Consider the following 111,990-nt stretch of genomic DNA (forward strand, 5'->3'; position numbering starts at 1 on the left):
ATGCCCTTGGTGCTGTCGGGCGCGCCCGGCGTCTTGGCCAGCACGAGGTGGATGATGTTGTCCGCCATGTCGTGTTCGCCGGCGGAGATGAATATCTTGGTTCCGGTAATCGCGAAGCTGCCGTCGGCCTGCGGTTCGGCCTTGGTCCGGATCATGCCCAGATCGGTGCCGCAATGCGGCTCGGTCAGGTTCATGGTCCCGGTCCATTCGTTGGAGATCATCTTGGGAAGATATTTCTCCTTCTGCTCCTGGCTGCCCTTGGCGAGTAGCGCGGAGACCGCGCCGTTGGTCAGGCCCGGATACATGCCGAAGGCCTGGTTGGCGCTCGACACGAATTCCTCGAAGGCGAAGCCGAGGACATGCGGCATGCCCTGCCCGCCAAACTCTTCCGGCTGCGACAGCGTGCCCCAGCCCGCTTCGCGGAACTGGTCGAAGGCATCCTTGAAGCCCTTGGGCGTGGAGACCGAACCGTCTTCGTGGCGGGTGCAGCCTTCCTGGTCGCCCGACTGGTTGAGCGGGGCTAGCACTTCGGCGCAGAACTTGCCGCCCTCGTTGATCACCGCATCAGTGACATCGGGGCTCGCCATTTCGAAGCCGGGCAGGTCCCCGTAGCTCGCGAGATCGAGCATCTCGTTGATGATGAAGCGAGTGTCGCGGGTAGGCGCGGAATAGCGGGGCATCAGTAAGTCCTTGGGTCTGGGGTCTGTCGGTTATCTCGCCGGGGAGGCAAATCAGTCGAGATCGACATCGAGCGTTTCGATATGCTCGATGAATTCGGTGAGGTCGGTGATCGAGCTGTCGATATCGTCACGCTGTTCTTTCAGCTTGGCGACATGGGCCTTGCATTTCTCGACCGTGACGCGGCGCTGTTCGACGCGGCCGTCGCCAAGGTCGTAGAGATCGATCATTTCGCGAATTTCGGTGAGCGAGAAGCCCACGTTCTTGGCGCGCATGATCCATGCGAGGCGGGCGCGATCGCGTTTGGAGTAGATCCGCGTGAGGCCGATCCGCGAAGGCGCGATCAGCCCTTCGTCTTCGTAGAAACGCAGCGCGCGGGCGGTGCAGCCGAATTCGCTGGTGAGGTCGGAGATCGAATATTGTTCGCGGCCCAGTTCGTCCGGCCGTTCGATATGGGCGCCGGCATGGCGGCGATCGCCATTCTCGGCACGGAAGTCCTTGGGCAGCGGCTGTGTCATGCGCCGACTCATACGCCCACGTTTACGTAAGCGTCAAGTCTTGACGGGTTGGAGAACATCGCCGTCGAGTCGACGGTAAAAGCAGCTCGGCGCACCCGTGTGACAGGTCGGACCAGCCGGGCGGCAGGACAGTACGAGCGCGTCCTGATCGCAATCGACGAGGATCTCCTCGACCTTGAGGACGTGGCCCGAACTTTCGCCCTTCTGCCAGAGCTTGCCGCGCGAGCGCGAGTGGAAATGGGCGAGCCCGGTGGCGCGCGTCGCGGCCAGCGCCTCGGCATCCATGAAGGCCACCATCAGCACCGCTCGACTGGCGTGATCGACGACGACTGCGCTCAACAATCCCTTGTCGTCGAACTTGGGCATGAACCGCATACCTGCCTCGCGCTCGGCCTGATCATTCACTGCGACACCTTTCAAATCCCATTCTCGGGCGGCTTTTGTTGCACGATAACCACAAAGTCGACCCAAAATCCGACATTCTTGCAAATGCCTGTTTGATGATGGCGCAGTTTCGGGAACAAACAGCCGCGCAGGCGAAAGTGAGGCCTGCCCACCGGAGCAGCGGTGCCAACAGAGCGCCAGGTTCAGGGGGTCAAACGGATTCGCAGCCGCGATAGAGGGTTTACGCGGCGCATCCGGTAACGATGAGGGATGGGCCAAGGTGCATGCTGGGGGGCTGCACCTGTGTCGCAAGGCAGGTCCGGTTATATTCGTCACGTGGCGCCCGGGATCGCAAGGTCCCGGGCGTTTCGTTTGTCGCCTAATGGGGAAGCGCTTCGTCGAGCACGCGGGAGAAACAGGCGATCTGGACGCTCCTCGCCCCGCCCCGCTTCAGTGCCTTGACGCACGCAGTACTGGTCGCGCCGCTGGTGAGCACGTCGTCAACCAGTATGATGTCCGCACCTTTGACCTTGGCTGTCCGGCTGCTCCGCAACGTTATCGCACCTTGTAGCGTGCGGGCCCGTGCGCGCTTGCCGAGACCGCCCAGCGCCGGGGTCGGCCTGGTGCGCATCAGCGCATCGACACACATCGTCCCGTGCCCCATCTTCTGCAACTGCCGCCCGAGCAGCGCCGCCTGGTTATAGCCCCGCTGCCACAGGCGGCTGCGATGCAGCGGCACCGGGACGATCACCCGCTCGCTGTCCGTGGCAGGCAGCCGCGCGGCGATCAGCTTTGCCAGCAGCGGCGCCAGCGCGATGCGGCGACCGTGCTTGAAGGCCAGCACCAGCCTGCGCGAGGTATCGGTATAGAGCGTCCCCGCCGCGATTCCGTCATGCCCCGGCGGATCGGCAAGGCAGGGCGCGCAGATCGCCCCCATCTGCGGTTCGTGATCGCCAAAGGGACGCTGGCAGGCAGCACAGCAGGGGTCGGAGGGTATGACGAGATCGCTCCAGCAGGTGCTGCACAGGCCGCCCTGTACGCCCACCCCGCCCCCGCAGGCCGGGCAGCGCGGGGGATAGATGAAATCCAGCACCGGGGCGAAGCTTTCGGCGAGCAGGCGGCTTGTCGACATCTTCGCATGCTGCGCCGCTTGCGCGTGGCTGGCAAGCGCGGCAGGGCGATGCGCGATGGCTAGCCAGGCACCGCCCCGCATCTTCTCCCGCCAGCGCCGCATTGCCGGCCTGCGCCGCGCCCGGGTGCGGCAGGCCCACCGCGATGCGGCGCGCTATATACTCGACGACATGGTCGAGGATGTGCTCGACCGGCTCGAATTCATCCGCCTGTCGCCCAAGCGCGTGCTGGTGATCGGTGACTGGACCGGCACACTGGCCTTGTCGCTGCGCGGCGCGGGCTCCGAGGTCGAGGAGCGCGATGTCGCCACGCTCGACGAGGAACAGCCCGTCCCGGGCGCGCCCTACGACCTCATCGTCAGCCTCGCGTCGCTCGACCGGGTCAACGACCTGCCCGGCGCACTGCTCCACCTGCGCAATGCGCTGGGCGATGACGGCATGCTCATTGCCAGCATCGTGGGTGCAGGCAGCCTGCCACATCTGCGCCGCGCGATGCTCGCCGCCGAACCCGACAGGCCGGCTGCACGGATGCATCCGCTGGTCGATAACCAGGCCGCCTCCGCGCTGCTGCAGCGCGCGCTGTTCAAGCGGCAGGTGGTCGACAGCCGTTCGCTGACCGTTTCTTTCGGGACGCTCGAACGGCTGGTGTCGGACTTGCGCGATCAGGGCCTTGGCGGCACGCTGGCGAGCGCCCCGCCCCCGCTGGGCAAGGCCGCGCTGGAACGTGCCGAACAGGCTTTCCGCAAGGCCGCCAACGATAAGGGCCGCGTGCTCGAAAGCTTCGAGATTCTAACCCTTACCGGCTGGAAGGACTAACCCGCGCGCAGGCTGGCCTGCGCCGCCGCGAGCCGCGCGATCGGCACGCGGTAGGGCGAGGCGCTGACGTAATCGAGCCCGGTCTTCTCGCAGAAGGCGATGCTCGCCGGGTCGCCGCCATGTTCTCCGCAGATGCCCAGCTTGAGCCCGTCGCGCGTCGCGCGGCCGCGTTCGGCGGCGAGTTCGACCAGCTGGCCGACTCCGTCGATGTCGAGGCTGACGAAGGGATCGCGTGCGAAGATGCCCTTGTCGACATAGGTCGTCAGGAAGCGGCCCGCATCGTCGCGGCTCACGCCCAGCGTCGTCTGCGTCAGGTCGTTGGTCCCGAAGCTGAAGAATTCGCCCACTTCGGCGATTTCGCCCGCCATCAGCGCGGCGCGCGGCAGTTCGATCATCGTGCCGACGAGGTATTCGAGCGTCGTCCCGGTGGCGGTGAACACTTCCTTAGCCACGCGGTCGACCACATCCTTGAGCAGTTCGAGCTCGCGCCGCGTGGCGACCAGCGGGATCATGATCTCGGGCACCGGCGCATCGCCGCTGTCCACGGCGACCTGGCAGGCGGCCTCGAAGATGGCGCGCGCCTGCATTTCGTAGATTTCGGGATAGGTGATCCCGAGCCGGCAGCCGCGATGGCCGAGCATCGGGTTGAATTCATGCAGCTCGCCGGCGCGGCGGCGCAGCTTTTCGATATCGACGCCGGTCGCGCGCGCGAGGTCTTCGAACTCGGCATCGCCATGCGGCAGGAATTCGTGCAGCGGCGGATCGAGCAGGCGGATCGTGCACGGCAGGCCCGCCATGACCTCGAAGATGGTGACGAAGTCGCTGCGCTGTTCGGGCAGCAGCTTGTCGAGCGCGGCGCGGCGGCCGGCTTCGCTATCGGCGAGGATCATCTCGCGCACCGCGCTGATGCGGCCGGCATCGAAGAACATGTGCTCGGTGCGGCACAGGCCGATACCTTCGGCGCCGAACTGGCGCGCCATGCGGCACTCGGTCTCGGTTTCGGCATTGGTGCGCACGCGCATGCGGCGGTGCTTGTCGGCCCATTCCATCAGCGTGCCGAAGTCGCCCGCCAGTTCGGGTTCGATGGTGGCGACCTCACCAGCCATCACCTGCCCGTTGGCACCGTCGATGGTGATGACATCGCCTTCCTTCAGCTCGCGGTCGCCGATCCTCAGCGTGCGACCTTCGCGCGCGATCGACACTTGCGACGCGCCCGACACGCAGGGGCGGCCCATGCCCCGCGCCACCACCGCGGCGTGGCTGGTCATCCCGCCGCGCGCGGTGAGGATGCCGGTGGCGGCATGCATGCCGTGGATATCCTCGGGACTGGTCTCGACGCGCACGAGCACGACCTTCTCGCCGCGTCCGGCCCACAGTTCGGCGGTGTCCGCATCGAGCACGATCTTGCCGCTGGCAGCGCCGGGCGAGGCCGGCAGGCCGGTGGTCAGCACGTCGCGCGGCGCTTCGGGATCGAGCGTCGGGTGGAGCAGCTGGTCGAGCGCCATCGGGTCGACGCGCAGGATCGCAGTCTTCTCGTCGATCAGCCCTTCGCCGACCATGTCGACCGCCATCTTGAGCGCCGCCTTGGCGGTGCGTTTGCCGTTGCGCGTCTGCAGCAGCCACAGCTTGCCCTGCTGCACGGTGAACTCGATATCCTGCATGTCGGTGTAATGCCGCTCGAGCAGGTCGAACACGCGCGCGAGTTCGGCGAAGGCTTCGGGCATGGCTTCTTCCATGCTCGGCTTGTCCGCCCCGGCCAGTTCGCGCCGCGCCTTGGTGAGGTATTGCGGCGTGCGGATGCCCGCGACCACGTCTTCGCCCTGCGCATTGACCAGCCATTCGCCGTAATAGGCCTTCTCGCCGGTCGAGGGATCGCGGGTGAAGGCGACGCCGGTGGCGCTGGTATCGCCCATATTGCCGAACACCATCGCCTGCACGTTGACCGCGGTGCCCATGTCATGCGGGATGTCGTTGAGGCGGCGGTAGATCTTGGCGCGCTCGGTATCCCAGCTGTCGAACACCGCGCTGATCGCACCCCACAGCTGCTCGACCGGGTCCTGCGGGAACGGCGAGCCGAGCTCGCGCTCGACGATCGCCTTGTATTCGGCGACCAGCACCTTCCATTCTTCGGCGCTCAGCTCGGTATCGGCGTAATAGCCCTGGTCTTCCTTGGCGATTTCGAGCGCTTCCTCGAACAGGCCGTGATCGACGCCGAGCACGACATCGCCGTACATCTGGATGAAGCGGCGGTAGCTGTCCCAGGCGAAGCGTTCGTCGCCGCTGGTGTTTGCAAGCCCGGCCACGGTGTCGTCGTTGAGGCCGAGGTTGAGCACGGTATCCATCATGCCGGGCATCGACACCGCGGCGCCCGAACGGACCGAGACGAGCAGCGGATCGGCGGCATCGCCAAAGCCCTTGCCCACGGTCTTCTCGACATGGTTCAGCGCGGCGGCGACATCGCTGCGCAGCTTGGCGGTGAAGTCGCTGCCGCCGGCGAGGTAGGTAAGGCATTCCTCGGTCGCGATGGTGAAGCCCGGCGGGACGGGCAGGCCGATGCTCGCCATTTCGGCGAGGTTGGCGCCCTTGCCGCCGGTCACGGTCTTGTCCTTCTGCCTTGCATTCGTATGCGGCGCGTTCCCGCCGAAGGTGAAGACCGTGTCGTTACTCATCAAGGCAATTCCTACAACTTGGACCACATGGACCACGGTCCATGGAGCAATAATCCATCAGCCCTCGATGCGGCTGAAATCGGCGACTTTGTGCACCGCAGCACGGAAGCGCGCAAGCAGGTCGAGACGGTGCGCCCGCTTGTTTTCTTCATCCGCATTTACCGTCACTTCTTCGAAGAACCGGTCGATCGGCGCCCGCAATGCAGCCAGCGCGGCCATGGCGGCGGAAAAGTCTTCATCTTCAATGGCTCGGCTTGCCGCCGGTTCCGATTTCGCAAGCGCATCCATGAGCGCCTTCTCGGCAGGTTCGGGTGCGTAGGAAAGCTCTTTCGCATGACGCTCGGCCATCTTGGCCTGGATCACCGCAGTCATATCGGGATCGTCCACCAGCGCGAGCGGGTCTTCCTCGCCGGTGCGGGCGATCTCGCCCTCGGCGCCGTGCCAGTCTTCCTTCTTGAGGATATTGGCGGCGCGCTTGTACCCGGCGAGGAGGTTGGCGCCGTCTTCGGTGTCCATGAAGGACTGGAGCGCACGAACGCGAGCGAGCAGGCGGACGAGATCGTCCTCGCCGCCGAGCGCGAACACTGCATCGATGAGATCGTGGCGGACACCTGCTTCGCGCTGCTGGACCTTGAGGCGGTCGGCGAAGAAGTCGAGAAGGTCGCCTTGGGCAACGCCGAAACGAAGGTCGTTGTCCTGTACGATGCGGATAACACCCAGCGCCGCACGACGAAGTGCGAAGGGGTCTTTCGATCCGGTAGGCTTCTCATCGAACGAGAAGAAGCTGCGCAGCGTATCCAGCTTGTCCGCCAAGCTCACCGCCACTGTTACCGGTGCGGTCGGAACATCGTCGCCCTGCCCGACCGGCTTGTAGTGATCGCGGATCGCGTCGGCGACGGCATCGGGCAGGCCCTCGGCGCGGGCGTAATAGCCGCCCATCAGGCCCTGCAGTTCGGGAAACTCGCCGACCATTTCGGTGACGAGATCGGCCTTGGCGAGGCGCGCGGCCTGTTCGGCCATGTCGGCGAGGTCTTCCCGGCTCAAGCCGTCACCCCCGCGCAGGCGGGGGTCCAGCTGGCCTGAATTGCCCGTACCACCGCCGTTATCTGGATTCCCGCCTTCGCGGGAATGACGGGTGTTGGGTTTGACGATTTCTTCCTCGACCAGCCAACGCGCCAGCTTGGCCACGCGCTCGACCTTGTCGGCCACGGTGCCGAGCTTCTCGTGGAAGGTGATCCGCTCCAGCCCTTTGGCGTGCTCGGCGAGCGTTTTCTTGCGGTCGACGTCCCAGAAGAAGCGCGCATCGGACAGGCGCGCGGCAAGGACCTTGCGGTTGCCGTCGACCACGCGCGCGCCGCCATCCTCCGCCTCGATGTTGGCGGTGCAGATGAAGGCGTTGGCGAGCTCGCCCTTTTCGTCCTCGCAAACGAAATACTTCTGGTTCACGCGCGCGGTCAGCTGGATCGTCTCGGGCGGGACCTCGAGGAAATCCTCCTCGAACCGGCCGAGCAGCGGGACGGGCCATTCGGTCAGGCCGGCGTTCTCGATCACCAGCCCCTCGTCCTCGACGAGGCGGAGGCCGGCTTCACTGGCGACCTTGGCGGCGCCCGAGCGGATCAGGTCCTGCCGTTCCTCATGGTCGACGATGACGTGCCCCGCGCGCAGCTTCATCGCGTAGTCGTCGGCATTGCCGATGGTGATGTCGCCCGAGTGGTGGAAGCGGTGGCCCAGCGTGACCGCACCGCTGGTGACGCCGTGCACTTCGCAGTCGACCACTTCGTCGCCCAGCAGCGCGACGATGCCCGACAGCGGGCGCACCCAGCGCAAGGATTCGGTGCTGATCGAGGCACCACCCCAGCGCATCGACTTGGGCCAAGAAAAGTCGCGGATAATCGCGGGGATCGCTTCGGCGAGCAGGTCCGCCGTGGCGCGGCCGGGTACGTTCTTCACCGCGAAATAGGTTTCGCGGCCCTTCACCTCGCGCACCTCAAGATCGGCCTTGTCGACCCCTGCCTTGCGGCAGAACCCGTCGATCGCCTGATCGGGCGCACCGACGGGCGGACCTTTCAGTTCTTCGCTGACAGCCTCGGTCGCCAGGGGAAGCCCGCGCGCGATCAGCGCGAGGCGGCGCGGCGTCGACCAGACGGTGACCTCGCCGGCCTCGACACCGGCGGCATCCATTTCGCGGCGGAACAGTTTTTGGAGTTCGGCGCGCGCGCCAGCCTGCATGCGGGCGGGGATTTCTTCGCTGCGCAGTTCGAGGAGGAAATCAGACATTCGCCACCTCCGTCGCCCCTGAGCAGGCAGGGGCCCAGATAAGGGCTGTGGCGCGCGCAAGGGAGGTTATCTGGACCCCCGCCTGCGCGGGGGTGACGAAGTACGGTTTAGGACTGGCAGAGATCATTTCGACCACTCCGGATATTTCTCGGCCCACACGGGCGCTTCCTTGGCCATATGTGCTTCGCAGCTGCCGCGCGCGAGATCGCGGACGCGGCCCATGTAGCTGGCGCGTTCCTGCACGCTGATCACGCCGCGCGCCTGCAGCAGGTTGAAGATATGGCTGGCCTCGACAGCCTGTTCGTAGGCGGCGATCGGCACGTCATTGGCGAGCGCGTTCTTGCACTCGGCCTCGGCCTTGTTGAACAGGTCGAACAGCGCGTCGGTCTCGGCGACCTCGAAGTTCCACTTCGACATCTGCTTCTCGTTCTCGAGGAAGACGTCGCCGTAGGATACGCCGCGATCGTTGAAGGCGAGATCGTAGACGCTGTCGACGCCCTGGATATACATCGCCAAGCGCTCGAGTCCGTAGGTCAGTTCGCCCGCCACCGGCTTGCAGTCGAACCCGCCCATCTGCTGGAAATAGGTGAACTGGGTGACTTCCATCCCGTCGCACCAGACTTCCCAGCCCAGCCCCCAGGCGCCCAGCGTCGGGCTTTCCCAGTCGTCCTCGACGAAGCGGATATCGTGCTTGAGCGGATCGATGCCGATCACCTCGAGGCTCTTGAGATAGAGGTCCTGGATATCGGGCGGGCTCGGCTTCAGGATGACCTGGTACTGGTAATAATGCTGCAGCCGGTTGGGGTTCTCGCCATAGCGCCCGTCGGTCGGGCGGCGGCACGGCTGGACAAAGGCAGCGTTCCACGGCTCGGGGCCGAGCGCGCGCAGCGTCGTCGCGGTGTGGAAGGTGCCTGCGCCCATGCGCATGTCGTAGGGTTGCAGGATGAGGCAGCCCTGCGCGCTCCAGAAATCGTGCAGCGCGAGGATCATGTCCTGGAAGGAATTTTGCGGATTGCGGTCCATGGCGCGGGGCAATGGCGCAAGCGTCAAACAGGGTCAATGCCGCAGCGCAGCGCGGCTTGCACCGCAATATCCACCGGCGACTTGGCAATTCGTCGCAATGCTCGGTATCGCGGCCTTCAACGACAGGGAATCACACCGCATGAACCGCATCTCGATCCGCCCGGCGCTCGCCTGCCTCGCCCCGCTCGGGCTGGCGCTACAGGGCTGCGCCGCGCTGCCCGAAGCCGACGTTGCGGTCGCTCCGGCTACGGCCGAGGCACCTGTCCCTGCGGGTCCCGGCCTGTGGCAGGTCGCGGATGCGGATACCACGATCTACCTGTTCGGCACCGTCCATGCACTTCCCGAAAACATCGAATGGTACAAGGGGCCGATCGAGACCGCGCTCGCCGTCTCGCAGGAACTGGTCACCGAGATCCCCAGCAATGCGGCGCATGACCCCGCCGCGCAGCAGATGGTGATGACCAGTGCGCTGCTGCCCGCCGACGAAACGCTGCGCGACATGCTCTCCGAACCCGATCGGACGAGCTATGAACTCGCGCTCACCAAACTCTCCATGCCGCCTGCGGCGTTCGACCGCTTCGAACCATGGTTTGCCGGAATGACGCTGGCGGTCGTCCCGCTGCTGCAGGCGGGCTATACCGCCGAAAGCGGCGTCGAGGCGAAGCTCGAGGAACTGGCCCCCGCCGACGTCGCGCGCGGGGCGCTCGAGACGCTCGAATGGCAGATCGAACTGTTCGACACGCTGCCGGTCGAATCGCAGATCGCCTTCCTGATGGTGTCAGCCGACAATATCGACCAGGTCGTACCGATGATGGACGACATGGTCGCCGAATGGCTCGAAGGCGATGCCGATGGCCTCGCCGCGCTGATGAACGACGGGCTGACCGACCCGGTGCTGGCGCATGCACTCCTCTACGACCGCAACGAGCGCTGGGCCGAGTGGATCCACGGCCGCCTTGCCGAACCGGGCACCGTCTTCGTCGCGGTCGGCGCGGGCCATCTGGCCGGGCGTGGCAGCGTGCAGGATTACCTCGCCGGACGCGGGCTGTCCGTGACGCGCATCCAGTAATCGTCCCGCAGCCGGGCACGGGCAATTCCCGACTTGCCACGGTGGGTAAACCATGCAGGGAGGAGGCGTGACCCGCCGCTTCCTTCCTTCGCTGTGCATCGCGCTCGTGCTGTTGCTTTCCGCCTGCGGGAAGCAAGCCGATCCGGCCAAGCCCGAAGGCCCCTACCCCGCGCTGTGGGAGATCGCCGACAGCAGGGGCGCGGTCGAAGGCTGGTTGTTCGGGACCATCCACGCACTGCCCGACGGCGCCAAATGGCGTTCGCCCCAGCTCGACGCCGTGCTGGCCGAAGCCGACATGCTGGTGGTCGAGGTCGCCAATCTGGAAAATGGCGAAGAGCTGTCGACGCTGTTCGAGGAAATGGCCTTCGATCGCCCCGCCGGGCCGCTGGCGCAGCGGATCGATCCCGCGTTGCGCGACGAATTCGAGACTTTGCTGGTCAAGGCCAAGGTCCGCCGCGGCTATTTCGATCCGATGGAAAGCTGGGCCGCCGCGCTGGCGCTGGCGCAGGTGGCGCAATCCTCCAAGTCGGAAAATGGCGCCGACCGCGCGCTGTTGGCGGTGTTCGACAAGCGCGAGGTGGTCGAGCTCGAAGGCGCGCGCAAGCAGCTGGCGATCTTCGATACGCTGCCCGAGAGCGAGCAGCGCGACCTGCTGAATGCCGTGCTCGAGGAATCGCGCGCCAATGAGGGCGAAATCTCCACGCTCGCCGCCGCCTGGCTCGAAGGCGATACCGAACAGCTCACGCAGCTCACGAGGCGCGGCATCCTGGCCGATCCCGAACTGGCGCAGGCGCTGCTGCGCGACCGCAATGCCGATTGGGCGGCGCAGATCGAGAACCTGTTGTCGGCGCGCGACAAGCCGCTGATTGCAGTGGGTGCGGGCCATCTGCTGGGCGCGGACGGCCTGCCGACCATGCTCGAAGCCCGCGGTTTCACCATTCGCCGGGTCGAATAAGCCCGCCTCCCCCGGGCGTTCTTGCTTGCCTTTCGGCCCCGCCCTGCTATGCGCGCGGCCTTCGGCATCATGGTCATCCCTGGAGGCGTGGTGGACCGAGCAACCAAATAGCATTCGAAAGGTAAGTGCCATGAGCGACGCTCTGACCCTGCCGGCCGAGGCGCGCGAACGGGCTGGCAAGGGAGCCTCCCGTCAACTGCGCCGTCAAGGCCGTGTCCCCGCCGTGATCTACGGCGGCAAGGAAGAACCCACGATGATTCACGTGGAAGAAAAGGAGCTGATCAAGCAGCTCGACACCGGCCACTTCATGAACTCGATCGTCGAGCTCGAAGTGGACGGCAAGAAGCTGCGCACGCTCCCCAAGGACGTCGCTCTGCACCCCGTCACCGACCGCCCCGAGCATGTCGATTTCCTGCGCCTCGCCAAGGGCGGCAAGATCGAAGTCTCGGTTCCGGTCGTGTTCCTCAACGAGGAAGCCAGCCCCGGCCTCAAGAAGGGCGGCGTTCTGAACGTTGTCCGTCACGAGCTCGAACTGGTCTGCGAAAACGACAAGATCCCGGGCGAGATCGAAGTGGACGTCACCGGCAAGGAAGTCGGCGATTCGATCCACATCAGCGAAGTGAAGCTGCCTGCGGGTAGCGAAAGCGCGATCACCGATCGCGACTTCACCATCGCCACGCTGGTTGCTCCCTCGGCGCTCAAGAAGGCCGAAGGCGATACCTCGCAGGATGACGGCGAAGCCGATCCGCAGGATGTCCCCGCCACCGAGCAGGGTGTCGACGAGGACGCTGCACAGGAACAGGCAGACAAGAGCGCATAGCCGCCTCTTGCCTCACCGCAACGAAGCGCCGGTCCCGCAAGGGGCCGGCGTTTTGCGTTTGGCCCCACCATCGCTAGAGGACCCCGCATGCAGATCTGGACAGGCCTTGGAAATCCCGGACCGAAATATGCGATGAACCGGCACAATGTCGGCTTCATGGCGGTCGACGTCATCGCGGCGATGTACGATTTCGGCCCGGTCCAGAAGAAGTTTTCGGGCTGGTCGCAGGAAGGCCGGATCGGCACGCACAAGGTGCTGCTGCTCAAGCCCGCGACCTTCATGAACGAAAGCGGCCGCGCGGTGGGCGAAGCGCTGCGCTTCTACAAGCTCGACCCCGATGCACTGACGGTGTTCCACGACGAGCTCGACCTCGCCGCCTTCAAGGTCAAGGTCCGCATGGGCGGCGGGCTGGCGGGCCATAACGGGCTGCGGTCGATCAACCAGCACCTCGGCCCCGATTTCCGCCGCGTGCGGATCGGCATCGGCCATCCCGGATCGAAAGAGCGCGTCCACGGCCATGTGCTGGGCAATTACGCCAAGAGCGAAATGGACCCGCTGGCCGACATGCTGGCGGCGATGGCGGCCGAAGCCGAATGGCTGGCCAAGGGCGACGACGCCCGCTTCATGAACGATATCGCGCTGCGCCTGCAGGACTGAGCCCGTGAACCGGATCATGATCCTGGGGCCGTGCGGGAGCGGGAAATCGACCCTCGCGCGCAGGCTTGGCCAAATGCTCGATCTGCCATCCTACCATCTCGACCAGCTGATGTGGTCGGCAGGATGGGTCGAGCGTGAAGAGCGTGACTGGCGCCCCGAATTGGAAGCGATCGTCCAGTCACCGCGCTGGGTGATCGACGGCAATGACGCCAGTACGATGGAACTGCGGCTGGCGCGCGCCGACCAGGTGGTGTTTCTCGACTTCTCGGCCGCGCGCTGCCTGTGGCGGGTGATCCGGCGCATCTGGTCGGCGCGCGGCACCACGAGGCCCGATATGGCCCCCGATTGCCCCGAGCGCTTCGATGCGGGCTTCCTCTGGTATGTGGCAACGTGGCATAATCGACCGCGCAAGCGGATCGAGCGGGCTCTCGCGGGACATGAAGACAAGCTGCTGTATATCCGCTCTCCGCGCGAACTCGAACGCTGGCTCGCTTCGCATTCGCCGCGGTAATTGCTAGGCTGCAGGCAAAGGGAGACTGCCATGCCTGATTTGACTCGCCGTACCCTGCTTGCCGGAGCCGCCGCCACCGGAGCGCTCGCGGCCACTGCCGTCCGGGCGCAGGACGACAAGCTGATCCCCGCGCCCGACCTGACGGGCAAGGCGATCCTGATCACTGGATGTTCCTCCGGTTTCGGACGCCTCGCCGCCGAACATTTCGCCCGCGCCGGAGCAACCGTCTTCGCCACCATGCGCAACACGCCGCGGCCCGAGGCCGAGGAGCTGATGCAGCTGGCGCGCGACGAGGCGCTCGATATCCGCGTGATGCGGCTCGACGTACTGCTCGACCACGAAGTGGCCGATGCAGTCGCCAGCTCCGAGCGCGAAATCGGCCGCGGGCTCGACGTGCTGGTCAACAATGCCGGGATCGGCATCACCGGGCCGGTCGAGGTCCAGGACATGGAAGCGACCAGGCTCGCCTTCGATACCAACGTGCTTGGCTACCACCGGCTTGCCCGCGCGGTACTGCCCGGCATGCGGACGCGCAAACAGGGACATATCTTTGCCGTGTCGAGCCAGCTCGGCCGCGTCATCGTCCCCTATGCGGGGCACTATTCGGCGACCAAGTTCGCGGTCGAGGCGATGTTCGAACAGCTCGCTTACGAGCTGGTCCCGCACAATGTCGGCGTCACGATTATCGAACCGGGCGGATATCCCACGAAGGTGTGGGTCAATCGCAACCGCTATTCGCGAGAGCTGAGGGAGCGCGCGGATCAGGCCCATCTTGGCGGATATCCGCAGATCGTCGCGCGCATGGGCGAGGAGGACAGTTCGGGCCGAAGCGCCGATCCGATGGACATTCCGCACGCGATGGCAAGGGTTCTCGGCATGGCCCCGGGCACCCGCCCCGTCCGCCTGCCCGTCAGCGGCGGAAGCATCCCGCAAGTGGCGATCAACGAGGTCACCGCCAAGACGCAGGTCGGCTGGCTGGGCGAAAGCGGCTACGGCCCGTTGATCAAGGCGGTGCACAACGTCTGACGCTCTGGCTATTCGCGTGCGGGGCGGCTAAGGCGCGCGCCACACACATATACCGGAGTTTCTGATGGGTTTCCGCTGCGGGATCGTCGGCCTGCCGAATGTCGGCAAGTCCACCCTGTTCAACGCATTGACCGAGACGCAGGCCGCGCAGGCCGCGAACTATCCGTTCTGCACGATCGAGCCGAATGTCGGCCAGGTCGCGGTGCCGGACGAGCGGCTCGACAAGATTGCCGCGATCGCCAAGTCGGCCAAGATCCTGCCGACGCAGCTGGCCTTCGTCGATATCGCCGGACTGGTCAAAGGCGCGAGCCAGGGCGAAGGGCTGGGCAACCAGTTCCTCGGCAATATCCGCGAAGTCGATGCGATCGTGCATGTGCTGCGCTGCTTCGAGGATGACGACATCCAGCACGTCGCCAACAAGGTCGACCCGCTGGCCGATGCCGAAGTGGTCGAAACCGAACTGCTGCTGGCCGATCTCGAAAGCCTCGAGAAGCGTGTCCCCGCCGCTGCCAAGCGCGCCACCAGCGGTGACAAGGAAGCCAAGCTGATGGCCAGCGTGCTCGGCCAGGCGCTCGAACTGCTCAAGGAAGGAAAGCCCGCGCGGTTGACCGAACCCAAGGACGAGGAAGAGGCCCGCGTCTTCCAGCAGGCACAGCTGCTGACCGCCAAGCCGGTGCTCTATGTCTGCAACGTCGCCGAAGAAGATGCCGCGAGCGGCAATGCGCTGTCCGAGCTGGTTTTCGCCAAGGCCAAGGCCGAGGGCGCCGAGGCCGTTGTGGTTTCCGCGGCCATCGAAGCCGAATTGGTCACGATGCCTCCCGAAGACCGGACCGAATTCCTCGCCGAATTGGGGCTGGAAGAATCGGGACTGAGCCGCGTGATCCGCGCCGGCTACAGATTGCTCGGCCTGCAGACCTTCTTCACTGCGGGTCCGAAGGAAACGCGCGCCTGGACTTTCCCCACCGGGGCAAAGGCACCGCAGGCCGCAGGCGAGATCCACACCGATTTCGAGCGCGGGTTTATTCGCGCTGAAACAATTGCCTACGATGATTACCTTGCGCTTGGCGGCGAAAGCGGTGCGCGCGAAGCGGGCAAGCTGCGCCAGGAAGGCAAGGAATATCTCGTGCAGGACGGGGACGTCCTGTTGTTCAAGTTCAACGTCTGAGGTCACTTCCATGAACCGGATTGCCGCCGCCCTCGCCCTTGGCTTTGCCAGCGTCCTCGGCGGGTGCGCCGGCTATACCGATGCTCCGCTCGCCAGTGTGGCAGTGGAACAGCGCGAGCCGGTGACGATCCTCGTCTCGATCGACGGATTCCACCCGGACTATCTCGAACGCGGGCTGACCCCGACGCTGTCGCGGCTGGCCAGCGAAGGTGCGCGCGCGGCGATGCGGCCGTCCTTCCCGACCAAGACCTTCCCCAATCACTGGACACTGGTGACGGGTCTGGTGCCCGATCATCACGGCATCACGGCCAACCGCATGGAAGACAAGACGCGGCCCGGCGAAGCCTTCACGATGGCCACGGTCGATCCCTATTGGTGGAACGAGGCCAAGCCGGTGTGGGTCGAGGCCGAGGAAGCGGGCATCCGCAGCGCGGCGATGTTCTGGCCCGGTTCGGCGGTCGCCTGGGGCGGTACGGCGGAAGGGTATGGCCCGGTACCGGATGGCACGATGGCGAGCGACTGGCAGGCGTTCAGCATGCAGGTCACCAATACGCAGCGCGTCAATTCGGTGCTCGACTGGCTGCGCCGCCCGGCGGAGATCCGCCCCGAATTCGTGACGCTCTATTTCGATACGGTCGACAGTGCAGGACATGGCGGCGGACCGGTGGGCGAGGAGATCGACGAGGCGCTGCGCGACGTCGACAGCCATATCGCCGATCTGCTCGCGGGGCTCGAAAGCCTGGGCCAGCCCGCCAATCTGGTGCTGGTGTCGGACCACGGGATGGCCCCGACCGGATCGAACAAGATGATCGTGCTCGACGAGATCGTCGATGCGTCGCTCTACCGCGCGGTCGAAAGCGGGGCCTATGCGACATTCGAAGCCACCGAGGGTAACACCGCGGCGCTCGAAGCGGCGCTGCTGCGCGACCATGCGCACATGGAATGCTGGCGCAAAGGCGAGATTCCCGCGCGCTACCAATATGGCACGCACCCGCGCATTCCGCCCTATTTCTGCCTGCCCGATACCGGCTGGACCATCACCGCCCGCGCGTCCGACGCGGCGTGGAGCGGCGGCAGTCATGGCTACGATCCGTTTGCCCCCGAAATGGCATCTCTGTTCATCGCCCACGGCCCCGCCTTTCGTAGCGGTGTGACGATCGAAACTTTCCAGAACACCGCGATAACACCCTTGCTGCGACACTTGATCGGCCTGCCACAGGCGGCGCGCTCGGATGGCGATTTGGCCGATGTCGCGGATGCGCTCGCCGCGCAAAATTAGGCGGCGTGCGGAACGAGCACGCGCCCTCCCCGTTGCCAAGCAAAGCTCAACGGGGAGACATACGTGGTCGATAAATCGGAAAAGTTCAGAACGCTGGTGCGCGTGGGCTATTTCAGCCGGGCAATTCTCTATTCGGTGCTCGGACTGATTGCGCTGACCAGCGCGGGCCGGATCGGCCAGGGTACCAATGGCATCTTTCAGGCCATCCAGGATTTCCCGCTCGGCACTGCCATCCTGTGGCTGATGGTGGTCGGCCTGCTCGCCTATGCGCTGTTCCGTTTCGCCTCGACACTCCTCGATGTCGAACACCACGGCACCGACAAGACCGGCTGGGCCACGCGGATCGGCCATGCGGGGAGCGCGATCGGCCACCTTGCGCTGGCCTATTCGGCGTACAAATTCGCCACCACGGGCAGCGACAATGGCGGCGGCGCGCAGGAAGCGGCGTCGGGCGTGCTGGCAATCGAGTTCGGCGGCGTCGTGCTCGGCCTGCTGGGCATCGCCTTCTTCGCCACCGCGGCTTTCCAGGCCAAGAAGGGCCTGACCGGCAGCTTCATGAACCGCATCAGCCCGCGCGCGCCCTCGCAGACCCGCTGGATCGGCGGCGCAGGCTATCTGGCACGCGCGGTCGTTTTCCTGATCATCGGCTGGTCACTGTTCCAGGCGGGTTTCATGAGCGGCGGATCGGACCAGGTGAAGACGCTGGGTGATGCGGTCGCCAGCCTCGCGGGTGAAGGCATCGTCTTCAAGCTCGTCGCGATCGGCCTGCTCGCCTTCGGCCTCTTCAGCCTCGTCCTCGCACGCTATCGCATCATCCCCGATCTGGGCACCGAAGGACGCGTGCCCCGCTTTCGTGCATGAGCGCGGCGGACGCAGTTCCCCGCGGGGCCAAGACCGCACGGCTGTACCGCATGGTGATGGACAAGCATGTCTGTCCCTATGGCACGAAGTCCAAATGGCTGCTCGAGCGCGAGGGCTTCGCGGTCGAGGACCATTGGCTGACCACCCGCGAACAGACCGACGCGTTCAAGGCGCAGCACGGCGTAGAAACGACACCGCAGGCCTTTATCGGGGACCAGCGGATCGGCGGTTACAGCGAATTGCGGACCCATTTCGGCTACGATGAGCCTAGCGCTGGCGACACCAGCTACACGCCGGTTATCGCAGTGTTCGCCGTCGGCGCGGCGCTGGCAGTCGCGCTCAGCCTGTTCGTCTATGAAGCCGCCTTCACCGTGCGCACCGCCGAATGGTTCGTCGCCTTTTCGATGGCGATGCTCGCCATGCTCAAGCTGCAGGATGTCGAACAGTTCTCGACCATGTTCGTGGGCTACGACCTGCTCGGCCAGCGCTGGGTACCCTACGCCCATGCCTATCCCTTCCTCGAGGCCGGCGCGGCGGTGCTCATGGCCGGGCGGCAATTGCCCTGGCTCTCGATCCCGGTAGCACTGACCATCGGCACGATCGGCGCGGTCAGCGTTTTCTACGCGGTCTACATCCAGAAACGCAGCATCAAATGCGCCTGCGTCGGCGGGAGCGGGAACGTCCCGCTCGGCTTCGTATCGCTCACCGAGAACCTCGCGATGATCGGCATGGGGATTTGGATGTTGCTTCGCCCCGCGCTTTGATACATTGCATTTTGCAATGCAGTTCTACGAAGACATCGCCATCGGGCACAAGCAGGCCTTCGGCCGTTACGAGGTCACGCGTGAAGAGGTGATCGACTTCGCCTCGAAATACGATCCGCAGCCGTTCCACCTCGATGACGAAGCCGCGGCGCAGACCCATTTCGGCCGCATCTCCGCCAGCGGCTGGCACACCTGCGCGATGACCATGTCGATGCTGGTCGAGAATTTGACCAAGCACAAGCAGGCGGGCCTGGGTTCGCCGGGCGTCGACCAGCTACGCTGGAAAAAGCCGGTCTATCCGGGCGATACGCTCCGGTGCGAAAGCGAAGTGATCGAGAAGCGCCGCAGCGCCTCGCGCCCCGAAATGGGCATCTTCAAGAGCCATCTCACCGTCTTCAACCAGAATGACGAGCCGGTCATGGAAATGGTTTCGAACGGGCTGATCCGCACACGCGACCCGGAAGGGACCGACTAGCTCAGACGCCGCATCGCGCAATGCCGGTCTTGCGATAGACCACGGCCTCATGCGCATCGCGAATGGTCAGCGTGGCGGAATAATTGCTGACTTCCTCGCCGACCTGCTCGCCCGTTTCCTCGTCGAGCTCGAGCGTCATCGAAAACGCGGTCCCGTCATACTTGCGGCGCGCCAGATAGGGCAGTTCGGCGCTACCCTTGTCCGCGGCCAGCGTGACCAGTTCGCCATTGTGGAGGAAATGCCCGGTCTCCGCCATTGCGAGCGCGGTCGCCGCAAGGCCGCCGCCCTCGGGCGCGAAGCTGCAGCCTGCGCCATACAGATCGTGCTGTTCGATCTCGCGATAACGGATGGGAGCGAGCACCAGCGGTTGCGGCGGCGGGGTCTGATGCGCCTCGACCTCGGCGACCGCGGCGGCGCGTTCCTCCTCTGTCGGTTCGCTGGAACAGGCGGCCAGCACCAACGTCACCAGCAGAGCAATCTTGCGCATCAATGTCTCCCGAACAGTTTCTCGACGTCTTCCATCGACAGTTTGACCCATGTCGAGACATAGAACGCACGGTCTGGTCCAGCGTTTCCCGTGTTCGTTCAACGTCTGATTTGAGGCAATGCGACGCGGATTCGCTACGTCCGACTTTGGATGGAAAGCGGACGTAGCTTTCTTTCAGTTTGCCTTCTCGGCATCATCACTAACAACGTGCCAGATTGCCCATTTGAGCAACTCCTCGTGCTGGTCATCAAACCTCGGAATATCCCTCAGGCGAGGAATGCCAAGTAGCATCCGCGCCTCGGCCTCCTTGTTTGGCCAACGTGATCGGACTTCGTCTTGAATTGCAGCGACGCGCCTGGCCGCCTCCATGAAAGTGAATTTGCCGCTTTTGACCTCGCGATATGCCGCTTCGTTCAGACGAATGTGAAAAACAACTGTTGCAGCTTTTTCGCTCAAGTCCTCCGCTTCACAATTCGGCGGGCGAGTTTTTGGGTCAGCATTGTCCCATGCGTCACGGAATGCAGCGTGAAAAAGGGGGTGCGCAGCGCCTCGCGGGTAATAAGACACCGAGTAAATGCCATGGCCGAAGCGGTTCAGCACGTCGAAAATCTTTGGCAGATCGTTGGTTAGCCAATCAGATGTCGGCCACCTCTTCTCCCAGATTTCCCAAGGATAATCATCCAACGCAGTGCGCTCAATGTTCACGCCCACTTCGCACAGCGCCGCATAAACCTCGTCGGCATTTCGGTGTTCATTGTCATCGAGCGGGTCATCGTGCAGATGATAGCAAATCCAGTCTACACCATCTCCAAGTGGAAAGAGGTATCCAAGCGCCTCAATCTCAAACTCAATAAGCTGTGTAATTTCTGACAGGGTCTCTTGTGGTTCAGTCGTCATGGGAACCCACACGCATCGGCATAAAAGCTTGCAAATTAAAGCAGTATTCCAATGCCCGCAATGGGGTCGCAGCCTGACAGTCCGCTTTTGGCCTCTACAGCCTAAAAGTTGTCGAGCAGAGGCGGAGGTTAGCCCAGCCTAGTGTCTGCCAAACAGTTTCTCGACGTCGTCCATCGACAGCTTGACCCATGTCGGGCGGCCGTGGTTGCACTGGCCTGAACGCGGGGTGCGTTCCATTTCGCGGAGCAGCGCGTTCATTTCGTCGACCCGCAGCACGCGTCCCGCGCGGACCGAGCCGTGGCAGGCCATCGTGGCCAGAACGAGATCGAGCTTTTCGCCCAGCAGCAGCGCTTCACCGTTGAGCGCGAGGTCGTCATCTATATCGCGCAGCAGTTTTTCGGGATCGGTGCGTGCGATGGCGTGTGGCAGGCTCCGGACAAGCATAGCGGAGGGGCCGAAACGTTCGAGTGCGAGCCCGTGTTCGGCGAGCTTGGGCGCCGCCTCTTCGAGCCGGTCGCAGCTGGTTTCGTCGAGTTCGACCACTTCGGGAATCAGCAGCGCCTGGCTGCGTGCGACCGCTTCTTCCGCCCCCGCCGCGCGTAAGCGTTCCAGAACGAGGCGTTCGTGCGCCGCGTGCTGGTCGACCAGCACCAGCCCGTCCTGCGCCTCGGCGACGATATAGGTATTGGCGACCTGCCCGCGGGCGATGCCCAGCGGATAGTCCTGCGCGGATTCCGCCACCGGGGCCGCTTCCTCGGCCCTTCCGCGCGGTTCGGCCATGATGTCGCCTTCAGCCGCGCGCCATGCGCCGCCGGGTTCGGCCACGCGTTGCTGCGGCGCGGACCAGTCGCGCCCCTCGAAGATCGAGCGCAGCGCGGGCGACGGCTCCTCGCGCGCCGGTTCCTGTTGCCAGCGCGACATCGCACCCGCATCGGGGCTTTGCGCGCTGCGCTTGTCACCCGTCGCCAGTGCCTGACGCAGGCCCGAAACGATAAAGCCGCGGACACCTTGCGCATCGCGGAAGCGCACCTCGGTCTTGGCCGGGTGGACGTTCACATCGACATCCTCGGAGGGAATTTCGAGGAACAGCGCCAGCACCGCATGCCGGTCGCGCGCGAGCATATCGGCATAGGCGCCGCGCACCGCGCCAGTCAGCAGCCGGTCTTTCACCGGGCGCCCGTTGACGAACAGATACTGGTGATCGGCGACGCCGCGATTGTAGGTCGGCAGGCCGGCGATCCCGATCAGCCGCATCGCGCCGCGTTCCATGTCGAGCACCACACCATTGTCCTTGAGCTCGCGCGCGATCAGCTGCGCCACGCGATTGGCCAGTCCTTCCCCGCCCTGCAGGCCGAAGATCCGCCGGTCGCCATGGTCGAGCGTGATCGCCACATCGGGCCGCGCCATCGCAAGCCGCAGGACGACATCCTTGCACGCGGCATATTCGCTGCGCGCGGTGCGCAGGAACTTGCGCCGCGCGGGGATCTTGCCGAAGAGTTTTTCGACCCGCACCCGCGTCCCCGGCGGGAGCGCGGCGGGACCTTCGGCAGCAATTTCTCCGTGATCGACCACCCGCTTCCAGCCCTGCTGGGCCCCGGCCGGACGACTCTCGATCGTGAAGCGGGCGACGCTGGCGATGCTCGGCAGCGCTTCCCCGCGAAAGCCCAATGTCGCGACCTGTTCGATCGCTTCGTCGGGCAGTTTGGAGGTTGCGTGCCGTTCGAGCGCCAGCGCCATTTCATCCGGCGTCATCCCGCAACCATCATCGGTCACCTCGACGCTTGTCAGCCCGCCTTCGACCAGCTTGACGGCGATCCGCGTAGCGCCCGCGTCGATCGCATTTTCGACCAGTTCCTTGAGCGCCGAAGAGGGCCGTTCGACCACCTCGCCGGCGGCGATACGGTTGACCAGATTCTCGGGCAGGCGACGGATTTGCGGCATGGTCGCGCGGTTGTAGCGGTGAAGCGTCACGAATCCGAGACGGCGCGTTCAGCTATCCCCCGCAGCCATAGCGGAAATTTTTGGCATTCCATTCGTATTATCGCTAAGGCTCCGCCACCATTTCCGCCCGGAGAGGTGCGAGCGGGTCGCATCCCTCTCGTCGGACCACGCGACAACATGGAAAATCGAATAAACATGGGCTTCTGGAACAATCTCTTCAAATTCGGCGTGCAAAATATGGCGATCGATCTCGGAACCGCCAACACGCTGGTTTATGTGCAGGATCAGGGCATTGTCCTGAACGAGCCGAGCGTGGTCGCACTCGAGACGATCAATGGCATGAAACGGGTCAAGGCCGTGGGCGACGATGCCAAGATGATGATGGGCAAGACGCCCGACAGCATCGAAGCCATCCGCCCGCTGCGCGACGGTGTGATCGCGGACCTCGACGTGGCCGAGGAGATGATCAAGCACTTCATCCGCAAGGTGAACGGGCGCAAGAGCCTGATGCGCTATCCCGAAATCACCATCTGCGTGCCCTCCGGATCGACCTCGGTCGAGCGCCGCGCGATCCGCGATGCCGCGTCGAACGCGGGCGCCAGCCAGGTCTATCTGATCCTCGAACCCATGGCCGCGGCGATCGGCGCCGACATGCCGGTGACCGAACCGGTCGGCAGCATGGTCGTCGATATCGGCGGCGGCACCACCGAAGTCGCCGTGCTATCGCTGCGCGGCCTCGCCTATACCACCTCGGTCCGCACTGGCGGCGACAAGATGGACGAAGCGATCGTGTCCTATGTTCGCCGACACCATAACCTGCTGATCGGCGACAGCACTGCCGAACGGATCAAGAAGGATTTCGGTGTCGCGCGTCCGCCCGAAGACGGTGTGGGTGAAAGCATCACGCTGAAGGGCCGCGACCTCGTCAACGGCGTGCCCAAGGAAATCACCATCAACCAGGGGCACCTCGCCGAAGCCTTGTCCGAACCGATCGGGGCTATCGTCGAAGGCGTGCGCATCGCGCTGGAAAACACCGCGCCCGAACTGGCCGCCGACATCGTCGACCAGGGCATTGTGCTCACCGGCGGCGGCGCGCTGATCGGCGGGCTGGACGAATATCTGCGCGAAGAAACCGGCCTGCCGGTGACCATCGCGGAAGATCCGCTGTCTTGCGTCGCTCTCGGCACGGGCCGCGCAATGGAGGACCCGATCTATCGCGGCGTCCTGATGACGGCTTAAGAAAGGCAGGGGAATGGCGCCGACAGGCTCACGGCGCTCGGGGTTTTCTCGCAGGGCGCAATACAACCTCTTCACCGGCTATCTGATCGCGGGCGCTGGCGCGCTTATCGGCGCCATCCTCCTCACCCTGTCCTTCTTCCAGCCCCAATTGTTCGGCGGGCTGCGCGGGGCGGCGCAGACCGGAGTCTCGCCCGCGACCGAGACCGCCGCCACGGTGAGGACCGGCAGCAAGGGCTTCTGGGAAACCGTCAGCGGCTATTACCGCGCGGGGTCGAAGAATGCCGATCTCAAGCGCGAGATGGAAATTGCGCGTATCCGGCTGGCCGAAGCCGAGGCGGTGAAGCAGGAAAACCGGCGGCTGAAGGGCTTGCTCGATCTGCACGACAAGGAGATCGAGCCCGTCGCCGTCGCGCGGCTGGTCGGCTCCTCCGCCTCGAGCACTCGCCGCTTCGCCTATCTCGGCGCCGGGTCGAACGACGGGGTGGCGATCGGCATGCCGGTCCGCTCGCCCCGCGGCGTGGTCGGACGCATTCTCGAAGTCGGCAGCGACAGCGCACGCGTGCTGCTGCTCACCGATACCGAAAGCATCCTCCCGGTGCGCCGCGCCAAGGACGAGGTCGTGGCCTTTGCCGAAGGGCGCGGCGATGGCCTGCTGCGCATCAGGCTGATCAATCTCGGGATCAATCCGCTCAGCCCCGGCGATGTCTTCGTGACCAGCGGCGCGGGAGGATACTACCCCCCGGGTATTGCGGTCGCCATCCTCACCGAAACCACCGATGACGGCGGTCTGGCGCGCATCGTCAGCGATCCCGCTGCAACCGATTACGTCAGCGTCGAGCCGATCTACGAACCCGACGCGGCGCTCGGCGCGGCCACCCCGATCGAGCGCGAGCTGACCGACTGATGGAGCGCAACGACCCGCGGGCGCGCAGCGATGCCTATGGCAGCCGGATCAACCGCTCGCACTCGCCACTGCTCGCCAATAGCGTGCCGTGGATCTCGATCGTCATCGGGTCGGTTTTGCCGATCTTCCCGATTGCCGCCGGCCTCCCGATGATGCCGCCCTTCGGCCTGCTCATGCTGCTCGCCTGGCGGCTGGTGCGGCCCGGATTGATGCCCGTATGGGCGGGCATTCCGCTGGGCTTGATCGACGATCTCTACAGCGGGCAACCCTTCGGCTTCGCGATCATGTCATGGTCGCTGATCATGCTCGGCATCGAGCTGATCGAGGCGCGGCTGCCGTGGCGTGCGTTCTGGCAGGATTGGTTCACTGCGGGTATACTGATACTCGGGTACCTCACCGCCGGATGGCTGTTCTCCGGCGGCCAACCGACCTTCCATTCGCTCATGGCCCTGGTTCCGCAGCTCGTGCTCACCATTCTCTTCTTCCCCATCGCAGCGCGGCTGGTCGCGGTCCTCGACCGTACCCGTCTCAAGCGCTGGAGGGCACGCTGATGCGGTTGCGCAAGCGCGCGCGCCCGCGCGAAGTCGTCACCCAGTCGACGCTCGAGAACGCCTTCGACCGGCGGACCTTCGTCATCGGCACCGCGATGGGCGGGCTCGGCGTGCTGCTGGCTGCGCGAATGGGCTACATCGCCATCGCCGAGAACGAGAAATACGAGCTCGAGAGCGAGAGCAACCGGGTCAATCTATCGCTGATCCCGCCGCGGCGTGGCTGGATCCTCGACCGCAACGGGGCGCCGCTCGCATCGAACCGCGCGGACTTCCGCGTCGATATCATTCCCGAACGCACACCCGATCCCGATGCCACGCTCCTTGCGCTTACGGACATCCTCAAGCTCGATGAGAACCAGGCGGCGGACATCCGCAAGCGGATCGACGACGGCCCCGGCTACCAGCCCGTCGAGATCGCCTCGGGTATCAGCTATGACGAGTTCGCCGCGGTCAGCGTGCGCCTGCCCGACCTGCCCGGGGTGGTTCCGCAGCGCGGCTTCTCGCGCTTCTATCCCACCGGGCTCACTGTCGGCCATCTGCTCGGCTATGTTGGCCCTGCCAATGCGGAGGAGTATGAGGAGCAGGATCGCAATCCGCTGCTGATCACGCCGGGGTACAAGATCGGCAAGGATGCGCTGGAGCGCCAGTTCGAACTCGATCTGCGCGGTATCCCGGGCGCGCGCCGGGTCGAGGTCACCGCATCGGGACGGATCGTCCGCGATCTCGAAACGCGCGAGGACGTCCAGGGCGATCCCGTCCGGCTGACGATCGACGGTCCGCTGCAGGATTACGCCGCACGCCGGATCGGGCTCGAGAGCGGGTCGGCGGTGGTGATGGATTGCGAGACGGGCGACATATTGTGCATGGCCTCGATGCCCAGTTTCGACCCCAACAGCTTTTCGCAAGGGATCGGGCGTGTCGAATACGGCATGCTGCGCGACGACGAGCGCGTACCGCTGCGCAACAAGGTTCTGAAGGGCCTCTATCCCCCCGGATCGACGATCAAGCCGATGCACTGCATGGCGTTCCTCGATGCGGGCATCAAGCCGGACGAAGCGATCATGTGCGGCGGCGGGCGCCGCATCGGCAATCGCTTCTTCAATTGCTGGAGCAATCATGGCCGGGTCGACATGGCCAAGGCGATCTACCAGAGCTGCGACAGCTATTTCTACCATTTCGCCCAGCAGGTGGGTTTCGCCAAGGTGGCCGAATGGGCGCACAAGATGGGTCTGGGCGAAGAATTCCCGCTCCCCGTCACCAGCCAGTTCTACGGAACGGTGCCGTCACCCGAATGGAAGCAGCGGCGTCACGACAGCGCATGGCAGCCCTATGACACGGTCAATTCCTCGATCGGCCAGGGCTATTACCTGACCAACCCGCTCCAGCTGGCGGTGATGAGCGCGCGCATGGCGACCGGGTACAAGGTCATGCCGCGGCTGCAACTCGAGGGCAACAAGCCCCAATTTGAGCATTTCGATTTCAGCCCGGAGGAAATCGGCTACGTCCGGCAGGCGATGAGCGATGTCGTAAACGGACCCGGCACGGCGGGACGCGCGCGGCTGCCGTTCGACGATATCAAGATGGCGGGCAAGACGGGCACCGCGCAGGTCGTTTCGCTCAGCGTCTCCAACGGCAAGACCGGCCCGTGGAAATATCGCGATCACGGCCTGTTCGTGTTTTTTGCCCCGTTCGACAAACCGAAATACGCCGGCGCGGTGGTCATCGAACATGGCGGCGGGTCGGGCGCAGCCTATCCGATCGCGCGCGATGTGATGACCTTCCTGTTCGATCCGGCCAAGGGCATGGACGCGCTGCGCCCGCTCGAAGAACAATGGGGCGGCACTGCGCAGCAGCGGCTGAATGCGAAATATCGCGCCTATGCCGCAGCGCAGGGCGAGACCGTGCCCCCCGCCCCGTCACGCGACGAGGATATCTTCGACCAGGTCGAAGCCGAAGCGCGCGTGGCCGCCCGCCAGCCCGAAAGCATCGCTGAACAGGCCAGCCCTTCGCGCATCGACACGCGCTCGCCCGAGGAAGTGTCGCAAGCCTCCGCCTCGGCCAGACCGACCTCCGCCCGGAGCACTCCGGCGCCGGATGCCACAGACGCGCCTGAATGACCGGTCTCGTCCCCGCCCCCATCGCACGTCAGCCATGGCAGATGCTGTTTCCGCTGTTCGTGCTGATCGGCTTCGGCGCGCTGGTGCTGTATTCCGCCGCGGGTGGGAACTGGGATCCCTATGCGTCCTCGCATGTCATCCGCTTCGGCGTGTTCCTGGTCATGGCCTTCGTGCTCAGCCGGTTCTCGCGCGATCTGGTGATGCTGTTCGCCATCCCGATTTATGGGGTAGTGCTGCTGATGCTGGTCGCGGTGGAGGCGATCGGTTTCGTCGGGGGCGGCAGCCAGCGCTGGCTCGACCTGGGCTTTATGCAATTGCAGCCCTCGGAGCTGATGAAGCCGGCAATCGTGCTGGTCCTCGCGCGCTATTACGCAACCTTGCCGGTCGGCATGGTGCCCACCGTGCGTGCCCTGATTGCACCGGGGGCACTGATCCTCGCCCCGGTGGCGCTGGTGCTGCTGCAGCCCGATCTGGGCACCTCACTGGCGATCGTGTTCGGCGGTGCGGTCATCATGTTTTCCGCGGGCCTGCCGCTGCGCTGGTTCGTCGGAGCGGGCCTGGCTGCCGCCGTGCTCGCCCCGGTGGCCTTCTTCTTTGGCTTGCAAGACTACCAGCAGAAGCGGGTGTTCACCTTCCTCGATCCCGCCAGCGATCCGCTGGGCGATGGTTACCACATCACCCAGTCCAAAATCGCGATCGGATCGGGGGGCTTTTCCGGCAAGGGCTTCAACGAAGGGTCGCAGAGCCATCTGCACTATCTGCCCGAACCGCACACCGACTTCATCTTCGCCACCATGGCCGAGGAATGGGGCTTTATCGGCGGGCTGATCGTGCTCGGCGCTTTCGCCATGATTTTCGGCTGGGGCCTGGCAGTGTCGCGCGCGAGCACCGACCGGTTCGGCAAGCTCGTGGCGCTCGGCATGACCGCGACGATCTTCTTCTATGTCGCGATCAATCTGATGATGGTCATGGGCCTGGCGCCGGTGGTCGGCATTCCGCTCCCCTTCATGAGCCATGGCGGCAGTTCGATGCTCACCAACATGATCTGCATCGGCTCGTTGATGATGGTTCACCGCTGGAACCGCAAGGCCCCGCGCACCGGCCTGATCCGCTAGAGTTCGATCAGTCCCAGCTTGAGCGCGCGCACGGTCGCGGTCACGCGGTCGTTGGTCTGCAGCTTGTCATAGACCCGGCGCGTATAGGTACGCACGGTTTCGGGCGAGATCTCGAGGATCGCGGCGATATCGCCCGCCGACTTGCCCCGCCCCATCCATTCGACGACCTCGCGTTCGCGGTCCGACAAGGCGACCGATGCCCGGCCCTCGTCCATGACTTTGCAGAGCTGCAGATGCGCGGCGAGGATCAGCGAGTGGATTTTCTGCAGGCGCTTCTTGGAGAAGCCGTCGGGATCCTCGGCAAACCGCATCGTAGCATAACCGTCGCGATTGCGCGGACCGAACAACGCGAAGACCACCCAATTGTCGACGTCAAGCTCCTCCAGATCGTCGAGAAAGCTTGTGACATCCGGTATCGACTTTCCACGTGCGCGCACCTCGGTCCAGGTCAGTACGGGACCGTGCTCAAAAGCGAGTTGGGGGATCGGGTCGCGTCCACGGAAATCGTCGCTAATGTAACGTTTCTGGTATTCGACGGGAAAATCGCGCGTCCAGATAAATGTGTTTCGCGAGGTGGGCGATTCGAACACCGGCGTGAAGTGATAGCTTAACCAGGTAGCGCCTTGTTCTAGGCACGCCGCGTAAAGGTATTCGAGAATTGCCTCGCAATCCTCCATCTTGACGATATGTTTCGTGGTGTCGTGCATCGCTACTCTAGCTAGTTTTACTGTCCCCCCGTTGAGGGACTGCTTTTACCACCGATAGACACTACTGAACAGTATGACGATTGTTGGCGGACCGGGGGGTTAGTCGCTGGCGCAGTTGGGACGCTGTTGACGATGACCTCTATGGACCGCCGACTTCCGATCGGTAACCGAACCAAGTATGATCCGGGCCAGCGGGTGCAGCGGAGCGATCTCGAGACTTGCGACAAAGTACTGCTCGAAGTTGCTCGCGCCAACCGGCGCGGCAGCAGGATTACGATCTGGGATCTTCCGCAAGTTACCGGCATGCCACTGCATCAGGCTTTTGCCGCTGTTCGGTCGTTGGAATTCGGCCGCCTGATCACGGTAGGTGACGATCTGGCGGACCCATTTGGCGCTACACTAGAGCTTCGCGAGGCAGGATCGCATCGCCTGCGCCAGCGCCGCGACGCCTAATTTGCCAATGGGGGCTTTTCATCGCGAGAAAGCCCGCTATATGGGCGCCTCCCGAGTCGGGAACGCCTCTTCCACGAGGCCGCGGTACGCCGCAGTGTGGACGCATAGCTCAGTTGGTAGAGCAGCTGACTCTTAATCAGCGGGTCCTTGGTTCGAGCCCAAGTGCGTCCACCATTTTCCTTCCATCCTTAACTCCTAGCCTGGCGCAGGCGCGCTTGTTTATGCGTGCATCACATCGAATGTGATTGGCGGGATTGGCAATCACATTAGGCTGTGATACCCGTCCGCTATGAACACGATCGAAAAAGTTCGCACACTCGTTTCGCAGGGTCTCATGACCCGCGCCGGGCTCGCCCGCGCGGCGGGGCTTCATGCCAATACGCTGCGCGAGTGCGGCGAGGATAGCTGGAACCCGACCGCCGATACGCTGGCCAAGCTCGAAGCCTTCCTCGAGGCCAATGACGAGACCCCGGTCATCGTCGGCGCCGAGGAGATCATCGACGAAGCGCGCAATGGCCGGATGTATATCCTTGTCGATGACGAGGACCGCGAGAACGAAGGCGACCTGATCATTCCCGCGCAGATGGCGACACCCAGCGCGATCAATTTCATGGCGACGCATGGCCGCGGCCTCATCTGCCTGTCGCTCGACCGCAAGCGCGTCGAAGCGCTCGGCCTCGAACCGATGAGCCGCGACAATCGCGAAAGCATGCAGACCGCTTTCACCACCTCGATCGAGGCCAAGGACGGCGTTACGACCGGGATCAGCGCCGCCGACCGCGCGCGCACCGTTTCGGTCGCCATCGATTCGACCCGCGGACCCGACGATATTGTCACCCCCGGCCATGTCTTCCCGCTGGCGGCGCGCGATGGCGGCGTGCTGGTCCGCGCCGGCCATACCGAAGCGGCGGTCGATATCTCGCGCCTTGCAGGCCTCAACCCCTCGGGCGTGATTTGCGAGATCATGAACGAGGACGGCACCATGGCGCGGCTCGACGATCTGATCGGCTTTGCCCGCCGCCACGACATGAAGATCGGCACGATCCGCGACCTGATCGAATACCGGATGCGTCACGACCACCTGGTCGAGCGCGTCGCCGAGGACAGTTTCGATTCCGACTATGGCGGCGACTGGCGCCTGCTGACCTACCGCAACACTGTCGACGGCAGCGAAAGCTACGTCCTGCAGAAAGGCCATGTGGTCGAGGACCAGCCTACCCTTGCCCGCGTCCACCCGATCTCGATCTTCGACGATGTGCTGGGCAAGCCCGGTCCGCGCAAGCGCACGCTGCAGCGCGCGATGCAGGCGGTGGGCGAACATGGCGCGGGCGTGATCGTGCTGATCACCGGGCGTCCGGCATCGAACCGCGGCTACAGCGAAAGCGACGCGCAGCGCAATGTCGGTATCGGATCGCAGATCCTCGCCGATCTCGGCATCGAGGACATGATCCTGCTCAGCAATTCGCAGCCCAATGTCGTGGCGATCGAAGGCTACGGCCTCAATATCGTCGACCACAAACCCATTCCGGAGTGACCCGCATGGCCCGTTTCCTGATCGTCGAAGCCCGTTTCTACGACCACCTCAATGACATGCTGGTAGCGGGCGCGCGCGCCGCGCTCGAAGCTGCCGGGCATGACGTGGAAGTCCTCACCGTCCCCGGCGCGCTCGAAGTCCCCGGCGCGATCGCGCTCGCTTCCGAAAGCGGCCGCTATGACGGCTATGTCGGCATCGGCGTGGTGATCCGCGGCGAGACCTACCACTTCGAAATCGTCGCCGGTGAAAGCGCGCGCGGGATCATGGCGCTGACGATGGACGGCATGGCCATCGGCAACGGCATACTGACGGTCGAGAACGAGGCGCAGGCGCTGGTCCGCGCCGACCCGGCCCAGAACGACAAGGGCGGCGAAGCGGCCAAGGCGGCGATGACGCTGCTCGATCTGCAGGGCCGGTTCGCCGGCTAATCGGCCGCGTCGAGGAACTCCTTGAGCCCGAGCGGCGCGAACGGCCCGATTATCAGCTGTTCGAACACGCCGATGCCTTCGGACCCGTCATTGCCCGACACACGTACGGGTACCTGAACGTGGAGGTTCTCGGGCGCCAGCGGGTCGATATCGTCGAGCTCGATATCCTCGCGCACGACCTCGAGCGGGCCGTGGTGGAGACCGTGGCCCCAATTCGGATCGGTATAGCCCAGCCCGCGCATCTGAAAGCGTCCGAGCGGCTCGAAGGTCACCTGTTCGGGGGCGCCGCGTAGCGCGAGCGAGAGCGTGCCGCCCGACGGCCAGCGAGTGCCCTGTTCGAGCCGGGTGCGCATGCTGCCATGCCCCTCGGTGATCTCATCGGCAGAGGCCCCCTCGCCCGCCCATGCGGCGCGCGTGTTCCAGGCATTGCCCTGCGCATCGTTATTGACGTGGAAGAACAGGCTGCCGCCGGGGAAGTTGATCGGGGTCCATTGCCAGAAGAAGCCCGGTAGCGGCGCCCCCGGCATCGGCTGCGTATCGCGCGCGCCAATCGGGCGCACGCCCCAGCTGCGATCGCGCGTTCCCATGGTCCCGGCGGCCAGGTCCTGCTTGTCGCCATCGACTTCGATCCAGCCCTCGTACCCTCCGTTCTGCGTCAGCCTGGTATAGTCCATGAAGGCGCGCGGTCCGATCCGGTGCGTGAAACGCGGCTCCTCGATCGGGAAGGCACGGCCGGTGAAAGTGATGTCGGCGGCCATGTTCTCGAACGGTTCGAGGCGGATACGCAGGATGTTGAGCGCCTCGATGATCTCGACCGAGATCGGCCCGGCGGCCATCGCCATGCGCTCCATCCCCAGTTCGGCGCTGGCGTGGACGCAGTGCTGCACGCCGTCCCGTACGACGTTGAAATGCGCGTCGATAATGTCGAGATGCGGATAGATGCCCAGCGCGACGGCGAAAAAGCCGCTCCCATCGGGCGCGTAGCCGTTGAAGAAATAGCGGTCGTAGAAATTGCGGTCGGTGCCGGCGAAGGCCACCGGTTCCGGCGTCTGGTGGATCGGATAGTCGTCTCCGCGGCTCAGAACCACTAGGTCGCCTCCTTCAATATCTGGATACTATCGCGCTCGAGCGCCAGAGAACAGGCCCCGCGCGCCATCGACAGGAAATTCGCGTCGCCGCGCTCGGTGCGTTCGACAAAGGCCGCGCTGAACACGGCGGTGGACACGCCATGGAGGATGCCGAGCCGGTAATCGCGCTCGATTTCCTCATGGGTCAGATCGATCCCGCGGACGCGCATTTCCGCGCGCCAAAGATCGAGCAATTCGCGTTCGTGATCCCGCCACAATGCCGCGCCGATGCCGCAGCCGATGAAATAGCCGACATCGGTCATCGGCCTGCCCACGGCCACTGTCTGCCAGTCGAGAACGGCGATCGGCTCGCGTCCGTCGCGGACATCGAACAGCATGTTGTCGAGACGAAAATCGCCGTGGACGAGGCATTGCGGGGGATCGTCGCGCTCGAACCACACCGCACTCGCTTCGCGCAATTGCTCGCAGATCGCCATGAATTCGGGCTCGAGCATTTCGCCGTAGCGCTCACGGAAGACTGCCTGCGCCTGCGGATACATCACTCCGAGTTGCTGGCGCAGGTCGGCGAGCGGCGCGATCCATTCGGCATCGAGCAATTCGCGGCGGCCCCAGCTGGGCGCATGGATCGCGGCCGCCTGCCGGATGGCGGCGCGCGCATCCTCGATCCCGCACCCCGCAATCTGGTCGCCCTGGCGCGCGGGGCCCATGTCCTCGCACAGGAGGATAAAGGCGCCGCCTGTCTTGTCGACCTCGGTGAAATAGACCTGCGGCACCCGCACATCGAGCAGCGGCGCGGCGTGGCGGTAAAACTCGACTTCCTTGCGATAGAGCCCGAACAGCGCGGCGGTGCCACGGCTGCTGGCGTCCTCCGCCGGGAACTTCCCCGCGAGCGTTGGGGGTACGTCCTCACCCGTCAGGAAGAAACGCACGCTGTCGCCCACCTGCCCGGTGCCGATCGGCTCCCAGCGGACAGTATCGACACGCGCATTCAGCTGCGCGCCAAGCCACGCAGCGCTGACCTCGTCCGGATGCGCCGGAAATTTTCCCATAGCCCCCCTCCCACAAAGAGCAATTTTGCGGAACGCTAGCTGCCCTTATGCGTCCTGACAATCATGCAGGACAGACAATCATGAACGGTGCCCTCGAATGGATCACTTCGATCGGCACCGTGCTCGCCGCATCGATGATCGCCTTCGACATGGGACGCCGCGCCACCGCCTGGGGGTTCGTACTGTTCTGCGTGGTTTCCGCGCTCTGGATTTACATCGGACTGACCGAAGATGCGATCCCGCTCGCCGCGATGAACGGCATCCTCCTGCTGATCAACGCCTGGGGCGTATGGCAGTACTGGTTCCACCCGAAGAACCGGACCTAGGCCGCCCGCCCGCACCGGCAGCGATCCCGGTCGACCGAGATCGCCTGGGCCCGGATTACTACGCGCCGATACGGCCGAAGCATTCGCGCCCGGCATAGATCGCGCTGTCACCCAGCTCTTCCTCGATCCGGATCAGCTGGTTGTATTTCGCCAAACGGTCCGAACGCGCGAGGCTGCCGGTCTTGATCTGCCCGCAATTGGTGGCGACCGCGAGATCGGCAATCGTCGCATCCTCGGTTTCGCCCGACCGATGCGACATGACCGCGGTGTAGCCCGCACGGTTGGCAATGCTCACCGCATCGAGCGTTTCGGACAAAGTGCCGATCTGGTTGACCTTCACCAGCAGCGAATTGGCCAGACCTTGCTCGATCCCGTCGCGCAGCCGTTCGGGATTGGTGACGAAAAGGTCGTCGCCCACCAGCTGGACACTGTTGCCGATACGGTCGGTGAGCGCTTTCCAACCGGCGAAATCGTCTTCGGCCATGCCGTCTTCGATCGAACGGATCGGATAGTCGCGGCACAGCTTGTCGAGATATTCGGCCATGCCCGGCCCATCGAGCGACAGGTCCTCGCCCGAAATCCGGTACTTGCCGTCCTTGAAGAACTCGGTCGAGGCGCAGTCGAGCGCCAGCGCGATATCCTCGCCCGGCTTGAAGCCGGCCTGCTCGATCGAGGCCATGATGAAATCGAGCGCATCGCGCGTACTGGCGAGATCGGGGGCGAAGCCGCCCTCGTCGCCGACCGCGGTGGCCAGACCCTTCTCATGCAGCTTTTTCTTGAGCGTGTGAAACACCTCCGCGCCCCACCGGACCGCTTCGGCCAGGCTGTCGGCACCGATCGGCATGACCATGAATTCCTGGATGTCGATCGGGTTGTCGGCATGTTCGCCGCCATTGATGATGTTCATCATCGGCACCGGCAGGACATGCGCCGAAACGCCGCCGATATAACTATAGAGCGGCAGGCCGCGCGCATTCGCCGCTGCCTTGGCCACCGCCATGCTGGTGCCGAGGATCGCATTCGCGCCGATCCGGCCCTTGTTGGGCGTGCCGTCGAGCGCGATCATCGACAGGTCGATATCGCGCTGGTCCTCGGCATCGAACGCGCCGACCAGCATGTCGCGGATTTCGGTGTTTACCGCGTTCACTGCGTTGATCACGCCCTTGCCCAGATAGCGGCGGGCATCGCCATCGCGGAGTTCGACGGCTTCATGCGCGCCCGTCGAGGCGCCGCTGGGCACCGCGGCGCGGCCAAAGCTGCCATCGTCGAGCAGAACATCGACTTCGACCGTGGGATTACCCCGCGAATCGAGAATTTCGCGGGCGTGGATATCGATGATCGCGGTCATGGTGCTGGCACTCCGGGAAAAGGTGTTGTAATCGGCTAAAACACCCCCAGATGGGGAGTCAGCAGCGCTCTATTCGCCGGAACATTGGTGTGCAAGTTGCGTTGCAACATTGAAGGCTGAAACGCCGGACGACAACCAAGTGAGGGCAAGGACCAGCATCATGGCAGAAACCACCGCAGGCGGCGCACCCAAGAAGCGCAAAAGTCCTGCCACCCAGAAACCCGCAGCCAAGAAATCCGCCACCGCCGCCAAGCCGCGCAAACCCGCGGCGAAGCAAGGCGCCGCGAAGGAGACAACCATGACCAATACCGCAACGCCGGGAAATGCCACCGATAACCGCACCGAAGCCAAGTCGCGCTTCAATGCCGCGCTCGAAGAAGCCAAGGCCGGCGCCGCCGCGCTCAAGGCCGAAGGCAAGGACCGCGCCACCGCCTATCGCGAGCAGGCCAAGGGCAAGGGTGACGACTGGGTCGCTGAAGCGCGCACCTATGGCGAAAACGCCAAGGTCAAGGGCCGCGAACTGGCGACCGAAGGCAAGGTAAAGGCGGGCGAAGGCCTGCGTTCGCTCAGCAAGCTGGTCGATGAAAACGCCTATCAGGTCGACGAGAAGCTCGGCGCGAAATATGGCGATTATGCCCGCACCGCCTCGAAGTCGCTCGATGGCTATGCCAGCAAGCTCGACGAGAAGAGTGTCGACGACCTCGTCGAAGACGGTCGCGAATTCGTCCGCAAGAGCCCGGGCAAGGCAATCGGCATAGCCGCCATTGTCGGCTTCATGCTTTCGCGCCTTTTCCGCGGTTCGCGCTAAGCGACCGATTACGGGGGACTGCATGCGCGACGATGACACCGAACGGGCCGACGAATATCCCGGCCCGTTCGATTTGCCCGACGAACACGACGCTCCCGAACCGGAGGGCGAGGAGGCTCAGCCATTTTCGCTGACCGATGATGTCCTCGCGCTGATCGAGGATGGCAAGAGCTATGCCGAGGCCGAGCTGCGGTTTCAGAAAAGCCGCGCTGGTTATATCGGCAATCGGACCAAGGGTGCCATTGCGTTCGCACTGGGCGCATTCGGCGTGTTCCACCTTGCCCTGATTGCGGCAACGGTCGGAATAGTGATCGCACTGGCACCCGTCATCGGCCCATGGGCCGCAACCGCTGTGGTCACGCTGGCGCTGATCGTCGCCGGGGTTGTCATGCTGCGCCTTCTCAAGGGACGGCTCGACGATATCCGCGACGCCTTCGATGATGGGGATGGCGAATGAGTGATCGTCGTACACGCATGCTCGAGGATAAATATCTGCGCGAATCCGCCCGCGCGCTCGTCGAGGCTGATATCGAGCATCTCAAATCCGATTTTTCGCACAAGAGCCTGGGCGAGCGTGCGTTCGACCGGGTCCGCGAAGGCGCCGCCGATCTCTACGAAGAGGCTATCGATGTCGCCGATGACAACCGCGGCGCGCTCGCCGCGCTGGTCGCGGCGATCGTCGTCTGGTTCGCACGCAATCCGATCCTCGGTGTGCTCGGCTTCGATCGCGAAGCCAATGACGAGCGCGATGAATATGACGGAGATTCGGAACGTTAGGCCCGCTCGATCCGTTGGCTTTACGAACGCACATTCCGGAGATTTACCATGGCCGATGCAGCCGAGAACAACGTCACCCCGATCAGCGCCGATAGCAAGTTGAGCGACGAGCAGAAGCGCGAGCAATTGCGCGACCGAATCGAAGCGGGCGAGAAGCGCAACGAAGCGCGTAGCCTGGCCGACCAGGCCAAGGACGCTGCCGACAGCGCAGTCGAATTCACCAAGAAGCACCCCTTCGCCGTTATCGGCGGTGTACTCGTCGCCGGTCTGGCGATCGGCGCAATGACGCGCCCGGGCCGCCGGCTTGGTCGTCGCGGCGGCACCATCGCGGCAATCGCCGCCGATGCCGCGCTCGCCTATGGCGCGCGGATGATCGACAGCATGGCCGACGGCGCGCAGTTCGCCGGCGACCGGCTCGAGGATCTGGGCGACAGCGCCGCCACTACCGCACGCGGGCTTCGCCGCGATGCCGCCTACAAGCTCGACGTGGCCGGTGATGCGCTGCGTAGCTCAAGCCGCAAGGCCGGACGCAAGAGCAGCCGCGCCTATCGCGCGCTGCGGACCGGCATCAAGCACTAGGCACAAGCATCGCAAGGATGCCGTAGCGGCGCGACGGGCTTGCCTGTCGCGCCGCTTTCGCTATGTGCCGCAGCCATTCCTCTCCCCTCCCCTTCGAGAAAGACGATTCCATGGAAGAAACCGAGAGCAAGCAGACGCTCTACCTCGTGATGGGCGGCCGGGTGACCGATCCGCGCAGCGTGACCTTTGCCGATCCCGAAAGCATCCACGTCGCCGGCGTGTTCAGCAGCAACGAAGCTGCGGTAGATGCCTGGCGCTCCAACGCGCAGCGTACTGTCGACGATGCCGAGATGAAGTATGTGATCGTCCACCTTCACAAGTTGCTCGATCCGAGCGCCTAATTTCGCGATGGCCTATGTAATCAGGCCGTATCGCGACGATGATGCCGAGGTGCTTGCCGAAATCCTCGCCTCGGCGATCACCGATATCGGGCCGCACGCCTATTCACCCGCGCAGGTTGCTGCGTGGGCCGCACGCCACCCCGGTGCCCGGCGGTACCGGGAGCGGGTTGCCGCTGGCGATGTGATCTTTGTCGCGGCCGATGTCGATGACCGGCCGGTCGCCTACGTCCTGCTCGAGCAGGACGGACATATCGATCATCTCTACAACCATCCCGAGCATATACGGCGCGGCCTGGCCACGCAGCTGCTGGCAACTGCGGCGACCTATGCGCGCAAACACGGGATGGAGCGCCTCTACGCCGAGGCCAGCGATCTTGCCCGCCCCGCTTTCCAGCGGGCCGGCTTCACCGCGACGCACAAGCGCGAATTCACCATTCCGCACGGCGACCGGGACGTCCCGATCCACAATTGGGGAGTGGAGAAACCCCTGTCGTGAGGCCCCGCATACCCGGGGCCCCGCCGATCAGATGAATTCGATCTTGTTGATCAGGTAGAACTTGTCGCCCGAGGGAACGGTCACTTCGACCTCTTCATCGAGCTGCTTGCCGATCAGCGCGCGCCCGATCGGCGAATTGTAGCTGATCCGGCCCTTCGCGGCATCGGCTTCGGTCTGGCCCACGATCTGGTAACGCACAGGCTTGTCGTTCTCGTCGAGCAGCGTGACCGTTGCCCCGAAGATCACCTTGTCGCCCGACAGCGTGGTGGGATCGATGATCTGCGCGCGGGTAATCTTGTCCTCAAGGTCGGCGATCTGCGTTTCAACGTGGCCCTGGCGTTCCTTGGCCGCGTGATATTCGGCATTCTCCGACAGGTCGCCATGCGCACGTGCTTCCTCGATCGCATCGACGATCAGGGGACGCTCGGCACGCAGGACCTTGAGTTCCGCCGTGAGCTGTTCGTAGCCCTCGGCCAGCATCGGCACTTTTTCCATAGGGCTCTTGTCCTTCCTGTTCCGGCTGACCCCCCGGGGACAATTCGAACCCGGTCCGCCGGATTGCGGAACACAAGCGGTTCGAATGTCGGGAGGGGGAGCGTGTTTTTCGTCAGCTATAATAGTCTTGCAACGAACGTACTTCAAGCTGGTCCGGCGAAACCTCTGCGATTGCTTGCGCAACGGCCAGCGAAGCGGCGGCCGTGGTGTAGTAGGGCAGCTTCTTTTCCAGCGCCGCTTCGCGGATCGATTTGCTGTCGAGCAGCGACTGCCAGCCCTCGGTGGTGTTGAAGATCAGCTGCACCGCGCCGTCGATGATCGCATCGACGATATGCGGGCGCCCTTCGGCCACCTTGTTGACCGGTTCGACCGCGAGACCCTGCTGCGCCAGATACTGCTGCGTGCCGCCGGTGGCGATTACGCGGAAGCCCTTGTCGAGCAGTGTTTTCACGGCCGGCAGGATCAGCGGCTTGTCGGTATCCTTGACCGACACGAACAGCGTGCCCGACTGCGGCGGGGTCATGCCCGCGCCGAGCTGCGACTTGAGGAAGGCGGCGGCAAACCCGCGATCGATCCCCATCACCTCGCCGGTCGATTTCATCTCGGGCGATAGCGCCGGGTCGGCACCCGGGAAGCGCGCGAAGGGGAACACCGCTTCCTTCACCGCCATGTGGTTGGGGTTGAGGTCGAAGGGTTCGAACGCGCTCAGCGGCTCTCCCGCCATGACGCGTGCAGCGACCTTGGCGATGGGCCGGCCGATCGCCTTGGCGACGAAAGGCACCGTGCGGCTGGCGCGCGGATTGACCTCGATCAGATAGACCTCGCCTTCCTTGACCGCGAACTGGACATTCATCAGCCCGCGCACTTCCAGTGCCACGGCCAGTTCGGTCGCCTGGCGCTCCATCTCGGCGATGATGTCCTGCGGCAGGCTGTAGGGCGGCAGCGTGCAGGCACTGTCTCCCGAATGGACACCGGCCTCCTCGATATGCTGCATTACGCCCGCGATCCGCACTTCGGTGCCGTCGGAAACGACATCGACATCGCATTCCACCGCATCGCGCAGATACTGGTCGACCAGTACCGGGCTGTCGCCGCTGACATTGACCGCCGTGGCGATATAGTCGTCGAGTTGCGCTTCGCTGTCGACGATTTCCATCGCGCGGCCACCGAGCACGTAGCTGGGACGCAGCAGCACCGGATAGCCGATCCGCGCCGCCACTGCGGCGGCCTCGTCGCGGCTCTTGGCGATGCCGTTCAGCGGCTGCTTGAGCTTGAGCTTGTTGATCAGCTTGGCAAAACGTTCGCGGTCTTCGGCCAGGTCGATCGCATCGGGGCTGGTGCCGAGGATCGGAATGCCTTCGCGTTCGAGCGCAGCGGCCAGCTTGAGCGGGGTCTGCCCGCCGAACTGGACGATGACGCCGACCACTTCGCCCTTCGACATCTCGACCCGCATGATCTCGAGCACGTCTTCCTCGGTCAGCGGCTCGAAATAGAGCCGGTCGGAGGTGTCGTAATCGGTCGAAACGGTTTCCGGATTGCAATTGACCATGATCGTTTCGAACCCGGCCTCCGCCAGTGCGAAACAGGCGTGGACGCAGCAATAGTCGAACTCGATGCCCTGCCCGATGCGGTTGGGCCCGCCGCCCAGGATGACGATCTTCCTGCGATCGGACGGGTCCGCTTCGTCCTCGGGCTCGCCGAAGCTGGGCGCTTCGTAGGTCGAATACATATAAGGCGTGATCGCCTCGAATTCGGCGGCGCAGCTGTCGATCCGCTTGTACACCGGATAGACACCAAGCTTGCGGCGCAGATTGCGCACTTCCTGCTCGCTCGTCGCGCCGGCCATCGCGCGCAGTGCATCGTGCAGCAGGCCCGACCGCTTGGCCTGCGTTTCGCCCAGCCCGCCCGCGACGCCGACCGAACGCACCGCCAGCGTGGCAAGCCGCTTGTCCGAAAAGCCCATCGCCTTGAGGCGGCGCATCTCGGTCTCGGTATTGGGCAGGCCGTTATGCGCGATCATGTTCTCTTCGTAGATGATCGCTTCGATCTGGCGCAGGAACCACGGGTCGTACCCGGTGATCGGCTGGATATCCTCGACGCTCAGCCCCTCGCGGAAGGCCTGCGCGATCTTGAGGATGCGCTCGGGGGTGCGCTGGCTGAGCGAGGCGACGATCTTGTCGCGCGACACGCCTTCCAGCTCGGTCACCCGGTTGAACCCGTCGAGATCGGTTTCGAGACCGCGCAGCGCCTTCTGCATCGATTCGGCAAAGCAGCGGCCGATCGCCATGACCTCGCCGACCGATTTCATCGCGGTCGACAGTTCGTTCTTCGCGCCCTTGAACTTCTCGAACGCGAAGCGCGGGATCTTGGTCACGACATAGTCGATCGTCGGTTCGAAACTGGCCGGCGTCGCGCCGGTGATCTCGTTCTGGATCTCGTCGAGCGTATAGCCCACCGCCAGCTTGGCGGCGACGCGCGCGATCGGGAAGCCGGTCGCCTTCGATGCCAGCGCCGACGAGCGCGACACACGCGGGTTCATCTCGATCACGATCAGGCGGCCATCTTCCGGATTGACCGCGAACTGGACGTTCGATCCGCCGGTTTCGACCCCGATCTCGCGCAGCACGTTGATGCTGGCGGTGCGCATGATCTGGTATTCCTTGTCGGTCAGCGTCAGCGCAGGCGCCACGGTGATGCTGTCGCCGGTATGCACGCCCATCGGATCGACATTCTCGATCGAACAGATGATGATGCAATTGTCCTTGCGGTCGCGCACCACCTCCATCTCGAATTCCTTCCACCCGAGGAGCGATTCCTCGATCAGGACTTCGGTGGTGGGCGAGGCTTCGAGGCCTTCGCGCACGATCCGTTCGAACTCGGGCTTGTTATAGGCGATCCCGCCGCCGGTGCCGCCCAGCGTGAAGCTGGGGCGGATGATCGACGGCAGGCCGGTGCGTTCGAGCACCGCAAGCGCCTCGTCCACCGTATTGGCGACGCCGCTGCGTGCGCTTTCGAGCCCGATCTTGTCCATCGCCTCGCGGAAGCGCTGGCGGTTCTCGGCCTTGTCGATCGCATCGGCATCGGCGCCGATCATCTGCACGCCGTATTTCTCGAAGGTGCCGTCGTTGAACAGCGCCAGCGCGCAATTGAGCGCCGTCTGCCCGCCCATCGTCGGCAGCACCGCGTCGGGGCGTTCCTTGGCGATGATCTTGGCGACGATCTCGGGGGTGATCGGCTCGACATAGGTCGCGTCGGCCATTTCCGGATCGGTCATGATCGTGGCGGGGTTGGAGTTGACCAGGATGACCCGGTAGCCCTCCTCCTTCAGCGCCTTGATCGCCTGCGTGCCCGAATAGTCGAACTCGCAGGCCTGGCCGATGATGATGGGACCTGCGCCAATGACGAGGATCGAGGAGATGTCAGTGCGTTTGGGCATTTAGATCAACTTTAGAAGAGCTTCGATGAGATCGCTTGCTAGCTTTCCGATCGCGCCAGAGGAGAACTTGTCCGCGAGCTTTTTGAGCAGCGGCACGATCAAGGTAATCAACTTGCTAAGGCGGAATGACTCCCCCTTTAACATCGCCTCGCCAGCGTCGATTTCTGCCAGCATCGCGCCTTTGGGCTCATTCAGAAGCTCTTCAACCGAATTGCTTTTCTGAATTTCTGCCTCAAGCGCAGCCAACCGATCCTCGATCTCTTCAATTTGAGGGAGATTGTCGGCCCTAGTGACTATCCGGTCTGAAGCCGGGATGTAATTCAAGGTCGAAAGGGATAAGGTCTCCCCTTTGTTCAGCGCATATCTCGATAGGTAACTGCTAGGTTCGGCAAGCTGCTGCTCTACTTTGATATAACCTTTTCTAACGATGCTATATCCGTTGAGTTCGTAGTCGCTCGTTTCGTTATGAAGGAGAGACTGATTATCTAATTCAAGCAAAGCCATTTCGACGCGAACTGCTGACGATTTGACGGGGAGTCTTTCGCGCAAACCGTCAGCATTGATAGGATCATCACTATCCTGCGCATGTTCAAAAAGTTCAAATAGCAGAGCGTCTTCCAACGCCTTTTGAGAAATAAAGTTTGCCATCAGAGCATCCCCACAAACTTCTCGAACAGGTAGAAGCTGTCCTGCGGGCCGGGGCTTGCCTCGGGGTGGTACTGCACGCCGAAGGCCTTTTTGCCCTTAATCGAAATCCCGCAATTGGTGCCGTCGAAGAGCGAGACGTGGGTTTGCTCCACCCCCTCGGGCAGGGTCTCGCCATCGACCGCGAAGCCGTGGTTCATGCTGGTGATCTCGACCAAGCCCTCGCTCTCGCTCCAACCTGACCCAACGCGCTGGACGGGGTGGTTGGCGCCGCGGTGGCCCTGGAACATCTTGGCGGTCTTCGCGCCTGCTGCGAGGCCGAGCATCTGGTGGCCGAGGCAGATGCCGAACAGCGGAATGTCGCTTTCGAGCAGCCCCTCGATCACCGGCACCGCATATTCGCCCGTCGCTGCCGGGTCGCCCGGACCGTTCGACAGGAACACGCCATCGGGCTGCAGCGCGAGCACTTCGTCGAGCGTGACGCGCGCGGGCACGACAGTGACCTTGGCCCCCGCCTGCACGAGATTGCGGAAGATATTGTCCTTCGCGCCGTAATCGATCGCGACGACATGCGGCTTGGTGGCCTTGGCTTCGCCATAGCCGAAGCCGAGCTGCCAATGGCCGCCGGTCCAGTCTTCATTGGACTCGCGGGTGACGCCGGGGACGAGGTCGAGACCTTCGAGCCCGCTCCATTCGGCGGCCTGCGCCTTCAGTGCCGGAAGGTCGAATTCGCCGCGCGGGCTATACGCGATCACCGCATTGGGCGCGCCGGCCATGCGGATCCGGCGGGTCAGCGCGCGTGTGTCGACGCCCGACAGGCCGATCTTGCCGTGATCCTTCATCCATTCGACGAATTGATCTCGCGCGCGGAAGTTCGAATGCGGGGTCACTTCCTGCCGCACCACGCAGCCCACCGCGCCGAGGCCGCGGCTTTCGTGGTCTTCCTCGTTCGCGCCGACATTGCCGATATGCGGGAAGGTAAAGGTGACGATCTGGCTGTCGTAGGAGGGATCGGTCATCACTTCCTGATAGCCGGTCATCGCGGTGTTGAAGCAGACCTCGCCGACGGCAGTGCCGGTGGCGCCGAAGCCCTTGCCCCAGATAACGGTGCCGTCGCCCAGCACGAGGACTCCCGTCGCGCCTGAGGGTTGCGCGTGCGAAGATGCGGACAGGGCCATGGGCGCTCCGGGTAAATGGTTTTCCAGCGATGTTGCTAAGCCTCAGCGGCTAGAGACGCGCTGGCGTTCCGTCAAGCGCAACGCTTGGCTTTGCGGCAGCTTGTTCTACAGGACGTATGAACCATCCACAGCTTAGTGCAAGGAGGCGTCATGCTCCGCGAGAAAATCCAGTCCGAAACCGTTACCTCGATGAAGGCCAAGGACAAGGACCGCACCGCCGCGCTCCGCCTGATCGGCGCGAAGATCAAGGACCGCGACATCGAATTGCGCACCGCGGACACCAAGCCCGACGACGAGGCGATGATCACCGATTTGTTGATGAAGATGGCCAAGCAGCGCCGCGAATCGATCGAGATGTACGAGGATGGCGGCCGCCAGGAGCTTGCCGACAAGGAAAAGGCCGAGCTGGCGGTGATCGAGGAATTCCTGCCGCAGCAGATGAGCGAGGACGAAACCCGCGCCGCGATCGCGCAGATCAAGACCGACCTTGGTGCCGATGGCATGAAGGACATGGGCCGCGTGATGGGGGAACTCAAAGGCCGCCACGGCGCTACTCTGGATATGAGCAAGGCCAGCGGACTGGTGAAGGAAGCCCTATCATGAACAAGATCGTATTCGCCCTCCCCCTTTCGCTGGCGCTCGCCGCCTGCGGGTCCGCCGATGAACCGCCGACCGATCTGGAAAACGCGGAGAGCGATGGCGCGGCCGCGGCGCTCGCGCGCAATATCGAGGCAGGCGAATTCCTCGATCTCGATCTTGGTGCAAAGATCGTCGGACCGCAGGGTCCCGAAGTGACGAGTGCGCTGTCGAACGCCGAAGGCAATTTCGCCGATATGCGCAGCTTCGTCGCCTGTCCTGCGGACATGACCGAATGCGATCCTGCAACCGCGCCCGAAGGCACGATCTATACCTATGTCCATGTCGTCTATCCGGGCGAGGACAATGAAGCCGGGACCGGCAGCGGCGAAGGCAATGATTCGTCGGACGTCGAACGCGCGACCGCGTTTCGTATGACGCGCCCGGCGACCGGGTTCACCGGCGCGGCCGGTTATTCGAAAGACGAGGCGATGGCTGCGATCGGGGCCAAGGCCGATGTCGTCATCACCTGCGACGATGGCGCGCTGGTCTGGACCGTCAGTGCGGGCGACGGCGGGGACCAGTGGGAGCAGGCCGAACCGCTGACCTTCTGGTGGCAATCGACCGTCGCGCCCGCAGGTCCCGTGGCCGCCTATGCCATCGACGCCAATTATGCGCAGGCCACGGGCAGCGGCCCCTACCCCGCCGATGCGCCCGGCGCGCCCAACGCCTGCAACGCACCCGCCGTAGCGGGCGCGGAAGGGTAATCGCATGATCCGCGCCGCAGGAATCGCAACCGTCATGGGGTGCCTGGCTATGGCCGGGTGCGGGAACAGCGAGCCTGCGCCCGCGCCCTCCCCCACCCCGACCATCGCGGCCCCGCGCACGCTGGTCGGCGCGGATCTCGATCTGTCGACGCTCGGCGCAAAGATCGTCGGGCCGCAGGGATCCGAGGTGGAAACCGTGCTCAGCGCGGGCAATCGCCAGATCGGCACGCTGGTCAGCTATGTCGCCTGCCCCGCGGGCACGCTTGTGTGCGAACCCGGCGAAATGCCCGTGGGCACTGTCTACACCTACGTCCATTCAATCACGCTGGTGGACGCCGAAGACGTCGCCGAAGGTCCTGTCGCCGATGCTCCCGACCTGCGCGAAACCCCGCCCACGCTGTTCCGCACGCTTCGCGCGGCGACCGGGTTCAACCAGGCGGTCGGCTATTCGACAGCGGAGGCCGACGCCGCGCTGGGCGATCCCGATGCGATTTCGATCACCAATGATAACGGCAGCCTGATCTGGCGCGTGGTGCGCGGCTCGGGCTGGCAGCCGGGCGGCACGGTCACGCTGTGGTGGCAGTCCACCGCTGCACCGCAGGGTCCGGCGGAAGCCTATCTATTCGAACTTGACGGCCAGCAGGTTGCGACCACCGGCCCCTTCCCGCCGGAGGATAAGCCTGTGGAGGGTTCCGCCGCGCGCTAGCGGTGGCCGCATCCCGGCGATAAGGTCTGCGACCTTATGGCCCTGTCACCCCAATGGTTAGACGAATTGCGCATGCGGACCACGCTGTCCGCGGTGATCGGTCGTACCCTGCGGCTGACCAAGGCGGGCCGCGAGTTCAAGGCCTGTTGCCCGTTCCATAACGAGAAGACGCCGAGCTTCTACGTCAATGACGAGAAGGGCTTCTACCATTGCTTCGGCTGCGAAGCGCATGGCGATGCGATCCGTTGGCTGACCGACCAGCGCGGCCTGCCGTTCATGGATGCAGTGAAGGAACTGGCCGCGGAAGCCGGGATGGAAGTCCCCGCCCCCGATCGGCAGGCCGCCCGCCGCGCCGAGCAACGCGCCAGCCTCCACGATGTGACCGCTGCGGCGCAGGACTGGTTCGAGGGCAATCTGCGCGGTGCGGACGGGGCGCAGGCGCGCAGCTATCTCGGGCGGCGCGGATTTTCCGATGCGACGGTGCGCGAATTCGGCTTCGGCTATGCGCCCGAGGACCGGCAGGCGCTGAAGCGCGCGCTGGGCCGGTTCGAGGAACCCATGCTGATCGAGGCTGGCATGCGGATCACGGTCCAGGACAAGGAACCCTACGACCGCTTCCGCAGCCGGTTGATGCTGCCGATCCACGATACGCGTGGGCGGGTGATCGCCTTCGGCGGCCGGATCCTCGACAGCGAAGCCAATCCCAACGCGCCCAAATATCTCAACAGCCCCGATACGCCGCTGTTCGACAAGGGCCGCACGCTTTACAATCTGCACCGCGCCGCGCCCGCCGCGCGGCAGAGCGGGCGGATGATCGTGGTCGAGGGCTATATGGACGCCATCGCGCTGGCCAATGCAGGCATTCGCGAAGCGGTCGCCCCGCTGGGGACCGCGCTGACAGAGAACCAGATCGAGCTGCTCTGGCGCCAGGTCGAACGGCCGATCCTGTGCTTCGATGGCGACAAGGCCGGGCAACGCGCGGCGATGCGCGCCATTTCGCGCGCCCTGCCGATGCTGCGCCCTGCGCATTCGCTGGCGATCGTGCGCCTGCCCACGGGGATGGACCCCGACGATGTCATCCGCGACCAGGGTGTCGGCGCAATCGAGCAATTGCTCGCCGAACCGGCCAGCCTGCTCGATACGCTGTGGGACTTCGAGAAGGCCGCGGCCCCGCTCAATTCGCCCGAGGACAAGGCCGGGCTCAAGGCGCGGCTGCTCGATCACGTCGACAGCATCCAGCACCCCGATATCCGCGCGCTGTACAAACGCGAACTGCTCGAGCGGTTCTCTGCCTATGCCTTCCCCCCGCGCCCGCCGCGCGAATTCCGCCCACGCGGCGAGTGGCAGAAGGGCGGCTTCAAGCCCCCCGCGCCCAGCTTGTCGCCCGAAGCCCGCGACAGCCTGACGCGGGCGATGGCGGGCGGCGCGCGCGATTCGCTGACCCGCGCGGTGATCGCGGGACTGGTCAAGTTTCCCGACCAGATCCTGCGCCACGAAGACGCGCTTTCGGACCTTGCGCGGCGTGACCAAAATGTCGGTCCGGCGCTCGATTCGCTGCTTGAAGCTGCCGAGACGCTTGATTTGTCCGCGCAATCGACCATATCGCTCGAGCGAGGCCTTCCCGCCCCACCGGCAAAAACCTTATTCGCCTTCCTCGATGAAGGCATCGACCCGGGTGATGCGCGCGAGGATCTGGCCGAGGCCGTGTCGCTCCTGGTCGAAAGGCCAGCGCTGGAATCCGCTTTGGCGGAGGCTACAGCGCGCTTTGAACGCGATCCGGAAGGCTCCATCGCCGAACAGGGCCGATTGCGCGAGCGATTGCTGGCCCTGAACGAGCGTTTGAAGCGTTTTGGACGTAGGAAAGCTGCAGCAGACGGCGAATCGGACACATGATCTTGGCGGGAACGCGGCCCGCTGGAAGTTTTAGACTGGATTAGAAATCTTTATGGCCACCAAGTCGAAGACCACGGACGATGGCGACGCTCCCCTGATCGACCTCAACGAAGCCTCGATCAAGAAGCTGATCGCCAAGGCGAAGCGCAAGGGTTACGTCACCTATGACGAGCTTAACGACGCGCTGCCGCAGGGCGAGATGAGTTCGGACCAGATCGAGGATATCCAGTCAGCCCTGTCCGACATGGGTGTGCAGATCGTCGAAAGCGACGAGGAAGCCGAAGCCGCGGCCGAGGAAGATTCCGAAGTCGAGGAAATCGCAGCGGGTGCCAAGAAAGACACCAAGGCCGCAGCCAACAAGCCCACCGCCACGCGCAAGCTCGCCACCGGCGAACGCACCGATGACCCGGTCCGCATGTACCTGCGCGAAATGGGCGCGGTCGAACTGCTCAGCCGCGAAGGCGAGATCGCGATCGCCAAGCGCATCGAAGCCGGCCGCGACATGATGATCATGGGCCTGTGCCAGAGCCCGATCACCTTCCACGCCATCATCCAGTGGTCCGAAGCGCTCAATGCCGAGGAAATGCAGCTGCGCGAGATCCTCGATCTCGATGCCATGCTGTCGAAGGAACCCCCGCCCGAGAAGATGGAAGCGGGCGAGGATGAAGACGACGACGGCGAGATTTCCGAGGAAACCGCCGGTCCGACGATTCGCGACGACGATGAAGACGAGGATTCGGAAGAAAACGGCGAAGAGGGCGAGGAAGGTTCGTCCAAGAGTGACGACGAAGAGGAAGAGGACAACACCATGTCCCTTGCTCAGATGGAAGCCGCGCTCAAGCCGGATGCCATCGAACGCTTCGCGCGTATCGCCGATTTGTTCGGCAAGTTCGAGAAGCTCCAGAAGGAGCGCGTCGACCTGATGGCCAAGGGCGAGGTGTTCACCCGCGCCAAGGAAAAGAAATACGAAGCACTTTCGGAACAGCTCACCGCCGAAGTCGAAAGCGTCCAGTTCCACGCGACCAAGATCGAATTCCTGGTCGACAATCTCTACGCTTTCAACCGCCGTCTGACCGCGCTGGGCGGCCAGATGCTGCGCCTTGCCGAACGCCACAAGGTCAAGCGGATCGATTTCCTCGATGCCTATATCGGCAACGAGCTCGACGACAGCTGGCTCAAGGAACGCGCCAAGAAGGACAAGAAGTGGGCGGCCTTCGCCGAGAAGGAAGGCGATGCGGTCGAACGCATCCGTGCCGAGATCTCGGACATCGCCAGCCAGACCGGCATGGCGCTGGAAGAGTTCCGCCGTATCGTGAACATGGTCCAGAAGGGCGAGCGTGAAGCGCGTATCGCCAAGAAGGAAATGGTCGAGGCGAATTTGCGCCTCGTGATCTCGATCGCCAAGAAATACACCAACCGCGGCCTGCAGTTCCTGGATCTCATTCAGGAAGGCAACATCGGCCTGATGAAGGCGGTCGACAAATTCGAATACCGCCGCGGTTACAAGTTCAGCACCTATGCAACCTGGTGGATCCGTCAGGCAATCACCCGCTCGATCGCCGACCAGGCACGCACGATCCGTATTCCGGTCCACATGATTGAAACGATCAACAAGCTGGTGCGCTGCAGCCGCCAGTTCCTGCACGACCAGGGCCGCGAACCGACACCCGAAGAGATGGCGGAGAAACTCTCCATGCCGCTCGAGAAGGTGCGCAAGGTGATGAAGATCGCCAAGGAACCGATCAGCCTCGAAACGCCGATCGGCGACGAGGAAGATTCGCATCTGGGCGATTTCATCGAGGACAAGAACGCGATCATCCCCGTCGATGCCGCGATCCAGGCCAATCTCAAGGAAACCGTCACCCGCGTGCTCGCCAGCCTTACCCCCCGCGAGGAGCGCGTGCTGCGCATGCGCTTCGGTATCGGCATGAACACCGATCATACGCTCGAGGAAGTCGGCCAGCAGTTCAGTGTGACGCGCGAACGTATCCGCCAGATCGAGGCGAAGGCGCTGCGCAAGCTCAAGCACCCGAGCCGCAGCCGCAAGATGCGTTCGTTCCTCGATCAGTAAGCGCATGCGCACCCTGCGGGAGCGCATGCCCATCACCCCAACCGGTAAATTCTTCGGATTGCCGGGAACCGTTGGGCGTCCAATGCTTTAAGGCGCCATGCGGGGAGAAATGCTAGGGGGCCCGGTCGCGAAATCGGCCGGTGTTCGGGGATCATCGACGTTGGATAGGGCTATCGACTTCAAGCTCGTGCTCGCGCACTCGCCGAACCCCTATCTGCTGCTCGATCACGAGCTGAATATACGATGGGCAAACGAAACCTATCTCGAGCTCATGGATCGCGAGCGCGACGACATTGTCGGCCGCCATGTATTCGATGCATTCCCGAACAAAGGTGAGAGCCGCCAGCAACTCCAGACCTCCTTCGACCGGGTGCTCGAGACGGGTGAGCCCGACGAAATCGCGCACATAAAATACGATATTCCCAATGCCTCGGGCGGCATGGATGCGCATATCTGGAGCACGACCCAGGTTCCGATCCTCGACGATGGCGGGGCCGTCGAATACATTCTCCAGCATCCCATCCAGATCACGAAGATCGAACAGCGCGATACTGCGGGCGTTGTCCGCCGGGCCGAAGCGGTCGAAGAGCGGTGGCGCGGGGCATCGAAGGAATTGGACCGGCTGCGCGCCTTGCTGGAACAGGCGCCCGGTTTCGTGGCCGTACTTGCAGGTCCGGAACATCGCTTCGTCATGTCGAATGCCGCCTATCGCCGCCTGATCGGAGAGCGCGAACTGGAAGGCAAGAGTGTGGCGGAGGCGCTGCCCGAAATCGCCGAACAGGGCTTCGTCGAAGTGCTCGACAGGGTCATGAGCACCGGCGAACCCTATTTCGGACGCCGCGAAAAGATCCTGCTGAAAAGCAGCGATGACGATGAATTGCGCGAGCGGCATCTCGAATTCATTTTCCAGCCCATCCGCGGCCCGGATCGCTTCGAGGGCGTGCTGGTCCAGGGGTATGATGTCACCGAGGAAGTGGTGGCCGAGGAAAGCCAGCGCATCCTGATCAACGAACTCAACCACCGCGTGAAAAACACGCTGGCTGTCGTTCAGGGCCTGGCGCAGCAATCGTTCAGGGGTGACAAGCAAAATCCCCAGCTCGACATCTTCGTCAAACGGCTGGCGGCCTTGGCCAGTGCGCACAGCCTGCTGACCGAACGGCGGTGGGAATCGGCCGATCTGGCAACCATTGTCCGGGGTGCGCTCGAAGCAACCGCCGGGACCCGGCAGTCCCGCTATACGCTCGACGGGCCGGATATCCGTCTCGAGCCGCAGCCCGCTGTCGCCTTGGCGATGGTCATCCATGAATTGTGCACCAATGCGGTGAAGTACGGCGCGTTTTCGACCGAGGGCGGCTCGGTCGATATTCACTGGTCGCTCGAACAGGGCACCGACGGCAGCCGGCTCGTTCTCGATTGGCGCGAAACCGGCGGCCCGACGGTCGCCAAGCCCGACAGGACCGGATTTGGATCGCGGCTCATCAAGCGCGGGCTCGGCACACCGGGGAGCCGCACCGAGATCGACTATGCACCCGCCGGCCTGCACTGCCGCCTCGAGGGCATTCTATGCCCCTGACTGGCAAACGAATCCTGGTGGTCGAGGACGAACCCATCATTGCCTTCTCGCTCGAGGACATGCTCCTCGAGGACGGCGCCGATGTGGTCGCCGTGGGCTCGCTTGAAGAGGGGCTCGATCAGGTCAAAGCTGGGGCGTTCGATTTTGCCATTCTCGACATCAACCTGCATGGCAAGAAAAGCTACCCCATCGCCTTCGAGCTTGTGCGCAAGGGCGTCCGCTTCGTCTTCGCCAGCGGCTATGGCGACGCCGAACACCCGGCAGAACTGGCGGATGTCACCACGCTAACCAAGCCCTATGTGCTGGACGACATCCGCGATATCGCGATCGACAACTGACCCCTATCAATCCGGCGTGGGCAACCGCCACAAGGAGGTGGCGAGCCGCGGCGGAAACGACTATGGGGCGCGCATGCGTATCGCCATAGCATCCGACCACGCCGCGCTCGATCTCAAGACCGAGCTGCGCGACTGGTTGATCGAGCAGGGCCACGAGGTCGCCGACCTTGGCCCCGAGACCGCCGACAGCGTCGATTATCCCGACTTCGGCTACAAGCTGGCCAGCGTCGTCGCCGATGGTACCGCCGAGCGCGGCGTCGCCCTGTGCGGGAGCGGGGTCGGCATTTCGATGAGCGTCAACCGCAACCCCGCCATGCGCTGCGCGCTGGTGGGGGAACCCTTGTCGGCCACCCTCGCCCGCGAACATAATGATGCGAACTGCATCGCCATGGGTGCGCGCCTGACGGGCAGCGACATGGCCAAGGCGTGCCTTTCCGCCTTCCTCGAAACCCCCTTCGCCGGCGGCCGCCACCAGCGCCGCGTTGACAAGCTTTCCAACCCGGACATCTGATCTATGGCTACCCAGGCAAAAGACACCGCGCGCGATCCGATGGACCGCTTCTGGCACGATACGCTGGCCGAAGCCGATCCCGAGATCCACGCTGCGATCCGCAACGAGCTGGCCCGCCAGCAGGACAAGATCGAGCTGATCGCGAGCGAGAATATCGCCTCCGCCGCGGTTCTCGAAGCCACGGGTAGCGTGTTCACCAACAAATATGCGGAAGGCTATCCCGGCAAGCGCTATTACGGCGGCTGCGACTATGCCGACGTCATCGAAACGCTGGCGATCGACCGCGCCAAGCAGTTGTTCGGGTGCGAATTCGCCAACGTCCAGCCCAATTCGGGCAGCCAGATGAACCAGGCCGTGTTCCTTGCGCTGCTGCAGCCGGGCGACACTTTCATGGGGCTCGACCTCAATTCGGGTGGTCATCTCACGCATGGCTCGCCGGTCAATATGAGCGGCAAGTGGTTCAATCCGGTCAGCTACGGTGTGCGCCAGGATAACGAGCTGATCGACATGGACGAGGTCATGGCGATCGCCAGGGCCAACAAGCCCAAGCTCATCATTGCGGGCGGCACTGCCTATTCGCGCGTGTGGGACTGGGCCGCTTTCCGCAAGGTGGCCGACGAGGTCGGGGCCTATCTGATGGTCGACATGAGCCACATCTCGGGCCTCGTCGCTGGCGGCGCCCACCCCAATCCCTTCCCGCATGCGCATGTCGTGACCACCACTACGCACAAATCGCTGCGCGGCCCGCGTTCGGGCGTGATCCTGTGGAATGACGAGGCGCTGACCAAGCCGTTCAACATGGCGGTTTTCCCCGGCATGCAGGGCGGCCCGCTGATGCATGTCGTCGCCGCCAAGGCTGTGGCCTTTGGCGAGGCGCTGCGGCCCGACTTCAAGGATTATGCGCGGCGCGTCGTCGACAACGCCCGCGCGCTGGCCGAAGGCATCGAGGCCAATGGCTTGCGCGTCGTCTCGGGCGGGACGGACAACCACTCCATGCTGGTCGATCTCACCGCCAAGGACGTGACCGGCAAGGCCGCGGAAGCCGGGCTCGACCGCGCCTGGCTGACCTGCAACAAGAACGGCATTCCCTACGACACGCGCAGCCCCTTCGTGACCAGCGGTATCCGCCTCGGCACGCCGGCGGGCACCACGCGCGGTTTCGGGCCCGACGAGTTCAGAACCATTGGCGCGCTGATCTGCGAAGTGGTAGATGGGATGTCGCGCAATGGCCCCGAGGGCGACGGCCAGGTCGAAGAGCAGGTGCGCGGCAAGGTTGCCGAACTGTGCGCTGCCTTCCCCGTCTATCCGGGGCGCTGAGGAGACAAGCGATGGACGAGCACGACCCCAAGCACCAGGATCACGAGCTTCTTTCCGACGCCAAGGACGAGGTGAAGGACATGGCTACCAAGGGCCTCGACCATCCTTCGACCAAACCGGTCCTGACCGGCGCGGCCGTCGGCGCGATTGCGGGCGGTCTGCTGCCCGTCGTGACCTGGCCGATCGGTCTCGTCGCAGGCGCGGGTTTCATGCTCTACAAACGTCTCCGACCGTAAATGCGCTGCCCTTTCTGCGCGCATGACGACAGCCAGGTAAAGGACAGTCGTCCGACCGAGGATTCCACCTCGATCCGGCGGCGGCGGCAGTGTTCCAGCTGCGGCGCACGCTTCACCACCTTCGAACGCGTCCAGCTGCGCGAGGTCACCGTGCTCAAATCGGGCGACCGCCGCCAGCCCTTCGATCGCACCAAGCTCGAGCAGTCGATTGCGCTCGCCTGCCGCAAGCGCGACGTTCCGCAGGAACGCATCGATCAGCTGGTCAGCGGGATCCAGCGCCAGGTCGAAACCGCGGGCGAGGCAGAGATTGCTTCGCAGCGTATCGGCGAAATGGTGATGGACGGACTGCGCGGCCTGGACAGCGTCGCCTATATCCGCTTCGCCTCGGTCTATCGCGACTTCAGCGAAGCGCGCGATTTCGAGGAATTTGCCAGCACTGTGCAGGAAGCGGCCGCCAATGAGCGAAGCTGATACGCGCAAACCCGTAATCGTCCTCGTCCGCCCGCAGCTGGGTGAGAATATCGGCAAGGCGGCGCGCGCGATGCTCAACTTCGGATTGGTCGAAATGCGGCTGGTCGAGCCCCGCGATGGCTGGCCCAACCCCGCTGCCGGTCCTGCCGCGGCGGGCGCGGACATCGTGCTCGACCAGGCGCAAGTGTTTGCCACCACTGCCGAAGCCGTCGCCGATTGCGCGCATGTCTATGCCACGACAGTGCGCAAGCGCGGTGTCACCAAGCCCGTTGTCACGCCCGAGCAAGCGAGCCAGGAAATCGCCGCAGCGCAGGGTCGCAGCGCGATCCTGTTCGGGCCCGAGCGTTCGGGTCTGGAGACCGAGGACGTAGCGCTGGCCCGCGCGATCCTAACCGTACCGATCAATCCCGAATTCGGATCGCTCAACCTCGCGCAGGCGGTGATCCTGTGCGCGTATGAATGGTCGAAGCACGAGCATTTGGTCCAGCCCACGCAGGAAGACCTCCTGCCCCCCGCCCCCCAAGAAGAGCTCGACGGGCTGGTGGCGCATCTCGAGGGCATGCTTGCACCCAAGGGCTATTTCCTCCCCGAGTCGCGCGCCGAAGCATCGCGCCGCACGCTGCGCGGCGTGCTCACCAAGCCGGGCTGGAATCATCTCGAAGTCCGCACTCTGCGCGGGGTTTTGTCTTCTCTGGCGCGCCCACCCAGAGACTAGGTCGTTCTAATTTCTTGATTTCGCGATATTGTGGTAGTCTTCTTCTGCCCTCCTTTTGCAAGGGTCGGAAGGTGAGAGGACAAGACATGACAAATACAGGCACAATAGCGCTTTTTGCTGGCGCCCTATTCTTCACATTTCCTGCGATTGCTCAGGACAATTCCGAAAATCCCGACGCGGCCGCAAAGGTTGCTTTGAGCGATGAGGCCGAAGACGCTGCGGTGGAGCGCCAGGACGAAACCATCGTTTGTCGTGAACTGGCCCCCAAGGCTGGCACGCGCATCCCTGGTCGCGAGGTCTGCCTGCCGGTTTATAAGTGGGAAGAATGGGAACGGACGACACGCGAAACGGCGAATGATGTCGAACGGCGCGGGCGGATCAGAAATAATCCCTGACAATCCCGGCTGGGCTCGATAGGCTGCTTTCGCATCTTGCAATCCGCGCCTCACGCTTGGGGTGGACTGGCGCGGATTGCCTATCGATGGCCCATGCCATGGGCTGGCTCACAGGAGGAAAATGTGAATACCAAGTATCTGACTATCGCTGCGGGCGCTGCAGCACTCTTTCTGCTTCCCTCACCCGCATTGGCGGATGGCGAAAAGGGCGTAGTCGGGGACGAAGACAGTGCAGCCGCCAAGGATGCGGCCACGATCGTTTGCAAGCGTCAGCCCCCGCCCGTAGGCTCGCGCCTGGGCGGCAAGAGGGTTTGCAAGACTAACGCCGCATGGAAGATCGAGCGCGAAGCCGCTAGCGCTGCCGCGCGTGAAAACCAGGATCGCAGCGGCACGGGCAACACCCGTAGCACCGCTGGCTAGTTTCCTTCGCGGAGCCGGTCCCACTCGACCAGCTCGTAAGCGATTGAGGTTTCGACCAAATCTTCCCATATCCGCCCAAGCGGATCTGCCGGAAGATTGCGGCGAATGGCATCGGAGCGCGCATTGCCGACCACTTCGGCTTTGCGCGCTTCGTCGCGCACGGCGTTGCGGTCGGATTTGATCCGTGCCGCCGCGCGCATGTAGCCGAACCGCCGCTCGAGCAAATCCATCAATTCGCGGTCGGTCGCATCGACGCCGCGCCGCACGTCGCGCATATCGGTGCAGTCGTCGGGCAGTTTGTAATCCTGGGTCATGGCGCAGCGCCCTGCCCCGCTTGCTCCGCCTTGTCGAGCGCCTATGTTACCGCTTGACGCGCAGCCCGATCTTGATAAGAGCGCGCCTTCGCAAATTGGCTCCGCACCCCGGTGAAGCGGAAGCCGCGTCGAACCCCCGGTTCGGCGGTGTGATGCCGGGTTTGATGGCCGTCGATGGGATGGCCCAGCAAATTGGAGAATATCTATGACGAAGCGCACCAGCGCCAAGTACAAGCTCGACCGCCGGATGGGTGAAAACATCTGGGGCCGCCCGAACAGCCCGGTCAACAAGCGTTCCTACGGCCCCGGCCAGCACGGTCAGCGCCGCAAGAGCAAGATGAGCGACTTCGGCCTGCAGCTGCGCGCCAAGCAGAAGCTCAAGGGCTATTATGGCGACGTCACCGAGAAGCAGTTCAAGCGCACCTACAAGGAAGCGTCGGCCATGAAGGGCGACACGGGCCAGAACCTCGTCGGCCTGCTCGAACAGCGTCTCGACATGGTCGTCTATCGCGCCAAGTTCGCGCCGACCATCTTCGCCGCCCGCCAGATCGTGAGCCACGGCCACATCCTCCTCAACGGCGTGAAGACCAACATCGCCTCGGCCCGCGTCAAGGTCGGCGACGTTGTGGCGCTCGGCAAGAAGGCGCAGGAAATGGCGCTGGTCATCGAAGCGCAGAGCCTGCCCGAGCGTGACATTCCCGACTACGTCGCTCCCGACGGCAACGACAAGGTGACCTTCACCCGCGTGCCCAAGCTCGACGAAGTGCCCTACCCGGTCACGATGGAACCGAACCTCGTGGTAGAATTCTACTCGCGCTAAGCCTCACCGGCAGCGACACAGAAAAAGGGCGGTCCCTCGCGGGGCCGCCCTTTTCTTTGTGGTTGGTATGGCTTGGCTCAGGAGCCCAGGTTGGTGGAGAGGAACGCGTCGATCCGCATCAGCATGTCCTTGCGCGCTGCACTATCGCGGAGCGAGTGTTCCAAGCCCTCGAATTCGAGATACTCGACGGATTTGCCCGCTCGCCTTAGTGCCGCTTCCATATCGCGCGACTGCTCGACGTCGACGTTGTTGTCGGCCGTGCCATGGACGAGGAAGACAGGTGCGGCGAAGGACTGAGCGTTGCGCATCGGGCTGCCCTGTTCGAGATGCGGTCCATCGCCGACGAATTTCTGAACGAGGCGGAAATTGGAGGACATTCTCTCCTCCTCGATCAGCTGCCGCCAATCGGTGACCGGCGCGACCGCGACCACAGCCTTGTATAGCTCGGGATCCACGACCTGCGATTGCAACGCTGCGTAGCCGCCATAGGACCACCCGACGATCGCAAGTTTTTCCGAATTCGCAATCCCCTGCGAGACCAGCCAGCGACCGGCATCGTTTACATCGCCAATGGCGGTACGCCATGCCTTGACGCCGTTCTTGCCGAACCAAGCCTTGCCGTAGCCTGTCGAGCCGCGGAAGTTGGGCTGCAGCACCGCATAGCCCCGTGCGGCAAAGAACTGGACCAGCCAGTCGAAGCCCCATTCGTCCCGGGCGGAAGGGCCGCCGTGCGGCATGACGATGGCGGGTATGTTCTTTCCGTCCGACCCGGTCGGCAGTGTGAGGTAGCCGGGGATCACCGTTCCGTCGGCGGCAGGAAAGGTTACCGGCTTCATCTCGGCCAGTTTGCGCCCCTCGGTCATCTCACGCACGGGCAACAACGGGCTCAGCTCGTTGGTATCGCGGTTGAAGCGATACAGCATGCCCGGATCGACATCCGACCCCGTAACAATCAGCAGCTTGCGCTCGTCCTCGCTCGCACCGACGAAATTCACCATGGGCTGGCCGGGAAGTGCATTGCCCAGCGCAATAGCCAGATCGCGCAGTCCGGGGTCGAAATATTTGACCAAGCGTTTCTCGGTCGCGAAACTGGCACCGATCACGCGCTGGCGACGGCCTATCGTTACCAGATCGTCGACATCGGCACCCTCGGCGGAAAGCACCAGCGACTTCGCCAGGCTGCCATCAAGCGCAATCGAATAGAGGTTGGTAAAACCCCGGTCGCCGTAATCGAAACCGTACACCACATTACCGGCTGCATCGACAGCATGCGGTTCAAATCCATCAACGGTCTGGCTGTCGATCTCCGCCCGAGAAAGCGGCTGCCAGCGCTGTGACCCTTGCTCGCGGTAAAAGTAGGCCAGCACATCCTTCGAGTAACCGCGCGCTGTCGCGTTACCGGTGCCTTTTATCCGAACGACGCCGTTACTGTCCGCGATATATCCGAAAGCGTCCTTGTCCGGCGCTTCGACACGCTTTTCTCTCCCCGTATCGACATCGTGCGAAACGACGCCAAGACCGTCCTTCTGATTGGCAAGGCGTGTGTTGAGCGAGCTTTCCTTGCCATATAACCGGCTAACTAGGATCGAACTGTCGTCGCTCTCGGCATTGAGCGAGACGATCCCGCCGCCGTAATAGGTATGGCTCAGAGCCCGCAGCGAGCGGGCGCCCTCGATAACGTTTGGTTCGCTGCCATCGGAATTCACCGCAATCATGCGGGTTGCCGAGATGTAGCGCCCGATCGACTCGTCCTCGCGCGATACAATCGTCTGGCAAACAAGGCGCTGTTCGGTGATCCAGTTGCAATAGGCCAGATCGCTCATGACATCGAGTGCGGCAAGCGCGCGTTGCGGCGGCGTGCCCGCAGCAAGGTCGACCGTGTAAAGCGCTTCGCCGCCCGCGCCGACGCTGGCGACATAGGCAAGCTTGTCACCCGAAGGCACAGGCTGGCATGGATCACCGATTGCCGCGCGCCAAAGGCGGTAGCGTCTTCTTCAGCGGTCTCTGCGGAGAGCGGCGTGGCAGCCGCGCAAAAAGAAATGGCGGCGACACCCGCGAGTAGCTTGTTCATGAATACGACCCCTCAAGTAATAATGCGTCGAAGCCTAACAACCAGTGGCATCAATGCAACCTCAGAGAAGGCCTGATTGCGGCCCGATGGCCGCCTATCCAAATGGACAACCGCCTTGGGCTCAACCCATGCTTGAAGGGGGTTCACTTGTCCTTTCGCCGGACAAGGATGGGTGCAACACTCGTCCGCGGCATCAAGACGAAGGCCCAACATGAACATATTGCTGCTCGACGCACATCCGGACCGTGAGCGCTTTGCATCAGTAGCGGCTGGCCACCTGCAGCGATTTCCACACCATCGCGGCGATCGCGAGCGTGATCGCCCCGCCCCAGAACCAGTAGGGCAGGAACAACGCATCGGCGATGCGGCCGGTGTCGGACAAGACGGCTTGCCCGCCAAGCTGACCGCCAGGACTGAAGAGATAGCCGAGGTCCTGATATACGCTCACGGCGCCCTGCACGCCGAGGAACTCGACCGCGACGCGTTGCCATTTCGCATTGCCGCGCAGCGCGATGTAACCCGCCGCGACGGCGAATAGCGGCAGCACGATCCATCCCGCGATCGAGCGCACCCATACCAGCGTCGTTACTGCCAGCGCGGCCGCAAGACCCAGCAGCACCCAGCGGGTGGCCCGCCGCGAACGCGAGGCGATAATCATCAGGCACCCCGCGATACTCGGACCCAGCAACCCTGCGGCCGCGACAATCGCTTGGCCGATGCCCCACATACTCCCGGAATATTCGGCAAATCCCGAGCCATTGGCAAAGATCACCAGACGCTCGAACTCGGCGCCGAGCAGCATCGCGGTCAGCCCGTGCGCCATCTCGTGGAACCAGGTCGCCAATAGCGTAAACGGCATCAGCGCCAGCGTCCCGATCTCGGTCTGCCAGGCGATAATCGTCAGTACTGCGAAGGCGAGGATATAGCTCTGCTCGCGTTGGATGGCCGGCTGCATGTGGTCCTCCGCATAGGGCAGGCCCCATTTCGCGGGCGCGACGAGCGGCTGGGGATTATCGGTCATCGCCGCAGCCTATCGCCCGTCGGCCTCAACGCAAGTAGTCGCGGCGGAAATCGCTGGCGAATTGCGCGAATTGTCCGGCCGCGATTGCATCGCGCATCGCCTGCATCAGCTGCTGGTAGAACGCGATGTTATGCTCGGTCATCAACATCGCGCCGAGGATTTCCTGCGACTTGACCAGATGGTGCAGATAGGCGCGCGTATAAGTGCCGCAGGTATCGCAGGTGCAGCGGCTGTCGAGCGGCTCCTGATCTTCGACGAAGCGCGCATTGCGCAGATTGATCGGGCCGTGCCACGTAAAGGCCTGGCCGTTGCGACCCGAGCGGCTGGGCAGGACACAATCGAACATATCGACTCCGCGCTCGACCGCGCCGACCAGATCGTCGGGTTTGCCCACCCCCATCAGGTAGCGCGGGCGATCCTCGGGCAACTGGCCCGGCGCGTAATCGAGCGTGGCGAACATCGCTTCCTGCCCTTCGCCCACCGCGAGCCCGCCGATGGCGTATCCGTCGAAACCGATAGCGGCGAGCTTGTCCGCGCTGATCCGGCGCAGGTCCTCGTCGAGCGCGCCCTGCTGGATCCCGAACAGCGCCGACCGCGCGGCATGCTCGCCGCCCGCGTCGAAGCCGTCGCGGCTGCGCTTCGCCCAGCGCATCGACATTTCCATGCTCGCCGCAATCTCGTCACGCGGGCGGTCGGCGCGCGGGCATTCATCGAATGCCATCACGATATCGCTGCCCAGCAGGCGCTGGATTTCCATGCTGCGCTCGGGCGTGAGCATGTGTTTCGAGCCATCGATATGGCTGCGGAATTCGACGCCCTGCTCGGTCAGCTTGCGCAGTTCGGACAGGCTCATCACCTGGTAGCCGCCGCTGTCGGTCAGGATCGGGCGCTGCCAGTTCATGAATTTATGCAGACCGCCCAGCCTCGCCACCCGCTCGGCCCCCGGACGCAGCATCAGGTGGTAGGTATTGCCGAGAATAATGTCCGCGCCCGTCTTGCGGACGGTTTCGGGCTTCATCGCCTTGACTGTCGCCGCGGTCCCGACCGGCATGAATGCAGGCGTGCGGATCGTGCCGCGCTGCATTGCGATGCTGCCAGTGCGCGCGGCACCATCGGTAGCGTGGATGTTGAATGCGAAACGTTCGCTCATGGTCAGAAGCCGTAGATGAGGGTGGCGCGGGTCAGCGTGTCGGTGCCTTCCGACCCCGCCGGCGGGTTGCTGTCGTACTCAACCTTGTACGACAGGCGCGAACGCAGCCGGTTGCTGACGTCGAAATCGAGACCGGTCACCAGATTGATCGTTGTGTTGGCCCCATCGAAGATCAGCGTTGCCTCGGCGCCGGTTTCGGCCAGCGCCTCGACATCCTGCGTCAGCTTGAGGCGGTCGAGCACCTGCCAGTCGAAATCGAGCCCGACCAGTCCCGCGATCCGATCCGCGCTGGTTCCGTCGGTGAAATCCGTCACGCGGTAGGCGGGGCCCGCCTTGAGCGAGAGCTTGAGCTCCGGATTGTCGATTACGCGATAACCGAGTCCTCCCGACACCGAATAGCGCGAGGAGAAGCCCTGGATCCGGTCGCGTTCATATTGCGCGAGACCATAGGCGAAGATGTTCTCGTCGAACTGCCAGCGCGGTTCGTAGGAAGCCGCGAACTGTTCGCGGCTGGTGGAGCCGTTCTGCCGCTGGTAATCGGCGCGCAACCTGATCGAATGGGTCCAATCGATGCCTTCGCGATCGAGCCGCAACGCGGCCACCACCCCGACAGACTCGGTATTGCCGCTCGACTGGAAAGCGCCCAGCTCGCCTTCGCCGCTCCAGCGCTCGAACATGCCTGCGTTGATCAGCGCGGTTTGCTCCGCCTCAGCCTCGGCCGCACGGCGCGCCGCCAGCGTGATCTTCCACTGGTCGTTGATCGCATCGATCATGCTGCGTTCTTCGGGCCATGTGCTACGCGCGAGGTCGATAACTGTAGCGACCTTCTGCTCGTCGCCGCTGGCTATGGCTGCATCGATCATCGCGCGCGCGCCATCGGGAAGCTCGGCCTGCACGGCCGTCGCGGCACAGCCCAGCAGGGTGGAAAAGATCAACGGGATAAAGCGCATGGGCTGCGCGTAGCGCCTAGTTTCGCGCCTCGCCACCCTCCAATCGATGGAACGTGTCAGGCGCGCAGGCGCCATCCGGTCTTGAAGATATAAGCGATCACCGCGACGCAGGTTGCGAGGAAGCCGAGCGTGATGCCGAAGCTGATCCCAATGTCGACATCGCTCGATCCGTAGAAGGTCCAGCGCAAACCGCTGACCAGATAGACGATCGGATTGGCGAGCGCGATCGTGTCCCACGGCTCGGGCAGCATATCGATCGAATAGAAGGTCCCGCCGAGAAAGGTCAGCGGGGTCAGGAACAGCATCGGGATGATGCCGAGCTTCTCGAAATTGTCCGCCCAGATGCCGAGGATGAAGCCGAACAGGCTGAAGGCCGCGGCGACCAGCATGATGTAGCATACCGCCAGCAAAGGGTGCGCGATCGAATAATCGACGAATAATCGCGCGGTGAGCAGGATGATCGCGGCGAGCAGCAGGCTCTTGGTCATCGCGGCGCCGACGAAACCGATCAGCGTCTCGGCAACGCCCACCGGCGCGCTGAGCAGTTCGTAGATCGTCCCGGTAAAGCGCGGCATGTAGATGCCGAAACTGGAATTGCTGGTGGTCTCGCCCAGCAGTGTAAGCATCAGCAGGCCGGGAATGATGAAGGCGCCATACTCCACCCCCCCGAGATCGGGCATGCGACCGCCGATCGCCGCGCCGAAGACGATGAAATAGAGCGAAGTCGTCAGCACCGGCGCAAGCACCGACTGGAACGCGGTGCGCAGGAACCGCATCAGTTCGCGGGTGTAGATCGACCAGGTCGAACGCCAGGAGATCATGCCGCCTCCCCCTCGCCCAGCAGCGAGACGAAGATATCCTCGAGGCTGCTCTCGCGCGTTTCGATGCCGGTGTAGTCGATCTCTGCGGCGATCAGTGCCTTGGTGAGCTCGGCAACCTCGGCCTTGCCCTTGCCGGTCCCGTCGCCGCCGCGATAGCAGAGCGAGGTTCCGCCCTGTTCCAGCTCGACCGGAAAACGGGCGATTGCCGGCGGCAGTACGCTCAGCGGCTCGGCCAGCGCGATATGCGCCTCGGTGCGGCCGAGCCGCGCCATCATGGCATCCTTCTGGTCGACCATCAGCAATTTGCCGCGATTGATGATCCCCACGCGGTCGGCCATCATCTCGGCTTCCTCGATATAATGCGTAGTGAGAATGATGGTCACGCCGCGGCTGCGCATGTCGTCGATGATCGCCCACATGCTCTTGCGGAGTTCGACATCGACACCCGCGGTGGGCTCGTCGAGAAACAGCAGATCGGGCTCATGCGCCAGCGCCTTGGCAATCAGCACCCGGCGCTTCATCCCGCCCGACAGCGCCATGATGCGCTCGTCGCGCTTGTCCCACAGGCTCAGGCTGCGCAGGATTTCCTCGATCCGCTCGCGGTCGGGGGCAAGACCGAACAGCCCGCGCGAATAGCTGACCGCGCGCTCGACGGGTTCGAACATGTCGGTGCTGAGTTCCTGCGGCACCAGACCGATACGGCTGCGCGCCCGGCGCCAGTCGCTGGCGAGGTCGTAGCCAAACGCTTGGATCGTGCCCGAACTCGGCCGGACCAACCCGCAGACCGCACCGATCAGCGTGGTCTTGCCCGCCCCATTGGGACCGAGCAGCGCGAAAATCTCGCCCCTGCTGACCGTCAGATCGACATGGTCGAGCGCTTTCAGCCCGCCGGGATAGACCTTCGACAGGCCGCTGAGTTCGAGAATCGGATCCACAGCCTCCTAGCTAGCGGCGATCCAGTTGCCGTGGAAGCCCGGTGGGATGAGATGCGGGATATGGACCGCCGCGACCGGGGAAAGGCTCATCGCGTCGAGGATCTCGAGTGCGCTGGTGCCGTGGTTGCGGTCGATCACATATCCCATCACCCAGCCATCGCCTTCGGGTGCGTCGGCCGAGCGCGGAACAAAGACGAATTCGCCGGGAATGCGCCCTTCGCCGAAAACATGCTGCACGCGTTCGCCAGTGGCGAGATCGTGGCGATAGAGCGGCATCGGCGCGACAAATTCCAGATCCCCGTCTTCGGGCATGCCCATCGACCAGAGATATCGATGAGGCTTGGTAAAATAGCGCTCGTCCGGCCGGGGAAATTCCTGGCCCGCTGCGTCCATGGTGCGGCGGGTGACCTTCCCGCCCTGCCCGTCGGCCGTCCAGCGTTCGAGCCCCAGCGCCTTGCCATAGGGCCCCGGCATCTCGCCGTCGAAAATGGTCTCATAGGGGCAGACGTCGATGATCACCTGGTCGGTTTCATCTTCGAAACTGTTGCCGACATGAAAGACATAGCAGGGGTCGACCTCGTGCCACACGACCTCGTCGCCCGTGGCGCCGCGCGGCAGCAATCCGACCCGCGCCTGGTGGCCGCGGTTCCAGCGATAGGGGAACTTGTGGCCTGACATCAGCGCCTGCATCGAGAAGGTGACCGGCAGGTCGAGGATCACCACGAAGTTCTCGGTGAGCGCGCAATCGTGGATCGAGGGTCCATGCTTTACCGCGATCTCGGTTTCGCGCAGCACCTTGCCGTGCCGGTCCATGGCGACGTGGCGAATGGTGTCCTGCGACGGACCCTCGTAGCAAATCGCGTGATATTCGCCCGTATCGGGGCATTGATGCGGATGCGCGGTGAAGGAACCGGTCAGCCCGCCGCCGAAATCGGAATAGGCGACGCTGTCGAGATTGCCGTCGAGTTCGACCGGGAAGCTGTTGGCCTCGACCAGCGCCATGATCGTTCCACCGATATCGAGGACATTGGTGTTGACGGTGTCGCCAAAGCCGCGGCGCGGGCCGCCCACGGCCGGCGGGCCGCCCTTGCCTTCAAGCTCGGCGGACCGGATGAAGCGGTTGCGATACCATTCGGCCTTGCCATCCTTCAGCCGGACGCCGTGCACCATCCCATCGCCCAGAAACCAGTGGTGACCCTTGCCGGTTTCGCCGAAAGGGTTGGGACCGATCCGGACATAGCGGCCATCGAGTTCGACGGGAATGGTGCCGGTCACCGCCAGGTTATCGAGCGTGAACTCCTCGGTCAGCGGTGTATGGATGCCGTGCAGGAACGGATTGTCCTCCGCACCCGGCAGACGGGTGCGGTTGATGCTGGCAACCGCCTGTAGTGCGGGCGTAACTGCCTTGCGGATGGTTTTCTCGATGACGCTTGCCATGACCGACTCGCTCCGGTTAAAGTGAACGCTGTAAACATAGAGGTCATGATAACAGTGTCAACATCGCCTGCCAGCTACCATCACGGTAACCTGCGCGACGCCCTGCTCGCCGCCGGGCTGGAAGCGCTCGAAGGGGCCGAGGGCAAGGCCCCCTCGCTGCGCGAACTGGCGCGCGAAGTCGGGGTTTCGGCGACTGCGGTGTATCGCCATTTTCCCGACAAGCAGGCGCTCGACAAGGCGCTGGCGCAGGAAGGCCTCGCGCTACTTGGAAGCGAGCAGGCGAAAGCGGCGAAAAAAGCGGGTGGCGGGGCGGCGGGCTTTGCCGAGACGGGGCGGACCTATGTCCGCTTCGCGCTCGCGCATCCCGCGCTTTTCCGGCTGATGTTCACGCAAGGCCATCCTGTCGGCGACCGCGATGCACCCGATCAGGCGCGCGAGTTACTGACCGCACATACCCAGGCACTCACCAGCGATCCCGAACGTGCCGAAACGCTCGCACTGCAGGCGTGGTCGATTGCGCACGGGATTGCGATGCTGATGCTCGACGGGCGCATTAGCGCCGATGATGCGCTGATCGACCGCTTGCTCGATACAGACAACGTGTTCCCCTAGATCAGGGAAGCAGCAGCGAGGAATCGCCATAGCTGTAGAAGCGGTATTCCTGCGCAATGGCGTGCTCATAGGCAGCCATCATCCGGTCGCGCCCCATCAACGCGCTCACGAGCATCATCAGCGTCGATTTGGGCAGGTGGAAATTGGTCATCAGCCCGTCGATCGCGCGAAACCGGTAACCCGGCGTGATGAAGATGGCCGTATCGCCCGCAAACGGCTGGATCACGCCGTCTTCGCCCGTCGCGCTTTCGAGCAGGCGCAGGCTGGTGGTGCCGACCGCGATGACCCTGCCGCCGGCCTCGCGCACTGCATTGAGCCGGTCGGCTACTGCAGGTTCGATCTGGCCCCATTCGGCATGCATCGCATGGTCGTCGGTGTCGTCCGCCTTGACCGGGAGGAAAGTCCCTGCCCCGACATGCAGCGTGAGTGTTTCGGTCCCAACCCCCGCTTCAGCCAGCAAAGCCATTAGCTCGGGCGTGAAATGCAGCGCGGCGGTGGGTGCGGCGACCGCGCCATCTTCCTGCGCGAACATGGTCTGGTAGTCTTCGCGGTCGCGCGCGTCGGTGGGGCGCTTGCCGGCGATATAGGGCGGCAGCGGCATCCGCCCTGCCCGCTCGAGCAGGACCTCGACCGGTTCATCGCCCCCGAAGGCGAGCACGAAGCTGCCATCGGGCAGCCGTTCTTCGGCGAGCGCGGTCACCCCGCCGCCGAATTCGGCGATATCGCCGACCCGCAATCTCTTGGCATTGCGCACGAAGGCCTGCCAGCGGCGCAAGTCGATCCGCTTGTGCAGCGTGGCACCGATCCTGGCTTCGCCCCGACGTCCTTCAAGCTGCGCCGGGATCACGCGCGTATCGTTGAACACCAGCACATCGCCCGCGCGCAGCATGTGCGGCAGGTCGCGTACGCCGCGATCCTCGAAGGGGCCTTCCCCGCGGACGACGAGCATGCGCGCAGCATCGCGCGGACGCGCCGGGCGCAGCGCAATCCGTTCGGGCGGGAGTTCGAAATCGAAGAGGTCGACTTTCATCGCGCCGCCCCTAGTCCGGGTGCGGCGCGATGGAAAGTCAGTTGCCGATCGGCGCGTTCAGATCGCTGGCCGAAATCTCCGCATCGGGCACGCTTGGCGCGGGCATGGCGGGGACCGGCTTGTTGTCCGCCGCGATCGACGCTTGGAGGATCCGCGTGGGGTTCGCGGGCGGCTCGCCGCGCTCGATCGCGTCGACGGCGGCCATATTGGCAATGACGCGGCCGAAATTGGTGTAATTCTCGTCGAGGTTGAAGCGCGGGTAGAAGACGAGGAAGAACTGGCTGTTCGCGCTGTCGGGGCTGGCCGAGCGCGCCATCGACACGCTCCCGCGGACATGCGGCATGCGGTGGAATTCCTCCGCAATGTCGGGCAATTCCGAACCGCCGGTGCCGGTCCCGGTCGGATCGCCGGTCTGCGCCATGAACCCGTCGATCACACGGTGAAAGATGATCCCGTCATAGAACCCCTGCCGGGTCAGCGTCTTGACCCGCTCGACATGGTTGGGTGCCCAGTCGGGCTTCAGCCGGATCGATACGCGTTCGCCATTCGACAGGTCGAGCAGCAGGATGTTTTCGCGGTCCTCGGTCACGTCGAAATTGACCGGCGTGAATACGCGCGTATCGGCTTCCGCTTCGGCGGCAACCGTCGGGTCAGCTTCCTGCGCTTGGGCGGCAAAGGGGGCCGCAGCAAGCGAAAGCGTGGCAGCAATGGCAAGCGAAGTCTTGAGCATCGTCATTCCGTAGCAATGTCCTGGATGGCGGATCGTCTAGCGACCGGCGTCTGTCGGTTCAATGAATAGCTTGGGTAGCCGCGTCAGCCGCCGCGGGGGCCGAGCTTCTGCACCCGCGCCTCGACATCGGCGCGCACGGCGGGGGTCACGAACTTCCCGATCGGGCCGCCGTAGAAAGCGATTTCCTTGACCAGACGGCTGGCGATCGGCTGCAGTTCGACATCGGCCATCAGGAAGACGGTTTCGATCTGGTCGTTGAGCTGCCGGTTCATGCCCGTGAGCTGGTATTCATATTCGAAATCGGTCACGCCGCGGATTCCGCGGATGACGATGCCCGCACCCATCTGCTGGGCAAAGTCCATCAGCAGCGAATTGAAGCCGACCACGCGGATGCTCTGGCTCTTGATGCCCGCTACTTCGCGTTCGACCATGGCGATACGCTCGTCATCGTCGAACATGGGCGACTTGGCGATATTGGTGGTGACACCGATGATCAGCTCGTCGACCAGCTTCGCGCCGCGCTCGATTATATCCATATGCCCGAGCGTGATCGGATCGAAGGTCCCCGGGTAAATGCCGATACGCTTGGCCATTAATGATCCCTCTTCACGATGAAACGCGCCAGCTCAACCAGCAGCCGCGCATCCTCGCCATGGCTGGCAAGGTGCCGTCCGGCCTGTTCGACCAGCATGGTCGCCTGCGCGCGCGCCTGTTCGACGCCCATCAGCGTGACGAATGTCTGCTTGCCCTGCACCTCGTCCTTGCGCAGCGCCTTGCCGGCGCGTTCTTCGTCGCCTTCGACGTCGAGCAGGTCGTCGGCGATCTGGAAGGCGAGGCCGATATCGCGGGCATAGGCGCGCAAATGCGCCCGTCCTTCGGGCGGTACCCGGCCGAGCACGGCCCCCATCTCCACGCTGGCAGCGAGCAGTGCGCCCGTCTTGAGCTGCTGGAGGCGCGTGATCTGGCGCAGGTCGTAGGCCTGTTCTTCGGACATGATATCCATCATCTGGCCGCCCGCCATACCGTCATGACCGCTGGCGCGGGCGAGCGTGGCGACCAGCTCGGCGCGGACGAAGGGATCGGTGCTGGTATCGGGCTGGCTCAGGATATCGAAAGCCAAGGCATGCAGGCAATCCCCCGCGAGCACGGCGGTCGCTTCGTCGAAGGCGGTGTGCACGGTGGGTTTGCCGTGCCGCAATTCGTCATCGTCCATGCAGGGTAGATCATCGTGGATCAGCGAATAGGCATGGATCGCCTCGACGGCGCAGCCGGCATTGATCGCGGCGCTGCGGTTGACCCCGAACAGGTCGGTGGTCGCGACGAGCAGCAGCGGACGCACCCGCTTGCCGCCGCCGATCGCGGCATAGCGCATCGCCTCGACCAGTCGCGCGCGGGTATCGTCGGGGACGGGAAGAAACGCGTCGAACGCGCTATCGATATCGGCCTGGACCCGCTCGAACGCGTCGCCAAGCAGGTCGGGCAGCGCGGTAACCACCGTCACGCGGCGCCGCCTGCATCGAAGGGCTCGGTGCCCGCCGGTTTGCCATCGGCGCCGGCCACGATCTTCTCGATCCGCGCCTGCGCCGCATCGAGCCGCGCCTGGCACGCCTTGCGCAGTTTTTCACCACGCTCGTAGAGATCGATGCTCTCGTCCAGCGGTACATCGCCGCTCTCAAGCCGGCGAACCACACCCTCGAGTTCGCGCAATGCCTGCTCGAAGCTCAAATCCGAAATCTGTGACTGTTCCTCTGCCATCGCAGGCAAGCATTGACGGTCCGCCTGCGCGCGGTCAAGTAAACCCAAACGGGGGAGCCAATATGACGTGGATTGTCGCTGTCATCGCTGTGGCGTTGGTGTTCGGGGCCTTGGATGCGGTGTGGCTGAGTTGGGCCGGACCCAATTTCTATCGCCCCAAACTCGGCGATCTGCTGGCGGACAGTTTCCGCATAGCGCCGGCGCTGGTGTTCTATGCGGCCTATGTCGCCGCAGTGGTCTGGTTCGCCGTGCGCCCGGGCCTCGCCAACGGGATCGCATCTGCCGCGATCAATGGCGCCCTGCTCGGCGCGATCTGTTATGCGACCTATGATTTGACCAACCAGGCCACGCTGCGGAACTGGTCGACCACGGTTACCATCGCCGACATCGTCTGGGGCGCGTTCGCTACGGCAGTCGCGGCAAGCGCAGCCACTTTTGCCGCCGACAAGTTCGGCTAGACCATGTTCATCGGCCATTTCGCCCCCGCTTTGCTGGCCCGCGGAATCACTGAGGATGCGCCCAAGCTCGGCGTGCTGTTCATCGCCGCGCAGCTGGTCGACTGGGCATTCTTCACATTCGCGATATTCGGCATCGAGCAGCTTCGCATCGTGCCCGGCATCACCGAGATGAATCCCTACGATCTCGTCTTCATGCCCTATTCGCACAGCCTCCTCGCGACGGCCGGCTGGGCACTGGTCTTTGGCGTGGTCGTCGGGGTCGTCCTGCGCAACATGGTCGCTGCCGCATGGGGTGCGATCGTCGTTCTCAGCCATTGGCTGCTCGACCTGCTGGTCCATCGCCCCGACCTGACGATCGCGGGGGGCGAGGACAAATACGGGCTTGGTCTGTGGAACACGCCCCATATCGAAATGCCGCTGGAGATCGGCCTCGTCCTGCTTGCCTACTGGTTCTATATCAGCCGGACCAAGGGGCCCGTAATCCCCCCGCTGATCCTGCTTGCGGCCATGCTGCTGTTCCAGGCGATCAACTGGTTCGGACCGCAGCCCGAAACCGCAGGCGTCGGCATGTATCTCTCGGTCTTCCTGTCCTATGGGATCCTGACCGCCATGGCCTTCTGGGTGCAATCGACACGGTGGCATAAAAACCAGCGGGGTCTGGCGGTCGCGGGCTAGCGGGGCTAAGCGCGCGCGCATGGCAACAGTCGAATCCGCGATCACCCCCGAAGTCGTCGAACAGCACGGCCTCAGCCCCGCAGAATACGAACGCGTCCTGCACGCGCTGGGCCGCGAGCCCAATCTGGTGGAGCTGGGCATCTTCTCGGTCATGTGGTCCGAGCATTGCAGCTACAAGAGCTCGCGGCTGCATCTCAAGAAACTGCCGACCGAGGCGCCCTGGGTAATCTGCGGCCCCGGCGAGAATGCCGGCGTCATCGATATCGGCGACGGGCAGGCGGCGATCTTCAAGATGGAGAGCCACAACCATCCGAGCTATATCGAACCCTATCAGGGTGCGGCGACCGGCGTGGGCGGCATCCTGCGCGACGTCTTCACCATGGGCGCGCGCCCGGTGGCGAATGCCAATGCGCTGCGCTTCGGGCGCCCCGAGCATCCCAAGATGCAGCACCTGGTCAAGGGCGTCGTCTCCGGCATCGGCGGCTATGGCAATTGCGTGGGCGTGCCCACCGTATGCGGCGAAACCAATTTCCATCCCGCCTATGACGGCAATATCCTCGTCAATGCGATGACGGTGGGCGTGGCCGACCAGGACAAGATCTTCTATTCCGCCGCCACCGGCGTGGGCAATCCGATCGTCTATGTCGGATCGAAGACCGGCCGCGACGGCATTCACGGCGCGACCATGGCCAGCGCCGATTTCGAGGAAGACGCCGACGCCAAGCGCCCCACCGTGCAGGTGGGCGACCCCTTCACCGAGAAGCTGCTGATCGAGGCCTGCCTCGAACTCATGGCGACCGACGCGATCGTCGCGATCCAGGATATGGGCGCCGCGGGCCTGACCTCTTCCAGCGTAGAAATGGCGACCAATGGCAAGGCCGGCATCCGTCTCGATATGAACAAGGTGCCGTGCCGCGAAGACGGCATGACGCCCTACGAGATGATGCTGAGCGAAAGCCAGGAGCGGATGCTCATGGTCCTCAAGCCCGGCAAGGAAGCCATGGCGCAGGCCATCTTCGACAAGTGGGAGCTCGATTTCGCGATCATCGGCGAGGTCACCGATACGCAGCACATGGTGCTCGAATTCGATGGCGAGGTCGTGTGCGACATTCCGCTCGGCCCACTGGCAGCCGACGCACCCGAATACGACCGGCCCTACCTGTCCAAGGAAGACTATACTGCCTGGGCGGGCATTGCGCCGATGCGCGAGCGTCCCGACACCGGCGATGTCGGCGGCGACGTGATGAAGCTGCTCGCCTCACCCAACCTGTCCTCGCGCCGCTGGATCGCCGAGCAATACGACAGCCAGGTCGGCGCGGATACCCTGCAGACCGGCGGCGATGCCGGTGTCGTCCGCGTGCATGGAACGAAGAAGGCGCTCGCGATCACCACCGATTGCACCCCGCGCTATGTTCATGCCGATCCCTATGAAGGCGGCAAGCAGGCGATTGCCGAGGCCTACCGCAATCTGTGCGCGGTCGGCGCGCGCCCGCTGGCGGTGACCAATTGCCTCAATTTCGCCAACCCGCAGCGCCCCGAGATCATGAGCCAGTTCGTCCACGCGCTCGAAGGTATGGGTGCCGCCTGCCGCGTGCTCGACTTCCCGATCGTGTCGGGCAATGTCTCGCTCTACAATGAAAGCAAGGCGACCGGGGGTGGCAGCGCGATCCTGCCCACGCCCGCGATCGGCGGCGTCGGCCTGATCGACGACTACGACCGCATGATGACCATGCCGTTCAAGGCAGCGGGCGAAGCGATCTACCTGATCCGCGCCGAACACTGGGCGACCCCCGATCCCGAACGCTCGCATCTGGGCAAATCGCTGTGGCTGTCCGAAATCCATGGCCGCGACGAAGGCCGCACCCCGCCGACCGACCTCACCGTTGAGAAGAACGCGGGCCGGATCGTGCGCCAGCTGATTGCCGACGGGCTGGTCAGCGCCGTGCATGATGTGTCCGATGGCGGACTGGCGATTGCGCTGGCCGAAATGGCGATGGCGGGCGGGATCGGTGCCGAGGTCGAATGGCATCAGGACTATACGCAGGCGCAGTGGTGGTTCGGCGAGGATCAGGGCCGGTATGTGGTGACCGTGCCCGATACCGAGGCGCTCAACCGCGCGCTGGCCAAAGGCACCGAGAGCGATGAAACCGCCTCGATCGGGTTCCGCCGCATCGGCAAGACCGGCGGCAGCACGCTGTTCGGCAAGAACGTCGATGAAATGCGTGCCGCGCACCAGAGCTTCTTCGCCGACTGGATGGAAGGCTGACGCGGTGGCGGCGGGCTATTCCAACACGCCGCTGGCGAAAAAACTCAGCCTGCGCGACGGGCAACGGGTGTGGTTCGATGACATGCCCGAGGCCATCCAGGACGATATTGGCGAATACGCGCTCGAGCTGACCTTCGTCGGCGGACCGGAGGAAGGCCCGGACGCTGCGCATATCTTCGTTACCGAACGGACGCAGCTGGAAGCGAAACTGGTGACGCTGCGCGACCACATGGCGCGCGACGGGCATGTCTGGGTCAGCTGGCCCAAGCAGGCCGCGAAGCTGCCGACCGACATCACCGAGGACACTATTCGCGAAGTCGCGCTCCCGCTGGGCCTTGTCGACACCAAGGTCTGTGCGGTGGACGAGGTCTGGTCGGGCCTCAAGCTGGTGATCCGCAAGGAATTGCGCTGACCCCTGCATGGGCTAGAACATCGCCCATGCGCGACCATGACACCGTCCCCTATTCGCTCCCCGACCTGCCCGACGAGGACCGCATCGCCCGCGCCCGGGCCCTGCGCGACCGATTCAAACAACGCCGTAGTTGCCGCTATTTCTCGGACCGGCCGGTTCCGCGCGCGATTATCGAGGCGGCGATCGAGGCCGCCGGCAGCGCTCCCAATGGCGCGAACCACCAGCCCTGGCATTTCGCGGTGGTCTCGTCCCCCGACAAAAAGCGCGCAATCCGCGAGGCGGCTGAAGCCGAAGAACGCAGTTTCTATGCCGGCAAGGCAAGCGGTGAATGGCTCGACGCGCTGGCCCCGCTCGGAACCGACGCGGACAAGCCCTTTCTCGAAACCGCCCCCTGGCTGATCGTGGTCTTCGCCCAGCGCAAGGGCGGGATCGAGGAAGACGGCAACACCCAGAACTATTACGTCAATGAAAGCGTCGGGATCGCCTGCGGCATGCTTATCGCGGCGCTGCACGAAGCGGGGCTCGCCACGCTGACGCATACGCCCTCGCCCATGGGATTCCTGCGCGAATTATGCGGTCGGCCCGATCACGAGAAGCCGCTGATGGTGGTGGTCGTCGGGCACCCGGCTCAAGGTGCCACTGTCCCCGCGCATGCGCTGAGGAAGAAACCGCTGGAACAGATTTCCAGCTGGCTGTGATCTCAGGCGACTGCAGCTATTTCGTGCTCGGACTGCTGCGCTAGCAAATCGTAGGGGTCGATCCCCTCTGCGCGCCAGACGCGGTGGCATTCCCGATACCAATTCGGCTCGGGAATGTTCAGTTCGGCGCGCGCTTCTTCGAGGTCCTTGGTCAATAGCTCGCGGATCGAGAGGCCGACCAGCGTGGGACAGGCCGCGCCGGTACGGTGGGCCTGACGTACCGCCTTCAGGATCGGGGCCGCGCTCTTCACCTGCTGTTTCAGGTGAAACGAGCCTGCATAGCCGAGCAGCAAATGCCCCTGACTCGGCGCCTGGCCATGGGTGAACAGCAGCACGCACTGTTCGCCCAGCGCATCGCGGCCATAGCCGGTCAACACATGCATCAGATCGTGCGTGTCACGCTGGCGGTAACCGAACCACTGGACCAGATCGTCATAGCTGGGACGGCCGGTCTTGTTCGATTCCTCGACCAGTCCGGCAGCGGAGAGACCTTCGCGCTCCATGAAATCGCAATAGGCCTGCGCGACCGAACCTTGGGGGAGCCGTCGCAGGGCCTCGTGATCGTCGAGGATCGGCGGGAGAAAGGGCTCGCTTGCCCGCAGCGCCTCGCCATGCGGGCTCAGCGTCAGCGCGCGCACGCGGGGCAGGAATTTGGCGGAGGGCAGCGCGTCGTAGATCCTGAAGACCTCGGCGGTATTTTCCTTGTCCTTGAGCAGCCGGCGAAAGTGTTTCACCGCCGTAAATGGCCGATAGCGAGCCTTGGGGCGGCGCGGGTGCCGCAGCGGGGTGCCGTCGCGCGCGGCATCGAGATCGGCGGAATTGAAGGCGCTGCTGGTCATGGGTCTATTCATATCAGATCGGTCTTTAACGGAAACCGACCTCCCACGATTGGAAAAGCTCGCCACGCCTATGCCGGGCTGAATTCCTCGACCCACTCGCTTTCGGGGATGCCGAACAGCTTGAGGATGGGGGTCAGGCCCGCGCTGGCGATCCGGCCATTGGCGGCATCGCGCGCCTTGGGCTTGGCGCGGTAGGCAATTCCGTAATCGGCTGCCTGCAGCATGGGGATGTCGTTCGCACCGTCGCCCGTTGCCAGCACCCGCGCGCCGTCGCCCAGGCCGGTCCGCTCATCCTCCAGCGTCGCCAGCTTGGTCGAGGCATCGCTGACCGGTCCGGCCAGCAGGCCCGTCAACTTGCCCCCCGCCACGCCGAGACGATTGCCGACCACACGTTCGAAGCCGAGGTCCTGTGCCACCGGGTCGGCGAAATGATGGAAGCCCCCGGTTACCAACACGGTCTTGCAGCCTTTGCTGCGCAGGGTCGCGGCCAGCGTGCGGGCACCTTCGACCGGGCGAATTCGCTCGCGCAGGCAGCGGTCGATCGCGCTTTCCTCAAGGCCTTCCAGCAGCCCCACCCGCTCTTTCAGCGCGCTGGTGAAGTCGAGTTCGCCTTGCATCGCGCGCTCGGTGATTGCGGCGACCTGGTCCTTGATCCCCGCATAGTCGGCAAGTTCGTCGATGCATTCCTGGCCGATCATCGTGGAATCCATGTCGGACACGAACAGCCGCGGGATCTCGATTTCGTGATCCGCCACGAGAAGGTCACATTCGCCGAAGTGCTCGACGAGGATCGCGGTAAGCTGCGCGCGGTCGCCATGCGGGAGCGAGAGCTGGAGCACATCGCCGCAGAAGTCGAGCAGCCCGGCCATCGCCACCGGCATTTCCGCTGCAGCGCAAGCCTGCATTGCTGCATCGAGGCGTGTTTCCACACTCTCCATGTCTGCTATCAGCCGCGCAATGAGCACCTTGAACCCTCCCGAGAAAAAGCCGGTCGCGCTCATTGCAGGGCCGACCGCGAGCGGCAAGAGCCATCTCGCGGTCGAACTCGCACAGCGACTGGCGCGTGCCGGGCGGCGCGGGGTCATTGTCAACGCCGATAGCCAGCAGGTCTATCGCGACCTCACGATCCTCTCCGCGCGTCCGACCGTTGGCGAGATGGGCGGTATAGAGCACCGATTGTTCGGCACCTGGGACGGGGCAGAAGCGTGCTCGGCCGCCGACTGGGCCGTTGCGGCAAAGCAGATGATCGCCGACATTCATGGCGCAGGGGACGTACCGATCCTCTGCGGGGGAACCGGCCTCTATTTGCGCACGCTGCTCGACGGGATCGCGCCGGTGCCCGAAATCGATCCCGGCATCCGCGAGGCCGTGCGCGCCTTGCCGCAAGCCGATGCGCGTAGCTCGCTAGAGCGTGAGGATCCTGCCGCCGCTGCCCGCCTAGCCCCCGCCGATGCCACGCGCACGGCCCGCGCACTCGAAGTGGTGCGCTCGACCGGTCGCACATTGGCCGAATGGCAGTCGCAGAAGACCGGCGGGATTGCCGGCGACATCGCGCTGCATCCGCTCATCCTGCTCCCCGATCGCGACTGGCTGAACGCGCGCTGCGACCTGCGTTTCGAACGCATGCTGGACGCGGGCGCGATTGACGAGGTCGAAGCGTTACTTGCGCGTGACCTCGATCCCGACTTGCCGGTCATGCGCGCCATTGGGGTGCGCGAGATCGCGGGGATGCTCCAAGGCGAACTATCGCGCGCTCAAGCTATCGCCGCTGGCCAGACCGCGACCCGGCAGTATGCCAAACGCCAATATACGTGGTTCCGCAACCAGCCCCCGGATGAATGGCTGCGCGCGGATAACAAAACTATTGTCGAGTGCGATTATTTTGTTTCATTGTTTCACGATAACGGTTGACCACGCAATTCAATGCCCCTATTGGGTGCCTGTCGGCCCGGCGCTATAGACCCCAGCGCCGGGTCGATTTGTGTCTTGCAAGCACCGGAAACGGGCCGGAGGTTAGTGTGAATACCGAGCGCAGCGGCGCTGCAATCCTGATCGAATGCCTCAAGCGGCAGGATGTCGAATTCGTTTTCGGCTATCCTGGCGGCGCGGTCCTGCCGATCTATGACGAGCTGTTCGCCGACGACGGCATCCGCCACATTCTGGTGCGGCACGAAGCCGGCGCTGCGCATGCCGCCGAAGGCTATGCCCGCTCGACCGGCAAGCCCGGCGTGGTGCTCGTCACCAGCGGACCGGGTGCGACCAATGCGGTCACGGGTATTGCCGATGCCTATATGGATTCGATCCCGCTGGTAGTGATCACCGGACAGGTCCCCACGGCGCTGATCGGAACCGACGCGTTCCAGGAGGCCGACACCGTCGGCCTAACGCGTCACTGCACCAAGCACAATTACCTCGTGAAGGACCCCGAGCGCCTACAGGCGACGATCGAGGAAGCCTTCCGCATCGCCACCACCGGCCGTCCCGGCCCGGTGGTGGTCGACATTCCCAAGGACGTCCAGATCGCGCTCGCCAATTGGGGCGAACAGGACGACACCCCGCTCCCCTCGCACCGCTATCAGCCGCGCATGGTTGGTGCGGCGGATGAGATCGCAGAAGCCATCGACATGCTTGCTGCCGCGGAACGTCCGGTGTTCTATACCGGTGGCGGCGTGATCAACGCCGGGCCGCATGCCAGCGCGATGCTGCGCCGCCTGCAGCATGCCACCGGCGCGCCCGTCACCAGCACTCTGATGGGCCTGGGTGCCTTTCCCGCCGATCATCCCGACTGGCTGGGCATGCTCGGCATGCACGGCACCTATGAAGCCAATATGGCGATGAACCGCGCCGACCTGATTGTCGCGATCGGGGCGCGGTTCGACGACCGGGTGACCGGGCGGCTCGATGCCTTCGCGCCCGAAGCCAAGAAGATCCACATCGATATCGACCGTGCGAGCATCAACAAGATCGTCCCCGTCGATCTTGGCATCGTCGGCGATTGCGCGCATGTGCTCGAGCAGATGCTCGAAGCCTGGGGCGGCCGCAAGCCGCGCGACCTGTCCGAATGGAACGCCCGCATCCTCGGCTGGAAGGCGCGCGACTGCCTCGCCTATCCCGAGCGCGGAAGTGAGCAGATCATGCCGCAGAAGAGCATCGAACGGTTGTTCGCGCTCACCCGCGACCACAACCCGATCATCACCACGGAGGTCGGCCAGCACCAGATGTGGGCGGCGCAATATTTCCGGTTCTTCGGCCCGAACAAGTGGCTCACCAGCGGCGGTCTGGGGACCATGGGTTATGGCCTGCCCGCCGCAATCGGTGCGCAATTGGGCAATCCGGGCAGTCTGGTGATCGACATCGCGGGCGAAGCCAGCATCCAGATGAACATCCAGGAACTAGGCACGGCGAGCCAGTACCGCCTGCCGGTCAAGGTGTTCATCCTCAACAATGAATATATGGGCATGGTCCGCCAGTGGCAGGAACTGACCTATGAGAGCCGCTATTCGAACAGCTACTCGGACAGCCTGCCCGATTTCGTGAAACTGGCCGAAGCATACGGCTGGAAGGGCATCCGGATCGAGGATGAAAGCCAGCTCGACGCCGGGATCGAAGCGATGCTCGCGCATGATGGCCCGGTGATGGTCGATTGCCAGGTGGCGAAGGAAGCGAACTGCTTCCCGATGATCCCGAGCGGCGCGGCGCATACCGAAATGCTGCTCTATGGCGACCAGGTGGGCGGCACGATGGACGACGAAGCGAAGGCATTGGTGTGATGGGCATGATGGCGAAAATTCCGCAGGGCTTCGAAACGCGCGCCGAGCGCCGCAGCTGGTATTCGCGTGCGGATGCAGAAAGCCTGCTCGACTGGCTCGAAGACAATGGGCACCGGTTCGTAGGCATGGACGTGGCGCAGAAGCAGGACGACGGGAACTGGACGCTCTTGGCCGACCGGCTCGACCTGACGCGGCAGACCGAGAATTTCGAAGCGGTGCGCATGGGCCGCGTTTTCCTGGCCGAATATGATGGCGATGGCCGGATGTTCGAACCCGTATGGCAGGACCCCGCGCGATGAAGATCACCCAGGAGGCGAACGAACGGCACGTCCTCAATGTCATCGTCGATAACGAACCGGGCATCCTCGCCAAGATCACCGGCATGTTCACCGCGCGCGGGTACAATATCGACAGCCTGACCGTGGCCGATATCTCGGAAGATCACGCGATCAGCCGGATCACCATCGTGACCCGCGGGCCCGAACCGGTGATCGACCAGATCCGCGCGCAGCTTGAGCGGCTGGTGCCCGTCCACAAGGTCATCGACCTCACCGAAAGCGGTGAGCATGTCGAGCGCGAGCTGGCGCTGGTCAAGGTCGCCGGCAAGGGCGACGACCGGGTCGAGGCGCTGCGGATCGCGGAACTGTTCCGCGCCAATGTGGTCGATACCACGACCAGCAGTTTCGTGTTCGAACTGACCGGCTCGCCCGACAAGATCGACAGTTTCATCGTTCTGATGCGCGAGCTCGGCCTGGTCGAGGTCGGCCGCTCGGGGATCGTGGGAATGATGCGCGGGGCCCAGCCCGACTAAGCGAGACAATTTCATCGCTCCGGCATAAGCGGGAGCCTATCCAACCTATCGCCAGCGGGCGACCTTATCTGGGCCCCTGCTTCCGCAGGGGCGACGCGAGGGAAAATCAATGCAAGTTTATTACGACGCCGATTGCGACCAGCAGCTGATCAAGGACAAGAAAGTCGCGATCGTCGGCTACGGTAGCCAAGGTCATGCCCATGCCCAGAACCTGCGCGACAGCGGGGTCGGCGAGATCGCCGTGGCGCTGCGTGAAGGCTCGGCCAGTGCCAAGAAAGCCGCCGATGCGGGCTTCACCGTCAAGACCGTTGCCGACGCCGCCGCATGGGCCGATGTCCTGATGATCCTCGCACCCGACGAGCACCAGGCGGCGATCTATGCCGATGAAGTCGCCGGTCAGATGAAGCCGGGCAGCGCGCTGGCCTTCGCGCATGGCCTCAACATCCATTTCGGCCTGATCGACCCGCCCGCCGATGTCGACGTGATCATGATCGCCCCCAAGGGCCCGGGCCACACCGTGCGCGGCGAATATATCAAGGGCGGCGGCGTGCCCTGCCTCATCGCCATCCACCAGGAATCGAGCCAGCCGGGCGGCAATGGCTTCGCCAAGCAGCTTGCGCTGTCCTATGCCAGCGCGGTCGGCGGCGGGCGCTCGGGCATCATCGAAACCGATTTCAAGGAAGAATGCGAAACCGATCTGTTCGGCGAGCAGGCGGTGCTGTGCGGCGGGATCACCCATCTGATCCAGGCCGGGTTCGAAACGCTGGTCGAGGCCGGCTATGCCCCCGAAATGGCCTATTTCGAATGCCTCCACGAAACCAAGCTGATCGTCGACCTGCTGTATGAAGGCGGGATCGCCAACATGCGCTATTCGATCTCGAACACGGCCGAATATGGCGACATCAAGACCGGCCCGCGCATCATCACCGACGAGACCAAGGCCGAGATGAAGCGCGTGCTGAAGGACATCCAGTCGGGCCGGTTCGTCAAGGACTTCGTGCTCGACAACCAGGCCGGCCAGCCCGAACTCAAGGCCAGCCGCAAGGCCGCCGCGGCGCACCCGATCGAACAGACCGGTGCCCAGCTGCGCGCTATGATGCCCTGGATCGGCGCCAACAAGCTGGTCGACAAGGACCGGAACTGATCGTTACTGTCGGCATCCGTCGAGAGGGGACTCGCCGATGGATGCCGACAACCGACTGAGCTTTGCCTGCGCCTGCGGGACGATCGCGGGGACGATCCACCGGGCGACCCCCGACCAGGGCGACCATGTCGTCTGCCATTGCACGGATTGCCAGGCCCTCCCGGCGTTTTTCGGGGCCACCGAGCGTATTCTCGATGAGGCGGGGGGCACCGCGCTCTACCAGTCGCGCTGCGCCCGGCTCGAATTCGCGCGCGGCAGCGAGCGGCTCGCCTGCCTGCACCTGACCGACAAGCCGACGCTGCGCTGGTATGCGATGTGTTGCGACACGCCGATGTTCAACACCTATGCCACCGGCCGGATCCCCTACGTCACCACCATTCTCGCCAATTGCGAAGTAGCGGAGCGCGAACGCCTCGGCCCGCCGCGCGGGCATCTGTTTCTCGAGGATGCACCGGGTTCGACAGAGGGGCTCAAGCCACTGTCGATGACCACGCTGATGCGGCATTTTCTGGTGCGGATGGTAAAGGATTACGTGTCGGGCGATCATCGCCGCAATCCGCTGTTCGATCCCAAGACCCTGCAACCAATCGCCACGCCGCGGCGGCTCACACCCGAACAGCGCCTCGCACTCTCGTAACGTAGGCGCGCGTGCCGTGCGCGGGAACGGGTACTTGCCGACGATCATTCAGAACTAAGCATCAACAGGAGGCCGACCATGAAGAAATCGATCCTTGCCCTCGCGCTTGCCGCAAGCGGCACGCTTGCCGTGACCGCAATCTCCGCACAGGAACAGCCGCAGGTGCCCGGCGCACCCGATGTCAGCCGCGTTCAGGCAGGCGACTATACGCTCGATGCTTCGCATACGCTGGTCAGCTGGCAGGTCGGTCATTTCGGCTTCAACGACTATTTCGGTCTGTTTGGCCAGATCGAAGGGACGATGACGCTCGACCCGGCCAATATCGGGGCAACCGAGTTCGACATTACCGTGCCGATCACCAGCGTCTCGGTGCCCAGCGAAGGGCTGCGCGACCATCTGCTGCGACCCGGCAAGGATGGAGCGGCCCCCGACTTCTTCGGCCCCGAACCTGAAGCGGCGCGCTTCGTTTCCACCTCGGTCCGGCGCACGAGTGAGACGACCGCGGTTGCGACCGGGCAGTTGACGATGAACGGCAATACCGGACCGGTCACGATGCTGGTGGAATTCTCCGGAGCCGGCGAAAATCCCATGAGCAAGGCGCAGACCGTCGGCTTCCACGCCCGCGCGCAGATCGACCGTACGGCGTGGGGCATCAGCTATGCCGCGCCGCTGGTCGATCCCATGGTCGACCTTGAAATCAGCGCCGCCTTCGAACGCGACTAAAGCACTCTCGACAACCGCGTGACGAGCGGCCACGGTCCGCCGCATGCGCTTGTCAGACTGCCACAATATCGACGATTTCCGCCGCCTTGCGCGGCGACGGCTGCCGTGGCCGGTGTTCGACTACATCGACGGTGCCGCCGATGACGAGATCACCAAGACGCGCAATACCAGCGCCTTCGACGAGGTCGACCTCGTCCCCGATGTGCTGGCGGGCGTCGGCGAGATCGACACCGGCTGCACGATCATGGGTCGCCGCAGCGCGCTACCGCTGATGCTCAGCCCGACCGCGCTGCAGCGGGCCTTCCACAAGGACGGCGAGCGGGCGGTCGCCAGGGCGGCGGCAAAGTTCGGCATCTGGTTCGGCATCTCCAGCCTCGCCACTCATTCGATCGAGGAAATCGCCGCGCTCACCAGCGGCCCGAAGCTGTTCCAGCTCTACGTTCACAAGGACAGGGGGCTGAATGCCTCGATGATCGAACGCTGCCGCGAAGCGCAATTCGACGCGCTGGCGCTGACGGTCGACACGATCGTGTCGGGCAAGCGCGAGCGGTGCCTGCGGTCGGGCTTTACCACCCCGCCCCGTTTCAGCGCTTCGTCCCTGTGGAGCTACGCCACGCGCCCGCGCTGGACGCTCGACTATGTGTTCGGGCCCAAATTCCGCCTGCCCAATCTCGATGGGCATGTGCAGGAAGGCAGCGGGAAATCGGTAAGCATCCAGGACTATTTCAACACCATGCTCGATACGAACATGGATTGGGACACCGCCGCGCGTATCCGGCAGGACTGGGGCGGCACTTTCGCGCTGAAGGGCGTGATGAGCGCCGCCGACGCACGCCGCGCAGTCGAGATCGGCGCCGACGCGATCTGGATCTCCAACCATGGCGGCAGGCAGCTTGATGGCAGCCGCGCCCCCTTCGACCAATTGCGCGAGATCGTCGATGCAGTGGGGGGCGAGATCGAGATCGTCCTCGATGGCGGAGTGCGGCGGGGCACGCATGCGCTCAAGGGCCTCGCGGCAGGCGCCACCGCCGCCTCGGGCGGCCGCCTCTACCTCTATGCGCTTGCCGCGGCGGGGCAGGAGGGCGTCGAACGCGCGATCGAAATCCTCAAGGAAGAGATCGAACGCGGCATGCGGTTGATGGGCGTGACGTCGATCGACCAGCTCACCGCCGATCGGCTGCGCTGGCGGTAAGCGCCCATCCAGTCATTGCGAGCGCAGCGAAGCAATCCAGTCCTTCGCTTGGCTGCCAGTCCCGCACCTTCTGGATTGCCGCGTCGCCTGCGGCTGCTCGCAATGACTGGGTTCGGAGTTCAGGCCACCTTCGCGAAACAGGCGCGCAATTCCTGCACGAACAGCTCGGGCTGCTCCCATGCGGCGAAATGCCCGCCGCGCTCGACCTCGTTCCAATAAACCAGTTTGGTCAGCGTCCGCGCCGCCCATTCGCGCGGTGCGGGGAGGATTTCTCCGGGAAACGCGCTCGCGCCCGCGGGGATCGCGACGATGCCTTCGCCGAAACTGCCGAAGCTCTCCCAATACAGCCGCGCCGCCGACGCTCCCGTCGCGGGCAGCCAGTAGAGCATGATGTCGTCGATCACCTGGTCCATCGCCAGGACATCCCACGGCGAACCGTCGTTATCGGTCCAGAAATAGATTTTCTCGAGCATCCATGCCGCGAGGCCCACCGGCGAATCGACCAGCGCATAGCCGATCGTTTGCGGGCGCGTGCTTTGCTGCTTCGAATAGCCCGAATCCCACTGCTGATAGAATCCCAGCCGCTGGAGCGCCTTGAGCACTTTGGGATCCTTGCTCTCCATATCGTCGGAGCCGGGCCGACCGATCGGCATGTTGAGATGGATGCCGCGGCACCCGTCGGGCGCAAGTTGGCCGATGGCGGTGGTCACTGCCGCGCCCCAATCGCCCCCTTGCGCAACCCAGTGGCCGTAGCCGAGCCGCTGCATCAGTTCCGCCCAGGCGCGGGCAATACGCTCGACCCCCCAGCCCGTTTGCCTCGGCTTGCCCGAAAAACCGTACCCGGGCAGCGATGGCGCGACGACATGGAAGGCGGGCGCCGCCGGATCCGAAGGCTCGACCAATTCGTCGATCACACCGAGGAATTCGACCACCGACCCCGGCCAGCCATGCGTGATAATCAGCGGCAGCGCATCCTCGCGCGACGAGCGCTTGTGGAGGAAATGGATATCGAGCCCGTCGATCTCGGTGATAAACTGGCCGATGGAATTGAGGCGCGCTTCGCACCGCCGCCAGTCATATTCGATCCGCCAATACGCGACCAGTTCCCTGAGCGCCGCCAGCCGCGTGCCCTGCGACCAGTCGTCGACCGGTTCTTCCTCGGGCCAGCGGGTCTGGTCGAGCCGGTCGGCCAGCGCCACCAGCTGGTCTTCGGGAATGGCGAGTTCGAACGGGCGGATCGCGGTCATGCCGGCTCGCCCGTCGCTTTCTTCGAAGCGGCCACCACCCGGCTCATATCCGCGAGCAGGATCGTGCTCGTCGCTTTGGCGAGCACGTTACCTTCCGCATCCTTGAGATGGCCTTCGTAGAAGCTCGTGCGCTTGCCATGCCGCTCGACCCATGCCTCGGCCACGACCAGCCCCGGCCTCGTCGGCGCAAAATAGCTGACCTTGAGTTCCAGCGTCATCGGTACGATGCCCGGGCCGTTCTTCGCCATCGCCGCATGCGCCATCGCCGCATCGATCCATCCACTGATGAAGCCGCCCTGCACCACGCCGCCCGAATGGCATTGCTCGCGCTTGGCCTCGTATTCGAGGCTCGCATGGCCCTCCGCGTCGGTCGATACGACCCGTATCAGTCCCAAAGTCTCGTTCAGCGAATGCCCCTCGGCCATGCTCTCTCCTGCGCAGCGTGAAATATAATTTCTCGCGATGCCCAAGACTGTTTTGCTTTACAACCCTGCCTGGCTTTCGCATAGCAATCGCCATGCACATTGCACTCGGCCTGACCCTGCGACTTACCCGCCCTTGGGCGTGATAGCTGGCGTATCTCTCCGGGTGCGCTAAGCGCCCAAGGGACCGACTTTCACCCAGCCAGTTACGCTACAGCCGAGTACATCCCATGCCCATGCTCCGCGACCCGAGCAGCAAATATTCGCCCTTTCCGCAGGTTCCCCTCGCCGACCGCCAGTGGCCGACGCGTACCATCACTGCGCCGCCGCGCTGGCTCAGCACCGATCTGCGCGACGGCAACCAGGCGATCGTCGATCCGATGGATGCGCATAAGAAGAACCGCTTCTTCGACCTGCTGGTCGAAATCGGAGTGCGCGAGATCGAGGTCGGTTTCCCCAGCGCGGGTGCGACCGAATTCGATTTCATCTCCTGCCTCGTGCAATCGAACCGCATCCCCGACGATGTATTCGTCCAGGTACTCACCCAAAGCCGCGAGGATCTGATCCGGACCAGCTTTGCCAGCCTGACCGGCGCGAAGCAGGCGATCGTCCACCTCTACAACGCAGTCAGCCCGGCGTGGCGCGAAGTGGTCTTCGGGATGACCAAGGACCAGGTCCGCGACATCGCGGTTCACGGCGCCAAGGTCATGCGCGACGAAGCGGGCAAGCAGCCCGGTACCGACTGGCATTTCCAATACAGCCCGGAAACCTTCTCCACCGCCGAGCTCGATTTCAGCCTCGAGGTCTGCGAGGCGGTGATGGAGGTGCTGGCCCCGACGCCAGACCACCCGATCATCCTCAACCTGCCCGCCACGGTCGAGGCGGCGACGCCCAATATTTACGCCGACCAGGTCGAATATTTCATCCGCAATTTGCCCAACCGCGACAGCGCGGTGATCAGCCTGCATACGCATAACGACCGCGGCACGGGCGTGGCGGCGGCCGAACTGGCGCTGATGGCCGGCGCCGACCGTGTCGAAGGTTGCCTGTTCGGCAATGGCGAGCGTACGGGCAATTGCTGCCTCGTCACGATGGCGCTCAACATGTATACGCAGGGCGTCGACCCGGGGCTCGACTTCTCCGATATCGACCGCGTGATCGAGACAGTCGAATATTGCAACGAACTGCCCGTTCACCAGCGCCATCCCTATGGCGGCGAACTGGTCTACACGGCTTTTTCGGGTAGCCACCAGGACGCGATCCGGAAGGGTTTCGGCGCGCTCGAAACGCAGAACGACCCGCACTGGCGCGTCCCCTATCTGCCGATCGACCCCGCCGACCTCGGGCGCAGCTACGAAGCGGTAATCCGGGTCAATTCGCAATCGGGCAAGGGCGGCTTCGCCTGGGTGCTCGAACAGGATCAGGGCCTCAAGCTGCCCAAGAAGATGCAGGCCGATTTCGGCCCCCACGTCCAGCGCATGGCCGATGCGCTGGGCCGCGAACTCAACGCTGCCGATATCTGGGACGCGTTCAAGGCCGCCTATCACGTCCAGACGAGTGACAAGCATTTCCAACTGGTCGATTACGAGGAACGCCGCGGGACCGACGGGACACGGCTGTTCACGGGGACGATCGCGGTCGCGGGTCAGGAACAGACGGTTTCGGGTCGCGGCAACGGCCTGATTTCCTCGGTGCTGACGACGATCGAGGATGCCTTTGGCCTGCAACTGGAAGTGGTCGACTATACCGAACACGCGCTGACCACCGGACGCGACAGCCGCGCGGCCGCCTATCTCGAATGCCGCGATGCGGCAGGGCGGACGATCTGGGGCTGCGGGATCGATGAAGACGTGGCGACCGCCAGCGTCAGGGCGGTGCTGAGCGCCGCGAATTCGGCGGTCGAAGACGCCTAGCTGACTACGGTCAGCGGTAGTTTCCTGAGCGGCCCTTCGCGTGGCCCGAAACGGTCGATGTCCTGTGCGTGGCGGAGGCAATTGCGTCCCGACGCCTTGGCCGAATAAAGCGGACCGTCCGCCGCCTGGAGGGCCATGGTCGAACTGCACCGCTCCGCAATCCGAGCGACGCCGACGCTGGCAGTAATCGAGAAGGTGCCGCCATCGCTGTTGGTCATGACCCGGCGCTGGATGGCGAGCCGCAGGCGTTCGCAAACCTTCGATACTCTCTCCAATGCCGGGCCGACCGCAACCATCCCGAACTCTTCCCCGCCGACCCGGGCGAAGAAGCAGTTTTCAGTGGCAGCCTCGCGCATGATCTCCGCGACCTGCTTCAACGCCATATCGCCCACGGTATGGCCATAGGTATCATTGACGCGTTTGAAGTGGTCGAGATCGATCAGCGCGAGCGCGAAGGGATGGTCGTGGGCGCCCGCGAGATGGCCTTCGAGGACATCGAGGAAGGCCCTGCGATTGGGTAATCCGGTCAGCGCATCGGTCCGCGCTTCCAGCGAAGCCTGAAGCTCCTCGAGCTTGCGCTCCGTTACGTCGCGAATGGTGACCACGAAGGCCGAGGGCTGTTGCTTGGACGATTCAACCGCACGCAGCTTGGCTTCGAGCCAGTTGGTCTGGCCGCCGCGCACGACGGACCGTTCGAAAATCTCCGTCCGCCCCGGGTGCTGCGCGGCAGAGGCAAGCGCAGCGGAAACGATCGCTTTATCGGTATCGCTGAAGAACACCGCCAGATGTAGATCCATAACCTCCTCGAGACCGCTCAGGCGCTGCGATGAAGGGGATGCGAAGCGGATCGTCCCGTGCCGGTCGAGATGCAGCAGCGCATCGTCCGAATGGTCCGCAATGAGCCGCAGCATGGCTTCGCGATCGACCAGCTCCTGCATGACCCGTTCACGCTGGTTGAGTGCGACTGCCAGCGGGAAAGAGATCAGCAGCAATCCTGCGAGGTAGAATTGGAGGAACAGTGCCTTCTGCCACAATGGCATCGCCAGTTCGGCAAGGATGCCCGCGTCCATCCCGAGCGATCCGGCAGCGGCTATCGAGATGGTCAGCACCGCAATGGAGGCACCGAACCGCCCGAAACGGAAGCTAGCGAGCACCAGCGGGACGATCGGCAGGAATAGCAAAGGCAAGGTCGACTGGAGGAAGGCGACCAGCGAAATGGCGATCGTCAGCACCACCATTCCGGCAAAGGACGCCACCCTCTCCCGCCGCTTCAACAACGCCTGCGGTCCAGAGCGGCTCGCAGAACCCAGCAACAATACCAGCGGCATGACCAGCAGAGTGCCGAGGCCATGCGCGACCGCCCAAGAGAAGGCATGGTCGTGCCATTCGCCGCCGACAATCTGCATGACCACGATCCCGCCCGCTACCGAGGACGGCAGCGGGCCGACCAGTCCGGCGAGAAAGCCCAGCCAGACGATCCCGCTCTCGCGGTCGAGATAATCACGCTGAGGGCGGAAATGCAGCAGCAGCCGCGCGATGAACCACGCCTCGAAAATATTGATCAGCCCCAGCGGGAAGGCCCATTCATGGCCGAAACCGAACAGGCTTGTCGCCAGCGTGCTCAGCACGACCAGCACTGCGGCCGCCAGGAGGTGGCGTGATCGCGGAAGGGAAAGGAACAGGGCCGCGGCAATCGCGGTTCCGGGCCAGACCAGCGCCAACCCGCCGGCGAACCGCGTCCAGAAGATCGTGAACGAGGTCACGACAAAGAAAATCGCGCCGTAAAGAGCGATCTGCCACACCGGGTGCGTTCGAGGTGATGCCCGTCCCATAAGGGAGCGATAGAGCGGTAAGGTTAACGGTTGGAAAGGAATGCGTCAGGAAACGTCCCTACCATTTTACCGCGCGATTGCGGCAACTGCCAATGGAGCGAAGCCCGCCAATTTTCCTTGTCAGGACTGCGGTCCATGTGTTCCATCGTCGCAGCCCCCGGAACGGGGGCCGAACGATACCTAAAGGGCAGCAAAGGGGAGAGAGCCGCCGATGACCGAAGAGATCCTCGAACCCGGCCTGCCGATCATCGATCCGCACCACCATCTGTGGGACCTGCGCGCACTGGTGCCCGCCTTTCCCGAACCGCGACACGATTTCATCGAAGCGATCGCGGGCGCGGCCTATTACACCTTCGACGCGCTGCATGCCGATACGCATTCGGGCCACAACGTCGTGGGCACCGTGTTCACAGAATGCGGCGCCTTCTACGATGCCGCGCGCGACGAGGCGATGAAGCCGGTCGGCGAGGTCGAGTTCGTCAATGGCGTGGCGGCGCAGGGGGCAAGCGGCCTCTATGGCGATTACCGCCCCTGCGCGGCGATTGTCGGACATGCCGATCTGACATTGGGCGATGCGGTCAAGCCGGTGGTCGAGGCGCTGGTCGCGGCGGGCAATGGCCGCTTCAAGGGGATCCGTCACAGCGCCGCATGGGATGCCGATCCCGCAGTGCTCGGCCCGCCCTTCCACGCCCCCGAGGGCCTGTATGGCTCGGACGCCTTTCGCTCCGGGATGGCCGCCTATTCCGAATATGGCCTGACCTTCGATGCCTGGCTGCTGGAACCGCAGCTTGACGATGTCCTCGCGCTCGCCAAGGCTTCCCCCGACCAGCAGATCGTCCTCGACCACTGCGGCACGCCGCTCAACATCGCCTGCTATCACGGCAAGTTGCACGAGCGCTTCGACGGCTGGCGCCGGTCGATCCGGGCGATTGCCGAATGCCCCAATGTCGCGGTCAAGCTGGGCGGGCTGGCGATGGCCTTCTGCGGCTTGCCCGACACCGGCCCCGACAAGGGCCACGGTTCGGAGCATCTCGCAGGACTGTGGCGGCCCTATATCGAAACGTGCATCGAAGCCTTCGGCGCGGACCGGGCGATGTTCGAATCGAACTATCCCGTCGACCGCTGGGGCGCGAGCTATCCGGTGCTGTGGAACGCCTTCAAGCGGCTGGCCGCCGGGCACAGCGCGGCGGAGAAACACGCGCTGTTCGCCGGCACCGCAGCACGCATCTACGATATCGAGCACGTCCTCCCCGCCACTTGACGTTGACGTAACGTCACCCTCGACAAGCGCGGGAACGCGCCATACGCCCACGTCTCACGACACCAGCGAGGAGCCCGCCTACCATGACCCTGCCCGCCCCCTTCGACAAACTGCGCATCCCCGTCATCGGATCGCCGCTGTTCATCGTATCCGGGCCGGAGCTGGTTATCGCGCAGTGCAAGGCGGGCATCGTCGGCAGCTTCCCCGCGCTGAATGCGCGGCCGCAAAGCCAGGTCGACGAATGGCTGCACCAGATCACCGAGGAACTGGCGGCGCATAACCGCGACAATCCCGATCGCCCGGCCGCGCCCTATGCGGTCAACCAGATCGTCCACAAATCGAACGACCGGCTCGATGCGGACATGCAGACCTGCGCCAAATGGCAGGTGCCGATGGTCATCACCTCGCTGGGCGCGCGCGAGGAAGTGTTCAACGCGGTCAGCGGCTGGGGCGGGATCACCATGCATGACGTGATCAACAACCGCTTTGCGCACAAGGCGATCGAAAAGGGCGCGACGGGCTTGATCCCCGTGGCTGCAGGGGCCGGCGGGCATGCCGGCGTGCTCAGCCCCTTCGCGCTGATGCAGGAAATCCGCGAATGGTTCGACGGGCTGGTCGCGCTCTCGGGTTCGATCGCGCATGGCCGCTCGATCCTTGCCGCACAGGCACTCGGCGCCGACTTTGCCTATATCGGCTCGCCATGGATCGCGACCACCGAGGCCAATGCCGACGAGCGCTACAAGCAAGCGATCGTCGAAGGCGGCGCGGATGGCATCGTCTACACCAATCTGTTCACCGGGGTGCATGGCAATTACCTGCGTTCGAGCATCGAGAGCGCCGGGCTCGACCCCGATGATCTGCCCGTGAGCGACCCGACCAAGATGAACTTCGGCAGCGGCGGGAATACCAAGGCCAAGGCGTGGAAGGACGTGTGGGGCTCGGGCCAGGGCATCGGCACGGTCACCGCCAGCGCACCGGTCGAGGACACCGTGGCGCGGCTCGAACGCGAATACACCGCGGCGAAGGAAGCCCTGGCGCGCGCGACTGCCTAGGGCGCGGTCGCACCCCACAAGGATTCGGCCATCGCGTCGAGGTCGGCGAAATCCATCCCCTTGCCTACCGGGTCCTTGCGGTTGAGCCGCAAGGGCTGGCGCTCGTCGAGCAGCCGCCGACGCAGCGCCCGCTGGAGCAGCGAGAATCGCATCAGCGCGGTATCCGCCGCACCGCGTGGATCGGCCAGCGTCTGGCGTGACCAGCGCCGCTCGATCCGCCCGACGCGTTCGATGACCATTGCATTGTAATCGCGATGCGGCCCGCGGTGCAGCGGCAGCGCAAGCCGCCGCACCGCCTCCTCGCGCGCAGGCAGCAGCAACCCGTTGCGCCGGAAGTCGTCGAACCCGATCCGGTCCTTGCCCAGCGTCTCGATCAGCGGGGCGAAACACCTTTTGCCGAGCAGCTCGCAGGGCAGCAGGTGATGCCTCCGAAGCGCCGGATCGTACTGCGGCGACCCCCGCCGGTTGACCGCACGAAACGGCAAGCGACGGCGCATGTGCGAGGGAGTGTATTGCGTGCCCTCCCCCATATCGCACCTAGGCTGGGCGGAGCTTGAAGAGCCCCATCGGAAGATCGGGTTCGAGCGTGAAGACCTCGCCGCCCTCGGTCGTGAACTCCTGCGGCCCGTCGGGTCGCTGGTAGCCGACCAATTCCTGAACGATGCGGACCGCCAGGCGCGTGGCGGCCAGGCGATCGCGGCATGCCGCAGGATCGATAGCAAGTTCGCAGCCGATGAAGAACCGCAGGCCCTCGCTCCGCAGTCCACCCTGTTCGTCGAAGTCGAACCCGAGCATTCCGAGCGCGGGAAACGGCCCCCCGCCGAGCCAGGCATCGACCGTCCGGGCGAAGAATCGCGGCGCAATCGCGGTGCGCGCCACCGGCCAGCAAACCGTCTGCACGCCCTCGAGCGCGTCGGTCAGCGCTGCCCCAAGGCCCAGCAGCGTGCGGATGATCGGCAAGGCATGCGCGCCTTGCGCGATATGCGGGCCGGGAACGAGCGCAAGCGCCTCGCTATCGAGCAGGCAGTCGATATCGCAATTGTACCGGTGGGCGACCTCGGGCGCGGACAGGCCCGGACCGGGCGAGAGTCCCAACAGGTCGAATGTCAGCCCGTCGGCGAGAAGCTCGAGCCAGTCCTCCCCCGCCGCAGCCCGCTGCGGCGGATCGGCGACATGATGGGCAGGATCGGCCTGTGCGGGATCATGGCTGACCACGGCGCGCGGAATAGTCGCCAGCGCTGCGGCCACCGCCGCGCGGTCGGGCCGCCGGCCACGATCGAACATCAGCATCAAACCGGGTCGGGTGCCCCCGTCCTGGTCGCCGCCTTGCGCATCCACTGTCACCGAAATCGCCGTCCTTCTGCCCGCGGGGTGGTCTTGGCGGCAATCGGATAGTCCGTCGAGTCTTCGCCGCCCAACCGCTCGGATGTGGAGCGAGTTCTAGAAAATGCCCTGCGCGATGCCCTCTGCCAGCGCCGCGCCGAGTTCGGCCGCCCGCGCACGCTCGCTGTCGCTCACGGTTTTCGGAGCGAGGATTTCTTCGGGCTCTTGCGCATCGGTTTTGACGATCCACGGATCGGTCACGCGCTTCAGCCGCCAGCCGGTCGCGATCCGGTCGAGCTGCCGCTGCGCGCCCTCGCCATCCGATCCCGCCGCAATCACCGTCGCGTAAGGTCGCCCCTCGATGCGTCCGAGGACGGGGTAAAAGCAGCGATCGAACATCTCTTTCATCTCGCCGCTCATGCTGGCCAGGTTTTCGGGGCAGCAGAACAGATAGCCGCCCGCAGCGAGGAGATCGTCCGGCGCGGTATCGCAGGCACGCAACAACCGCGCGCCCTCGCCCGCGCCCTCGCAGGCGGCCGCGGCCAATTGCTCGCTGGTGCCGGTGCGGCTGTGCCAGATGATGAGGAGCGGGCCGGTGGACATCCCCCGAAGCATCGCCCGCGCCTGTCGATTGTCAATCACCGGAACTTCCGCTGCCCACAAGCAGGGGCTATTGCCCCGTCATGGCATCGCAGGCCCTTTCGCACGTATTCGGCGTATCCTCGTCCCTCACCGGCCGCGCATGGCGCTGGCGCGGCGGCAATATGGAGCTTGGTGCAAAGCCGACGCTGGGCGACGATATCGTCCGCCAGCTGCTGCTGTCGCGCGGCGTCGAGGCCGCCGATATCGAACGGCATCGGCAACCGACCCTGCGCAATTTCCTGCCCGATCCATCGCTGTTCCGCGATATGGACGTTGCTGCCGACCGGATTGCCCAAGCGGTCATCGCGGGCGAAACGATCACCATCTACGGCGATTACGACGTCGACGGGGCGACCAGTTCCGCGCTGCTGATCCGCCTCCTGCGCGAGCTGGGTGTCGAGGCGGGCTATTACATCCCGGACCGCCTGCTCGAAGGCTATGGCCCCTCGGGCGAAGCGCTGGTCAAGCTGGGCCAGGCAGGGTCCAGCCTGATCGTCACGGTCGATTGCGGTGCCATGGCGCATGAGGCGCTGGGTATGGCGCATGCGGCAGGGATCGACGTGATCGTGGTCGACCACCACAAATGCAGCCCCGATCTTCCGCAGACGGTCGCTCTGGTCAATCCCAACCGCCTGGACGAAGAAGACGAGGCCGCTGCGCATGGGCATCTCGCCGCAGTAGGCGTCGCATTCCTGCTGGCGATCGCGCTGGTCCGTACGCTGCGCCAGCGCGGCTTCTTCGCCGATCGCAAGGAGCCCGACCTGCTCGCGCTGCTCGATGTCGTCGCGCTGGGCACCGTCGCCGATGTCGCCGCGCTGCACGGGCTCAACCGTGCGTTCGTCGCGCAGGGGCTCAAGGTCATGGCGCGGCGCGACAATATCGGCATGTCCGCCCTGATCGACGCCAGCCGGCTGAAGCGTAGTCCGGCCTGTTCGGATCTCGGCTTCGCATTGGGGCCGCGAATCAACGCTGGTGGGCGTGTCGGCGAGTCGACGCTTGGCGTCCGCCTGCTGACCACGCGCGACCCCGAAGAGGCGCGGACCATTGCCGCGCAATTATCCGCGCTCAATGAGGAACGCCGCCTGATCGAGGCCGAGGTTCAGGAAGCGGCCGAACAGCAGCTGGCCGCCCAGCACAATCGCGCCGTCCATCTGGTGGCGGGCGAAGGCTGGCATCCGGGTGTGATCGGGATCGTTGCCGGGCGGATCAAGGAAAAGACCGGCAAGCCCGCGCTGGTCATCGCGCTCGATGGCGAAACCGGCAAGGGATCGGGCCGCTCGATTTCCGGCGTCGACCTCGGCGCGGCGATCATCCGCGCGCGTGACGAAAGCCTGCTGGTCGCCGGTGGTGGTCATGCGATGGCTGCCGGTCTGACGGTGAGCGCCGACAAGGTCGATGCGCTTGCCGAATGGCTCGATCGCACGCTGGAGGGCCAGGTTGCCCGCGCCTCTGCCAGTCGCGAGATGGCGCTCGACCTCGCGGTGTCGCCCGGCGGGCTGACCTCCGAACTGGTCAATTCGCTCGAGGAGGCCGGTCCCTACGGCGTGGGCTGGCCCGGACCGCGCGTGGCGGTGGGACCGGTGCGTCTCGTCAAATGCGATATCGTGGGCACCGATCACGTGCGCCTGATCGCCGCCGGCGACGACGGCAAGAGCTTCAAGGGCATCGCGTTCCGCGCAGCCGACAGCGATATGGGCCAGGCGCTGCTGCACGGTTCGCGCGGGCGCCGGCTATGGCTGGCAGGCCGGGTGAAGATCGACGATTGGGGCAGCCGCCCGCAGGCCGAACTGCACCTCGAGGACGCCGCCTGGGCCGATTGACCGAAATGCGTGCATTGGAGGGTTGACGACCCGCACCCCCACGCCTAATTGGCCCGCCACGCCACCGACCCGCCATGCGGGCGTGGCCCGTTCGTCTAGCGGTTAGGACGCGGCCCTTTCACGGCTGAAACACGGGTTCGATTCCCGTACGGGTCACCACGGTGGGGTGTTGCATCTGCAATTTCTTGCCAGCGCCACATCTGTGGCCCGTTCGTCTAGCGGTTAGGACGCGGCCCTTTCACGGCTGAAACACGGGTTCGATTCCCGTACGGGTCACCATCTCACCACATCATCGGGAAAAGCAGGTGGCGCGGCGAACCGCGCCCCGCTAAGCCGCGCAGCAATGAGCGAGCGTAGTTTTCCCTGGTCCGGATTCGTGCTGGCGCTGCTCGCCTGCATCATTCTCGCGACGCTCGGTACCAGCCTTGTCTATGCCGCCCTGATCTTCATCGTATGGATCGGCTCGCTCTATCTCGTTGCTGCGCGCCCGCCCGAGGTCAAGGAGGCCCCCGTCGGGCCATCCTTCACCCGCGACAACATGGCCGATTTGTTCGAACATTCGGAAACCCCGGTGGTCATCACCGAACGCGACCGGGTGATCATTGCCAATCTGTCGGCGCGCAAGCTGCTGGGCGGCCATATCGTCGGGCAGGATGTGCGCATGGCGCTGCGCCAGCCCGAGGCGATTCGACTGCTCGCGCGCAATGCCGAAGGCGGCGCGGTGGTGCGCGGCCTCAACCGGCGGACCGATATCTGGCGGATAAACCGCAAGACGCTGCCGGGCGAACTTGCGGTGATCGAATTCGTCAACAAGACCGCCGAGGCCGACATCGCCCGCGCGCATACCGATTTCGTTGCCAATGCCAGCCATGAACTGCGCACGCCGCTGGCCGCGATCATCGGTTATGTCGAAACGCTGCGCGAGGATGTCGAGAACCTCGATCCGAAAATGGCCGACAAGTTTCTCGCGATCATCCAGCGCGAGGGGAAACGGCTCCAGGATCTCGTCAGCGATCTCATGTCGCTCTCGCGGATCGAGGCGGAAAAGCACGATCTGCCCGATCGCACGCTCGAATTCTCCAAGCTTGCCGAACGCGCCGCGCATGACGCGGCCAGCGGAGACCGCGGCGAATTGCTCGATTTCAAGTCGGCAGGCGAATTCGTCATCCGCGGCGACCGGCAGCAGCTCGAACAGCTGGTCCGCAATCTGGTCGACAATGCCTTCAAATACGGGAAGCCGGGCCAACCGGTTACCGTCCGGCTGCATCCCAAGGGCCAGAACCGGCTGCGGCTGACCGTGACCGATCGCGGCGACGGGATCGCTCCCGAACACATCCCGCATCTCACCCGACGTTTCTATCGCACGGATCCCGGACGCAGCCGCGCTTCGGGCGGCACCGGACTGGGCCTGGCGATCGTCAAGCATATCGTCGAGCGCCATCGCGGGCGGCTCGATATCGACAGCACGCTGGGCGAAGGCACCCGCGTGACAGTCATCCTGCCGCTGGAAAAAGACGACAAGGAAAGCTGAGCCCGGGCCCTGGCGGCCTGCTCGGTAGCCGTACGGTGGATGGGCCGCGCACGTTCGATGTCATATATCTGCAACATCATGGTCATAGTGGCGTCGTCGATCCGTAACCCTCCTTACAAGAGAATCGATTGATGCGCACCCGCTCACGCCTTTGTCTGGTGACCCTTGCACTTGGCTGCGCCTTGCCAACCCCGTTGCTTGCGCAGGACGCTGCCGAGGATCTGGCCGCGCTACGCTTGCAGCTTGCAGCGATGAATGCGCGCATCGACCAGCTCGAAAACGAACTAGAGGCGACGCGCGCTACCCCCGCAGTCGCAGCGCCCGCTAAACCGGCAGCAGACACGCCGGTGGCTGCGCTGGGCAAGTCGGACGGCTGGAGCTTCAAGCCCCGCGGTCGGCTGATGTTCGACGCGGGCTTTACCTCGGCCCCCCCTTCGACCGGCGCCGCCGACGGCTTCGGCAACGAAGTGCGCCGCGCACGGCTCGGCGCTTCGGGCGACATGCCGGGCGGTTTCGGATACAAGTTCGAAGTCGATTTCGCAGGCAACCAAATTTCCGTGGCCGACGCCATTCTGTCCTACGAAGACGGCCCGCTCGAAGTGAGCATCGGCCAGCACAACACCTTCCAGTCGCTCGAGGAATTGACCAGCAGCCTCCACACGACCTTTATCGAGCGCGCGGCCTTTACCGATGCCTTCGGTTTCGAGCGCCGCCTCGGTGCCTCGATCACCTACGCCCGCGGCGATTTCCTCGCCCAGGCCGGCGTCTTTACCGACAATATCGAGGATACGGACAGCAAGAACCGCGGCGTCGATGCGCGGCTCGTCTACATGCCGAAAGCCGGTGATGCGCAGCTGCATTTCGCGGGCTCGGTCCATTACAACGACCTCGATGATGCCGCTACGCAGCTGCGGTATCGCCAGCGCCCGCTGGTGCACTTCACCTCGCAGCGCTTCATCGACACGGGCAGCATGGAGGCTACCAGCGAAACCGGTTTCGGGCTCGAGGCGGCTGCGATCGCCGGGCGCTTCCACGTGGCAGCCGAAGGGTACTGGCAGACCGTCGCCATGCCCGCGCTGGCGACCGATCCGACCTTCTTTGGCGGCTATGCCGAAGCAGGCGTCTTTCTGACCGACGATTCGCGCGGGTACAAAGGCGGCAAGTTCGACCGCACCAAACCGCAGCGCCCGGTTGGTGAAGGCGGCTTCGGATCGCTCCAGTTCACGCTTCGCTACGACCATCTCGATCTTAACGACGCGGGAATCCTGGGCGGACGCCAGGCGGGCTATCTCGCCTCGCTGATCTGGAAACCGACCGATTATACCGCGCTATTGGTCAATTACGGCCGTCTGCAGTACGAAGATGCCATCCTGCCCGCCGCCAATGGCGATACCTCCTATGGCGTCGATGCCTTCGGCGTCCGTGCGCAAATCGATTTCTGACAGGCCGGGAAAACGCGTTTATTTCCGCGCTGCGGACCACTGGTCAAAATATTGTCGCAACCATGTAACATTGGGGCGCTTTTGCGCCGCTAGCTAGACTTACAAGGGGTTATCCATGAGCAAGACCAAATCTTTCATCTTCGCCGCGGCATCGGCTGTCGCCCTCACCGCCTGCGGCGCCAATGGCGGCGACGGCGGATCGCGCGATTCGATCCGCGCGGTCGGCTCCTCGACGGTATTCCCCTTCGCCAAGGCCGTATCCGAAGCCTTCGTGCGTGCGCAGCCCGACTACCGCTCGCCGATCATCGAATCGACCGGCACCGGCGGCGGGATGAAACTGTTCTGCGCCGGCCTCGGAGCGGACACCCCCGACATGACGCATGCCTCGCGCCGCATGAAGGCGAGCGAATTCGCCGACTGCCAGGCCAATGGCGTGACCGACGTCATCGAAATCCAGGTCGGGCTCGACGGAATTGCCTTCGCCTCGGCCAAGGGCGGGATCACCATGAGCCTGACCCCCAAGCAGGTTTACGAGGCGATTGCCGCTTCGCCCTATGGCGGCGAACAGACCAACCAGACCTGGTCGGATGTCGATCCCTCGCTCCCCGACCAGCCCATCCTCGTCTACGGGCCGCCCAGCACTTCGGGCACGCGCGACGCGCTCAAGGAACTGGTGCTCGAAGTCGGCTGTGACACCAATGCCGAAATGGAAGCGCTGAAGGACAGCGACAAGGATCGCCACGCGCAGCTGTGCACCGAAGTGCGCTCGGACGGCGCCTATGTCGATCAGGGCGAGCAGGACAATCTGATCGTCCAGAAGATCGAGGGCAATCCCAACGCCGTCGGCATCTTCGGCTACAGCTATCTCGAGGAAAACGCCGACAAGGTGCAGGGTCTCGACATGAACGGCGTTGCGCCGACTTACGAGAACATCGCCAATTTCGACTATCCCGGTGCGCGGCCGCTTTATGTCTACGCGAAGAAGGCGCATCTCGATGCGATCCCCGGCCTGCGCGAATACCTGCTCCAGTGGACCAAGATGTGGGCCAAGGACGGGGAACTGGCCAAGATCGGCCTTGTCGCATCGCCCGAGGACGTTATGGCGACCAACCTGAAGGCAGCCACCGAGTACACCACGCTCGACGGCGCGCAGCTCAAGTAAGGTCTGAAAGCAACCCATGTCGCCAGCTATCCTGCTTCTCCTGGCCCTGGGGCTCGGGCTCGCCGGATGGCTGGCGGCCCGTGCCCGGGCGTGGGCATTCCGGCGTGACAGCGCCGATGGCCGCTTGCCCAGCCTGCCGGTCTATCACGCGTGGTACGTCGCGCTGTGGGTCATCCTGCCCATGGTCGCCTTCATCGCGCTGTGGAGTGCAATTGCCCCGGGTCTCGTGACGCAGCAGGTGCTCGCCAGCCCGGCGGCGGCCGAACTGCCCGCCTTCGGGTTCCAGCGCCAGACCATCCTCAACGAAGCCCGCGCGGTCGCGACTGGGGCCGCGTCCGCAGTGTTCAATCCGCAGGCCTCGGGCCTTGTCGAACCCTATCGCGAGGCCTTGTTCTACTACAACACGATCGGCATCGTCGTGGCGCTGCTGATCGCCTTTCTTGCCGGTACGTACGCCTTCCTCAAGCTGCGGCCCGATTTCGCCGCGCGCAGCAAGGTGGAGCGGATCGTCATGGCGATCCTGCTGGGTGCCTCGCTGGTCGCGATCCTGACGACCATCGGCATCCTCGCCAGCCTGGTGTTCGAAACCGTGCGGTTCTTCGGCATGGTCTCGCCCATCGACTTCCTGTTCGGCACGCATTGGGGGCCCGACCCGATGGCCAATCCCGACAATCCGGACGGCAGCCGCTACGGCGCTGTCCCGCTGTTCTGGGGGACGCTATTCATCGGGGCGATCATCGCCATGATCGTCGCGATTCCGCTCGGCCTGATGAGCGCGATCTATCTCACGCAATATGCCGACCCGGCCCTGCGGCGCTGGGTCAAGCCCGCGCTGGAGATCCTCGCGGGTGTGCCGACGGTGGTCTATGGCTATTTCGCGGCGCTGACGATCGCCCCGGCGATCCGCGACCTTGCGATGAGCCTCGGGGTCTCGAACCCGTCGAGCGAAAGCGCGCTGGCCGCAGGCCTCGTGATGGGCGTCATGATCATTCCCTTCGTGTCCTCGATGGCCGACGATTCGATTGCCGCAGTGCCCAGCGCCATGCGCGACGGCAGCCTGGCGATGGGCGCCACGCGTTCGGAAACGATCAAGCGCGTGATGATCCCTGCCGCGCTGCCCGGTATCGTTGCCGGGATCATGCTGGCGATCAGCCGCGCCATCGGCGAGACGATGATCGTGGTGATGGCTGCATCGACCGCCGCCAATCTCTCCGCCAATCCACTCGAATCGATGACCACGGTGACTGTCCAGATCGTCGCCATGCTGACCGGCGAAGGCAGTTTCGACCATCCCGCCACGCTCAGCGCCTTTGCCCTGGGCTTCGTCCTGTTCATGGTGACACTGGGTCTGAACTTCGTCGCCCTGCGCGTCGTCAAAAGGTATCGCGAAGCTTATGAGTGAGCGCATCGCCCCCACGCGCACGCCCGAATTCGAAGCGCGGCTGAAAAAACGCTACGCCTCGGAAAAGCGCTTCCGTGCGCTCGGCCTCGGCGCGATCGTGTTCTCGATTGCGGTGCTGGTCTTCCTGCTTGGAACGATGACTTTCAACGGCATCGGCGGCTTTCAGCGCGTCGAGATGAAAGTCCCGATCGACTTCACGCAGGCCGGCATCGCCGCCAGTCCCGATACGATGGCGCAGCCGGGGGCTCTGGCTTCGCTCGAGGCGCAGGGCCTGCGCGATGTCCTGCAATATTTCGCAGCGGAAGAACTGGGCGAGGATGCCGCGGACGAACTCGGCGCGCAGGCCTGGCGCGATGTCGCCGCTGCGGTGATCGCCGATCCCGCACTGCTCCAGCGCAGCGAAAGCTTCTGGCTGCCCGCCTCGGCCGACCTCGCGTCGGGCTATGAAGGCGAAGGCTCTTCGGACATGCAGGCGCTCGCCATCGGCCTTTATGAGGACGGGCGACTGGCGAAGAACTTCGATCCGGGATTCCTTGGCCGATCGGATGCCACCAATCCGCAGCAGGCGGGTATCTGGGGCGCGCTGAAGGGCTCGCTGCTGACGATGGTCGTCACCCTGCTGCTGGCCTTCCCGATCGGTGTCCTCGCGGCGCTGTATCTCGAGGAATACGCCCCCAAGAACCGCTGGACCGACCTGATCGAACTGTCGATCAACAATCTCGCTGCGGTCCCGTCGATCATTTTCGGCCTGCTGGGGCTCGCGGTGTTCCTGACGCTGTTCCCCAATCTGCGCTCCGCGCCGCTGATCGGCGGTATGACGCTGGCGCTGATGACCATGCCCGTCATCGTCATCGCCGGGCGCAATGCGATCAAGGCGGTCCCGCCGAGCATTCGCGATGGCGCGCTGGCCATCGGCGCATCGCCCGTGCAGGTCGTGTTCCACCATGTCCTGCCTCTCGCGCTGCCCGGGATCCTGACCGGCACGATCATCGGCATGGCACGCGCGCTGGGCGAAACCGCCCCGCTGCTGATGATCGGCATGCGCGCATTCGTCGCCACCCCGCCCGATGGCTTCACCTCGCCCGCGACCGTGCTGCCGATGCAGATCTTCCTGTGGTCGGACGAAATCGACCGCGGCTTCGTGGAACGCACCAGCGCGGCGATTATCGTGCTATTGCTGTTCCTGCTCGTGATGAACGGGCTCGCCATTTACCTGCGTAACAAATTCGAGAAAACCTGGTGACCGTAGTCCACGACAACCTCGAGAAGACCGAAGCCAAGATGAGCGCCAATGCCGTCTCCGTGTTCTACGGCGACAAGAAGGCGATCGACGAGGTTTCGATCGACATTCCGACCGAATATGTGACCGCCTTCATCGGTCCCTCGGGCTGCGGCAAATCGACTTTCCTGCGCACGCTCAACCGCATGAACGACACCATTCCTTCGGCGCGCGTCGAAGGGTGCATCGAACTCGACGGGGAAGACATCTATTCCTCGGGCATGGATGTCGTCCAGTTGCGCGCCCGCGTCGGGATGGTGTTCCAGAAGCCCAACCCCTTCCCCAAGTCGATCTACGACAACATCGCCTATGGTCCGAAGATCCACGGTCTTGCCGAGGGCAAGGACGAGCTCGACGCGATCGTCGAGAAGTCGCTCAAGCGCGCGGGGCTGTGGGAAGAGGTGAAGGACCGGTTGCTGGACAGCGGCACCGCGCTGTCGGGCGGCCAGCAGCAGCGCCTGTGCATCGCCCGCGCCATCGCGGTCGATCCCGAGGTTATCCTGATGGACGAGCCCTGCTCCGCACTCGATCCGATCGCCACTGCGAAAATCGAGGAACTGATTGCCGAACTCAATGGTCGTTACGCCATTGTGATCGTTACCCATTCCATGCAGCAGGCTGCCCGCGTCAGCCAACGTACCGCCTTTTTCCATCTCGGGAAAATGGTAGAGTATGGCCGTACCTCAGACATTTTCACCAACCCGCACGAGCAGCGGACCCAGGATTACATCACGGGGCGTTACGGATAAGGCCATGAATCCGATGCAAGAACATACCGTTAAGGCCTTCGATGAGGACATCACCCGTCTGCGCGGGCTGATCGCCGAGATGGGCGGGCTGGCGGAAGCCGCCATCGCCCAGTCGCTCGAGGCGCTCGTCAAAGGCGACGACGAACTGGCCGACAAGGTCGTCAAGGGCGACAAGAAAATCGACGCGCTCGAGAGCGAGATCGACAAGCTCTCCGTGCGCATCATCGCACTGCGCGCCCCGATGGCCGACGACCTGCGCGAAGTGATCGCCGCGCTCAAGATCGCCGGCGTGGTCGAGCGGATCGGCGACTATTCGAAGAACATCGCCAAGGCGAGCAAGGAAATCGGCGGCAATCGCAAGCAGTTCGAACCGCTGACCCTGCTGCCCGCCATGGCCGAAGTCGCCGCGGAAATGGTCCATGACGTGCTGACCGCCTATGCCGCGCGCGACGCCGAACTGGCGCGCGAAGTGATCGCTGCCGACGAAAAGGTCGATGCCTTCTACAATTCGATCTTCCGCAACCTCGTCAGCCACATGGTCGAGAACCCCTCGACCATCTCGAGCGCGGCACAGATGCTGTTCGTGGCGCGTAATCTCGAACGCATCGGCGACCATGCCACCAATGTGGCCGAAATGGTGCACTTTGCGGCTACCGGAAACTATCCTCTCGACGAGGACGGTTGACACAAAACCGTAGTGCGAAGGTCATAAAGCGGTGTCGACCGAGACTGAGTTTTCCCGGAAAGGCAAGAATTTGCACGCCGCCAAATTGCTCCTGGTAGAGGACGATCCCGCCCTCTCCGAACTGCTCGAGTACCGCTTTACCAATGAAGGCTATCAGGTCCGCACGACCTCCGATGGCGATGAAGCGCTGTTGCTCGCCACCGAAGATGTCCCCGATCTCGTCATTCTCGACTGGATGATCGAAGGGACCAGCGGGATCGAGGTCTGTCGCCGCCTGCGCCGCGACAAGGAAACCGCGCACGTCCCGATCATCATGCTGACCGCGCGCGAGGCCGAGGATGACCGCGTGCGCGGCCTCGATACGGGTGCGGACGATTACCTCACCAAGCCCTTCTCACCGCGCGAGTTGCTCGCCCGCGTGGCCGCAGTCATGCGCCGTATTCGCCCCGCGCTGGCCGGCGAAAGCATCGAGGTCGGGGATATCACGCTCGACCCGGTGGCGCACAAGGTCACCCGCCGCGGCCGCACCTTGCAACTCGGCCCGACCGAATACCGCCTGCTCAAGTTCTTCATGGAAAGCCCGGGCCGCGTGTTCAGCCGCGGGCAGCTGCTCGACGGTGTCTGGGGCACCGAGAGCGAGATCGAGCTGCGCACGGTCGACGTCCATATCCGGCGCCTGCGCAAGGCGATCGAGATCGAAGGCGCCAAGGATCCGGTGCGCACGGTACGCAGCGCAGGCTATTCGCTCGAGGCCTGACCTAGCGGCAGACGCCGCGCCAGCGCGGGCTCATGTCGAGATGAAAATGGTCCGCATGCGCGGCATTGTAGTCGGGTGACAGCACGGTCGCGAAGCTGCTGCAAGCGCCATCGCGCACGGTACGCAGGAATTGCGCTTTGTCCCCCTCCCCGTCCCAGTCGCGCAGCACGCTGATCCGCGTCCCATCGGCAAGCACGAAGCCCGCGATATCGATCGCATTGGCAGTCGCATGTTCGCTCCACGCTCCCGAATCGCGGCCATAGAGACGGCGGCAGGAATAGGCGCCAAGGTGTTCTATCCGCGCGATTCCCGATCCGAAGATCGCCTGCGCAGCAGGCTCGAGCACGTCACGCTCCCATAGCAGCAGCGCGATCGACGCAGGACAGGTGACCGGCGGGGTGGTGGGGCTGAGCGGGTAGTCGGTGAGCCGCGTGCGGTCCTCTCGCCGACAGGCGCCCTCGCCTGCGGGTTCGAGCACGTCATGCGCGATATCGCTGCGCTCGAGTACCGCCCGGCATGCCGGAGCATCCTCACGCAGCGCGAGCAGCTTACGATCGGTCGCCCAACCCACCGGATCGCGCAGGTCGAGCGGTGCCCAGGGATTGTGCTCGGGATGCTCGGCAAGCCAGACCCTGCCGCTCAGCAGAAGTCCCGCCAGGACGAGCAGCAGCGCCACCCGCCGGTCGCCGGCAAATGTCCGATCCGTCGCGAAATTATCCGTGTCACAGCTTAGTCCCCAGTAATTCGGCCAGCACCAGGGCCGCTATCAGGAGGAAAACCATTCCAATGCCGCGATCGATCCAGCGCCGCGTCGCAGCGCGCGCCATCAGGCGGGCGAGCCGTTGCCCGGCACCGATGTACAGCGCCCCGACCGGCACGTCGATCACGAGGGCGAGAACGGCGAGAAGGATGATCTGCGGCCCGATCGGCGATGCGGCATCGACGAAGGGCGGGATGATCGCGAGCATGTAGATCAGCGATTTGGGATTGCCGATGGCGATGAGGATGCCGTCGCGAAAGGCATGGCGCGAAGGCGCGCGGGCAGTTGGCGCTGCTTCCTCTCCCGCGTGGAAGGAGTGCCGGATCGCGGTAATGCCGAGCCATGCGAGATAGCCGATCCCCGCAAAGGCCAGCACGCGGAAGGCGAGCGGATAGGCCGCGGCGAGCGTGCCGAGCCCCAATGCGACCAGCACCCACCACACCAGGTACCCGATCTGCATGCCCAGCAGCGCCGCCCAGCCCGACCGCGCGCCGCGCCAGACCGCCTGCCCCATGACGAACAGCATCGATTGCCCCGGCACCAGGCTGGTGGTCGCGGTCACCAGCGCGAAGGCGGCGAGCTTTTCGGCATCGATCATGCAGCGCGCCTAGTGGAAGTCGCGGCTCGGGGGAATGATCCGCGCATCACGCGGATGCCCGCCCGAATTGGGGCCGAACCACCCGCATTCGCGATTGCCCGGCGGGGGTTCCTCCCACGGCTCGACCGGCCGGTAGGGGTCGTCCCCGCCTTCCCTGAGATTGTCGCGTGGATTGAACTTCGCGGGCAGCGGCGTCGTGACATGGTCCGCGCGCGCGACCGGCGCATTGAGCATGTCGTCGGACAGGCGGTAGAGCTGGTGCGTCGCATCTTCCATGTGATGCGCAATCACATGGATCACCTCGTCGTCATATTCGACCCGGCCGCGCACCTCCATCAGCCGTGAACCCATGACCACACGGCGTTGTTTTTCCTTCAGATCCGGCCAGACCACGAGGTTGATAACGCCGGTCTCGTCTTCCAGCGTGATGAAGCAGACCCCCTTGGCGCTGCCCGGTCGCTGGCGGATCAGCACCACGCCTGCGACATGCACCATGCTGCGGAACTTGCGGCTGCGCAGATCGCTGGCGCGCACGAAGCCGCGTTCGGCCAGGCTGGCGCGCAGGAAGGCCATCGGGTGCGCCTTCAGGCTGAGCCGCGTGGTCTGGTAATCGGCCACCACTTCCTCGCTCAGCGGCATCACGGGAAGCTGCGTCCGCACGGTCTCGGCCCCCTCCTCGCGCGCAGCAGCAGCGGCGAACAGCGGCAGGTCCGCCCCGCCCACGATGCTGCGCGCATCCCACAGCGCCTGCCTGCGCGACAGCTGCATCGAACCGAAGCAGTCCCCGCTGGCCAGGCGTTCGATATGCGCCGGGCCAATACGCGCGCGGTCCTTGAGCGCGGCAACGTCGGCATAGGTCCCGCCCGCCTCGCGCTCGGCGATCAGCCGCGCCGCCACCGCCTCGGGCAGGCCGTCGACCTGCCGCAGGCCGAGACGCAGCGCGATATTCCTGTCCTGCCGGCCCCGCCCCCGTTCTCGGCCGCTCGCGGGCGTCTCGCCGCCAATGTCCTCCAGCGTGCAATCCCATTGCGACAGATTGACGTCGGCGGGCAGCACGCTGACGCCATGCTCGCGCGCGTCGCGCACGATCTGCGCGGGGGCATAGAACCCCATCGGCTGCGAATTGAGCAGCGCGCAGCCGAAGGCGGCGGGGAAATGGCATTTGAGCCAGCTCGAGACATAGACCAGATGCGCGAAGCTGGCGGCGTGGCTTTCGGGGAAACCGTATTCGCCGAAACCGCGGATCTGGTTGAAGCAGCGCTGCGCGAATTCGCGGTCGTAGCCGCGCTCGACCATGCGCTCGACCATCATGTCCTGCAATTCGTCGACCATGCCGCGGCTGCGGAAGGTCGCCATCGCCTTGCGCAGCCGGTTGGCTTCCTTGGAGGAAAACTGCGCCGCGTCGAGCGCGATCTTCATCGCCTGTTCCTGGAAGATCGGTACCCCCAGCGTGCGTTCGAGGATGCTCGACAGCTCGTCGGGCGGGCCATGCTCGGGGGCAGGCGCGGGAATGACGACCTGTTCGGCCCCGCGTCGGCGCTTGAGATAGGGGTGCACCATATCGCCCTGGATCGGCCCCGGGCGCACGATGGCGACCTGGATCACGAGATCGTAGAATTCGCGCGGGCGCAGCCGCGGCAGCATGTTCATCTGCGCGCGGCTTTCGACCTGGAACACGCCCAGCGAATCCCCCTTGCGCAGCATGGCATAGGTTTCCGGGTCCTCGCGCGGGACGCTGGCAAGGCTGAGCGGGCGATTGTAGTGATCGTCGAGCAGGTCGAGGCACTTGCGGATGCAGGTCAGCATGCCCAGCGCGAGGACATCGACCTTGAGGATGCCGAGCGCCTCGATATCGTCCTTGTCCCATTCGATGAAACTGCGGTCGGGCATCGCGCCATTGCCGATCGGCACGGTTTCGGTCAGCGCGCTTTCGGTAAGGATGAACCCGCCAACATGCTGCGACAAATGCCGCGGCATACCAATCATTTGCTCGGTCAGTTTAAGAACCCGGCGCAAGTGCGGATCGCGCACATCCATACCCGTCTCGGCAGCGTGTTTCTCGCTGATTTCGCGGCCCCACCCACCCCATACGGTCTTGGCCAGCGCGGCGGTGACATCCTCGGTCAGCCCCATCGCCTTGCCCACTTCGCGGATCGCCATGCGCGGGCGGTAATGGATCACCGTGGCGCACAGGCCGGCGCGGTGGCGGCCGTATTTGCGATAGATGTACTGGATCACCTCTTCGCGCCGCTCGTGCTCGAAATCGACGTCGATGTCGGGCGGCTCCTTGCGTTCTTCCGAAATGAAACGGTCGAACAGCAGCGCGTGCTTGGCCGGATCGACGCTGGTGATGCCGAGACAATAGCAGACCGCCGAATTGGCGGCGCTGCCGCGCCCCTGGCACAGGATCGGCGGATCGACCCCGCGCGCATAATCGACGATATCCTTGATGGTGAGGAAATATCGCGCAAGGTCGAGCTTGCCGATCAGCGCCAGCTCGCGTTCGATCGTTTCATGCACAGTCTCCGGCACGCCGCCGGGATAGCGCCAGGCGGCCCCTTTCCACGTTTCGCTGGTGAGATATTGCTGCGGCGCCTGCCCGTCGGGGTATATTTCCTCGGGATATTCATACGCCAGTTCGTCGAGACTGAAATCGCAGGCATCGGCCACTTCGCGCGTGGCGGCGATCGCATGCGGCCAGCGTTCGAACAGCCTGATCATGGTCGCGGGCGGCTTGAGATAGCGTTCGCCATTGCTTTCCAGCAGGTGCCCCGCCGCCGCCACGGTGGTCTTGTGGCGGATCGCGGTCATCACGTCCTGCAACGGGCGCCTGTCGGGCGTGGCGTAATGCACGTCATTGGTGGCGAGGATGCCAAGGCCATGCGCCCTGGCGAGCGCATCGAGCCGTTCGATCCGCGCGATATCGCTGTCGGTATAGAGGAAGCTTGCGGCAAGGTGGCGAAGGGTGAGAAGCTGGGCCGCGATATGCGGCAGGATATCGGACAGCGTTCCTTCCACCCGCACCCGATCCGCTTGCTCGCCTTCGGATGCATCCCTCCGGGAGCCGGGCGGAAAGGGGACGACATTGTTCGGCACCGTCACGGCGAAGCGCTGGTCGAGATCGCGCGGGGGCAGCAGGATCAGCTGCACATCCCCGGCATGCCCGGCCAGCATCGCCAAGCTGATGTCGCAGGCGCCCTTGGCCTGCCACTCCCCGTCGAGCGTGCGCATCCGTCCGGCCGAGATCAGGCGGCACAATTGGCCATAGCCGGCGCGATTCCGCGGATAAGCCAGGAAGGCAAGACCTTCGACCGTTTCTATCCTGCAGCCGATAAGCGGCTTCAGTTTAAGCGTTTTCGCCTCGGTATGAATGCGCACCACGCCCGCCATCGTATTGGCATCGGCAATCCCGATCGCATCGTAACCCAGCGCCCGCGCCTGCAGCACCAGATCGACCGCATCCGACGCCCCGCGCAGGAAGCTGAAGCAGGACACGAGTCCGAGTTCGACGAAGGGCGAACGCGGCGGCGCCTCGATGCTCGCGGGATCGAGCTCGATCGTCCGCTTCGGGATCTGGAGATCTTTTTCGGGCATGACGGGCAGGTCTCGCCGTCATTCCTGCGGAGGCAGGGATCCATCCACCTGCGCCGCTGGGCGAAAGCTTGGCTGGACCCCCGCCTTCGCGGGGGTGACGAGAGAAGTTGAGGGCATCATGGCGCGGCTAGTTCCGCGAGCCGTGTGCGCACCGCGGCAAGGTCGGCATCGAACAGGCGCGCCTGTTCCTCCCGCGCGGGCCCATCGAGCCGCAGCAGGTAGGACGGATGCGCGGTGACCCACAGTTCGCTGCCATCCTCGAGCGGGATGGGGCGGCCGCGTGCCTTCGTGATGCTGACCGTCTTGCCCAGCATCCCGCGCGCCGCACTGGCGCCCATGGCCAGCACCAGTTTGGGCTGCACGATCGCGCGTTCGCTTTCGATCCACCAACGGCAGGTGTCGATTTCCTTCGCGCCCGGGTTCTGGTGCAGCCGCCGCTTGCCGCGCTGGACATATTTGAAATGCTTCACCGTATTGGTGACATAGGCGCCGCGCCGGTCGATCCTGGCCTTTTCCAGATGCACATCGAGCAATTGCCCGGCGGGCCCGACGAAGGGGCGTCCCGACAAATCCTCCTGGTCGCCCGGCTGTTCGCCCACGATCATGAGTGCGGCATCGTCCGGCCCCTCGCCCATCACCGCATGGTTGTCGAGCTGGCCGATCGGGCATTTGCGGCAGGCATGGATCGCCTTGTCGATCGCCGCCAGCGTATCGGGCCGGTCCTCCAGCCCGTCCGCGAACAGCGACTTGCCCTTGTCGACCATCTGCGCCTCGCGGTTCTGCGCGCCCGCCACCAGTTCGGGGATGAGCGCGGCTTCGGGCATGTTCTTCCAGTATTTCTTGGGCATTTCCTTGAGCATCGCGCCGATCTTCAGCCGCGCGGGATTGAAGATCGAGGCGTAATAGCTACGCCACAGATCTTCCGTCGGATCCCCTTCGGGCGCATCGGACCGCTCGGCCGGCGGGCCTTCGGACATGGTCGTCCCGTCCCAGTGCAGCGAACCGCGCGGGGTCAGGATCGACCAGCGCATGTTCGCAAAGCGCCGCATGAAGAAGCCCGCATTGGCGCGCAGGATATGGTGATCGGGTTCGAACCAGGCGACGTAATGCTCGCCCACCTCATCATCCTTGTCCTCCACCAGCCGGAAGCGGACGAAGGCATGCATCTTGTGGCTGTCGCGGCGCACATTCTTGGCCAGCTCCTCCACCCGGCGCACATCGGGGTCGGCCTTGTCCTCCATGATCCGCCCGTTCGCCTGCAACCGCCACAGCAGGCGATAGAGCAGCGCGAACCGCTCGGGGTCGGAATGGAGGATGGCATTGCGCGCCAGCGTCACGAAGCGCTTGCTCGCGCGCACCAGCCGTGCATCGGCGGGCGGGACGGGCATGCCCCGTTCGCTTCCCGCAGCCGGTGCGGCCGCGAACAGGTCGCCATTGCCGCCCGGCTCGACCCAGGCGATACGATCGGGCGGGACCTCGCATTGCACCAGCGTGCGGGCCTGCTCGCGCCAGAACTCGAAATCGTCCGGCTCGGGCAGGTGGACCACGTGATAGGTGTCAGCTTGCAGATGCTGGAGAGCGCTCATGCGGTGAACAGCTCCAGCTGCTCGGTCTTGGGCGCGAGCAGGCTGCGCAGGTCGGCACGGTCGGTCAGCATGACGGGGCGCCAGTCGACGGTGCAGATAAAGGGCCGCACCTTGGTCACCGACAGCGTCAGCCGCGCCACATCGTCGAGCCGCAGATTGCGATGGCGCCGGCTGGCGAGGATCTTGCCCACCGCTTTCACCCCCAGCCCGGGGACGCGCAGCAATTGTTCCTTGGTGGCGCGGTTGACATCGACCGGGAACTGTTCGCGGAATTTGAGCGCCCAGGCGAGCTTGGGATCGATGTCGAGCGGCAGGTTCCCGTCCGCCTCGGTCGCCTGCATCACCTCGGCGGGCTTGTAGCCGTAGAACCGCATCAGCCAGTCGGACTGGTAGAGCCGGTGTTCGCGGATCAGCGGCGGGCGTTTGAGCGGAAGCACCGCGCTGGCATCGGGGATCGGCGAGAAGGCGCTGTAATAGACGCGGCGCAGGCGGAAATTGTCATACAGCCGGCTTGCCTTGCCGACGATATCCGCATCGGTGGCGGCATCGGCGCCGACGATCATCTGCGTCGACTGGCCCGCGGGGGCGAAGCGCGGTGCGTGCTTGAAGCGCTTTCTGGCGTCTTTCAGTTCGCTTATGTCGCTCTTGACCCGGCCCATCGCGCCTTCGATCTGCCGCGCATCCTTGTCGGGCGCGAGCCGGGTGAGGCCGCTGTCGGTCGGCAGTTCGACATTGATCGATACGCGGTCGGCATAAAGCCCCGCCTGGTGGACGATCTCGGCATCGGCCTCGGGAATGGTCTTGAGATGGATGTATCCGCGAAAATCGTGCTCTTCCCGCAGGATACGGGCGACTTCTACCAGCTGTTCCATCGTGTGGTTCGAGTTCTTCACAATGCCCGAGGACAGGAACAGCCCCTCGATGTAATTGCGCCGGTAGAAGGACAGCGTGAGGTCGACCACCTCCTGCGGCGTGAACCGCGCCCGCGCGACGTTCGAGCTCTTGCGGTTGACGCAGTAATGGCAGTCGAACACGCAGTGATTGGTCAGCAGGATCTTGAGCAGCGAGATACAGCGGCCATCGGGTGCATAGGCATGGCAGATGCCCATCCCCTCGGTCGAACCGATTCCCTTACCGCCCATGCTGGTGCGTTTGGCCGTGCCCGAGGACGCGCAGGAAGCGTCGTATTTTGCCGCGTCGGCGAGAATCTCGAGCTTCTGAAGGACGGTTTGCGTGGTCATCCGTTCTATATATGTTCCACGCAACATCTTGCCAATGTCGAATGATGCATTGAGGCGGTTTCAGGCACACAAACCGTGCAGGTACCAGTCGGGAGGGCCGCCCCGGCCATCGCCGATGATGCCCAGGCGGTAGATCCAGTACCGCCGGCCGGCTTCGTCCTCGATCCGGTAATAGTCGCGCAGCCGCGCGCCGCCGCGTTCGCGCCACCATTCAGGCGCGATGCGTTCGGGCCCTTCAACCCGTGCCACCTCGTGCACTTGCCCGCGCCAGCGAAACCGCTGCGGATAGCCATCGGGCGTCGCATAGAGCACGGCAATGCTTTCGGGACTGTCGAGCAGTTTGAGCGGGCGCGCATGGAAAGCGAGCTGCCCTTGCGAGGATGCCTCGGGTTCGAGCGGCGGCTGCCAGCGCTGTG

Annotated in this window: 113 protein-coding genes and 3 tRNA genes (2 of these 116 cut by a window edge); 71 read left to right on the top strand and 45 right to left on the bottom strand. The window is 64.3% G+C overall.

Translation table 11 applies throughout. The features are described 5' to 3' along the window. From J2S32_RS02785 to J2S32_RS02800, 4 genes are all read right to left on the bottom strand, one after another. On the bottom strand, positions 1 to 680 hold the start of the coding sequence (locus J2S32_RS02785) for an acyl-CoA dehydrogenase C-terminal domain-containing protein (protein ID WP_253515712.1). Its footprint begins 1,126 nt before the window's first position; 680 of the gene's 1,806 nt are visible here — the first part of the coding sequence; its start codon is at positions 678 to 680; its stop codon lies beyond the left edge, outside the window. A 51-nt stretch (positions 681 to 731) separates the two neighbouring features. After that, a complete protein-coding gene (locus J2S32_RS02790; RefSeq protein ID WP_253515716.1) occupies positions 732 to 1,196 on the bottom strand; it encodes a MerR family transcriptional regulator in 465 nt (154 codons plus the stop codon). 33 nt (positions 1,197 to 1,229) lie between these two features. Beyond that, on the bottom strand, positions 1,230 to 1,571 hold the full coding sequence (gene hisI / locus J2S32_RS02795; protein ID WP_253522895.1) for a phosphoribosyl-AMP cyclohydrolase: 342 nt from the start codon (positions 1,569 to 1,571) through the stop codon (positions 1,230 to 1,232). 388 nt (positions 1,572 to 1,959) lie between these two features. Further along, complete coding sequence (locus tag J2S32_RS02800; RefSeq protein ID WP_253515718.1) at positions 1,960 to 2,712, bottom strand: ComF family protein; 753 nt, start codon at positions 2,710 to 2,712, stop codon at positions 1,960 to 1,962. 55 nt (positions 2,713 to 2,767) lie between these two features. Here J2S32_RS02800 and J2S32_RS02805 point away from each other — a divergent pair, with 55 nt between their 5' ends. Beyond that, on the top strand, positions 2,768 to 3,526 hold the full coding sequence (locus J2S32_RS02805; RefSeq protein ID WP_253515722.1) for a methyltransferase domain-containing protein: 759 nt from the start codon (positions 2,768 to 2,770) through the stop codon (positions 3,524 to 3,526). Here the strand turns inward: J2S32_RS02805 and ppdK are convergent. The 3 genes from ppdK to J2S32_RS02820 all read right to left on the bottom strand — a co-directional run bounded on the left by ppdK (position 3,523) and on the right by J2S32_RS02820 (position 9,495). Next, complete coding sequence (gene ppdK / locus J2S32_RS02810) at positions 3,523 to 6,195, bottom strand: pyruvate, phosphate dikinase (protein WP_253515724.1); 2,673 nt, start codon at positions 6,193 to 6,195, stop codon at positions 3,523 to 3,525. The genes J2S32_RS02805 and ppdK overlap by 4 nt on opposite strands. Before the next feature lie 57 nt (positions 6,196 to 6,252). Then, complete coding sequence (gene glyS, locus J2S32_RS02815; RefSeq protein ID WP_253515725.1) at positions 6,253 to 8,472, bottom strand: glycine--tRNA ligase subunit beta; 2,220 nt, start codon at positions 8,470 to 8,472, stop codon at positions 6,253 to 6,255. Between the two features lie 123 nt (positions 8,473 to 8,595). After that, positions 8,596 to 9,495: a glycine--tRNA ligase subunit alpha gene (locus J2S32_RS02820; RefSeq protein WP_253515727.1), complete on the bottom strand. Its 900-nt coding sequence runs from the start codon at positions 9,493 to 9,495 to the stop codon at positions 8,596 to 8,598. Positions 9,496 to 9,592: 97 nt separating this feature from the next. Between J2S32_RS02820 and J2S32_RS02825 the strand changes: the two genes are divergently transcribed. The 11 genes from J2S32_RS02825 to J2S32_RS02875 all read left to right on the top strand — a co-directional run bounded on the left by J2S32_RS02825 (position 9,593) and on the right by J2S32_RS02875 (position 19,077). Beyond that, a complete protein-coding gene (locus J2S32_RS02825; protein ID WP_253515743.1) occupies positions 9,593 to 10,564 on the top strand; it encodes a TraB/GumN family protein in 972 nt (323 codons plus the stop codon). A 67-nt stretch (positions 10,565 to 10,631) separates the two neighbouring features. Next, positions 10,632 to 11,519 (top strand): TraB/GumN family protein, encoded by an 888-nt coding sequence (locus J2S32_RS02830; RefSeq protein ID WP_253515745.1) that lies wholly within the window; start codon positions 10,632 to 10,634, stop codon positions 11,517 to 11,519. 130 nt (positions 11,520 to 11,649) lie between these two features. Further along, positions 11,650 to 12,339: a 50S ribosomal protein L25/general stress protein Ctc gene (locus J2S32_RS02835; RefSeq protein WP_253515750.1), complete on the top strand. Its 690-nt coding sequence runs from the start codon at positions 11,650 to 11,652 to the stop codon at positions 12,337 to 12,339. A gap of 87 nt (positions 12,340 to 12,426) precedes the next feature. Beyond that, a complete protein-coding gene (pth, locus tag J2S32_RS02840) occupies positions 12,427 to 12,996 on the top strand; it encodes an aminoacyl-tRNA hydrolase (protein ID WP_253515756.1) in 570 nt (189 codons plus the stop codon). A gap of 73 nt (positions 12,997 to 13,069) precedes the next feature. Next, positions 13,070 to 13,507, top strand: a complete 438-nt coding sequence (locus J2S32_RS02845) for a topology modulation protein (RefSeq protein ID WP_253515762.1) — start codon at positions 13,070 to 13,072, stop codon at positions 13,505 to 13,507. A gap of 30 nt (positions 13,508 to 13,537) precedes the next feature. Further along, entirely contained in the window at positions 13,538 to 14,533 is a 996-nt protein-coding gene (locus J2S32_RS02850) for an SDR family oxidoreductase (protein WP_253515769.1), read from the top strand. Between the two features lie 64 nt (positions 14,534 to 14,597). After that, a complete protein-coding gene (gene ychF / locus J2S32_RS02855) occupies positions 14,598 to 15,698 on the top strand; it encodes a redox-regulated ATPase YchF (protein WP_253515772.1) in 1,101 nt (366 codons plus the stop codon). A gap of 10 nt (positions 15,699 to 15,708) precedes the next feature. Further along, on the top strand, positions 15,709 to 16,977 hold the full coding sequence (locus tag J2S32_RS02860) for an ectonucleotide pyrophosphatase/phosphodiesterase (protein WP_253515776.1): 1,269 nt from the start codon (positions 15,709 to 15,711) through the stop codon (positions 16,975 to 16,977). A 63-nt stretch (positions 16,978 to 17,040) separates the two neighbouring features. Then, entirely contained in the window at positions 17,041 to 17,838 is a 798-nt protein-coding gene (locus tag J2S32_RS02865) for a DUF1206 domain-containing protein (RefSeq protein ID WP_253515779.1), read from the top strand. Then, entirely contained in the window at positions 17,835 to 18,602 is a 768-nt protein-coding gene (locus tag J2S32_RS02870; RefSeq protein WP_253515786.1) for a glutaredoxin family protein, read from the top strand. Before J2S32_RS02865 ends, J2S32_RS02870 begins: the two co-directional genes overlap by 4 nt. Positions 18,603 to 18,618: 16 nt before the next feature. Next, complete coding sequence (locus tag J2S32_RS02875) at positions 18,619 to 19,077, top strand: MaoC family dehydratase (RefSeq protein WP_253515788.1); 459 nt, start codon at positions 18,619 to 18,621, stop codon at positions 19,075 to 19,077. A 1-nt stretch (position 19,078) separates the two neighbouring features. Here the strand turns inward: J2S32_RS02875 and J2S32_RS02880 are convergent, their stop codons facing one another. The 3 genes from J2S32_RS02880 to mutL all read right to left on the bottom strand — a co-directional run bounded on the left by J2S32_RS02880 (position 19,079) and on the right by mutL (position 22,402). Further along, the gene (locus tag J2S32_RS02880) at positions 19,079 to 19,564 is read right to left on the bottom strand and encodes a hypothetical protein (RefSeq protein WP_253515790.1); all 486 of its coding nucleotides are present in this window, start codon (positions 19,562 to 19,564) and stop codon (positions 19,079 to 19,081) included. Between the two features lie 174 nt (positions 19,565 to 19,738). Next, a complete protein-coding gene (locus tag J2S32_RS02885; RefSeq protein WP_253515792.1) occupies positions 19,739 to 20,461 on the bottom strand; it encodes a hypothetical protein in 723 nt (240 codons plus the stop codon). A gap of 138 nt (positions 20,462 to 20,599) precedes the next feature. Continuing rightward, a complete protein-coding gene (gene mutL, locus J2S32_RS02890) occupies positions 20,600 to 22,402 on the bottom strand; it encodes a DNA mismatch repair endonuclease MutL (RefSeq protein ID WP_253522897.1) in 1,803 nt (600 codons plus the stop codon). A 195-nt stretch (positions 22,403 to 22,597) separates the two neighbouring features. Here mutL and J2S32_RS02895 point away from each other — a divergent pair, with 195 nt between their 5' ends. Genes J2S32_RS02895 through rodA form a run of 5 tightly spaced genes read left to right on the top strand, consistent with a single transcriptional unit; the run spans position 22,598 to position 28,328 of the window. Beyond that, entirely contained in the window at positions 22,598 to 23,641 is a 1,044-nt protein-coding gene (locus J2S32_RS02895; RefSeq protein WP_253515794.1) for a rod shape-determining protein, read from the top strand. 13 nt (positions 23,642 to 23,654) lie between these two features. Further along, positions 23,655 to 24,545, top strand: coding sequence for a rod shape-determining protein MreC (mreC, locus tag J2S32_RS02900; RefSeq protein WP_253515796.1), 891 nt, complete (start codon positions 23,655 to 23,657; stop codon positions 24,543 to 24,545). Continuing rightward, entirely contained in the window at positions 24,545 to 25,096 is a 552-nt protein-coding gene (locus J2S32_RS02905; RefSeq protein WP_253515798.1) for a rod shape-determining protein MreD, read from the top strand. Before mreC ends, J2S32_RS02905 begins: the two co-directional genes overlap by 1 nt. Next, a complete protein-coding gene (mrdA, locus tag J2S32_RS02910; RefSeq protein ID WP_253515801.1) occupies positions 25,096 to 27,213 on the top strand; it encodes a penicillin-binding protein 2 in 2,118 nt (705 codons plus the stop codon). Before J2S32_RS02905 ends, mrdA begins: the two co-directional genes overlap by 1 nt. Continuing rightward, positions 27,210 to 28,328: a rod shape-determining protein RodA gene (rodA, locus tag J2S32_RS02915; protein WP_253515804.1), complete on the top strand. Its 1,119-nt coding sequence runs from the start codon at positions 27,210 to 27,212 to the stop codon at positions 28,326 to 28,328. The genes mrdA and rodA overlap by 4 nt, the downstream gene beginning before the upstream one ends. Here rodA and J2S32_RS02920 read toward each other — a convergent pair. Continuing rightward, positions 28,325 to 29,035, bottom strand: a complete 711-nt coding sequence (locus J2S32_RS02920; RefSeq protein ID WP_253515806.1) for a helix-turn-helix transcriptional regulator — start codon at positions 29,033 to 29,035, stop codon at positions 28,325 to 28,327. The two genes, rodA and J2S32_RS02920, sit on opposite strands and share 4 nt — an antisense overlap. A gap of 132 nt (positions 29,036 to 29,167) precedes the next feature. Between J2S32_RS02920 and J2S32_RS02925 the strand changes: the two genes are divergently transcribed. From J2S32_RS02925 to ribH, 4 genes are all read left to right on the top strand, one after another. Next, a complete protein-coding gene (locus tag J2S32_RS02925) occupies positions 29,168 to 29,488 on the top strand; it encodes a hypothetical protein (protein WP_253515809.1) in 321 nt (106 codons plus the stop codon). A 98-nt stretch (positions 29,489 to 29,586) separates the two neighbouring features. Then, positions 29,587 to 29,662 (top strand) — tRNA-Lys (locus J2S32_RS02930). Between the two features lie 115 nt (positions 29,663 to 29,777). Then, positions 29,778 to 31,022, top strand: coding sequence for a 3,4-dihydroxy-2-butanone-4-phosphate synthase (gene ribB, locus J2S32_RS02935; RefSeq protein WP_253515824.1), 1,245 nt, complete (start codon positions 29,778 to 29,780; stop codon positions 31,020 to 31,022). A 5-nt stretch (positions 31,023 to 31,027) separates the two neighbouring features. Beyond that, the gene (gene ribH, locus J2S32_RS02940) at positions 31,028 to 31,450 is read left to right on the top strand and encodes a 6,7-dimethyl-8-ribityllumazine synthase (RefSeq protein WP_253515827.1); all 423 of its coding nucleotides are present in this window, start codon (positions 31,028 to 31,030) and stop codon (positions 31,448 to 31,450) included. Here ribH and J2S32_RS02945 read toward each other — a convergent pair. Continuing rightward, positions 31,447 to 32,538, bottom strand: coding sequence for a hypothetical protein (locus J2S32_RS02945; RefSeq protein WP_253515830.1), 1,092 nt, complete (start codon positions 32,536 to 32,538; stop codon positions 31,447 to 31,449). The two genes, ribH and J2S32_RS02945, sit on opposite strands and share 4 nt — an antisense overlap. Next, positions 32,538 to 33,587, bottom strand: coding sequence for a phosphotransferase family protein (locus tag J2S32_RS02950; RefSeq protein ID WP_253515833.1), 1,050 nt, complete (start codon positions 33,585 to 33,587; stop codon positions 32,538 to 32,540). Before J2S32_RS02950 ends, J2S32_RS02945 begins: the two co-directional genes overlap by 1 nt. A gap of 80 nt (positions 33,588 to 33,667) precedes the next feature. On the opposite strand from J2S32_RS02950, the gene J2S32_RS02955 reads away from it, so the two are divergent. Further along, entirely contained in the window at positions 33,668 to 33,913 is a 246-nt protein-coding gene (locus J2S32_RS02955) for a hypothetical protein (RefSeq protein ID WP_253515836.1), read from the top strand. Positions 33,914 to 33,971: 58 nt separating this feature from the next. Here the strand turns inward: J2S32_RS02955 and eno are convergent, their stop codons facing one another. Then, positions 33,972 to 35,261, bottom strand: coding sequence for a phosphopyruvate hydratase (gene eno / locus J2S32_RS02960; protein WP_253515839.1), 1,290 nt, complete (start codon positions 35,259 to 35,261; stop codon positions 33,972 to 33,974). Positions 35,262 to 35,421: 160 nt separating this feature from the next. On the opposite strand from eno, the gene J2S32_RS02965 reads away from it, so the two are divergent. The 6 genes from J2S32_RS02965 to J2S32_RS02990 all read left to right on the top strand — a co-directional run bounded on the left by J2S32_RS02965 (position 35,422) and on the right by J2S32_RS02990 (position 38,262). Continuing rightward, positions 35,422 to 36,069 (top strand): hypothetical protein, encoded by a 648-nt coding sequence (locus tag J2S32_RS02965; RefSeq protein ID WP_253515850.1) that lies wholly within the window; start codon positions 35,422 to 35,424, stop codon positions 36,067 to 36,069. Positions 36,070 to 36,091: 22 nt separating this feature from the next. After that, positions 36,092 to 36,526 (top strand): phage holin family protein, encoded by a 435-nt coding sequence (locus J2S32_RS02970; RefSeq protein WP_253515852.1) that lies wholly within the window; start codon positions 36,092 to 36,094, stop codon positions 36,524 to 36,526. Beyond that, entirely contained in the window at positions 36,523 to 36,846 is a 324-nt protein-coding gene (locus J2S32_RS02975) for a hypothetical protein (RefSeq protein WP_253515854.1), read from the top strand. The genes J2S32_RS02970 and J2S32_RS02975 overlap by 4 nt, the downstream gene beginning before the upstream one ends. 48 nt (positions 36,847 to 36,894) lie before the next feature. Continuing rightward, positions 36,895 to 37,425: a hypothetical protein gene (locus J2S32_RS02980; RefSeq protein ID WP_253515863.1), complete on the top strand. Its 531-nt coding sequence runs from the start codon at positions 36,895 to 36,897 to the stop codon at positions 37,423 to 37,425. Between the two features lie 110 nt (positions 37,426 to 37,535). Next, positions 37,536 to 37,766, top strand: a complete 231-nt coding sequence (locus tag J2S32_RS02985) for a DUF4170 domain-containing protein (RefSeq protein ID WP_253515866.1) — start codon at positions 37,536 to 37,538, stop codon at positions 37,764 to 37,766. Between the two features lie 7 nt (positions 37,767 to 37,773). Beyond that, positions 37,774 to 38,262 (top strand): GNAT family N-acetyltransferase, encoded by a 489-nt coding sequence (locus tag J2S32_RS02990; protein WP_253515869.1) that lies wholly within the window; start codon positions 37,774 to 37,776, stop codon positions 38,260 to 38,262. Positions 38,263 to 38,289: 27 nt separating this feature from the next. On the opposite strand, the gene greA is transcribed toward J2S32_RS02990, so the two are convergent. The 4 genes from greA to carA form a co-directional block, all read right to left on the bottom strand. Continuing rightward, positions 38,290 to 38,757 carry a transcription elongation factor GreA gene (gene greA, locus J2S32_RS02995; protein ID WP_253515871.1) on the bottom strand — a complete coding sequence of 156 codons (468 nt, stop codon included), beginning with the start codon at positions 38,755 to 38,757 and terminating at the stop codon, positions 38,290 to 38,292. Between the two features lie 112 nt (positions 38,758 to 38,869). After that, complete coding sequence (gene carB, locus J2S32_RS03000; RefSeq protein ID WP_253515884.1) at positions 38,870 to 42,193, bottom strand: carbamoyl-phosphate synthase large subunit; 3,324 nt, start codon at positions 42,191 to 42,193, stop codon at positions 38,870 to 38,872. Further along, positions 42,194 to 42,841 (bottom strand): hypothetical protein, encoded by a 648-nt coding sequence (locus J2S32_RS03005; RefSeq protein ID WP_219148766.1) that lies wholly within the window; start codon positions 42,839 to 42,841, stop codon positions 42,194 to 42,196. Then, positions 42,841 to 44,016, bottom strand: a complete 1,176-nt coding sequence (gene carA, locus J2S32_RS03010) for a glutamine-hydrolyzing carbamoyl-phosphate synthase small subunit (RefSeq protein WP_253515886.1) — start codon at positions 44,014 to 44,016, stop codon at positions 42,841 to 42,843. The genes J2S32_RS03005 and carA overlap by 1 nt, the downstream gene beginning before the upstream one ends. A 150-nt stretch (positions 44,017 to 44,166) precedes the next feature. Here carA and J2S32_RS03015 point away from each other — a divergent pair, with 150 nt between their 5' ends. The 14 genes from J2S32_RS03015 (at position 44,167) to J2S32_RS03080 (ending at position 56,005) form a co-directional block, all read left to right on the top strand. Beyond that, positions 44,167 to 44,619 (top strand): GatB/YqeY domain-containing protein, encoded by a 453-nt coding sequence (locus J2S32_RS03015; protein ID WP_253515888.1) that lies wholly within the window; start codon positions 44,167 to 44,169, stop codon positions 44,617 to 44,619. Beyond that, a complete protein-coding gene (locus tag J2S32_RS03020) occupies positions 44,616 to 45,359 on the top strand; it encodes a hypothetical protein (protein ID WP_253515891.1) in 744 nt (247 codons plus the stop codon). The genes J2S32_RS03015 and J2S32_RS03020 overlap by 4 nt, the downstream gene beginning before the upstream one ends. Before the next feature lie 4 nt (positions 45,360 to 45,363). Next, a complete protein-coding gene (locus tag J2S32_RS03025; RefSeq protein WP_253515894.1) occupies positions 45,364 to 46,065 on the top strand; it encodes a hypothetical protein in 702 nt (233 codons plus the stop codon). Between the two features lie 36 nt (positions 46,066 to 46,101). Further along, positions 46,102 to 47,958, top strand: a complete 1,857-nt coding sequence (gene dnaG / locus J2S32_RS03030) for a DNA primase (RefSeq protein ID WP_253515896.1) — start codon at positions 46,102 to 46,104, stop codon at positions 47,956 to 47,958. Between the two features lie 52 nt (positions 47,959 to 48,010). Next, positions 48,011 to 50,029 carry an RNA polymerase sigma factor RpoD gene (gene rpoD / locus J2S32_RS03035; protein WP_253515899.1) on the top strand — a complete coding sequence of 673 codons (2,019 nt, stop codon included), beginning with the start codon at positions 48,011 to 48,013 and terminating at the stop codon, positions 50,027 to 50,029. Between the two features lie 160 nt (positions 50,030 to 50,189). Beyond that, positions 50,190 to 51,602 carry a sensor histidine kinase gene (locus tag J2S32_RS03040; protein WP_253515903.1) on the top strand — a complete coding sequence of 471 codons (1,413 nt, stop codon included), beginning with the start codon at positions 50,190 to 50,192 and terminating at the stop codon, positions 51,600 to 51,602. After that, positions 51,593 to 51,940: a response regulator gene (locus J2S32_RS03045; RefSeq protein WP_253515914.1), complete on the top strand. Its 348-nt coding sequence runs from the start codon at positions 51,593 to 51,595 to the stop codon at positions 51,938 to 51,940. Before J2S32_RS03040 ends, J2S32_RS03045 begins: the two co-directional genes overlap by 10 nt. Positions 51,941 to 52,013: 73 nt before the next feature. After that, on the top strand, positions 52,014 to 52,451 hold the full coding sequence (gene rpiB, locus J2S32_RS03050) for a ribose 5-phosphate isomerase B (protein WP_253515917.1): 438 nt from the start codon (positions 52,014 to 52,016) through the stop codon (positions 52,449 to 52,451). 3 nt (positions 52,452 to 52,454) lie between these two features. After that, on the top strand, positions 52,455 to 53,768 hold the full coding sequence (gene glyA / locus J2S32_RS03055; protein WP_301298544.1) for a serine hydroxymethyltransferase: 1,314 nt from the start codon (positions 52,455 to 52,457) through the stop codon (positions 53,766 to 53,768). An 11-nt stretch (positions 53,769 to 53,779) separates the two neighbouring features. Continuing rightward, the gene (locus J2S32_RS03060) at positions 53,780 to 54,004 is read left to right on the top strand and encodes a hypothetical protein (protein ID WP_253515921.1); all 225 of its coding nucleotides are present in this window, start codon (positions 53,780 to 53,782) and stop codon (positions 54,002 to 54,004) included. Continuing rightward, the gene (nrdR, locus tag J2S32_RS03065; RefSeq protein ID WP_253515924.1) at positions 54,005 to 54,475 is read left to right on the top strand and encodes a transcriptional regulator NrdR; all 471 of its coding nucleotides are present in this window, start codon (positions 54,005 to 54,007) and stop codon (positions 54,473 to 54,475) included. It abuts the gene before it with no gap. Beyond that, positions 54,462 to 55,190, top strand: a complete 729-nt coding sequence (locus tag J2S32_RS03070) for an RNA methyltransferase (protein ID WP_253515928.1) — start codon at positions 54,462 to 54,464, stop codon at positions 55,188 to 55,190. Before nrdR ends, J2S32_RS03070 begins: the two co-directional genes overlap by 14 nt. Positions 55,191 to 55,276: 86 nt before the next feature. Further along, positions 55,277 to 55,585, top strand: coding sequence for a hypothetical protein (locus tag J2S32_RS03075; RefSeq protein ID WP_253515945.1), 309 nt, complete (start codon positions 55,277 to 55,279; stop codon positions 55,583 to 55,585). A 123-nt stretch (positions 55,586 to 55,708) separates the two neighbouring features. After that, positions 55,709 to 56,005 (top strand): hypothetical protein, encoded by a 297-nt coding sequence (locus J2S32_RS03080; protein ID WP_253515948.1) that lies wholly within the window; start codon positions 55,709 to 55,711, stop codon positions 56,003 to 56,005. Here J2S32_RS03080 and J2S32_RS03085 read toward each other — a convergent pair. Next, positions 56,002 to 56,319, bottom strand: a complete 318-nt coding sequence (locus tag J2S32_RS03085; RefSeq protein ID WP_253515952.1) for a chorismate mutase — start codon at positions 56,317 to 56,319, stop codon at positions 56,002 to 56,004. The two genes, J2S32_RS03080 and J2S32_RS03085, sit on opposite strands and share 4 nt — an antisense overlap. Positions 56,320 to 56,524: 205 nt before the next feature. Here J2S32_RS03085 and rpsD point away from each other — a divergent pair, with 205 nt between their 5' ends. Beyond that, positions 56,525 to 57,139, top strand: coding sequence for a 30S ribosomal protein S4 (gene rpsD, locus J2S32_RS03090; protein ID WP_253515954.1), 615 nt, complete (start codon positions 56,525 to 56,527; stop codon positions 57,137 to 57,139). 77 nt (positions 57,140 to 57,216) lie between these two features. Here the strand turns inward: rpsD and J2S32_RS03095 are convergent, their stop codons facing one another. The 7 genes from J2S32_RS03095 to J2S32_RS03125 all read right to left on the bottom strand — a co-directional run bounded on the left by J2S32_RS03095 (position 57,217) and on the right by J2S32_RS03125 (position 65,524). Next, complete coding sequence (locus J2S32_RS03095) at positions 57,217 to 59,082, bottom strand: alpha/beta hydrolase family protein (RefSeq protein WP_253515960.1); 1,866 nt, start codon at positions 59,080 to 59,082, stop codon at positions 57,217 to 57,219. A gap of 387 nt (positions 59,083 to 59,469) precedes the next feature. Next, positions 59,470 to 60,231: a M50 family metallopeptidase gene (locus J2S32_RS03100; RefSeq protein WP_253515963.1), complete on the bottom strand. Its 762-nt coding sequence runs from the start codon at positions 60,229 to 60,231 to the stop codon at positions 59,470 to 59,472. A gap of 25 nt (positions 60,232 to 60,256) precedes the next feature. Beyond that, positions 60,257 to 61,381: a tRNA guanosine(34) transglycosylase Tgt gene (gene tgt / locus J2S32_RS03105; protein WP_253515965.1), complete on the bottom strand. Its 1,125-nt coding sequence runs from the start codon at positions 61,379 to 61,381 to the stop codon at positions 60,257 to 60,259. A gap of 2 nt (positions 61,382 to 61,383) precedes the next feature. Further along, complete coding sequence (locus tag J2S32_RS03110; RefSeq protein WP_253515967.1) at positions 61,384 to 62,331, bottom strand: DUF481 domain-containing protein; 948 nt, start codon at positions 62,329 to 62,331, stop codon at positions 61,384 to 61,386. Between the two features lie 56 nt (positions 62,332 to 62,387). Further along, positions 62,388 to 63,152, bottom strand: coding sequence for an ABC transporter permease (locus J2S32_RS03115; protein WP_253515970.1), 765 nt, complete (start codon positions 63,150 to 63,152; stop codon positions 62,388 to 62,390). After that, positions 63,149 to 64,087: an ABC transporter ATP-binding protein gene (locus tag J2S32_RS03120; RefSeq protein ID WP_253515973.1), complete on the bottom strand. Its 939-nt coding sequence runs from the start codon at positions 64,085 to 64,087 to the stop codon at positions 63,149 to 63,151. Before J2S32_RS03120 ends, J2S32_RS03115 begins: the two co-directional genes overlap by 4 nt. Positions 64,088 to 64,093: 6 nt before the next feature. Then, positions 64,094 to 65,524: a carotenoid oxygenase family protein gene (locus tag J2S32_RS03125; protein WP_253515975.1), complete on the bottom strand. Its 1,431-nt coding sequence runs from the start codon at positions 65,522 to 65,524 to the stop codon at positions 64,094 to 64,096. A 45-nt stretch (positions 65,525 to 65,569) separates the two neighbouring features. Here J2S32_RS03125 and J2S32_RS03130 point away from each other — a divergent pair, with 45 nt between their 5' ends. Continuing rightward, positions 65,570 to 66,136 carry a TetR/AcrR family transcriptional regulator gene (locus J2S32_RS03130; RefSeq protein ID WP_253515988.1) on the top strand — a complete coding sequence of 189 codons (567 nt, stop codon included), beginning with the start codon at positions 65,570 to 65,572 and terminating at the stop codon, positions 66,134 to 66,136. A 1-nt stretch (position 66,137) separates the two neighbouring features. Here J2S32_RS03130 and queA read toward each other — a convergent pair whose 3' ends face one another. The 5 genes from queA to J2S32_RS03155 all read right to left on the bottom strand — a co-directional run bounded on the left by queA (position 66,138) and on the right by J2S32_RS03155 (position 69,651). Next, complete coding sequence (gene queA, locus J2S32_RS03135; RefSeq protein ID WP_253515991.1) at positions 66,138 to 67,166, bottom strand: tRNA preQ1(34) S-adenosylmethionine ribosyltransferase-isomerase QueA; 1,029 nt, start codon at positions 67,164 to 67,166, stop codon at positions 66,138 to 66,140. Positions 67,167 to 67,203: 37 nt separating this feature from the next. After that, complete coding sequence (locus tag J2S32_RS03140; RefSeq protein WP_253522901.1) at positions 67,204 to 67,896, bottom strand: peptidylprolyl isomerase; 693 nt, start codon at positions 67,894 to 67,896, stop codon at positions 67,204 to 67,206. An 83-nt stretch (positions 67,897 to 67,979) separates the two neighbouring features. Continuing rightward, positions 67,980 to 68,489 carry a pantetheine-phosphate adenylyltransferase gene (gene coaD, locus J2S32_RS03145; protein WP_253516010.1) on the bottom strand — a complete coding sequence of 170 codons (510 nt, stop codon included), beginning with the start codon at positions 68,487 to 68,489 and terminating at the stop codon, positions 67,980 to 67,982. Then, positions 68,489 to 69,391 carry a polyprenyl synthetase family protein gene (locus J2S32_RS03150; protein ID WP_437181929.1) on the bottom strand — a complete coding sequence of 301 codons (903 nt, stop codon included), beginning with the start codon at positions 69,389 to 69,391 and terminating at the stop codon, positions 68,489 to 68,491. Before J2S32_RS03150 ends, coaD begins: the two co-directional genes overlap by 1 nt. A 2-nt stretch (positions 69,392 to 69,393) precedes the next feature. Further along, positions 69,394 to 69,651 (bottom strand): exodeoxyribonuclease VII small subunit, encoded by a 258-nt coding sequence (locus tag J2S32_RS03155; RefSeq protein WP_253516016.1) that lies wholly within the window; start codon positions 69,649 to 69,651, stop codon positions 69,394 to 69,396. Between the two features lie 62 nt (positions 69,652 to 69,713). Here J2S32_RS03155 and J2S32_RS03160 point away from each other — a divergent pair, with 62 nt between their 5' ends. The 5 genes from J2S32_RS03160 to J2S32_RS03180 are packed head-to-tail and all read left to right on the top strand — an operon-like array spanning position 69,714 to position 74,160. Further along, positions 69,714 to 70,109 carry a DUF2177 family protein gene (locus J2S32_RS03160; RefSeq protein WP_253516018.1) on the top strand — a complete coding sequence of 132 codons (396 nt, stop codon included), beginning with the start codon at positions 69,714 to 69,716 and terminating at the stop codon, positions 70,107 to 70,109. A gap of 3 nt (positions 70,110 to 70,112) precedes the next feature. After that, positions 70,113 to 70,784, top strand: a complete 672-nt coding sequence (locus J2S32_RS03165) for a hypothetical protein (protein WP_253516020.1) — start codon at positions 70,113 to 70,115, stop codon at positions 70,782 to 70,784. 19 nt (positions 70,785 to 70,803) lie between these two features. Beyond that, a complete protein-coding gene (gene purL, locus J2S32_RS03170) occupies positions 70,804 to 73,050 on the top strand; it encodes a phosphoribosylformylglycinamidine synthase subunit PurL (protein ID WP_253516022.1) in 2,247 nt (748 codons plus the stop codon). Positions 73,051 to 73,054: 4 nt separating this feature from the next. After that, a complete protein-coding gene (locus J2S32_RS03175) occupies positions 73,055 to 73,462 on the top strand; it encodes a DUF3052 family protein (protein ID WP_253516031.1) in 408 nt (135 codons plus the stop codon). A 26-nt stretch (positions 73,463 to 73,488) separates the two neighbouring features. Beyond that, a complete protein-coding gene (locus J2S32_RS03180) occupies positions 73,489 to 74,160 on the top strand; it encodes a nitroreductase family protein (RefSeq protein WP_253516033.1) in 672 nt (223 codons plus the stop codon). Between the two features lie 2 nt (positions 74,161 to 74,162). Here the strand turns inward: J2S32_RS03180 and J2S32_RS03185 are convergent, their stop codons facing one another. After that, complete coding sequence (locus tag J2S32_RS03185) at positions 74,163 to 74,999, bottom strand: Coq4 family protein (protein WP_253516035.1); 837 nt, start codon at positions 74,997 to 74,999, stop codon at positions 74,163 to 74,165. A gap of 68 nt (positions 75,000 to 75,067) precedes the next feature. Then, entirely contained in the window at positions 75,068 to 76,000 is a 933-nt protein-coding gene (serB, locus tag J2S32_RS03190; protein ID WP_253516037.1) for a phosphoserine phosphatase SerB, read from the bottom strand. Here serB and miaA point away from each other — a divergent pair. The 8 genes from miaA to J2S32_RS03230 all read left to right on the top strand — a co-directional run bounded on the left by miaA (position 75,957) and on the right by J2S32_RS03230 (position 83,276). Then, positions 75,957 to 76,910, top strand: a complete 954-nt coding sequence (gene miaA / locus J2S32_RS03195; protein ID WP_253516040.1) for a tRNA (adenosine(37)-N6)-dimethylallyltransferase MiaA — start codon at positions 75,957 to 75,959, stop codon at positions 76,908 to 76,910. The two genes, serB and miaA, sit on opposite strands and share 44 nt — an antisense overlap. A 107-nt stretch (positions 76,911 to 77,017) precedes the next feature. Further along, a complete protein-coding gene (gene ilvB / locus J2S32_RS03200; RefSeq protein ID WP_253516043.1) occupies positions 77,018 to 78,769 on the top strand; it encodes a biosynthetic-type acetolactate synthase large subunit in 1,752 nt (583 codons plus the stop codon). A 5-nt stretch (positions 78,770 to 78,774) separates the two neighbouring features. Further along, the gene (locus tag J2S32_RS03205) at positions 78,775 to 79,068 is read left to right on the top strand and encodes a hypothetical protein (RefSeq protein ID WP_253516047.1); all 294 of its coding nucleotides are present in this window, start codon (positions 78,775 to 78,777) and stop codon (positions 79,066 to 79,068) included. Beyond that, entirely contained in the window at positions 79,065 to 79,580 is a 516-nt protein-coding gene (gene ilvN / locus J2S32_RS03210) for an acetolactate synthase small subunit (protein ID WP_253516048.1), read from the top strand. Before J2S32_RS03205 ends, ilvN begins: the two co-directional genes overlap by 4 nt. A gap of 109 nt (positions 79,581 to 79,689) precedes the next feature. After that, positions 79,690 to 80,724 carry a ketol-acid reductoisomerase gene (gene ilvC, locus J2S32_RS03215; RefSeq protein ID WP_253516050.1) on the top strand — a complete coding sequence of 345 codons (1,035 nt, stop codon included), beginning with the start codon at positions 79,690 to 79,692 and terminating at the stop codon, positions 80,722 to 80,724. A gap of 37 nt (positions 80,725 to 80,761) precedes the next feature. After that, the gene (locus tag J2S32_RS03220; RefSeq protein ID WP_253516063.1) at positions 80,762 to 81,361 is read left to right on the top strand and encodes a DUF6151 family protein; all 600 of its coding nucleotides are present in this window, start codon (positions 80,762 to 80,764) and stop codon (positions 81,359 to 81,361) included. 78 nt (positions 81,362 to 81,439) lie between these two features. Continuing rightward, positions 81,440 to 82,084 carry a YceI family protein gene (locus J2S32_RS03225; protein WP_253516066.1) on the top strand — a complete coding sequence of 215 codons (645 nt, stop codon included), beginning with the start codon at positions 81,440 to 81,442 and terminating at the stop codon, positions 82,082 to 82,084. Between the two features lie 43 nt (positions 82,085 to 82,127). Continuing rightward, positions 82,128 to 83,276 carry an alpha-hydroxy acid oxidase gene (locus J2S32_RS03230; protein WP_253516069.1) on the top strand — a complete coding sequence of 383 codons (1,149 nt, stop codon included), beginning with the start codon at positions 82,128 to 82,130 and terminating at the stop codon, positions 83,274 to 83,276. A gap of 119 nt (positions 83,277 to 83,395) precedes the next feature. Here the strand turns inward: J2S32_RS03230 and J2S32_RS03235 are convergent, their stop codons facing one another. Then, positions 83,396 to 84,523, bottom strand: coding sequence for an epoxide hydrolase family protein (locus J2S32_RS03235; RefSeq protein ID WP_253516073.1), 1,128 nt, complete (start codon positions 84,521 to 84,523; stop codon positions 83,396 to 83,398). Continuing rightward, positions 84,520 to 84,948 (bottom strand): PaaI family thioesterase, encoded by a 429-nt coding sequence (locus tag J2S32_RS03240; RefSeq protein WP_253516076.1) that lies wholly within the window; start codon positions 84,946 to 84,948, stop codon positions 84,520 to 84,522. Before J2S32_RS03240 ends, J2S32_RS03235 begins: the two co-directional genes overlap by 4 nt. Before the next feature lie 227 nt (positions 84,949 to 85,175). On the opposite strand from J2S32_RS03240, the gene leuA reads away from it, so the two are divergent. Further along, positions 85,176 to 86,858, top strand: coding sequence for a 2-isopropylmalate synthase (gene leuA, locus J2S32_RS03245; protein ID WP_253516080.1), 1,683 nt, complete (start codon positions 85,176 to 85,178; stop codon positions 86,856 to 86,858). Here the strand turns inward: leuA and J2S32_RS03250 are convergent. Further along, positions 86,855 to 88,690, bottom strand: a complete 1,836-nt coding sequence (locus tag J2S32_RS03250) for a sensor domain-containing diguanylate cyclase (RefSeq protein WP_253516090.1) — start codon at positions 88,688 to 88,690, stop codon at positions 86,855 to 86,857. The two genes, leuA and J2S32_RS03250, sit on opposite strands and share 4 nt — an antisense overlap. A 211-nt stretch (positions 88,691 to 88,901) precedes the next feature. Between J2S32_RS03250 and J2S32_RS03255 the strand changes: the two genes are divergently transcribed. Both J2S32_RS03255 and J2S32_RS03260 read left to right on the top strand, forming a co-directional pair. Next, positions 88,902 to 89,951, top strand: a complete 1,050-nt coding sequence (locus tag J2S32_RS03255) for an amidohydrolase family protein (protein ID WP_253516092.1) — start codon at positions 88,902 to 88,904, stop codon at positions 89,949 to 89,951. Positions 89,952 to 90,034: 83 nt separating this feature from the next. After that, on the top strand, positions 90,035 to 91,003 hold the full coding sequence (locus tag J2S32_RS03260) for an NAD(P)H-dependent flavin oxidoreductase (RefSeq protein ID WP_253516095.1): 969 nt from the start codon (positions 90,035 to 90,037) through the stop codon (positions 91,001 to 91,003). Here the strand turns inward: J2S32_RS03260 and J2S32_RS03265 are convergent. From J2S32_RS03265 to J2S32_RS03275, 3 genes are all read right to left on the bottom strand, one after another. After that, positions 91,000 to 91,500 (bottom strand): AHH domain-containing protein, encoded by a 501-nt coding sequence (locus J2S32_RS03265; RefSeq protein ID WP_253516098.1) that lies wholly within the window; start codon positions 91,498 to 91,500, stop codon positions 91,000 to 91,002. The genes J2S32_RS03260 and J2S32_RS03265 overlap by 4 nt on opposite strands. A 40-nt stretch (positions 91,501 to 91,540) precedes the next feature. Beyond that, positions 91,541 to 92,347 (bottom strand): hypothetical protein, encoded by an 807-nt coding sequence (locus J2S32_RS03270; RefSeq protein ID WP_253516101.1) that lies wholly within the window; start codon positions 92,345 to 92,347, stop codon positions 91,541 to 91,543. Between the two features lie 96 nt (positions 92,348 to 92,443). Continuing rightward, positions 92,444 to 92,929 (bottom strand): flavodoxin family protein, encoded by a 486-nt coding sequence (locus J2S32_RS03275; RefSeq protein ID WP_253516103.1) that lies wholly within the window; start codon positions 92,927 to 92,929, stop codon positions 92,444 to 92,446. 80 nt (positions 92,930 to 93,009) lie between these two features. On the opposite strand from J2S32_RS03275, the gene recJ reads away from it, so the two are divergent. The 11 genes from recJ (at position 93,010) to phoB (ending at position 103,795) form a co-directional block, all read left to right on the top strand. Then, positions 93,010 to 94,788 carry a single-stranded-DNA-specific exonuclease RecJ gene (gene recJ, locus J2S32_RS03280; protein ID WP_253516105.1) on the top strand — a complete coding sequence of 593 codons (1,779 nt, stop codon included), beginning with the start codon at positions 93,010 to 93,012 and terminating at the stop codon, positions 94,786 to 94,788. 84 nt (positions 94,789 to 94,872) lie between these two features. Further along, positions 94,873 to 94,947: transfer RNA gene (locus tag J2S32_RS03285), tRNA-Glu, on the top strand. Positions 94,948 to 94,992: 45 nt separating this feature from the next. Continuing rightward, positions 94,993 to 95,067 (top strand) — tRNA-Glu (locus tag J2S32_RS03290). 64 nt (positions 95,068 to 95,131) lie between these two features. Continuing rightward, positions 95,132 to 96,319, top strand: coding sequence for a sensor histidine kinase (locus J2S32_RS03295; protein ID WP_253516107.1), 1,188 nt, complete (start codon positions 95,132 to 95,134; stop codon positions 96,317 to 96,319). 158 nt (positions 96,320 to 96,477) lie between these two features. Next, positions 96,478 to 97,761, top strand: a complete 1,284-nt coding sequence (locus J2S32_RS03300; RefSeq protein WP_253516109.1) for an OprO/OprP family phosphate-selective porin — start codon at positions 96,478 to 96,480, stop codon at positions 97,759 to 97,761. Positions 97,762 to 97,876: 115 nt separating this feature from the next. After that, a complete protein-coding gene (locus J2S32_RS03305) occupies positions 97,877 to 98,923 on the top strand; it encodes a substrate-binding domain-containing protein (protein ID WP_253516113.1) in 1,047 nt (348 codons plus the stop codon). A gap of 16 nt (positions 98,924 to 98,939) precedes the next feature. After that, the gene (gene pstC / locus J2S32_RS03310) at positions 98,940 to 100,325 is read left to right on the top strand and encodes a phosphate ABC transporter permease subunit PstC (RefSeq protein WP_253516126.1); all 1,386 of its coding nucleotides are present in this window, start codon (positions 98,940 to 98,942) and stop codon (positions 100,323 to 100,325) included. Beyond that, positions 100,318 to 101,568, top strand: coding sequence for a phosphate ABC transporter permease PstA (gene pstA / locus J2S32_RS03315; RefSeq protein WP_253516137.1), 1,251 nt, complete (start codon positions 100,318 to 100,320; stop codon positions 101,566 to 101,568). The genes pstC and pstA overlap by 8 nt, the downstream gene beginning before the upstream one ends. Positions 101,569 to 101,606: 38 nt before the next feature. Next, positions 101,607 to 102,353, top strand: a complete 747-nt coding sequence (gene pstB / locus J2S32_RS03320) for a phosphate ABC transporter ATP-binding protein PstB (RefSeq protein WP_253522903.1) — start codon at positions 101,607 to 101,609, stop codon at positions 102,351 to 102,353. A 13-nt stretch (positions 102,354 to 102,366) separates the two neighbouring features. After that, positions 102,367 to 103,038: a phosphate signaling complex protein PhoU gene (gene phoU, locus J2S32_RS03325; protein WP_253516140.1), complete on the top strand. Its 672-nt coding sequence runs from the start codon at positions 102,367 to 102,369 to the stop codon at positions 103,036 to 103,038. Between the two features lie 70 nt (positions 103,039 to 103,108). Further along, positions 103,109 to 103,795: a phosphate regulon transcriptional regulator PhoB gene (gene phoB, locus J2S32_RS03330; protein ID WP_253522905.1), complete on the top strand. Its 687-nt coding sequence runs from the start codon at positions 103,109 to 103,111 to the stop codon at positions 103,793 to 103,795. Position 103,796: 1 nt separating this feature from the next. On the opposite strand, the gene J2S32_RS03335 is transcribed toward phoB, so the two are convergent. From J2S32_RS03335 to J2S32_RS03360, 6 genes are all read right to left on the bottom strand, one after another. Next, the gene (locus J2S32_RS03335; RefSeq protein WP_253516143.1) at positions 103,797 to 104,471 is read right to left on the bottom strand and encodes an extensin-like domain-containing protein; all 675 of its coding nucleotides are present in this window, start codon (positions 104,469 to 104,471) and stop codon (positions 103,797 to 103,799) included. A gap of 46 nt (positions 104,472 to 104,517) precedes the next feature. After that, positions 104,518 to 105,153, bottom strand: coding sequence for a LysE family translocator (locus tag J2S32_RS03340; protein ID WP_253516145.1), 636 nt, complete (start codon positions 105,151 to 105,153; stop codon positions 104,518 to 104,520). Between the two features lie 9 nt (positions 105,154 to 105,162). Next, the gene (locus tag J2S32_RS03345) at positions 105,163 to 108,747 is read right to left on the bottom strand and encodes an error-prone DNA polymerase (RefSeq protein ID WP_253516147.1); all 3,585 of its coding nucleotides are present in this window, start codon (positions 108,745 to 108,747) and stop codon (positions 105,163 to 105,165) included. 116 nt (positions 108,748 to 108,863) lie between these two features. Then, positions 108,864 to 110,333: a UdgX family uracil-DNA binding protein gene (locus tag J2S32_RS03350; RefSeq protein ID WP_253516149.1), complete on the bottom strand. Its 1,470-nt coding sequence runs from the start codon at positions 110,331 to 110,333 to the stop codon at positions 108,864 to 108,866. After that, positions 110,330 to 111,574: a putative DNA modification/repair radical SAM protein gene (locus J2S32_RS03355; RefSeq protein ID WP_253516161.1), complete on the bottom strand. Its 1,245-nt coding sequence runs from the start codon at positions 111,572 to 111,574 to the stop codon at positions 110,330 to 110,332. Before J2S32_RS03355 ends, J2S32_RS03350 begins: the two co-directional genes overlap by 4 nt. Positions 111,575 to 111,634: 60 nt before the next feature. Beyond that, a protein-coding gene (locus tag J2S32_RS03360; RefSeq protein ID WP_253522908.1) for a DNA polymerase Y family protein crosses the window boundary here: on the bottom strand, positions 111,635 to 111,990 show its 3' end. It continues 1,150 nt past the right edge of the window; the window shows 356 of its 1,506 coding nt (coding positions 1,151-1,506); its start codon lies off the right edge, out of view — the gene reads right to left on this strand; the stop codon is at positions 111,635 to 111,637.

The sequence above is a fragment of the Qipengyuania citrea genome (assembly GCF_024171405.1).
Classification (GTDB): Bacteria; Pseudomonadota; Alphaproteobacteria; order Sphingomonadales; family Sphingomonadaceae; genus Qipengyuania; species Qipengyuania profunda.

Bases quoted from the DNA above. Each gene is read 5' to 3' on its own strand.
- mrdA (WP_253515801.1), top strand. From the start codon at position 25,096: ATGCGGTTGCGCAAGCGCGCGCGCCCGCGCGAAGTCGTCACCCAGTCG.
- mutL (WP_253522897.1), bottom strand. From the start codon at position 22,402: ATGCCGCAAATCCGTCGCCTGCCCGAGAATCTGGTCAACCGTATCGCC.
- J2S32_RS02990 (WP_253515869.1), top strand. From the start codon at position 37,774: ATGGCCTATGTAATCAGGCCGTATCGCGACGATGATGCCGAGGTGCTT.
- ribH (WP_253515827.1), top strand. From the start codon at position 31,028: ATGGCCCGTTTCCTGATCGTCGAAGCCCGTTTCTACGACCACCTCAAT.
- ppdK (WP_253515724.1), bottom strand. From the start codon at position 6,195: ATGAGTAACGACACGGTCTTCACCTTCGGCGGGAACGCGCCGCATACG.
- eno (WP_253515839.1), bottom strand. From the start codon at position 35,261: ATGACCGCGATCATCGATATCCACGCCCGCGAAATTCTCGATTCGCGG.
- nrdR (WP_253515924.1), top strand. From the start codon at position 54,005: ATGCGCTGCCCTTTCTGCGCGCATGACGACAGCCAGGTAAAGGACAGT.
- J2S32_RS02860 (WP_253515776.1), top strand. From the start codon at position 15,709: ATGAACCGGATTGCCGCCGCCCTCGCCCTTGGCTTTGCCAGCGTCCTC.
- J2S32_RS02985 (WP_253515866.1), top strand. From the start codon at position 37,536: ATGGAAGAAACCGAGAGCAAGCAGACGCTCTACCTCGTGATGGGCGGC.
- dnaG (WP_253515896.1), top strand. From the start codon at position 46,102: ATGGCCCTGTCACCCCAATGGTTAGACGAATTGCGCATGCGGACCACG.
- J2S32_RS02805 (WP_253515722.1), top strand. From the start codon at position 2,768: ATGGCTAGCCAGGCACCGCCCCGCATCTTCTCCCGCCAGCGCCGCATT.
- pstB (WP_253522903.1), top strand. From the start codon at position 101,607: ATGAGCGCCAATGCCGTCTCCGTGTTCTACGGCGACAAGAAGGCGATC.
- mreC (WP_253515796.1), top strand. From the start codon at position 23,655: ATGGCGCCGACAGGCTCACGGCGCTCGGGGTTTTCTCGCAGGGCGCAA.
- J2S32_RS03240 (WP_253516076.1), bottom strand. From the start codon at position 84,948: ATGGCCGAGGGGCATTCGCTGAACGAGACTTTGGGACTGATACGGGTC.
- J2S32_RS03355 (WP_253516161.1), bottom strand. From the start codon at position 111,574: ATGACCACGCAAACCGTCCTTCAGAAGCTCGAGATTCTCGCCGACGCG.
- pstA (WP_253516137.1), top strand. From the start codon at position 100,318: ATGAGTGAGCGCATCGCCCCCACGCGCACGCCCGAATTCGAAGCGCGG.
- J2S32_RS02920 (WP_253515806.1), bottom strand. From the start codon at position 29,035: ATGCACGACACCACGAAACATATCGTCAAGATGGAGGATTGCGAGGCA.
- J2S32_RS03275 (WP_253516103.1), bottom strand. From the start codon at position 92,929: ATGTCCACCGGCCCGCTCCTCATCATCTGGCACAGCCGCACCGGCACC.
- hisI (WP_253522895.1), bottom strand. From the start codon at position 1,571: ATGCGGTTCATGCCCAAGTTCGACGACAAGGGATTGTTGAGCGCAGTC.
- ilvC (WP_253516050.1), top strand. From the start codon at position 79,690: ATGCAAGTTTATTACGACGCCGATTGCGACCAGCAGCTGATCAAGGAC.
- J2S32_RS02965 (WP_253515850.1), top strand. From the start codon at position 35,422: ATGGCAGAAACCACCGCAGGCGGCGCACCCAAGAAGCGCAAAAGTCCT.
- J2S32_RS03085 (WP_253515952.1), bottom strand. From the start codon at position 56,319: ATGACCCAGGATTACAAACTGCCCGACGACTGCACCGATATGCGCGAC.
- rpiB (WP_253515917.1), top strand. From the start codon at position 52,014: ATGCGTATCGCCATAGCATCCGACCACGCCGCGCTCGATCTCAAGACC.
- J2S32_RS03130 (WP_253515988.1), top strand. From the start codon at position 65,570: ATGATAACAGTGTCAACATCGCCTGCCAGCTACCATCACGGTAACCTG.
- J2S32_RS03220 (WP_253516063.1), top strand. From the start codon at position 80,762: ATGGATGCCGACAACCGACTGAGCTTTGCCTGCGCCTGCGGGACGATC.
- tgt (WP_253515965.1), bottom strand. From the start codon at position 61,381: ATGAGCGAACGTTTCGCATTCAACATCCACGCTACCGATGGTGCCGCG.
- J2S32_RS03180 (WP_253516033.1), top strand. From the start codon at position 73,489: ATGCGCGACCATGACACCGTCCCCTATTCGCTCCCCGACCTGCCCGAC.
- J2S32_RS03015 (WP_253515888.1), top strand. From the start codon at position 44,167: ATGCTCCGCGAGAAAATCCAGTCCGAAACCGTTACCTCGATGAAGGCC.
- glyS (WP_253515725.1), bottom strand. From the start codon at position 8,472: ATGTCTGATTTCCTCCTCGAACTGCGCAGCGAAGAAATCCCCGCCCGC.
- J2S32_RS03140 (WP_253522901.1), bottom strand. From the start codon at position 67,896: ATGCTCAAGACTTCGCTTGCCATTGCTGCCACGCTTTCGCTTGCTGCG.
- pstC (WP_253516126.1), top strand. From the start codon at position 98,940: ATGTCGCCAGCTATCCTGCTTCTCCTGGCCCTGGGGCTCGGGCTCGCC.
- J2S32_RS02870 (WP_253515786.1), top strand. From the start codon at position 17,835: ATGAGCGCGGCGGACGCAGTTCCCCGCGGGGCCAAGACCGCACGGCTG.
- J2S32_RS03165 (WP_253516020.1), top strand. From the start codon at position 70,113: ATGTTCATCGGCCATTTCGCCCCCGCTTTGCTGGCCCGCGGAATCACT.
- greA (WP_253515871.1), bottom strand. From the start codon at position 38,757: ATGGAAAAAGTGCCGATGCTGGCCGAGGGCTACGAACAGCTCACGGCG.
- J2S32_RS03345 (WP_253516147.1), bottom strand. From the start codon at position 108,747: ATGCCCGAAAAAGATCTCCAGATCCCGAAGCGGACGATCGAGCTCGAT.
- J2S32_RS02885 (WP_253515792.1), bottom strand. From the start codon at position 20,461: ATGACGACTGAACCACAAGAGACCCTGTCAGAAATTACACAGCTTATT.
- J2S32_RS03060 (WP_253515921.1), top strand. From the start codon at position 53,780: ATGGACGAGCACGACCCCAAGCACCAGGATCACGAGCTTCTTTCCGAC.
- J2S32_RS02975 (WP_253515854.1), top strand. From the start codon at position 36,523: ATGAGTGATCGTCGTACACGCATGCTCGAGGATAAATATCTGCGCGAA.
- J2S32_RS03255 (WP_253516092.1), top strand. From the start codon at position 88,902: ATGACCGAAGAGATCCTCGAACCCGGCCTGCCGATCATCGATCCGCAC.
- carA (WP_253515886.1), bottom strand. From the start codon at position 44,016: ATGGCCCTGTCCGCATCTTCGCACGCGCAACCCTCAGGCGCGACGGGA.
- ychF (WP_253515772.1), top strand. From the start codon at position 14,598: ATGGGTTTCCGCTGCGGGATCGTCGGCCTGCCGAATGTCGGCAAGTCC.
- J2S32_RS03075 (WP_253515945.1), top strand. From the start codon at position 55,277: ATGACAAATACAGGCACAATAGCGCTTTTTGCTGGCGCCCTATTCTTC.
- J2S32_RS03110 (WP_253515967.1), bottom strand. From the start codon at position 62,331: ATGCGCTTTATCCCGTTGATCTTTTCCACCCTGCTGGGCTGTGCCGCG.
- leuA (WP_253516080.1), top strand. From the start codon at position 85,176: ATGCCCATGCTCCGCGACCCGAGCAGCAAATATTCGCCCTTTCCGCAG.
- J2S32_RS02800 (WP_253515718.1), bottom strand. From the start codon at position 2,712: ATGTCGACAAGCCGCCTGCTCGCCGAAAGCTTCGCCCCGGTGCTGGAT.
- glyA (WP_301298544.1), top strand. From the start codon at position 52,455: ATGGCTACCCAGGCAAAAGACACCGCGCGCGATCCGATGGACCGCTTC.
- J2S32_RS02895 (WP_253515794.1), top strand. From the start codon at position 22,598: ATGGGCTTCTGGAACAATCTCTTCAAATTCGGCGTGCAAAATATGGCG.
- J2S32_RS03305 (WP_253516113.1), top strand. From the start codon at position 97,877: ATGAGCAAGACCAAATCTTTCATCTTCGCCGCGGCATCGGCTGTCGCC.
- J2S32_RS02790 (WP_253515716.1), bottom strand. From the start codon at position 1,196: ATGACACAGCCGCTGCCCAAGGACTTCCGTGCCGAGAATGGCGATCGC.
- coaD (WP_253516010.1), bottom strand. From the start codon at position 68,489: ATGGCCAAGCGTATCGGCATTTACCCGGGGACCTTCGATCCGATCACG.
- J2S32_RS03340 (WP_253516145.1), bottom strand. From the start codon at position 105,153: ATGATCGATGCCGAAAAGCTCGCCGCCTTCGCGCTGGTGACCGCGACC.
- J2S32_RS03100 (WP_253515963.1), bottom strand. From the start codon at position 60,231: ATGACCGATAATCCCCAGCCGCTCGTCGCGCCCGCGAAATGGGGCCTG.
- J2S32_RS02970 (WP_253515852.1), top strand. From the start codon at position 36,092: ATGCGCGACGATGACACCGAACGGGCCGACGAATATCCCGGCCCGTTC.
- pth (WP_253515756.1), top strand. From the start codon at position 12,427: ATGCAGATCTGGACAGGCCTTGGAAATCCCGGACCGAAATATGCGATG.
- J2S32_RS03115 (WP_253515970.1), bottom strand. From the start codon at position 63,152: ATGATCTCCTGGCGTTCGACCTGGTCGATCTACACCCGCGAACTGATG.
- J2S32_RS03350 (WP_253516149.1), bottom strand. From the start codon at position 110,333: ATGAGCGCTCTCCAGCATCTGCAAGCTGACACCTATCACGTGGTCCAC.
- J2S32_RS02850 (WP_253515769.1), top strand. From the start codon at position 13,538: ATGCCTGATTTGACTCGCCGTACCCTGCTTGCCGGAGCCGCCGCCACC.
- J2S32_RS03070 (WP_253515928.1), top strand. From the start codon at position 54,462: ATGAGCGAAGCTGATACGCGCAAACCCGTAATCGTCCTCGTCCGCCCG.
- J2S32_RS03025 (WP_253515894.1), top strand. From the start codon at position 45,364: ATGATCCGCGCCGCAGGAATCGCAACCGTCATGGGGTGCCTGGCTATG.
- J2S32_RS03295 (WP_253516107.1), top strand. From the start codon at position 95,132: ATGAGCGAGCGTAGTTTTCCCTGGTCCGGATTCGTGCTGGCGCTGCTC.
- J2S32_RS03225 (WP_253516066.1), top strand. From the start codon at position 81,440: ATGAAGAAATCGATCCTTGCCCTCGCGCTTGCCGCAAGCGGCACGCTT.
- recJ (WP_253516105.1), top strand. From the start codon at position 93,010: ATGGCATCGCAGGCCCTTTCGCACGTATTCGGCGTATCCTCGTCCCTC.
- J2S32_RS02820 (WP_253515727.1), bottom strand. From the start codon at position 9,495: ATGGACCGCAATCCGCAAAATTCCTTCCAGGACATGATCCTCGCGCTG.
- J2S32_RS02825 (WP_253515743.1), top strand. From the start codon at position 9,593: ATGCTCGGTATCGCGGCCTTCAACGACAGGGAATCACACCGCATGAAC.
- J2S32_RS02950 (WP_253515833.1), bottom strand. From the start codon at position 33,587: ATGGGAAAATTTCCGGCGCATCCGGACGAGGTCAGCGCTGCGTGGCTT.
- ilvN (WP_253516048.1), top strand. From the start codon at position 79,065: ATGAAGATCACCCAGGAGGCGAACGAACGGCACGTCCTCAATGTCATC.
- J2S32_RS03160 (WP_253516018.1), top strand. From the start codon at position 69,714: ATGACGTGGATTGTCGCTGTCATCGCTGTGGCGTTGGTGTTCGGGGCC.
- J2S32_RS02905 (WP_253515798.1), top strand. From the start codon at position 24,545: ATGGAGCGCAACGACCCGCGGGCGCGCAGCGATGCCTATGGCAGCCGG.
- purL (WP_253516022.1), top strand. From the start codon at position 70,804: ATGGCAACAGTCGAATCCGCGATCACCCCCGAAGTCGTCGAACAGCAC.
- J2S32_RS03020 (WP_253515891.1), top strand. From the start codon at position 44,616: ATGAACAAGATCGTATTCGCCCTCCCCCTTTCGCTGGCGCTCGCCGCC.
- J2S32_RS03260 (WP_253516095.1), top strand. From the start codon at position 90,035: ATGACCCTGCCCGCCCCCTTCGACAAACTGCGCATCCCCGTCATCGGA.
- ribB (WP_253515824.1), top strand. From the start codon at position 29,778: ATGAACACGATCGAAAAAGTTCGCACACTCGTTTCGCAGGGTCTCATG.
- J2S32_RS03250 (WP_253516090.1), bottom strand. From the start codon at position 88,690: ATGGGACGGGCATCACCTCGAACGCACCCGGTGTGGCAGATCGCTCTT.
- phoU (WP_253516140.1), top strand. From the start codon at position 102,367: ATGCAAGAACATACCGTTAAGGCCTTCGATGAGGACATCACCCGTCTG.
- J2S32_RS03205 (WP_253516047.1), top strand. From the start codon at position 78,775: ATGATGGCGAAAATTCCGCAGGGCTTCGAAACGCGCGCCGAGCGCCGC.
- J2S32_RS02875 (WP_253515788.1), top strand. From the start codon at position 18,619: ATGCAGTTCTACGAAGACATCGCCATCGGGCACAAGCAGGCCTTCGGC.
- rodA (WP_253515804.1), top strand. From the start codon at position 27,210: ATGACCGGTCTCGTCCCCGCCCCCATCGCACGTCAGCCATGGCAGATG.
- J2S32_RS02880 (WP_253515790.1), bottom strand. From the start codon at position 19,564: ATGCGCAAGATTGCTCTGCTGGTGACGTTGGTGCTGGCCGCCTGTTCC.
- J2S32_RS03230 (WP_253516069.1), top strand. From the start codon at position 82,128: ATGCGCTTGTCAGACTGCCACAATATCGACGATTTCCGCCGCCTTGCG.
- carB (WP_253515884.1), bottom strand. From the start codon at position 42,193: ATGCCCAAACGCACTGACATCTCCTCGATCCTCGTCATTGGCGCAGGT.
- J2S32_RS03005 (WP_219148766.1), bottom strand. From the start codon at position 42,841: ATGGCAAACTTTATTTCTCAAAAGGCGTTGGAAGACGCTCTGCTATTT.
- miaA (WP_253516040.1), top strand. From the start codon at position 75,957: ATGAGCACCTTGAACCCTCCCGAGAAAAAGCCGGTCGCGCTCATTGCA.
- rpsD (WP_253515954.1), top strand. From the start codon at position 56,525: ATGACGAAGCGCACCAGCGCCAAGTACAAGCTCGACCGCCGGATGGGT.
- queA (WP_253515991.1), bottom strand. From the start codon at position 67,166: ATGAAAGTCGACCTCTTCGATTTCGAACTCCCGCCCGAACGGATTGCG.
- J2S32_RS02925 (WP_253515809.1), top strand. From the start codon at position 29,168: ATGACCTCTATGGACCGCCGACTTCCGATCGGTAACCGAACCAAGTAT.
- J2S32_RS03045 (WP_253515914.1), top strand. From the start codon at position 51,593: ATGCCCCTGACTGGCAAACGAATCCTGGTGGTCGAGGACGAACCCATC.
- J2S32_RS02955 (WP_253515836.1), top strand. From the start codon at position 33,668: ATGAACGGTGCCCTCGAATGGATCACTTCGATCGGCACCGTGCTCGCC.
- J2S32_RS03125 (WP_253515975.1), bottom strand. From the start codon at position 65,524: ATGGCAAGCGTCATCGAGAAAACCATCCGCAAGGCAGTTACGCCCGCA.
- J2S32_RS03155 (WP_253516016.1), bottom strand. From the start codon at position 69,651: ATGGCAGAGGAACAGTCACAGATTTCGGATTTGAGCTTCGAGCAGGCA.
- J2S32_RS02980 (WP_253515863.1), top strand. From the start codon at position 36,895: ATGGCCGATGCAGCCGAGAACAACGTCACCCCGATCAGCGCCGATAGC.
- J2S32_RS03235 (WP_253516073.1), bottom strand. From the start codon at position 84,523: ATGACCGCGATCCGCCCGTTCGAACTCGCCATTCCCGAAGACCAGCTG.
- J2S32_RS02835 (WP_253515750.1), top strand. From the start codon at position 11,650: ATGAGCGACGCTCTGACCCTGCCGGCCGAGGCGCGCGAACGGGCTGGC.
- J2S32_RS03265 (WP_253516098.1), bottom strand. From the start codon at position 91,500: ATGCGCCGTCGCTTGCCGTTTCGTGCGGTCAACCGGCGGGGGTCGCCG.
- serB (WP_253516037.1), bottom strand. From the start codon at position 76,000: ATGAGCGCGACCGGCTTTTTCTCGGGAGGGTTCAAGGTGCTCATTGCG.
- rpoD (WP_253515899.1), top strand. From the start codon at position 48,011: ATGGCCACCAAGTCGAAGACCACGGACGATGGCGACGCTCCCCTGATC.
- J2S32_RS02845 (WP_253515762.1), top strand. From the start codon at position 13,070: ATGCTCGATCTGCCATCCTACCATCTCGACCAGCTGATGTGGTCGGCA.
- J2S32_RS03185 (WP_253516035.1), bottom strand. From the start codon at position 74,999: ATGACCAGCAGCGCCTTCAATTCCGCCGATCTCGATGCCGCGCGCGAC.